The following is a 115,343-nucleotide window of genomic DNA, read 5'->3' as shown; positions in this document are numbered from 1 at the left end:
TATATGGATTTGCTTTAGTTTCATCACCAAAGAAGTATTTCCCAAGATATTTTGGATCTGTACCACCAATGCCTTGATTGAATGCATCAGGCTCATATTCTTCACTCGATAAGTGAGTGTTCCAAGGTGATAAGCTCGCACCACAAGTGATCCATAAGCCATGAACAGGAGCAGTATCAACATTGAAGTATTTTTTAAGCTCTAAGTGACCTGTTTTCGGGTCTTGATCTAAAGTCAAAATTGCGATTGGAGAAGGTAGTTGACCGTAAGTGTCGCCGCCTGCTTGGTCTTTAGAGTTATATTCAAATTGAACAACGTGAAACACTGGGTTTGCTACACCATCAACTTTGGCACCTTCTAAATGAATTAAAGATGAACCATCAGGACAGTCCGAAAAGAATTGGCGTTCTTTACCAGCAACTGACTTATCCATAATTGGATTACCATTAACATCAAAATAACCACCCGCGATAATAGTTCCACCACCAAGTTTTGGTACGCTGTCACCTGTTTTAAAGAATGATTTATAAGCAAGTTTGTATTCAGTACTGGTTGAGTTTTCCCAATCAATTTTTAATTTAGAATTCACTAAAGTTGTTGCGCGATCTGCTGCGGTTGTTGGCGCCGTCATTGCTGTGAATTTTGCGTTTTTTAATTTGCTTGGCTGTGGTGTTGGAGTGACTACAGAACTATCATCACTATCATTACAACCTGCTAACGTTGCTGCCGTAGCCATCGCACCTAATGGTAGAAAAGGGATCCCCGAAAACCATTTTAAAACTTCGCGACGTGTTGGGTGGTTAGAAGCAGTTGTCATAATAAATCCGTAAATTTTGTGGGTATATTTGTTGAGTTGATTTTATGGACTGTAAATGACACTTTTCTTACATTTTTAAGTCACTTTGAAGACAGTTTATTACTTTGTAGATTAAAAAGTGTTCTATATAAAAAAGCCTGAACTCCGAGGTTCAGGCTTTTTCTTCAAAACTATTTTATTCGGCAGAATGAGTTTTTCGTTTCTCAAGAATTTTACCGAATAGCAGGCCAAGCTCAAAAAGCAACCACATTGGGATTGCTAACATGACCATTGAAATAGCGTCTGGTGGTGTAATAAACATTGCAACGAAAAAGCATCCAACAATAATAAAACGTCTTTTTTCAGCAAGACTTTTTGTATTTACCACACCAATTAAAATAAGCAAAAGAGTCGCGATAGGAATTTCAAAAGTCAGTCCAAACACTAAAAATAGCTTTAAGCAAAAGCTTAGGTAGCTATTAATATCTGTCATAGGTGCAACAGTTTCAGGCGATACACTAATAAAGAAATGCAAAATTGCCGGAAGGGTAATGTAATATGCAAAAGCAACGCCTGCATAAAACAAAACAATACTACCGATGAGTAACGGGAGCGCTAAATGACGTTCTTTTTGATATAGCGCTGGACGAACAAAAGACCATATTTCATAAAGAATAAATGGCATTGCCAGTACAAGTGCAACAAATAAATTGAGTTTAAAAGGCGCCATAAATGTTGCAGTGACATCTGTTGCAATCATTGACGAGGAGGTTGGGAGTTGTAACCTTAAGGGTTCGGATAATAATTGGTAAGTATTATTTCTAAAGGGCAATAAGCAAAAAAATAAAAATAAGGTTACGCCAACAATCCTAAATAAATGACGTCTTAAAACGACCAAATGGCTCATGATCGGCATTTGGTCTAAATTTTCCTGATTATTTACAGTGGTTGAAGGCAGTTGGTTCATACGGCAATCTTCAATTTAACAGGTGATGTCTCTGAAATATCAGTTGATGATGTGAAAGGCACAAATTTTTCCACATATGGAACTTTATAATGGCCTGTTATAGGAAGACATATCCGAATAGGTTGAGGCATCTTTTTAACTGCCTCAGTCTTATCTATATTTTCAGAAATATTTTGTTTTTGGATTTCTTCAAGTTGTTGTTGAACTTTTCGTTCTAGTGCTTCAATGCGGTTGAGCTCTTCTTGCATTTCTTTTCGAAACTCAGAAAGACGCAACTCTTGATCAATCTCATTTTGCAAATTGGTAATATAACGTTTTAGGCGAACATACCATCGGCCAGCAAAACGTGCAGCTTCCGGTAGTTTATCTGGGCCTAAAACTAAAATTGCAATAATTGCAAAGCAGAGTAGCTCTGTCATTCCTACATCAAGCATGGTCGAAAACCTTTAGCTTTTTACTGATGTGCTGTCAGGAGTTTTGACTTGGGCATCAATTGTACGGGGAGTATTAAGCGTTGCAGTTTCGTCTTCTTCACGAACTGATTTTTTAAAGTCTTTTACTGCACCACCAACATCTTTACCGATATTTTTTAATTTAGATGTACCGAATAATAAAATAACGACAATTGCAAAAATAACGACATGCCAAATAGATAAACCAGCCATGATCTTATACCTCTTTTCAGTTTGCTTTATATCAACAGGTTGCCATGACAGGAATGTGACACTTATATGTCATTTTTAAGACAGTGAATGAGGGGTAAAGCCTAAAAAGATAATTTTCATAGAGAAATTATTTAATTATTTAATTTATAGGCAGGCCAATATCGGGTGCTTAAATTACTTGAAATGGAAAGTACATTTCACTTTGAAAAGGTGTAGCATAACAAGCTGTTTTTAATGAGCAAGAGGAGAGAGCGTGGCGCTACTACTGCCTGTATTGGCATTTATCACAGGACTTTTACTTGCTCAGACTTCCCTTGCCGAAACGATAAAACCTGTTCTCTCAGCTTGGCTTGCCCGTTTACTGATTCCAGTTGTGATTATTTATAACATGGTATTTTATCAGCCAGGTAGTTTGAGTTTAATGCTCTTTAGCTTCGGTTCAGCATTTCTTATTTTCTTCGCTTATTTAGCTTTATTTAAAGACAGATTATTAGCGCTATGCGTGAGTTATACCAACATGGGCTGGCTCGGCTTTCCTTTTGCCATGGCTTTATTTGGTCCTGATGCTACGGCTCCTATTGTTGCGCTATATATTGGAATGTCGCTTTTTGGCAATGCATGGGCCGTTACGGCAGTCACCACTGAACCACAAAGTAAACTCAACATATTAAAAAAGGTTTTAACTTCTCCACCGTGTATTTCAATTTTTTGTGCGCTTCTGCTCAGGTTGCTAGGTGCTCAGCATATAGAACATCCTGCCATACATTGGATATATGAAATTGCCAAGTTCGCGATGACCTTTGCAGGCATGTGTGTTTTGGGAATGTGGCTACGCCGTACGCGAGTGCATTTAAAAGACTTAATCTACAGTACCAAAGCTCAAGCTTTTAAGGTGGTGTGTGGGTTTATTCTTTGTGGCTTAACTTATAGATTTTTACCGATTCCAAATATAAGTCAGCAAATTGGAGTGATGTTTTTAATGTTCTGTTTGCCGCCAGCAGCCAATATTGTAGCACTAGAAACACATTATCAAGGAACGGGAAGATCTGCGGCTTATATCGCCTCTGGGACAATTGTGAGTTGTGTGTGTATTGCGATTTATGCAGTGTTTTTGCATCTTTATTTCTAAGTAAGATAATTAGATTAGGCTGCCTTTGAATAGTGGTTATATGCTTATTTTGTGTATGTAAGCAATACTTTACTTTTGTTTCGTCAAAAGTAACAAAACCATTTGTCGAACTGACGACACATCCGTGATGTCGCAGTTCGACGGGCGACATCCATGTCGCCTAGCACGATAGCAAATGGCTTTAAAGTTTAAAGTTTTACTTCTGCAAACTTTCTCTAAATAACTGCATCGCTTGTCCACGATGACTAATCTTATTCTTATCTTCTTTAGACAGTTCAGCACTAGAAACTTGTAGCTCAGGCAACCAGAACAGTGGGTCATAGCCAAAGCCATTTTCTCCACGTGCAACTTCTAAAATTTCGCCGTGCCAAATGCCTTGGAAAATCTGTGGTAATGGGTCTTCAGCATGAGTGACTAAAGCAAGTACACATACAAACATACCTTCAATCACTTCACCATTTTTACGGTAGGGTAAAAGATCATTTAATAATTTTGCATTATTCGCTGCATCGTCACCATGCTCTCCAGCATAACGTGCAGAGTAAATACCAGGTGCGCCGCCTAAAACTGGTACACAAATGCCTGAGTCATCAGCCATAGCAGGTTTACCTGAAATTTTAGAAGCATGACGAGCTTTAATAATGGCATTTTCAATAAAGCTTAAGCCGTCTTCGATTGCATCAGAAATATTAAGGCGACCTTGAGGAATAATTTCTACTGGTAATTTCAACTGTTCAAAAAGTTTTTCAAACTCAGCGACTTTACCTTTGTTATTGCTGGCAAGAACTAAACTGCCCTGATCAAACCAATGTGGGGTAGACATAATAAAACCAAACTTTATAGCTAATATCGAACATCAGTTATGTTACGTGTTTTTTGGAAGGGGATATAGAGGAAAACAAATAGAATATAAATGAGAATATCCTAATAAACTAAAACCACCTTGTAGAGCATACAAGGTGGTTTTAGTCGAGTAAGGTTTTTTTTCGGATGAACCGTTATTATTGTGCTTGAATCCATTTGTCCGCACGGTCACGTGCTGTACGAATTTGTTCTTGAGTCAAGTTCGCTGCAAGAGCGGTTTTCTTACCTTCAGATAGGCTAATCACTTTATTATCGAGCATGCCATCGCGAGTTGAAAGCTCATACCATTGGTAAGCACCAACGTAGTTTTTCTTTTGCTCTTCCATCATCGCAAGGTTATAGCTTGCACGGTTATCACCATTGCTTGCTGCTTTTTCAAAGTATTTACGAGCCATAGACTCATCTTTTTTAACACCAATACCGTCGGCATACATACGGCCTACGTTGAGTTGTGCTGGTGATAAACCTTGGTCAGCTGCTGCTTTAAACCATGCGAAAGCTTGCTTTTCGTCTTTTGCTACATCTTTACCATATTGGTAGTGTGTACCAAGGTAAAATTGCGCGCCTGCTTGACCAGCTTTTGCCGCTTTCTGAAGATCGTTAATCCCCATTGTTGAAAAACGTGCAGCCTGACTCGCAACCGATTGTGGCTGGGCGATATAATCTGCATGAGCCTGCATACTTAGCAGTCCTGCAAATAGTGTGCTAAATAATGTCTTTTTCATAGTGCACTCACTCGATAAATAGCGACTTCACCAAACAAATTCGGAACATGTTTGCTTAACAGGCTTCCCTGCTGATTTCCATTGACGGCGAGTCGATTAATAATTTGTATTTGATTTTCCGCACATAGTGCTTCGAAATCTTTAAATGTACATAAATGAATGTTGGGGGTGTTATACCACATATATGGTAGAGCATCCGATACAGGCATCATTCCTTTTAATGCAAGAAAAGAGCGAGTCTTCCAATGCGCAAAGTTTGGAAAAGTAATAATGGCCTGTTTACCCACACGCACCATGTCTCTTAATAAAACATCGGGTGCATCTACGGCTTGCAAAGCTTGTGCCATAACCACATAGTCAAATGACTGGTCAGCAAAGCGGCTTAAGCCGAGATTCAAATCTTGTTGAATAATATTTAACCCGCGACTGACGGCAATTGCAATCTTTTCTTGATCAATTTCTAAACCATAAGCACGAATTTGATGCTTTTGGCTCATATGAGCGAGTAATTCACCGTCACCACACCCTAAATCGAGTACGCTTGAGCCGGGTTTAATCCACTTTTCTGCTAGTTGTTGATCAATACGCATTAGCTTGCCTCCAGTGATGTCGATTTTAAGTGTTCTTCACCGCCTAAGAAAGCGCGCATAGTTTTGACATACAGTGGAATAGGGAATAAGAACGAGTCATGACCTTGCTCAGCATCAATATCTAAGTAACTTACAGGCTTATGATTAGTAATAAGTGCATCTACAATTTCTTGTGAACGGCTTGGTGCAAAACGCCAGTCAGTGGTAAACGAGACAATCAAGAACTGACATTTGGTTTTGCCCATCGCTTCAGTTAAAGAATGACCGTACTCACGTGATGGGTCAAAATAATCTAAAGCTTTGGTCATGATGAGATAGGTATTGGCATCAAAGTTACGGCTGAACTGTTCACCTTGATAACGCAGATAGCTCTCGACCTGAAACTCGACGTCAAAACCGTACATAAATTTGCCAGATTTTAAATCACGGCCAAATTTTTGTTTCATGGCTTCTTCTGAAAGATAGGTGATATGACCTACCATGCGAGCCAAAATCAGTCCGCGTTTCGGGTAGCTATCATTTTCCAAATAACGGCCATGGTGGAAATCTGGATCAGACAAGATTGACTGACGAGCAACCTCATTAAATGCAATATTCTGTGCTGAAAGCTTTGGTGCGCTGGCAATAATCACACATTTTTGTAGGCGGTCAGGGTAGTCTACGGACCATTGTAGTGCTTGCATGCCTCCTAATGACCCACCGACCACTGCATACCAGACATCTACACCCAAACGGTCAGAAAGCATAGCCTGAGTTTTAACCCAGTCGCGTACCGTTACTAATGGGAAATCAGGTCCATAAGGGCGATTGTCATTTTCAGGATTTGGTGAGGTCGGGCCAGTTGAGCCATTACAGCCACCAATATTATTTAGCGAAACTACAAAAAACTTATTCGTATCAATTGCCTTACCCGGGCCAATACAACTATCCCACCATCCAGCTTTTTTATCATCTTCGTGGTGATAACCCGCTGCATGATGATGTCCGGAAAGAGCATGACAGATTAAAATTGCATTTGATTTATCAGCATTTAAAGTGCCGTAAGTTTCAACCATTAATTCAAAACGAGGCAAAACACGATCACATTCAAGGTGTAATGGTTCTTCAAATTGGAACTTTTGCGGAGTGACTAACCCCACTGAATCAGCTGGAAAAGACACGGGAACATTTCGCCTTTTAAATCTTTCAGGAATAAAAAGAAAGGATACCAAGCTAGGTATCCTTTCCAAAGTCTTTTTTTTAATTAAACAGCGGCGGCAACAACCTGATCTGTACTTAAAACACCTTGATCAATCAAACGGTTGGTACATGCAATAATTGCTTCAATGGATGAAGTGACTGTGTTGTCATGAACACCGGCACCAAATGAACCTTTACCTGTACCTTTGACTTGAAGCTCAATTAAGGTTAATGCTTTCGCATTTGCACCTGAACTAATACTACGTTCTTCATAGTTCAATACGTCAATTGGTAATTGAAGTGCATTTAAGAATGCAGAGATTGGTCCGTTACCTTCACCACGAAGTTGTTGTGTTTCACCTTCGACATCAACATCAAGTTCGATAATTTGAGTACCGTTAATGTCAGACAACTTGTAGTGTTTGACTGTGTAGTGATGGTTTTTCACATCAACATATGTGTCTTTAAATAAAGTCCAGATTTCTTTGGCATTGATTTCTGTACCGTTCTCATCAGCATATTGTTGAACAACTTGGCTAAATTCGATTTGTAAGCGACGCGGCAACACAACGTTGTAATTCGATTCTAATAAGTATGCAATACCGCCTTTACCAGACTGGCTGTTTACACGAATTACAGCATCATAGTCGCGGCCCAAATCTTTCGGGTCGATTGGTAAGTAAGGCATATCCCAGACTTCTTCGTTTTTCTGGTACTCGAAGCCTTTTTTGATCGCATCCTGATGTGAACCAGAGAATGCAGTAAATACCAAGTCACCTGCATATGGATGACGAGGGTGTACAGGTAAACCAGTACATTCTTCAACCGTTGCAATCACTTCATTAATGTTAGAGAAATCTAACTCTGGTGCTACACCTTGGGTATACATGTTCAATGCAATTGCTGCAACGTCAACGTTACCTGTACGTTCACCATTACCGAACACACAGCCTTCAACACGGTCAGCACCCGCCATAATGGCAAGTTCTGATGCAGCAATACCACAGCCGCGGTCATTGTGGCAGTGAACAGAAATGATTACGCCATCACGACGTGCCAAATTACGATGCATCCATTCAATTTGGTCTGCATAAACATTTGGTGTAGAAACTTCGACAGTCGCGGGTAAGTTTAAAATAACTTTATGATCTGGACGTGCATCCCAGATTTCTGTGACGGCATCACAGACATCTTTAGCGACTTCTAATTCAGTTGCAGAGAAACATTCTGGACTGTACTGGAAAATCCAGTCAGTTTGAGGATACTGTGCAGCATACTCTTTAACTTTTTGAGCAGCATTAATTGCTAATTGTTTTGCACCATTAACATCTACGTTCAACACCTTTTGACGGAAGGTTGGAGAGTTCGAGTTATAAATATGCACAATTGCGCGTTTAGCACCTGCCAAAGATTCAAAAGTACGTTCAATTAAATGGTCACGTGCTTGAACCAAAACCTCAATGTATACGTCATCAGGAATATGATTTTCTTCGATCAACATGCGGGTAAAATCGAAGTCAATTTGTGATGCAGAAGGGAAACCGATTTCAATATGCTTAAAACCAATTTTCACAAGCATTTTGAACATTTTGAATTTTTGTTCCATGTTCATCGGTTCAAAAATTGCTTGGTTACCATCACGTAAATCGGTACTCATCCAGATTGGCGCTTTTGTAATTTCGTTATTTGGCCATTGGCGATCTGGTAAATCCACACGTTGGTACATACGGCGGTATTTTTTGCTAGGGTCAGCCAACATCATGAGAAAACTCCTTGTCTCGTAGCGCGGTTGCTCTGGATATATTTAAAAGGCAACGTCTCTACTTAATATATGGTATCTAATTCAGAAAAATTAAAGGTAATTTTGAAGTGCTGCTTTAAAAAGCAGACAAAATTTTTATACGCGCGCTTGGCGCAGCATCAGGAGTTGCAGATGATGTCTTGCTTGAGTAGGCTGGGCAAACAAGTAATTCGTTTTCATCTCTAGACCGTAGAATAATAAGTTTGATGGTTTGCGGGTAATCTTGATATTTAGATATATCACATCTAAACAATGATTACACCTTGTGCAAAATTCTTATCATAATTTTAGTTAAGTTGTTTAGAAAATAATTTTCTAATTTTGCGCTGTTTTATTTTTTATGGAAAATTATTTTCATATTTTTGCCTTTTTAAGGTAAAAAAGATTATTAAGTCTTAAAAAGGCAAAAATAAATAGTGTTACAGTTCTGACCACATACGAATTAAATTATGATAAATGTTGGTGAGCTTCATGACTTCTGGGTAGTTATCGCCGTGTGATTTGCGTAGTTCTCGAATGCTCTCATCAAGATTAAATAAAAGATGGCGTTTACTATCGTCTCGAACGAGACTTTGTACCCAGAAAAAAGAAGCAAAACGAGTACCAGAGGTAATACTGCTGACTTCATGTAGGCTGGTAGAAGGGTAGAGCACCACATCACCTGCCGGTAATTTGACTTCATGATAACCATAAGTATCTTCGATAACGAGGTCACCACCTTCATATTCATCTGGTTCACTTAAAAATAATGTACAAGATAAATCGGTACGGAGCTGTTCAGAAGTTCCACGGATAAGGCGAATTGAATTGTCTACATGGAAACCAAAGCTTTCATGTTCATCATAACGATTAAAAAGCGGTGGAATAATTTTGTGAGGTAGCGCAGCGGCCTGAAATATTGGATTTTGCCAAATTGCTTTGATGACAAGATCACTTAAATGATGAGTAAGCGGGTCTTGTTCTGAGAGTTGCTGATTTCTTTTCACAGAAGCAGATAAGGTGCCCGCAGTTACTTTTCCACCAACCCAACTCGCTTCTTCCATGAGTTTACGAAACTCGGCAACTTGCTCTTTGCTTAAAACATTAGGAATATGATGAATCACGGCAAACACCTTTTATATAGATACTTCATTTGTAAAAATAGCCTCGTGACGAGGCTATTTTATCTGAACTTTAACCAATTCCATAAATCAATTATGGAATTTAACCTTAGTACTTAAAGTTAATCGCTAATACAGCATTACGGCCATTGCCTTCAAATGCGTAATGAGCTGCATGTGCACTAGTGAAGTAACGCTTATCAGAAATATTATTAATATTAAGCTGTAAGTTTACGTTCTTGTTCACGTCGTATTTAGCCATCGCGTTGTAAATAGTGTAGGTTGGCAAATATTTAGGTGCGGTTGTGTTTACAAAGACTTGATCACGATATTCAACACCAGCGCCTAAAGTCAATTGAGGCATTACTCTGTAAGTAGACCATAGGGTAGCACTGTTTTTCGCTACAAATGGTAATGGCTTACCTTCTTGAGCAACCGCATTGTATGCGGCATCTGTGATTTCGCTATCTAAATAGCTGTAGCCTGTAGAAACATCCCATTTGTCGGTAATTTTTCCGTTCAAGCTAATTTCAAATCCGTCAACTTTACTTTTACCTGCATTTGCGGAAGTAGTAGGGTCGATTTGGATACGAGTATTTTGCTTTTCTGTACGAAAAACTGCGGCAGTTAAATTCGCGCGGTTATTAAACAGATCCCATTTCGTTCCTACTTCAAAAGTACGAGCTTCTTCTGGTTTAAGTTCATTAATAATATCTGTAGTACCAAGTGCATTGTCACTACTGTCGCCTTCAGCAAGTACACCGACAGGGTTGGCAGAAGTTGCAAAGCTTGCATAGATACTACCGTTCTCAGTTGGTTTAAAAACTAAACCTGCTTGATACGTAAAGAAATCTGAATCACTTTCATATTTTGTTCCTTTCGGAATGCTAATGGTAGAGTTATAAGCTCCAGCAGTTGTGCCGTAGACATCTTTATTATATTTTTTCTCTGTTTCAAATTTATCCCAACGGACACCTAAATTTAAAATCCATTGAGGATTAAACTCAATACTATCTAAAGCATAAAGAGAAACAGTGTGGCTACGAGTTGTAGACTGTCCTTTAATTGTTCCAAGTGTGTCAGTGAAGGAACCGTTTCCTGGATTATTTAAGCTGGTACACCAACCATTTGAAGCTGCCGCAGCTGAATTACAGTTCTTAATATTATCTTGTAAAATTGTAGACGTCGTTTTTCCTTCCGAGTTAGTAAAAGTATACATACCTTGGTCAGTTTCTTGGAAGCTCCATTCAGTACCGACATTAAAGGAATGCTTTAATGAACTAGTATTAAATTTACCTTTTAAAGAAAGTTGATCACTGTATGCATCTGTGTCCAATATACGACTTAAAGCACGACGAGCGATTGTGCCTCTGTAAATATTACCCTTAGAGTCATCAGCATTCGTATAAACATAATCAGATTTAGATTTGTTGTAGGTTGCTACATTCGACAAGGTAAGATTTTCATTAAAATCATGTTCCAACTTAAATGTACCAATATGGTTTTCACGTTTGTCAAAATCACGTGCTTTCCAGCCATAGTAGGTTCCAGCTTTGACATCAACAGGTTTACCATCACCAGGTGTTACTGTCACTCCTGGAGGAGGAGTTGTTGGATTTGCATTGTTAAATGGAATACCTGCATCTGGTTCATCATTACTACGTAAATAGTAGTAGCTAAGAGTTCCACGAGTTGCTGTACCTAGGCCAAATGCAAGACTTGATGCAATACCAGCACGCGCATATTCAGCACCTTTACTCTGACCAGCTTTTTCATTTTCATGACCCATAATGACCACACGGCCAGCAATACCGTTACCAAAGTCTTTATTGGCATCAAGTTGGATATGACGATAGTTGTCAGTACCACCTTGAATACTGCCTTGGTAAACGTCACCTTCATGAGCAACTTTAGGAATTAAGTTAATACTTCCACCAACGCTACCACCGCCACCAAGAGCAGAAGAAGAGCCTTTAATCACTTCAACTTGTTCAATGGCAAACATATCGCGGTTTTGAGACGTTGTATTACGTACACCATCGACATAAATAGAAGACTGGCCGCTATAGCCACGAATGTAAGGCATGTCGGTAAATGGTGTACCGCCTTCACCTGCCCCTAATGTAATACCTGGTTCATAGCGTAAAGCTTCGAGGAGGGTATTAGAGTTTGTATCTTTAATTAATTTTTGAGAAAGAATAGAGACAGACTTTGGCGTATCTTTAAGTGGAGCCACAAATTTAGCGTTTGCTGACTGATCTACTTTTAAAGACTCTTCTTGAGTCGCTTTAGTATGAATTGTTGGTAATTGTGAAACTGCTTCTTGTGCCATGGCTGTTGTTGCAATCATAGAGAGAGAAGAAGCAATTGCAGATGATACAATTTTCTTGCGAGTTTTAATTAGAGACATAATTTCAGGGCTTTAAATAGTAAAGGTTATGCGAATAATAATAATTCTTATTTATATGTACAGTTTGTGTTAATTGGATTTGCCAATAGAATTATGAAGGAAAAATGAATAATTAAATGGTTAATTGTGCTTTTTTGTCGTTAATCTACTGATTATTAGTAATTGTTTGTTAAAACGATTAAGTTGAATTTTTTATTGTAATTTTAGATTTATAAAGAATAACTAAAAAATTAGTTCTTCTTAATGAACTGTGAAAAATTTTTAAGAAATCATAAAATTACTGTGAAATTTCTTGGAAAATTAGCATTCACTTACAGGAAGTGATCGGTTAATTTTGTATATCTTGAAAGTTGTCATATAATACAGCACTTTTTTAAAAACTGTTCCTACTAACTAATTTTTATCGAGGAAGCCATGCAAGTAACGACTGAAGCGGTTTCGGGCGTTGCCCGTCGTTTAAATGTGTCTGTACCGACGAGCCGTATTAACGAGCAATTTGAAGCTCGTTTGAAGCGCACTGCCAAAACTGTGAAGATCAACGGCTTCCGTCCAGGTAAAGTACCTGAAAACGTTGTTCGTCGCGAATACGGTGCAAGCATTTATCAAGAAGTTGTAAATGACATCATTCGTGATAGCGTTTTTGAAGCAATTCAACAAGAAAAAATCAATGCGGTAGGTATGCCGAATATTGAGAAAGTTGAACATAAAGAAGATGCTTTAGTTTTTGAAGCAACTGTAGAAGTTTATCCAGAAGTTGAAGTAAAAGCATTTGACGGCTTAGAAGTTGAACGTAAATCAGCTGAAATTAAAGACGCTGACGTTGACGCTATGATCGAAAACTTGCAAAAACAACGTCAAACTTGGGCTGTAACCAAGGGCATGGCGAAGAAAGACATGCAAGTGACTTTTGACTTCGAAGGCACTATCGATGGTGAGAAGTTCGAAGGCGGTTCTGCTGAAGACTTTAAACTTGTGTTAGGTTCAGGTCGTATGATCCCTGGCTTCGAAGACGGCATCATCGGTATGAAAGCTGGTGAAGAGAAAGTAATTGACGTTACTTTCCCAGAAGATTACCAAGCTGAAAACTTGGCTGGTAAAGCAGCTCAGTTCAAAATCACTGTGAAGCAAGTTGAGAAATCAAAACTTCCAGAAATTGATGCTGAATTCTTAAAAATCTTTGGTGTAACTGAAGAAGAAGGCGTTGAGAAGTTAAAAGCTGACGTTCGTAAAAACATGGAACGTGAAGTTCGCAATGGTTTACGTAACCAAGTTAAACAAGCTGCTTTTGATGCACTTGTTGCTGCGAACGAAGTTGAAGTTCCAACTGCAATGGTTGCTCAAGAAATTGACCGTCAACGTCAACAAATGGTTCAACAGTTCACTCAACAATTTGGTGGTGCAGGCGCGCAATCTTTTGATAAGAGCATGCTTCCTGACGAATTGTTCAAAGAACAAGCAGAACGTTCTGTTAAGCTTGGCGTATTGGTAAGCAAAGTTTTAGCTGATGCTAAACTTGAAGTTGACCAAACTCGCGTTGATGCTTACATTGACGACATGGCTTCTTCTTACGAAGATCCAACTGAAGTAATTGAATACTTCAAAAATGATGCTCAACAACGTGCTCAAATCGAAGCAGTTGTATTAGAAGATCAAGTTGTTGATCACATCTTAGCTGGTGCTAAAGTGACTGACAAAGCTGTATCTTATGATGACTTATTGAAAGAACAACAAGCTCGCCGTATGGGCTAATCTTTTAAGAAGTCAGAAAAAGGCGCCTGAGGCGCCTTTTTTGTTTTTCTTTATGTGGTCAATTTGAGTGCGACATTAAGTACTTAGGTATAAATAATATAATATTTCAGTGCGAACCTTTTGCAATTTGAGAAATTATCCCGCATATTGTTGCCATAGGTTAAGTCACAAAAAATTTAGGAATAAATAACGTATGTATGTTCCAACAATTGAAAATGCTTTAGTTCCTGTTGTGGTTGAACAATCTTCTCGCGGCGAACGTTCTTTTGATATTTATTCACGACTTTTACGTGAGCGCGTCATTTTTTTGACAGGTGAAGTTGAAGACAACATGGCCAATCTAATTGTTGCCCAAATGTTGTTTTTAGAAGCTGAAAACCCTGATAAAGATATCCACCTTTATATCAACTCTCCAGGTGGATCTGTGACAGCGGGTATGGCTATTTATGACACAATGCAGTTTATTAAACCTGATGTCGTGACATATTGTATGGGCCAAGCTGCTTCAATGGGTGCATTCTTATTAAATGCGGGTGCTAAAGGTAAACGCTATTGTTTAGAAAATGCCCGTGTCATGATTCATCAACCATTGGGTGGTTTCCGTGGTCAAGCATCGGATATTGAAATCCATGCTCGTGAAATTCTCTTTATTAAAGAGCGCTTGAACCGCTTAATGGCAGAGCACAGTGGTCAAGACTATGAAACCGTTGCTCGTGATACTGACCGTGATAACTTTATGACAGCTCAAGCTGCTAAAGAATATGGTCTGGTTGATCAGGTGTTAAGTAAGCGTCCATAAGGACCTTCTTATATAAATAACTTGAGATGTTGAAAAAGATCTCCATTTAGTTATTTATGCAGTGCATCTTGCCCTAATATTTAAGATTCTATTTGTGGAGTGAATATGTCCGAACATCCTCAAGGACAAAAACATTGTTCATTTTGCGGTAAAACGCAGTCTGAAGTCGGGAAACTGATTGCGGGTGAGGACGCATATATTTGTAATGAATGTGTGGATGTCTGCTTAGACCTTGTACAAACCAGCCAACAGGTTGAAGCAGGGGACTGGGCAAGTAAGGCATTGCCAAAGCCACATGAAATACGTGCTGCGCTTGATCAATATGTAATTGGTCAAGATCTTGCCAAAAAGACATTATCTGTTGCGGTTTATAACCATTATAAACGCCTAAAAGTTGGTCATAATGGACATGTGTCTAAAGAAGTAGAAATTGCTAAAAGTAATATTCTACTGATTGGACCTACAGGTTCGGGTAAAACTTTACTTGCGCAAACATTAGCTCGCCTTTTAGATGTTCCATTTGCGATGGCAGATGCTACAACATTAACCGAAGCAGGTTATGTGGGTGAAGATGTTGAAAATATTGTACAAAAGCTTTTGCAAAAAGCAGATTACGATGTAGAGAAAGCTCAGAAGGGTATTATTTATATCGATGAGATTGATAAGATTACTCGTAAATCTGAAAATCCATCAATTACGCGTGATGTGTCTGGTGAAGGTGTACAACAAGCATTATTAAAAATGATTGAAGGTACAGTGGCTTCGATTCCGCCTCAAGGTGGTCGTAAGCATCCACAGCAAGAGTTTATCCAAATTGATACCTCAAATATCTTATTTATTTGTGGTGGTGCATTTTCTGGTTTGGAAAAAATTGTACAACAGCGTCAAGAGAAAGGCGGTATTGGTTTTACAGCTGATGTTAAAAACAAAGATGAAACCAAAAAGCTTGCTGAATTGTTCCGTCAGGTTGAGCCAACTGACTTGGTGAAATTTGGTCTAATTCCAGAATTCATTGGTCGTTTACCAGTAATTGCGACACTTGAAGAGCTAGACGAAGAAGCTTTAATGCAAATTTTGACTGAGCCAAAAAATGCATTAACACGTCAGTATCAATATCTTTTCACTATGGAAAATGTTGATCTGATCTTTGAAGATTCTGCATTACGTGCTGTTGCTAAAAAAGCGCTTGAACGTAATACGGGTGCGCGTGGTCTACGCTCTATTATGGAGAACGTGCTGCTTGAAACTATGTACGATTTACCAAGTCGTACAGATGTTGGAACAGTCATTATTAATGAAGCAGTCATTAATGGTGAAGCAGAACCTGTTTATCAGACTGAACGCCAACCTAAAGAAGCTACAACGCATGAAAGTGTTGCTAAGGCAGATTTAAAGGTTATTGACTCGAAGTCTGCATAGATTTCATTCATCTAAAAAGCATGAATCGCGCTCGTGATTCATGCTTTTTTTGTTTTCAATTTATATGGGTAGTGTTAATCTTAAAAATACAAAATACGCATAGTTTTGCGGTGTAAAAAATAAATCAAAAACAAAACGCTTTGAGGGGTGCCATGCGTTATTTAATCGTATCTTTGTGCTGTGCCGGACTGTTTGTAGGCTGTCAAAGTTCATCTCATTTAGAAAAAAATCCGAGTGAATTGACCGCGACTCTACCTAAAGTTGATGTTGAAAAAGAACCTGGTTTATTAGATCAATATCATTTAGGCGGTTTTACTGTAGGAGGCTGGGTCAACCAAAAATTAGGCCAGACATTTGCTCCAATCAAACCACAAAATGAACAAGCTGCTGTAGTTTATTTATATCGACCAGACACAAAATGGAATCGTCAGGAAATCGCAGCAATTAATCTCTTTGTGAATGGTAAGCGCATTCCGAGTCTATTACATAATCATTATTATTGGATTGAATTACCAGCAGGAACCTATCGTCTTTCTGCGAGTCGCCCTTTATTGGGTATTCATTTTCAAGAACCAAAATATATTGATATTACTGTTGAGGCAGGCACGTCTTATTATTTGAAATATGATGAAGAAAATAAAATGGACCGAAGTGAACACACTGGCCCATTTATGTTAATGCAAGACAATATTGGTCGTAGAGAGATAGCATTTACCGAGCTTAAATCCTCTAGCTACAATTTTGTGGCTGAAGATGCTTCAGGAAAAATACGCAATAAACCACAAGAATTAAAGCCAGCCAAATATGACGAAAAATCAGATGTACACCTGATTAAACCATTTAAATTATGGAATCCATTAACTTGGTAATGAGCTGAAAAAGATAAAGAAAAGTTAAGACTTTTCTTTATCTTTCATCAACGGTGCGAGAATTTTAAGCATCTCTTCTTGCATGTGATCTCGTGCTTTAGGATCATTAAATGTTTGCTGTCCCAACTCCATCATATATTCTGAAATTTGCCCCATAATCTGTACATTTTTGCGCGTAATTGATTGGCCTTCTGGGGTTTTTAAAAATTTCAGATTAGCCTGAATTTCCTCTTCAGTATAAGTCTTTAGGTAAATATCCTGTAAGGCTTGAGCGGTTTTTGGATTGCTAATGAGCTGATTACTCGAATCCTTTAGGAGTAAACCTAACTTCTTCGCGGCCTCTTTTTCTTTTGGTCCTAAAGTTTTGATACCCGTGATATTACTAACGATCTGTTCTGCCTGTTGATCATAGTAAGGCGTTAATTCATTAATTGATTCTTTAAGTAGGTAATCAATTTGGCTCATTTGCATGAGTTCTTTAACTGAACTTAACTTGGCAGGAGAGGCAAACAAGCTTGTGGTAATACAGCTTAGACAAAGGCTGATTGAGAGATTTTTAAGAATAGGGCGAATAGTCATGAAATGACCTATATTCAATATATGGCGAGTGGGTGCTTTCATTAATAGCACAGATTGACAAAGTAATTGTTACAATTCTTTTCAGATTTTAAAATAAAAAAGAATGCATAAAAAAAGCACCGAATTCGGTGCTTTTCTTGATTAGCCAGCTGCTGCATCGACTACTGGAATTTTTCCAATTTTCGCTTGCCAGATTTTTGGAGCTACTGCGTGAATTGAAGTACCGTTTACATCAACTGCAACAGAAACAGGCATATCTTCAACTACGAATTTGTAGATGGCTTCCATACCTAAGTCTGCAAATGCAACAACTTCAGCTTCACGAACAGCTTTAGATACGAGGTAAGCCGCACCACCAACTGCCATTAAGTAAGTTGCTTTGTTGTCTTTGATTGCTTCAATTGCTGTAGGGCCACGGTCAGCTTTACCGATCATACCGAATAGGCCAGTATGTTCTAATACTTTACGTGTGAATTTATCCATACGTGTTGCAGTTGTAGGGCCAGCAGGACCAACGACTTCATCACCTACTGGATCAACTGGGCCAACGTAGTAAATAAATTTACCTTTAAGATCAACTGGTAATTCTTCACCATTGTCGATCATTTCAACCATGCGTTTGTGAGCAGCATCACGACCTGTGTACATTGTTCCGCTAAGAAGTAATGTATCACCCGGTTTCCAAGAATCCATTTCTTCTTGAGTAATGGTATCAAGGTTTACGCGTTTAGACTGTGAAGAGTCCCAAGTTACAGATGGGTAGTCTTCAAGTTTTGGTGCTTGAATATGAGCTACACCTGTACCATCAAGCTGGAAGTGAGCATGACGAGTAGCAGCACAGTTAGGGATCATACCTACTGGTTTACCAGCAGCATGACATGGGTAATCTTTAATCTTAATATCAAGAACAGTCGTTAAACCGCCTAGGCCTTGAGCACCAATACCAAGAGCGTTTACTTTTTCAAAGATTTCGATACGAAGTTCTTCGATTTTGTTCTCTGGTCCACGGCGAAGTAATTCGTCCATGTTGATTTCTTCCATGAGCGCTTCTTTAGCAAGCATCATGGCTTTTTCAGCAGTACCACCAATACCAATACCGAGCATACCTGGAGGACACCAGCCTGCACCCATTGTTGGAACAGTTTTAAGAACCCAGTCAACAATCGAGTCAGATGGGTTAAGCATCGCAAGTTTAGATTTGTTTTCTGAACCGCCACCTTTAGCAGCAACAGTAATATCTACTTTATTACCCGGAACGAGTTTGTAGTGGATTACAGCAGGGGTATTATCTTTTGTGTTTTTACGACCAAATGCAGGGTCAGCAAGTACAGATGCACGAAGAACGTTGCTGTTTTCAAGGTAACCTTGGCGAACACCTTCATTTACCGCATCGTCTAAGCTCATTGTTAAATCAAATTTAACATCTAAGCCCACTTCAAGGAAAACGTTAACAATACCAGTATCTTGGCAAATTGGACGATGACCTTCCGCACACATGCGAGAGTTAATTAGAATCTGTGCAATTGCATCCTTTGCGGCTTTGTTTTCTTCGCGATCATAAGCACGGCTCATCGCTTGGATAAAGTCTTGCGGGTGATAGTACGAAATAAACTGTAGGGCGTCCTTGATTGATGTAATCAAGTCATCTTGTTTGATAATCGTTGTCATACCAGAAAATCTCTTGAGCGGGCTGTTAGCTAGCGGGCTAAATTATATGACAAAAAGACAGCGTTGTGGGAGATTGGTTGATCTTTTGACCGAAAGTCGCATAAGAAGATTTGAAGCGATTTAAACGTAAGAAATCAGAAAAACTATTTATTTTTGAGTGATTAAAATAAAAAAAGCCATTTGAGCGGACATCAAATGGCGAGAGGTAGTAAAGGTTAATTATATTAATTATTTGGCAGCGGCTTGCTGTTCTGCCTGAATTGCTGTTAATGCAATGGTAAAGACGATGTCATCTACCAATGCTCCACGAGACAAGTCATTGACTGGTTTGTTGAGGCCTTGCAGCATTGGTCCAACGCTCACAACATTTGCAGCACGCTGTACCGCTTTGTAAGTGGTATTACCCGTATTTAAATCTGGGAAAATAAATACATTGGCACGGCCAGCAACACGTGAGTCTGGTGCTTTTTGACGTCCCACACTTTCAACTGAAGCTGCATCGTATTGAAGTGGACCATCAATCAGTAAATCAGGACGACGTTGCTGAGCAATTTGAGTTGCTTGCTGTACTTTTTCAACATCAGCACCTGTTCCTGAAGTACCGGTTGAGTAGCTGATCATGGCAATACGCGGGTCAATTCCAAACGCTTTCGCTGAGTCAGCCGACTGAATGGCAATTTCAGCAAGTTGTTCTGCTGTAGGGTCTGGATTAATTGCACAGTCGCCATATACATAAACTTCATCTGGCAAAAGCATAAAGAAGATTGATGAAACCAGTGAATATTCAGGTGCTGTCTTGATGAGCTGAAATGCTGGGCGGACCGTATTTGCTGTGGTGTGTACCGCACCTGAAACTAAGCCATCTACTTCGTCTAAAGCTAACATCATTGTACCGAGCACAACCGTATCTTGAAGCTGTTCTTTCGCTTGAAGCTCGTTGAGTTTGCCTTTACGTAGCTCAACCATTGGCGCAACGTATTGGTCACGAATACTATCAGGATCAACAATTGCTAATCCAGCTGGTAATTCAATACCGCGGGCTTTTGCAACATCCTGAACAGCTTCTGGTTTTGCCAGCAAAATACAGTCAGCAATTCCACGTGCCTGACAAATTGCTGCAGCTTGAATGGTGCGTGGTTCATCACCTTCAGGTAGCACAATCCGTTTTTTCGCTGCAATCGATTTTTGTACCAGTTCATGACGGAAAGCCGATGGCGACAGGCGAGGGGTAGCAGCATTGTTGCTGTGCTGCTTAAGCCATTCAACATCAATATGACTTGAAACAAATCGGGTCACTTGCTCAGCACGTTTAGTATCGTCAGTTGGAATTTCATTACCAAAATTAGACAGGCGCTGTGCGGTTTCAAGTGTATTTAAACGGGTATGTAAAATTGGTAAACCTTGTTTAATTGCACTTTGACAAAACTCTAAAAGCTCAGGTGCTGGCGCTTCTCTTTCGGTAAGAACTAAACCAGCCAGAGGAATACCATTGCTGGTTGCCAAACTACTTGCCAGTAATACGTCTGTACGCTCAGATGCGCTAATAATCAATTCGCCTGCAATAAACTTATTCAGTTCATATTCAATGCTTGAAGCAATTAAACTCGAATGCAAAATACGACGTGTTTTAGCTTCACCTTGATGTACCCATTGCCCATCAATAACGCTGGCTATATCAAGTGTTCTTGGTACGCTCAGCGTATTGCTAAAAGGAACAAGTCCAATAATCGGTAAGTCGCTTGAGCCAAAATAACGATTATATTTTTGCAGCTCACTTGTAAATTTTGCGATTTCTTCAGTTGGACGTAACGATGGATCAAACGCAACAGGAATTTGTGCTGTTTCTTCGGTTAATCCACGGGTACGCATAAAGAGTACGCCAGCAGTACGATTTGACGCTGCACCGCCAAACTGGCGTAAATGAGCATCTACTTTTTCTGCGGCTTTTTTTGGGTTTTGAATATCTGCTGTGCTGACCAAAACGACTTCTGCATCAAGTGCTTGTGCAAGACTTGCGTTGAGCTCACTGGCAAAGTGATCTTGTCCGTTTGGTAATAAGCCTTCCACAATAATGACATCATGGTCTGCTGCAACGCTACGGTGGAGGCTAACAGCTTCTTCAAGTAATTCATCTACTTCCCCAGCGGCAATAAGCTGAGTTAATTTTTCATGCGAAATAGATTGAACAGTTTTACTTTGAAATAAATGACCAAATAATGAAGTGGTTCGGTCAAGATGCTCTTGGTCTTCTTGAGAAAATGGTTTTAAAAAGCCTGCTTTAATCCCGTTACAATCAAGTGCGTAAATCATGCCTAAGCAGGCAGAGGTTAAGCCAACCCCTTCGCCTGTAGGAATCAATAAAATTGTATTCATATAAACCTATAAATAAATATCGAGTTTTCGCTAAGCTCTAATTAAGCAAGGCTTGCTACAGATGCTGTATTTTCTGCCGCTTCTACAACTTGACGAGTTTCTTTGGCAATACGACCTTCTTCATCTGTTGGAATGACCCAAATTTGAGGTCCTGTACCGTTGTCGATTCGGCCTTCAGTGCCACGTTTTAGGTTGTTGTTTTGATCTTTATCAAGCTGCAAACCAAAATGAGGTAAATAAGCTAAGGTTTTTTCACGAATATAAGCTGAGTTCTCACCAATACCACCTGTGAAAATTAACCCGTCTAAAGTTGGTAAACCACAGCTTAATGCAGCAAGTGATTTTGCAAGGCGATAACTGAATACTTCGATTGCAAGAGTGGCATCTTCATTACCATTTTCGGCAGCTTCAATCACTGTGCGCATGTCATTAGACAGTTGTGATAAGCCGAGTAAGCCACTTTCGTTATTTAAAACTTTATCAATTTTTGCTAAGTCCCAACCGAGGTTTTTGGCAAGGAAGCTATGTAAGCTTGGATCAACGTCACCACTACGTGTTCCCATAACCACGCCTTCAAGTGGAGTAAGGCCCATAGAGGTATCAACACTTTGTCCATTCCATACTGCGCAAGTTGAACTACCGTTTCCTAGATGTGCTGTTAACCATCCACCTTTTTTCAGGTTGCCTGCAAGCTCACTTGCTTTATCAGACACATAAGCATGGCTTGTACCATGGAAGCCATAACGGCGGACGTTGTGGTCAGTATATAAAAACTTAGGAATTGCATAACGGTATGCATGCGGTGGCATGGTTTGATGGAATGCAGTGTCGAATACTGCAACTTGCGGTAATTCAGGGAATAGACGTACGGTTGCGTCAATACCAATTAAATGTGCTGGGTTATGAAGTGGGGCTAAAGGTGTCGCAGCACGAATACGTTCAATAATTTCAGGAGTGAGTAATTCTGCTTTGGTTAAACTACCACCGTGTACGACACGGTGACCGATTGCCTGCGGTTTGTAGTTGGCAAGACGTGCAAGTAAAGTTTCTAAAGCTTTGGCATGGTCAGCATAAGGGATTGAAAGTTCAAGTGGTTCACCACCGACTGTAATTCCCTTAATACGAGCGTCAGCTGCCCCCAAGTTTTCTGCTAAACCGTAAATACGGTCTTCACGGCGCTCTGAAACCAGTGCGTATTTAATAGATGAAGAACCGCAATTGATAACTAATACTGATGTAGCCACGTTGAAATACCCAAGTCCTGATTTAAAATAGTTTTCCTAACTTCCTGCTCAACACGTATTATTTTTTGATACAGATTGAACGGGTTGTCATGTTTTAACATGTGCTGTTTTTCTGTCCAAGATAGACTTTAGCCCATTAGACTTAAGCACTATCGACCATCAAATTATTTCTAACTAATATTCGTCCAGTATAAAGCTTAAGCACTGTATTCATGGTTTTTTTGTAGAAGAATTAAACAGTTTTTTGTATATATTTATAAAAAGTAAATTTCTATTTAATGTAATTTTCAAATATTCTCTCTAAATTTTTTTAGGGAAAATATGTGCAGTTATTTTAATCAGTCTTGAGAGGTATATTACAAATAATATACGTAATTTAAATTAAGATTTAATAGGTATTATGTAGGTTAAAAAGAATAAATTATAAACATTTCAAATATAAGAATGAGTACAATTAAATAGGTATTTATACATTTGCAAAAGCGTTATTATTACTTTGATATTAAGAGAATTTTCTCATACTTTTTAATGCTTAATTACATTGTAAATATAGTCCAAAATAAAATTAGTATTTTGCTTATAACTTAAACATTATTTGTCTTTAATACCAATGCCTAGGCAATTACCACAGCGCGGACAAGGGCTTGCATGTCGCTTTTCGCCTTAATAATATTGTTAATCTCTTTTCTAAATGATCGTCAAATATATCATTTGGTCTATTTTTATTTTCCGGCTTATCCGGTTGTACAGGAGCGTCCAGCATGGACTTGCCGAATCCTATACTGGCAAAAGTGACCGAGCGTGTAATCGCGCGCAGTCAAAAAACTCGTTCTGCATATTTACAACGTATCGAACATGCACAAGGCAAATTTCCTGCTCGTGGGGCACTTTCATGCGCTAATCTGGCTCATGGTTTTGCCAGTATGGACGATAATGAAAAATTAATTATTAAAGTCGGCCGTGAACCCAATATTGGCATTGTATCGTCATATAACGAAATGCTGTCGGCCCATGCACCTTATAAAACATTTCCAGATTTAATTAAAACAGCCGCTCGTGAGAATGGTGGCGTGGCACAGTTTGCAGGTGGTGTTCCTGCGATGTGTGACGGTATTACCCAAGGTAATGCCGGTATGGAGCTCTCACTGTTCTCTCGTGAAACTATTGCGATGAGCACAGCGATCGCGTTGTCTCATAACATGTTTGACGCAGCTTTATGTCTGGGGGTGTGTGACAAGATTGTACCGGGCTTACTGATCGGTGCTTTGCAGTTTGGTTATTTACCTACTATTTTTGTGCCAGCTGGCCCCATGACCAGTGGGTTATCTAACGACGAGAAAGCCAAAATTCGTCAGCAATTTGCAACAGGTCAGGTTGGCCGAGATGCTTTGCTAGAAGCTGAGTCAGCTGCTTATCACGGACAAGGAACTTGTACTTTTTACGGTACGGCTAACAGTAACCAAATGCTGATGGAAGTAATGGGCTTGCATTTGCCAAGCGCTGCATTTGTTCATCCTCACACGCCATTACGTGATGCACTTACCGCAGAAGCGGCGATTCGTGTACTTGATTTAACAGTTGAGCGCGGAAACTACACGCCGATTGGTCATGTTATTGATGAAAAAGCCATTATCAATGGCATTGTGGCATTACTCGCTACAGGTGGTTCAACCAACCATACTTTGCATTTGATTGCGATTGCACGTGCAGCTGGCATCTTAATTGACTGGGATGACTTTGATGAGTTGTCTGCTGTTGTTCCTTTGCTCGCAAAAATCTATCCAAATGGTAAGGCCGATGTAAACCATTTCCAAGCTGCGGGTGGGGTTGCTTTCCTCATTCGTAACTTACTTGAAGCTGGCTTGTTGCATAACGATGTAACGACAGTGGCTGGTAAGGGTTTACAGCATTACACCAAAGAACCGAAATTGATTGACGGTAAGCTCACTTGGGTTGATGGTGTGGTTCAAAGCCTTGATGACAAAGTACTCCGTAGCATTGACGCGCCGTTTCAACCAGATGGTGGCTTGCGTTTAATGCAAGGTCGCCTTGGTCGTGGTGTTATCAAGATTTCTGCTGTTGCGCCTGAGCATCGCAAAGTTAAAGCACCAGCTATTGTGTTTGATTCTCAAGAAGCAGTGCAAGCAGCATTTGATCGTGGTGAATTACACCGCGACTTTATTGCAGTTGTTCGTTTCCAAGGTGCGCGTGCGAATGGTATGCCTGAGTTGCATCGTTTGACGCCTGTGTTGGGTGTTTTACAAGATCAAGGTTTCCATGTTGCTTTAGTCACTGATGGTCGTATGTCTGGTGCTTCAGGCAAAGTTCCTGCAGTGATTCATTTATCTCCAGAAGCCTTATTAAATGGGCCGATTGCTAAAGTTCAAACAGGAGATATGTTGATCATTGATGCAGAGGCTGGCGTACTCGATGTCGAAATAGATGAACAGACTTGGCAGTCACGACCTGTTGCACAGCCAGAACATCAGGCAGAAAACGAAGTTGGCTTTGGCCGTGAATTATTTGGTGTATTCCGTGCTGCTGCTGCGCCAGCTGAACATGGAGCATCTGTATTTGGTGCATTAGTTGGTGAAACTTCACCAGAGCAGATTTGAATCAAAGGAACTGAAAAATAATGATTAAAATTGAAGATATCGTCAAATTAGGTCCAGTTATTCCCGTATTGGCATTTGATTCTGCCGGGCAAGGTGAAGATGTATCACGTGCGTTGCATGCAGGTGGTGTAAAAGTCCTTGAAATTACATTGCGTACCGCTGCTGGTCTTGCCGCTATTGAGCGTGCAAGCCAGTTGGCAGATGACATTGTGGTAGGTGTAGGTACGATTACCAAGCCAGAACATTGTGCGCAAGCCAAAAAAGCAGGTGCTCAATTTGGCGTGTCTCCCGGTCTGACTAAAGATCTGCATTTGGCTGCACAAGATGCTGGTTTACCTTTATTGCCGGGTGTGATGACACCAAGTGATCTGATTCAAGCGATTGAGTTGGGTTATGACATTGTGAAGTTCTTTCCAGCTCAACAGGCTGGTGGCGTTGAGATGCTAAAAGCATTTTATGGTCCATTTCCAAACTTGCGTTTTTGCCCTACAGGGGGAATTACGGCAGAGTCAGCACCGGATTTCTTAAAGCAACCAAACGTAGTTTGTGTGGGTGGTTCATGGTTAACACCTAAAGCTACTGTAGCTGCACAAGATTGGGCTGAAATTACTCGCTTAGCGCAAATTGCGAGTCAGTTGAGAGCGTTGTAAATGTAGTCGATATTTATAAAAAATGAAGTGCATTCTATGTGCTTTAAAGGCTGTATTGATGTGACCAGTTTGTGCTGGTCACACCTAAATATAAAAATTTAGTGTCTTAACAGTAGGAATTACTGTGGTTGAAGACCTTTGTTTAGGCAATGTGCCTAAATAATTATTCCAAGGAGAAGTGTCCCATGGAGACGGTTCAGGGTGGCATGTTACTGATCTACACTGTAATCGCGATTATTGCTTTAGTGGTCATGATCGCGAAGTTTAGAATTTATCCATTTCTAGTTCTTATTATTGTTTCACTCGGTTTAGCTTTAGCTGTTGGCATGCCAATGGGCGATATTGTTAAGTCATATGAAGCTGGTACTGGTAAAACCCTAGGCCACCTTGCCATTGTAATCGCGCTAGGAACGATGCTCGGCAAAATGATGGCTGAGTCGGGTGGTGCTGAACGAATAGCAATTACCTTAATTAAATGGTTTGGTGAGAAAAACATTCACTGGGCCATGATGTTTATTGCCCTTATTGTTGGGCTTCCCGTATTTTTTGAAGTCGGTTTCGTCCTACTCATTCCAATTGCATTTAACATTGCTAAACGAACAGGAAAATCCCTGCTGGTTGTTGGCTTGCCAATGGTTGCCGGTTTGTCGGTTGTACATGGCTTAATTCCACCGCATCCAGCGGCATTGTTAGCTGTGCAGGCTTATCATGCTGATATTGGTAAAACAATTGCCTACAGTTTGTTGGTTGGTGTACCAACGGCAATTGTTGCAGGGCCATTGTATGCGCTCTGGATCAATAAATATGTCAAATTGCCTGAAAATAACCCGTTAGCAAAGCAATTTATTGAAGCAGATACGACTAGCACCCGTGAGTTACCAAGCTTTGGTATCACCTTATTTACGATCATGCTACCGGTAGTGTTGATGTTGATCGGAAGTTGGGCAGATCTTTTCTTTGCACCACAGACTTTTGCAAACGATTTGCTACGTTTCATTGGTACCTCTGATATTGCATTGTTGATTGCTGTATTAGTCAGCTTTATCACTTTCGGTACGATGCAGGGCTTTAACCGTGAACAAATTGAGAAGTTTTGTGGCGGGTGTTTAGCTTCAATTGCCGGAATCATGTTGATTGTAGGTGCAGGTGGTGGTTTTGGAGGTATTTTGCGTGATAGCGGTATTTCTAATGAGATCGTCTCTACAGCATTGAAGGCAAACTTATCACCGTTATTGTTAGGTTGGTTGGTAGCCGCATTGATTCGTTTAGCAACAGGTTCGGCAACGGTTGCGATGGCTACAGCTTGTAGTATTGTTGCGCCAATTGCAGCTACGGCTGGTGTTGTCGTTAGACCAGAACTTTTAGTACTTGCTACAGGTTCGGGTTCATTGATTTTCTCCCATGTAAATGACGCAGGATTTTGGTTAATCAAAGAATATTTTGGTATGACAGTAGGGCAGACACTCAAAACTTGGTCGGTATTGGAAACGATTATTTCGGTGTTGGGTTTAACTTTCACGCTACTTCTTAGCACTATTTTATAATTAGAGGTAAGTAATCCATGATCGTGATTGCAATGGGTGTCTGTGGAACAGGCAAAACACTAATCGGCGAGTTGCTATCAGAGCAGCTAGCTTGTGAATTTCTCGATGGCGATACACTGCATTCGGCTGCAAATAAAAGCAAGATGAGTCAAGGTATTCCTTTAACTGATGAGGATCGCATGCCTTGGTTGCAAGCTATTCGTAAGGTCATTGAAGAGAAACAACAAGCAGGTGAAACTGCGGTATTTACTTGCTCTTCCCTAAAGCGAGTCTATCGCGATATTTTACGTGGCTCTGACCAAAATGTGCAGTTTATCTATTTGAAAGGTTCATATGAGCTGTTACAGCAACGTCTTGCTGAGCGGGCAGGCCATTTTTTCGACCCTTCATTATTACAGACTCAACTTGATACTTTAGAAGAACCTGATGCCCATGAGGCAATAACGATTGATATTGCATTAACACCTGAACAAATAGTTGTGCAGGTTATGCAGAAACTGGGGATAACTGACAGTGTGTGTCGTGGTTAACCTTATTTAAAAATATTACAAATATCTTGAAGGCTTGTGGCCTGCGGTTTAAGCAAAGTGAATACTGGTAATAGTACTGGTATTCACAGGAAACAGGACTGATCATAGTGGTCTAGTCTCGAATATATAAATGCATAAATATATAAATAATTGGAGATAAGAAGAATGAGTCATTCAAATAATTTGCAGCAGAAATTTCCTATAGTGGACAGTATTCCTGAGAACGTGCGTCTACCATCCCAGATTCATCAGCGTGTCTCACTAGTGGACGGTGAGTTGAAGTTATGGGCTGGTCCAACCAAGAAAACATTGTCTCCAATCTGGATTCAGCAGTCTGATGGTAGCTTGCAGCAAGTTGAGCTTGGCAGTTATCCAGTCATGGGTGAGAAAGAAAGCGACGAAGCACTAGACGCGGCGGTACGTGCTTACAATAATGGTCGTGGTGAATGGCCAATGATGAAAGTTGCTGAGCGTATTGGCTGTATGCAAAATTTCATTCAGCGTATGGTGGAGCAGCGAGACCTGATTGTTAAACTGATCATGTGGGAAATTGGCAAGAGTTTGACTGACTCTGAGAAAGAGTTTGATCGCACTGTCACCTATATGCGTCAAACTATTGATGCTCTAAAAGATCTAGATAATGCCAACTCCCGCTTTGTGATTGCTGAAGGTACTATTGGTCAAATCCGTCGTACCCCGTTGGGCGTAGTATTGTGTATGGGACCATACAACTACCCGCTGAACGAAACCTTTGCGACTCTGATTCCAGCTATGTTGATGGGGAACACGATCATCTTCAAACCACCTCAATTTGGTACCTTATTGTTTGAACCATTGCTTGAAGCATTCCGTGAATCATTTCCAAAAGGTGTGATCAATACTATTTATGCGCCAGGCTCTCTGGTAGTACCTCACCTACTGGCCTCTGGGCAAATTAATGTATTGGCACTGATTGGTTCTAGTAAAGTGGCTGATCACTTGAAAAAACAGCATCCTAAATCTCATCGTTTACGTGCGATTTTGGGGCTGGATGCGAAGAATGCAGCCATTATTTTACCGGATGCTGACTTGGATCTGACAGTGAAAGAGTGTCTGCTAGGTGCGTTGTCGTTTAATGGTCAGCGTTGTACTGCGCTCAAAATGCTGATGGTGCATCGCTCGATAGCCGATGAATTTGTTAAGCGCTTAACGGCTGAACTGGCCAAACTGAAAGTGGGTATGCCTTGGGAAAAAGGAGTGTTTATTACTCCGTTGCCAGGTATGCACCGTACAGCCTACATGACTGAAGTCATTGAAGATGCTGTGGCTAAAGGCGCAAAAGTGGTTAATCCTGAAGGTGGTGAATTCTGTAAAACGATGTTTTATCCAGCTGTAGTTTATCCAGTGACGGAGGGGATGAGGCTGTATCGCGAAGAACAGTTTGGTCCAGTGATACCAGTCTGTGTTTATGATGACATCGAAACTGTGCTGGACTATGTCACTACTTCTGATCATGGTCAGCAGGTGAGTATTTTTGGTAGCGACCCTGAGCAAATTGGTCATTTAGTCGATCCGCTAGTCCATCAGGTTTGTCGTGTGAACATCAATTGTCAGTGTCAGCGTGGCCCTGATGTATTCCCGTTCGGTGGTCGTAAAGATTCTGCGGAAGGTACACTGTCTGTGCATGATGCTTTGCGAGCGTTCTCAATCCGTTCTATGATTGCTGCTAAACAGACAGATGACAGTAAAGGCATGTTGGCTTCTATGGTGTCTGAGCACTATTCTAAATTTGTGAATACCGACTTTATTTTCTAATAAATATATGAATAAAAAAGCCAGCCTTCGGGCTGGTTTTTTATAGTGACTCATAATTTGAGTAATAAAAAACGCCTGAAATTAATCAGGCGTTTTTTTTATATTAAATTGATTACTGGCGAATTTGTCCGTCACCTAACACAATCCATTTTTGAGAAGTTAAGCCTTCTAAGCCAACAGGACCACGGGCATGGATTTTATCGGTGGAGATACCAATTTCTGCACCTAAGCCATATTCAAAACCGTCAGCAAAACGAGTTGATGCATTAATCACGACAGAGCTTGAATCTACGCGAGCTAAGAACTGACGAGCCAAAGTATAGTTTTCAGTCACAATGGCATCAGTATGATGTGAACCATATTTGTTGATATGGTCAATTGCTTCATCAATCCCGCTCACCACTTTAACTGCAAGAATTGGCCCTAAATATTCAGTGTACCAATCTTCTTCTGTCGCAGGTTTTACAGAGGCACCCAAAATGCGGCGTGTTTCTGGACAGCCACGTAACTCAACTTGTTTTTCAGCATACAGTTCAGCAATGTGTGGTAAGAAAACGTCTGCAATTTTTTCATCAACAAGCAGTGTTTCCATCGCATTACAAACACCGTAACGATGTGTTTTGGCATTTAAAGTAATTGGTAATGCTTTTTGTAAGTCTGCTTGAGCTTCTACAAACACATGACAGTTACCATCAAGATGTTTAATGACAGGAATACGAGCTTCGTTGGTTACACGCTCAATTAAGCTTTTGCCACCACGTGGAACAATGACATCTACATATTCCGCCATGGTAATAAGGTGACCAACAGCTGCACGGTCAGTGGTTTCAATAACTTGTACTGAATGTTCAGGTAAACCAGCAACTTTTAAGCCATGTTTAATCGCTTCTGCGATTGCTTTGTTCGACTCGAGTGCTTCTGAACCACCACGTAAAATAATGGCATTGCCTGATTTAATCGCTAAAGATGCAGCTTCAAGTGTTACGTTTGGACGTGATTCGTAAATCATCCCAACAACACCTAAAGGTACACGCATTTTTCCAATTTGAATGCCTGTGGGGCGATATGCAAGATCAGTAATTTCCCCAATAGGATCGACAAGTGCAATCACGTCTTTTAAGCCTTGCAACATGCCTTTAATGCGTGCAGGTGTAAGTTCAAGACGATCAAGCAAGGCGCTGTCGAGCTGGTTGCTACGACCTTTATCCATGTCGATTTGATTCGCTGCCAAAATAGCTGCCTGATTATTTTCTAAAGCAGTATAAATAGCAGAGAGAGCATGATTTTTTAGTGAGGTAGAAGCACTTGTGAGGACACGAGAAGCCTCGCGTGCTTGTTGCCCAACTTTTTGCATATATTGTTCAATTGAATCTTGCATAGCATTTTTTAATCATTTACCAATGACTACGATAGTAGCAGTCAAATGCGGAACAATGAATGGCTTTTTTTCAAAAATGTGACCACCATAAAAAAACATTTAAATATTTTGCAAACTATTAGCGACTTAAACAAGATGAGCGGTCATTTCAGCGATTGCGTATATTTCAGACAATTGTTTAGAATGTTATTGTGCAATACAAACTAATACAAATTTTAAAGATTTGTGCATAAAAGATTACGTGTTCAAGAAGGAACTCTTGCAGCATAAAAAAATTACAGCAAGGAGGAAGCAAGGATATGAATTCCATTATTCAAATGGATTCGGAGATTAACCAAGCTTATGCCGGTTTTGGCTTTTTCGATATCTATCATAGAGATAGTTTTAAACAACCAGCGCGTACAACATGGATCGACGGCTGGAAAATCGAATATATGGCAATTGCCGACCCAAAAACAATTCACAATACGCCAATTGTGATTGTAGGCGGCGCTTTCCAAAATTTTAATTCTTATAAATATTGTGTTGAACAATTGTTTGAAAGTGGTCCGGTCATTTTAATTGATCTACCTTCAATGGGAGCAAACCAGCAAATTACCAATCGAGACACAGGAATATCTGCAGGTAGTTTAGAACTACCTGATTTATCTGAAATGTTAGGACGTTGGTTAGATATCGTTGGAATACAAAAAGTTTCTGTAATGGGAATGTCGTTGGGCTCAGTCATTGCCTCTTGTTTTGCTTATCATCGCCCAGATTTGATGGATCGTATGATCTTAATGGGGGTTATGCAAAAGACTCGAAAAAGTTGGCGAATGATTTTGGAAGAGTCACTTAAACTCATGCAAGAAAACCGCATGGAAGAGTTTGGGCAAGCTGTAATTTTGTATTTAGTTAATCATGCAAAATTGGATAAAACCCGCATGTCACCTACGGCCAAAAAATTATTTTTTAGGCAAATGGCTGAGTTTACGGGTACTGAGCGAGAACGTTATGAAATTAACTGTAATCGTCTTTTGCGTTTAACGGATGTACCTATTCCAGAATGCAAAACGTTGGTTGCAGCCGGGCAGTACGATAGTTTTACTCTGCCTCATGAAAATGCCAATTTCGCTTTGCAATGTCCTGATATGGAATTTGCACTTATTGCAAATGCAGATCATGTACCACAGCTCCAGCGCCGTAAAGAAACCATGAGTTTGTTCACTTCATTTTTGAAAGGTGAATCTATCCAAAATCTGGATGGCATTATTCCAATGACACGTGAACAAATGCAAAACATGGAACGCCGTGGTGAAGAGCGAGTTCGGGTTTTGCAGCCAAAAACTCAACTGACTCACCGAGAGTGTGATGTGCAGGTACCTGTAACAATTGTTGATGTTACTTTCTTCGGTATGTATTTAAAAATCGATGATGTTTCTCAGCTTAATTTTGTAAATGATCATCCACGTGATTTGGCACTACATTTAGAAGATGAAGAGGGCGGTTTTGCAATTGAGTGCTTGATTTTTGAAAGTACCGAGCAGGGTATTCGAGCTTTATTTAAACATGGTAGTTTTGAACTTGCTGATCGTTTAAGTCGTTTTATTGCTCGTCAAAAACAAGCAGTTTAATCATGATAGTTATAGATGGAAGCTCGTTTATTTCGAGCTTCCATTTTTTATATTTATTATTTTTTTTGGGCGTGAATGGTCCAAACTAAGTCGCCTAAATGTTCTTCACCTCTCTCTTTAGAAACTTGTCCAAAGAATATTTGTGGTTGTTCAACACTCACCTGATTAAATCCTGCATCTTCAAAAAAGTCTTTCACCTCAAGTGGCGTTTTAAAGTGAAAACTAAACGAGCTTCGAGACATGAGTTTAAGTAATTTACTGCTGTTCCAGATAATACTGGCAAGTTTGTTTTTAACTGGCTCAGGGTAGAGGTCAGTTAAATAGTGAAACTTTTTAAAAGACGAACCATAGTGCGCAATTGATTGAATCAGTTGTTTTAATAAATCTTTGTCAAAATAGTTAATCAAACCTTCACTGATTACAACCAATGGGCGGTTAGGGTCAAATACTTTAAATGCTTGTTCAAAAGCTTCTGTAAATAAATCAACTGATAAGATTTCAGGTGCATTTTTTTCAATTTGCTGTAACGCATTTTGTTTGGTTTGTGCCATATCGGGCAAATCAAGCTCCCGATAGGTAATAGAAGGGTAATGTTGTCTAAACCACCAGCCACGTGGAGACAGGCCACATGCTATTTCAAGCACCTGTAAATCAGGACTTTCTTGAATGAGTTGTTCTAAATGATGGTCAAGCATGGTGTGGCGTTGTTTAAGTGTCGTACGCATACTACCGCCTACATATTTCTCTGCCCATGATTCTATTGGATGAACCAAATAAGCCAGTGATTTGCCTTTGGTTGTGGCAAGTGCTTCATGAGAGATCCCCATTTGATACCAGATATAACCCGTATAGTGAGCTGTAAAAGAGATATGGCGGTGTTTTGAAAGTTGTTGTGTCATTCGTCCTGAACTCGGTTTATTGTTTTTCTGTGGTTTGACTGACAATTTTTAATTATCAGTCAAATATAGTCTTACATTAGAATTTAGAGTGAATTCTTAAACTCTTCAATGGCTGTTTTGACAGCTTGCCACTCATTTCCTAGCGATAAGGTTTCACTAATCTGAATTTGTGGAATTTGACCGCGCATGCGTTCTAAACGCTCTTGATTTGGTAGCTCTAAGTTTGCAATACCTTCAAGTGCTGTACAGGCTGCACTACGGTCATTACACACCAGCCCCATATCACACCCAGCTGCCAGAGCAGCTTGAATACGTGCATCTGCACCGCCTGCTACACATGCAGCCTGCATGCTTAAGTCATCAGAGAAAAGTACGCCATTAAAATTCAAACGATTGCGTAGAACCTCTTGAATCCAGAAAGGTGAGAAGCCTGCTGGATTTGGATCAACCTGATCGTAAATCACATGTGCTGGCATGAGCGCATCAAGCTGAGGCATAAGCTTAATAAAGCTTTGCATATCGTGGTTGTAAATTTCGTCATAGCTACGGCTATCGATTGCAGCTGCAACATGAGAGTCGGCTTTCACTGAACCGTGGCCAGGGAAATGTTTGCCTGTGTTTGCCATTCCAGCTTTTTTCATGCCTTGCATAAATGCGCCGGCAAGTGGAGCAATATCATCAATATTCTTAGAGAAGCCACGATCGCCAATCACGTCACTAATTGCATTAAGGTCTAAAACCGGCGCAAAACTAAAATCGATACCGACAGCAAGCACTTCAGTTGCCATGAGCCAGCCGCACTGCTCAGCTAATTCAAGAGCCTTTTGTGGTTGAGTTAAATATAACTCTCCGAAACGGCCCATAGCTGGTAATAAGGTAAAACCCGATCTTAGGCGCTGAACTCGACCACCTTCTTGGTCGACAGCAATTAAAATATCTGGACGAATTTGACGCATATGGTCCGTTAATGCACGGACTTGTTGTGGAGATTCAATATTTCGTGCAAATAAAATCATGCCACCGACTTGCGGAGCGCGTAATAGTTCAATATCTTCTTGAGTAAGTTCTGTGCCGGCGATATCCAGCATCAATGCGCCAATCATATTGGTTCCATTTGAATTTTGATTGAAAAACAATAAGCGAATTTTGCAATGTTTTGCTACATTTTGTCAGTACAGAATATGATAAAACTACACGGTATAAACAATTTAGTTGGTTAAGATTTTGAATCTGCTTAGTTCATATCGAAAACAGAGCGTGTAAGATAGGAACACCCAAGGAAGTATTAAAAATTTATGAAACTTCAAACTATAGCTTGTGCAGTAGCGATCGCGACTGGCGGTTTATTCTTCTCTCATACGATGAATGAAGCGAGAGCAGCAACGAATACTGCTGCTGTTTCTCAATCGATCCAGCCAACGCAAGAACAAGCTTTGGTGGCTCGTCAGCTGGCAACTTTAGTTGATCGCCAACATTATTTAAATATGCGTCTGGATGCGACCACATCAAATCGTATTCTCGATATGTATTTAGATAATCTTGATCCAGATCACTCACTATTTTTAGATGCTGAAGTTCAAAATTATAAAAAACTCTATGGTTCAAATTTTGGGGCTTCATTAAAAGCAGGCAACTTAACGGGGCCTTTTACTATTCATCAGCAATATCGTGAACGCCTAAAACAATTTTATGAGTTCATGTTGGCTGAATTAAAAAAACCACAAAATTTAAAACAGCCAAATAGCTATATTGAAGTTGATCGTGAAAAAGCACCGTATTTTAAAACGACGGCTGAGCAACAAAATCATTGGCGCAAAATGTTGGTTTCACAGTTAATCAACTTAACCATTAGCCGTGAAGAAGAGCAGGCGAAACAAAAAGCGCTTAAAGAAAATCCTTCACTTGCAAATGGTCAAGATTTAACTGGCCCAGAAGATTTAACGCCAGCTCAAACGTTAACTAAACGTTATACACGTCAGCTTGAAAGAATTAGTCGTGTGAAAAGCGATGACGTCTTGGACAAAACATTAAATGCAATGTTGGCGACCTATGATCCACATAGTAACTATTATCCGCCAATTGATGCGATCGAACTAAATCGCCAAACCACCTTACAACTCGAAGGTATTGGTGTGTCGATTCGTCCAGAGCGTGGCAACGAAGATTACACCAAGATTGAAACCATTGTAGAAGGTGGTCCTGCAAGTAAGTCTGGCCAAGTGAAATCAGGAGATCGAATCATTGGTGTCGCTCAAGAGGGCGAGAAAATGGTTGATGTGATTGGTTGGACAAGTTCTGAAATTGTTGGACTCATTCGTGGTAAACGCGGAACAAAAGTCACGTTAAAGCTTCTTGGTGCTGGCGCATCAATGAGTCAAGCACGTAATGTGACTTTAGTGCGTGATGTCATTCAAGAAGAAGATGCTGGTGTTCGTTCACGCACAGTTGAAGTAACACGTGATGGTAAAAAGCATGTGTTAGGCGTAATTGAAATTCCATCATTCTATTTTGACTATCGTTCACGTCGTGCAGGTCAACAATACCGTTCAGTTTCTGAAGATACTGCAAATGCTTTTGAAGCGCTAAAAGCGAAGAAAGTAGAAGGGATTATTATTGACTTACGTAATGACCCAGGTGGTTCATTAGAAGAAGTTGCACGTATGTTGGGTCAGGTGATTAAGTCTGGTCCGGTTGTTCAAATTCGTGATGGTAATGGCAATGTAAGCGTTTTTGAAGATAACGATGGCGGCCAGCAAATTTACACAGGTCCACTCGCTGTATTGGTGAACTTGGCTTCGGCATCAGCAAGTGAAATTTACTCTGCTGCAATTCAAGACTATGAGCGCGGTATTATTATTGGTAGTACAACGACTGGTAAGGGTACAGCTCAGGTACAACTTGATACTCTGGCATATGGTCAAGCGACCTTAACTCAGCGTAAGTTCTATCGTATTACGGGTGGTAGTACACAAAATAAAGGTGTAGTGCCAGACATTAAACTCGTCGATATTTATAACGAAGAATTCGGTGAGCGTAAATCGAAGAATGCCTTGAAGTGGGATACGATTCCTACTGCACCATTTAAGCGTGAAGGTTCAGTTCAGCCTTATGTGACAAAGTTGTCTCAATTCTCTGAACAACGTGTTGGTAATGATGCTCAGTTTAAATATCTAAATAAACGTACTGCAATCGCCAAGGTAACAAGTGATCAGAAACAAGTGGTGCTTGATATTGATAAACGCCGTGCTGAATTACTTGGTTTAGAGAAACAAACTTTAGATGCAGAAAATGAACGCCGTGCTGCAACAGGTCAAAAGCCTTTTGCAAACTGGGAAAGCTATCAAGCTTCATTAGATGCTCTAGCTGAATCTCGCGCTAAAATGAAAGCATCTCAACGCCCTGCATTACCAGAGGAAGAAACTTTTGTGACTGAAGCTGCAAATGTACTCATGGACTATGCAAAATTGCAAAATCGCTAAGTATTACTAGGTCTTAAGAGAAAAGCATGCTGTTATCAGTGTGCTTTTTTTATTTTTCATGTCAGTAAACTGTCACGCATTTATCATCAAAATGTCAAAAAAACTGCTTAATCTTTAAGCATGAAAATAAATACATTGATGGATGGCGCTATGCAAAGCTCATACGCGACAGCACTATTAAAACAACAGCAACTTCCTGAAAGCTTCCAATTCTTTTTTAAACAAAAGCAGCAGCTATCTAATACGCATTCACTGCATGATTTAGTGCGCCCACGTTTAAAAATTGCGATTGTGACGGAAACTTGGCCACCTGAAATTAATGGTGTGGCACTTTCATTATTACAACTATGCCAAGGTTTACAAAAACAGGGGCATAAGATTTTACTGATTCGTCCAGAGCAAAAAGCAAAATGCCATGACTTTACGCCAGAGCAAGAATGTCTGGTGATGTCACAAGCTATTCCAAAATATCCGACTTTGCAATTTGGTTGGCCACAATATTTAAAAGTATCGAAAGCTTTTGAAAAGTTTGTGCCCGATGTGGTTCATATTGTGACCGAAGGACCGTTAGGTTTAACTGCCATGCAAGCTGCTAAGGCAAAAGCTATTCCGGTTTCTAGTGGCTTTCATTCGCCATTTCAAGATTTTAGTCGATTCTTCGATTTGGCTTTTTTAGTCAAACCGATTCAAAAATACCTGTGCTGGTTTCACAATAACACTCAAGTGACTTGTGTGCCGAGTAAAGATACACAAGAAGCATTACGAGGTTTCGGTATTACGTGCCCGCTGGTAGTAGTTGGACGCGGAGTCGATACCACAAGATTTTCACCAAAGCATCGCTCTGAAAATCTACGAAAACAATGGGATGCCGATGAGGATACCCGCGTTATGCTTTATGTAGGGCGTTTGTCTCCCGAAAAAGAAGTGCAAGTGCTCATTGAAAGTTATGCCAACATACACACCATTCAGCCTCATAAAACTAAATTAGTTATTGTTGGAGATGGCCCAGATTTTGCTCGTTTAAAGTTACTACCTGAAGCGAAGGGTGTTATCTTTACCGGAAGTCTGAGAGGTCAAGATTTGGCGGCTGCCTATGCGAGTGCTGACGTATTCGTATTTGCGAGTCAAGTTGAAACGTTTGGTAACGTAGTTTTAGAGGCAATGGCGAGCGGTTTGCCAGTTATCGCGTATGATTATGCATGTGCACATCAATACTTAACCCATGGTGTGAATGGCTGGTTAAGCCCACTTGGACAAAAAAGTCACTTTATACAACAAATTTATCAGCTTCCTTCAGTACAACAACTTAGAGAAATGGGCGTACAAGCCTGTCATAAAGTACAGCAAAGCGGTTGGCAACTTCCGGTTCAGCAATTGGAGCAGGCATTTTATCAGGTAGTGAAGGAGCCTTCGTTGGACTTCACTTAAGTATCCTAAGATAGGAGAATGACCATGAAACTTAAGAATGCAAAAATAAAAATACTCGATTTAGATTTGAGAGGCTGTTTATATCTTAACAATTTCTCTCACTCACAGCGTGTTGCCCTTTTTTTCAAAATCATTAGTCGTGTGGGTGATGGTCCATTTTGGTATCTAATGCTGGCAATCGTGTGGGGGATGCAAGGCATCACCTATAGTTTGCAAATCATCTACTTATTATTAGGTGGTTCTGTCGGCACAGCAATCTATAAATTCTTAAAACATAAAACAACGCGACCGCGTCCTTATCAGGTGCATCAGGTGATTGTGCTCGGTGAAAGACCGCTTGATCACTTTAGTTTTCCATCGGGTCATACGCTTCATGCGGTCATGGTGACAATTGTGTTGGGTTATATCCAACCTGTTTTACTTGCAGCCATGTTCCCATTTATGGTGCTTGTCGCTTTGTCTCGAATGGTACTGGGCCTGCATTACCCAAGTGATGTGATTGTAGGTGCCCTAATTGGTGCAGCAGTCGCGGCAATGATTATTTTTGTGGCGCCATTATTGAACATCGCTTTATAGGCATCGGTAATTTTTATCAGCTTAAGCTATCGATTAGGTTTGTGGATTTGCTAAAGTACACAGTTCGTGATTTAGCAGATTAAACAGATAGGAGCCGCTATGGGCTTACGTTGGACAGATACGATTGATATTGCCATTGAATTGTCAGAAGCACATCCAGAAGTTGATCCGCAATGGATCCGTTTTACCGATTTACATGCATGGGTGTGCGCATTACCAGACTTCAGTGATGACCCAAATAAATCGACAGAAGGATTGCTAGAAGGGATTCAAATGGCCTGGATAGACGAAGTTCGCTAAAAACAGTAGAAAAAATCGCAACTTTTACACATTCAAAGCTGATTATTGCCTATGACATCGGTATAATGCGGCAAATTTTTTAAAGTTTAAATCTTAAAATAAAGGAGCCACTCATGGCTATTGAACGTACTTTGTCTATCGTAAAACCTGATGCTGTGTCTAAAAACCATATCGGTGATATTTTTGCTCGTTTTGAAAAAGCGGGTTTAAAAATTGTTGCGACTAAAATGAAACATCTTTCTCAAGCTGATGCTGAAGGCTTCTATGCTGAGCATAAAGAACGTGGTTTCTTTGGTGACTTAGTTGCATTCATGACTTCTGGTCCAGTTGTAGTATCTGTTCTTGAAGGTGAAAATGCAGTTCTTGCGCACCGTGAAATCTTAGGTGCTACAAACCCTAAAGAAGCTGCTCCTGGTACTATTCGTGCTGACTTCGCTGTAAGCATCGACGAAAATGCTGCTCACGGTTCTGACTCAGTTGCTTCTGCAGAGCGTGAAATTGCTTACTTCTTTGCTGACAACGAGATCTGCCCACGCACTCGTTAATCGAAAGCATTCAAACCAGATAAGTGGTATACTACTTATCTGGTTTTTTTATTCTCTCAAGAGAATATTGTTTGATTCTTGAACAATATCTTCAGTTTTTTGACATGGTTTAGGTAAATACACATGAGTTCTGCAGTGGTCGTTTCATCTGAAAATCTTGATGGACAGCAGCAATCTTCGTCCACGCCGGTAATCCCTGCTGCCGAAAATAAAGTGAATTTACTCGGCATGTCTCGTCCTGAGTTGGAAAAATTCTTTGAAGATATTGGTGAGAAGAAGTTTCGTGCCGGACAGGTCATGAAATGGATACATCAATACTTTGTCACTGATTTTGCTGAAATGACCAATATTTCTGGCAAATTACGTGCAAAGCTTGAACAGATTTGTGAAATTAAAGCACCTGAAGTGGTTCACCGTCATTATTCAAAAGATGGTACACGTAAGTGGGTGTTTCGCGTAGGTGAGGGTGCAGGTTCTTTAGTTGAAACTGTATTAATTCCTGCCGAGGATAAAACTGGATTACGTAAAACACTTTGTATTTCCTCTCAAGTGGGCTGCGCATTAGACTGCTCATTTTGTTCAACAGGTAAACAAGGATTCCAACGTGATTTAACGCCAGATGAAATTATTGGGCAACTCTGGATGGCAAACTATTCTTATATGGAAGAAGTGCCAGTTGCCGAGCGTGAGCGTTCAGTGACCAATGTCGTGATGATGGGCATGGGTGAGCCACTGCTCAACTATGATGCCGTATTAAGCTCAATGCAGATCATGCTTGATGACTTTGCTTATGGCATGTCTAAACGTCGTGTGACTTTATCAACGTCAGGTGTTGTACCAAAAATTGACCAGCTTGCAAAAGATATTGATGTGGCTTTAGCAATTTCCTTGCATGCGCCAAATGATGAGTTACGTAATGAGCTTGTGCCAATTAATAAAAAATACCCATTGGCTCAGTTAATTGCAGCATGCCAGCGTTATATTGCCAAAGATGGTAATGAAAGTACGCGTAAACATGTGACCATCGAATATGTGATGTTAGAGGGCGTAAATGATCAGCCTGAACATGCACAGCAAATGATTAAATTATTAAAAAATTTACCAAGTAAAATTAACTTGATCCCATTTAACCCGTTCCCGCATGCGCCATATGGTCGCTCAAGCCGAAATCGTATTATCTCGTTCCAAAAAACTTTGTCTGATGCTGGATTTGTGTGTACGATTCGTCAAACACGTGGTGATGATATTGATGCTGCATGTGGACAGTTAGTGGGGCAAGTGGCTGATAGAACCCGCCGTGCTGAACAGTGGCAGAAAAAAGTGACACAGCGTCAAGAGATTTTGCGTACACAAGGATAAATTGAGGGCAGGCTTTGAGTATTCCAAAGTTAAAAACGGTCTTATGTATGGGGATTGCGGTTGCATTTATGGCAAGTGGTTGCCAGACAACGCATACGCAAAAAAAAGACCCGGAAAAAGCAGTAAAAGTGCGTACACAACTTGCTGCTGAACATATCCGTTCTGGTGACTTGGACTCAGCAAAGCGAGCTCTTGATCAAGCTTTAAGTGTAGATAGCCGCGATGCAACAGCAAACATGATGATGGGGATTTTGCTACAGCAAGAAGGTAGCAAAACCAACTTAGAAAAAGCAGAACATTATTTTAAACGAGCAATTTCATCTGAACCGGATAATGCTCAAGCACATAATAATTATGGTACTTATTTATACCAAATGGGGCGTTATAATGATGCGATCGAGCAATTTCGTATTGCTGGTGCAACATTAGGTTATGACCAACGCTATCAGGCATTAGAAAATCTGGGGCGTATTTATTTAAAATTGGGTGATGTTGTGAATGCTGAAAAAACATTCAAACAAGCACTCCTTGCTAACCGTGACTCTTATATTTCAATGTTAGAGTTAGCGGAAATTTTTTATTTGCAGCAGCAGATTCCGGCTGCTACACAAATGTATGAACAATATGTTCATACAGTGGGGCAGAAAAATCAGGGTGCAAGAGCACTTTGGATTGGTGTAAGAGTGGCTCGAGCCAATGCGGATAAAATGGGAACGCAAGCATTAGTAAACCAATTACGTGCCTTGTTCCCGGAAAGTCCAGAATATCAACGTTATTTGCAATTACAGTATAGTACTGAGGCCGTATGGAAATAAATCCTAATTCACAGCAGCCAACTGGCTCAAGCTTACCGACTTCTGCTTTAGGAAATATTCAACGTCCTGGTGAGTATTTACGTCAAATTCGAGTTGCTCAGAATAAAGAGTTAGGGCAAGTTTCTTCAGATTTAAATATGCCGGTTAAGACCTTGACCGCTTTAGAGCAAGATGATTATAAATCATTGCCGGAAGCGACTTTTATTAAGGGCTATTACCGTTCATATGCGAAATATTTAAATACAGATGCGACGGCAATTATTCAGCGCTTCGATGAGATTTATGCAAATGATACGGGCCTTTTACCAAATCATGCTTTAAATAACTCGCCAATTAAAATCATGGGCAAACTCCCGGGTTCTAATAGCGATCGTAATAAGAAATGGTTAAAGCGCGCACTTCTTGCGGTTGTAGTTGTTGCTGTTGTGTCATTGCTTGTTATGGGTATCCAAAAATGGACTTCAAAGAAAGAAGATGCTGATTTACCTAAAGTAAATCAATCGAATGTTGAAGTCCTACCTATGCAAGGAAGTGCCACCTCAACAACAGTGGGTGACCAATTGGTGTTAAACTTTAACCGACCAACTTCTGTTCATATTGTTGATGCAACAGGTAAAGTTTTGGCGACAGGTCGTCAGTCATCAACTTTAAGCTTAAATGGTGAGTCTCCATTCCAGATTCGTCTTGATGATGCAACGGCTGTGTCATTAAGTCTAAACCAAGAACAGATTTCATTGTCTCCATATACGGTAAACGGTAAAGCAGAATTCCGTTTATCCCGCTAATACCATGAGTTGAGCGATACAATGATAGAGAACCCAATTAAACGTCGACCAACACGTAAAATCCGTGTTGGTTCGGTGTATGTCGGTGGCGATGCACCTATTAGTGTGCAAAGTATGACAAATACCGAAACTTGCGATGTCGATGCAACCGTGGCTCAAATTGAGCGTTGCGTTGAGGCAGGTGCTGATATTATGCGTGTTTCGGTCCCATCTATGGAGGCTGCTGAAGCATTTGGTGCAATTCGCAAGCGCGTTTCAGTACCTTTGGTTGCAGATATTCATTTTGATCATAGAATTGCCTTAGCTGTTGCAGATTATGGTGCAGACTGCTTACGTATTAACCCAGGTAATATTGGATCAGATCAGAAAGTTCGTGAAGTCGTTGCAGCGGCACGTCATCATGGCATTTCTATGCGTATTGGGGTCAATGCGGGTTCTCTAGAAAAAGATTTACAAAAGAAATATGGCGAACCTACAGGTGAAGCGCTGCTTGAATCAGCACTACGTCATATTGATATTCTAGATCGTCTTGATTTCCATGAGTTTAAAGTTAGCGTAAAAGCATCAAATGTGTTTTTAACTATGGATGCTTATCGTTTACTTTCAAAACAAATTGATAACCCATTGCATCTTGGTGTGACTGAAGCTGGTATCTACCGCACAGGTACCGTGAAGTCAGCAATTGCCCTTGGTGGATTGTTGATGGAAGGTATTGGCGATACGATGCGTATTTCGCTTGCTGCTGAACCGGAAGATGAAATCAAGATTGGTTTTGATATCTTAAAATCACTTGGACTTCGTTCTAACGGGATTAACTTTATTGCTTGCCCGAGTTGTTCTCGCCAAGAGTTTAATGTTATTCAGGTGATGCAAGCATTGGAAGAGCGTTTAGAAGATATTCGTACTCCAATGGATGTGTCGGTGATTGGCTGTAAGGTAAACGGTCCGGGTGAAGCAAAAGAAGCTGATATCGGGGTTGTTGGGGCTGCGCCTCGTTCATTGGTTTATCGCAATGGTGAAAAAAGCCATCTAATCGATACCGATCAATTGGTTGATGAAATCGAAACAATGGTTCGTCAACGTGTCCAAGAGCTTGAAGAAGCTAAATCTAAAGAAATTATTCGTAGTTCATCATGAGTTCAATCGTCGCAATCAAAGGTTTTAATGACATCTTGCCAACGCAAACAGTAGCGTGGAGACGTCTCGAGCAACATTTAGCATCTTTAATGGATGCTTATGGATATCAACAAATTCGTTTGCCGATTGTTGAACAAACGGGCTTGTTTAAACGTGCTATTGGTGATGCTACCGATATTGTTGAAAAAGAAATGTATACCTTTTTCGATAAAGGTAATCCACCAGAGTCATTAACCTTACGTCCGGAAGGTACGGCGGGTTGTGTTCGTGCTTTAGTTGAACATAACTTGTTGCGCGGTGCGACACCACGTGTGTGGTATATGGGACCTATGTTCCGTTATGAAAAACCACAAAAAGGACGTTACCGTCAGTTCCACCAGTTTGGTGTGGAAACCTTCGGTGTTGCGACTCCTGATATTGATGCTGAATTGATTATGTTGACTGCACGCTTATGGAAGCGTATGGGTGTTGCAGATAAGGTTCAGCTTGAATTAAATACTTTGGGCGAAACTGATGAGCGTACAGAGTACCGTAATGCTTTAGTTGCGTTTTTAAACGAACATAAAGATGCGTTGGATGAAGACTCACAGCGTCGTTTAACAACAAATCCATTACGTATTTTGGATTCTAAAATTGAATCAACTCAGAAAATTTTAGAAAATGCGCCAAAATTACATGACTTCTTAAAAGAAGAAAGTTTAGATCATTTTAAGCAGTTACAAGATTATCTTACTGCTGCGGGCATCCAATTTGTCATTAATCAGAAATTGGTACGTGGTCTAGATTACTACAATAAAACTGTTTTTGAATGGACAACTACCGCTTTAGGTTCGCAAGGTACTGTATGTGCTGGCGGTCGCTACGACGGTTTAGTTGGTCAGCTAAAAGGTAAGGCTGATCAATCTGTACCAGCTGTTGGTTTTGCAATGGGTATGGAGCGTTTATTGCTTCTACTTGAGCAAGTTGAACAGGCTCAGGTTATTCGTGATTGTGAAGTTTTCTTGGTTGCAGAACCTGCTTATCAAACTAAAGCTTTGATTTTAGCGGAACAATTACGTGACCAGTTAGAAGCTGCAAATAGCAGTATTCGAATCAAAACAGGTTCACAAGGCAGCATGAAGAGTCAGATGAAAAAAGCTGATCAGGCTGGGGCTGTTTACGCCATGATTTTGGGTGAGCGTGAATGGGAAGCGCAGCAACTTGCTATCAAAGAGTTGGCAACAGCTGAGCAGTCACAAGTTGCACTGGCTGACCTTGTACCATTCTTAATTGAAAAATTTACAAAATAAACTGAAACATCTGGAAAAGGACAATCACATGAGCTTAAGTGATGATGAACAATTCGACAGCTTAAAGTCGTTCGCAAAAAAATATGGTTCTGCCATCATTAGCGGGATTCTCATTGCATTGATTGCCTTTTTTGGGTGGGAATATTGGCAAAAAAGAAATCTTGCAAGCAGCCAAGTAGAAACTGCAAAAGTACAGCAGTTAATGGATGAGGCAAATGCGAGTGCCGATAATCCTAATGCTTTAACTTCAATCACTGCATCGGCAGATAAAATCGTAAAAGATGATATCGATTCTGTTCAGGCCATACAGACTCAGTTCGTATTAGCAAAATTGGCCTATGAAAAACAAGACTATGCAGCTGCTGAAAAAGCATTGAAAAAAGTTGAAAATTCAAAAGTCAAAGATGAAGGCTTGATTCAGGTTGTAAAATTGCGTTTAGCAGATGCACAATTGGCGCAAAACAAATATGATGAAGCACTAAAAACCTTGTCTGGTAATGTCGATCCTGCATTTAAAGCAACAGTAGAAGAGTTACGTGGTGATATCTTTGTTGCCAAGAAAGATATTGATTCTGCTAAAAAAGCGTATCAAGCTGCATGGGATTCGTTACTAGAACGTAAACAAGAGCGACAAATTTTACAAATTAAACTCGAAAGTGTTGGCGTTTTAGTTGAAGATCCACAGATTGAGCGCCCAATTTTGGAAACACAGGTGGAAGAGTCTTAATGAATCAGAAATTCAAACTGCCTTTGGCAATTGCAATCGCATCGGCTGTACTGGTGGGATGTTCTAGTAACAAAGTAAAAGAAGCAAAACCAAATCCACTACCGAAATTGACTGAGTCAAAAAAGACTCTAGTACCGGTGTTTTCGCGCAGTGTTTCTTCTACTGATAAGGCAGATCCGTTACGTTTACAGCTTGATGCAAGTGAAGGTGTAGTTTTTACGCTTGATCCAAAAGGTGAAGTTGCTGCATATCGTGGAAAGCAACGCCTTTGGGAGAAAAAAGTTACAAAACTAGGCCTAAGCTCTGGTGTTGAAGCTGCCGAAGGAATTGTTGTTGTTGGTAATAGTAAAGGTCAACTGTTTGCATTAGATCAGGCAACAGGTGAGCAGAAGTGGACTGCACAGTTATCAGGTGCATTGTTAAGTCCGTCACTTGTTCAATCTGGACGTGTGATTACCATTGCTAATGATGGTACTGTATTTGCTCATGATGCTGCTTCAGGCCAACAAGTTTGGGCGTATAAATTACCAAATGTCCAATTTAGTTTACGTGGACAAGCATCACCAGTAAGTCTTGACCCGCGTACCGTATTAATCGCATCTGCGAATGCATATATTTATGCAATTGATACGATTAGCGGTATTCCACGTTTCCAACGTCGTGTTGCGGTAAGTGAAGGTCGTTCTGATATTCAACGTCTGATTGATATCGATGGCGATCCTACGGTTGCCGGACAGTTTATGGTAACGACTAGTTTCCAAGGTCAAGTAACTGTAACTGACTTAGCTTCTCAACGTGTTGTTTGGAGTGAAGACTTGAGCAGCACAAAGCGTCCAGAAGTTTATGATAACAAAGTATTTGTTTCTTCTACGGATGGTAAGTTGACGGCTTATGACTTAACGACAGGCGAACAGGTTTGGCAAAATGATAGTTTATTGAACCGCCATTTAAGTAACCCGGTTGTGTTGGGATCAGACCTTATTGTTGGTGATTTAGATGGCGTATTACATCTTGTTGATCCGGCAACAGGTAAGCTAATTGGTCGTTCAAAAACAAGTGGTGAGGTCAATACATTACGTGTTATTGAGAACCAACTTTACGTTTCGACCAGAAAAGGCGATTTAAGTATTTGGCAGAATCGTTAATTTCGTTTGCTTGTGCTAAAATAGCCGCTTAACAAATTACGCTGTTAAAAAATATCGGGGTGTTTGAATTAAATCAGTTCAAAGCCCCGTCTTTTATTATGGTCATATCTGACCTTAAAATATATCTCCTGTATTGTTTCTAATGCTCATGCCATGAGATATGGCTGGTCTTGAATTAAGGTTATTGTATGAAACCCGTTATTGCGCTCATTGGTCGTCCGAATGTCGGAAAATCAACGTTATTTAACCAGATTACCAAGAGTCGTGATGCACTTGTAGCCGACTTCGCGGGCCTGACTCGTGACCGTAAATATGGTGATGCGACTTATCAAAATAAGTCTTTCATTGTTGTTGATACTGGTGGTATCGGTGAGAGCGAAGGCGGTATTGATAACTACATGGCCGAGCAGTCAAAAACAGCGATCAACGAAGCAGACATTATTATTTTTGTAGTTGACGCTCGTGCTGGATTGTTAGCTTCTGATGAGCAAATTGCTCGTGAACTACGTACTTTAGGTAAGAAAATTTATCTTGTTGCGAACAAGGTAGATGGTGTTCATGCGGAAGCAGCTTTGGTTGAGTTCTACAAACTTGGTATGGGTGAACCATTACAAGTTGCCGCTAGCCATGGTCGTGGCGTACAGCAAATGCTGGAAGACGTACTTGCAGAAGTTCCAGAAGATGAAAATCCTGAAGAACATGACAAAGATACTGGCTTACGTTTAGCAATTATTGGTCGTCCTAACGTTGGTAAATCAACGTTGGTCAACCGTTTGCTTGGTGAAGACCGTGTGGTGGCATTTGACCAACCAGGTACAACTCGTGACTCTATTTACATTCCTTTTGAGCGTGAAGGCCGTAAATATACTTTAATTGATACAGCAGGTGTGCGTCGTAAAGGTAAAGTTGATGAAATGATTGAGAAATTCTCAATTGTTAAAACTTTGCAAGCAATGAAAGATGCGCATGTTGTCGTGGTTGTCGTCGATGCACGTGAAGGTATTGTTGAGCAAGACTTGCATTTAATTGGCTATGCGCTTGAAGCTGGTCGTGCCATGGTTATTGCCATCAACAAATGGGATAACATGTCTGAATATGACCGCAAGCAATGTAAGCTTGATGTTGAACGTCGTTTTGACTTTATTCCATGGGCAAAAATCCATTTAATTTCTGCTTTACATGGAACTGGGGTAGGTGATTTATATCCTTCTATCCACCGTGCTTATGAGTCTGCGAACTTAAAAGTATCACCAGCTAAATTGACTCAAATTTTGAGTGATGCGACAGAAGCTCATCAACCACCAATGATTAGCGGTCGTCGTATTAAAATGCGTTATGCGCATATGGGTGGACAGAACCCACCGACTATCGTGATTCATGGTAATAAGGTTGATAAGACACCTGCGGATTATCGTCGTTACTTAGAAAACGTGTTCCGTAAAGTATATAAACTTGAAGGTACGCCAGTTCGTATTGACTTTAAAACTTCTGAAAACCCGTTTGAAGGTCGTAAGAGTCAGGTTGATGAACGTACTGCTGCACGTCGCCGTCGCTATATTCAAAAATTTAAAAAAGCAGAGAAAAAATTTAACCGTTAAGTTTTTTTCTGTTCAAAAACCCAAAGTTTTCTTTGGGTTTTTTTTGCAAATAAATGAGCTAGTCCGAAGAGTTATGAAAAAGTGTGAGTAATAAACGTAATTTTTTGTAAATTTTATAACGAATGCTATAATCAGCATTTTTATAAAATAATTTATATTTCGACAGAATAACGCGGCCTAGGGTTCATTTTTTAGCATGGTAACATTACATCTTGCTCAGCTTATATTTACACATGCTCAACCTTCCTACGCGGCGCTCGACTGCATCCCAGCTATGCAGCGTAGACGTTTATCACCATTGGCCAAACTTGCTTTAAATAGTGCGATCGGTGCATTAGAAGGTAGTAAGGCCGATTATATTGTTTGGGTATCAAAATATGGTGATGAGACCAAAACGTTAAATATCTTGCAAGATGTTTTAAATGATCAAACTCCATCACCTACACAATTTTCAACGTCTGTTCATAATGCAATTTCTGGCCTCTATTCAATTTTATGTCAGGATGATACTCCCTCTACAAGCTTAAGCTGTTCATGGACTGAAGGTTTGATTGAGGCTTATGCACTTTTAAAGTCAATGCCTGAGATTAAGCGGGTATTAGTTGTTGCTTATGATGAGCCATTACCTAGTATTTATGCTGAGGCAATTAATTTTCCTGCCTATGCGATGGCTGCTGTCGTTACTTTAGAGCAACCTAATTTACAAATTACTGCGTGGATGCATACAGATGAAGCAGATGCTCCTGCTTTTGCTCATTTTTGGCAGGATGCCGACCAGTTAACATCTGCATTTGGGTGGAACAAATGCTAAATCTTAAAAATCTCAAGCAAAAAAGTAATTATTGCTGGCGTGTGGCTGCCACTGGTTTTAGCTTTGCCAGTTTTGGGCTGGGTGGTATGGCAATTGCCTCAGTAATTGCACCAGTATTAAATGCAACCACTTCTGATCCACAAAAGCGGCAGCAACGTGCGCAAAATGTGATTAAACATAGTTTTAAAGGCTTTACCGACATGATGGTCAAACTTGGCATCATGACTTATTCGGTAGAGGGTTTAGAGAAGCTACAAAATAGTCGCCAAGAGCTGGTGATTGCCAATCATCCGACTTTGATTGATGTTGTAGTACTAATTGGTATGATGCAGCAGGCTAATTGTGTCGTGAAGCAATCTCTTTGGTCGAACCCATTTACTAAAGGACCGGTACAAAGCGCAGGTTATATTTTAAATGCAGGTTCTCAGCAATTTGTTGAAGACTGTGTAAAGCGTTTAAAAGAAGACAATGCGGCTTCTCTTTTAATTTTTCCGGAAGGCACGCGTACTGAAAAAGGGATGACCCTAAACGAGTTTCAGCGAGGCGCAGCCAATATTGCCATTCGTGCAAATGTACCAATTCGCCCAGTAATTATTACTTGTACACCATCTACTTTAACCAAGAATGAAAAATGGTATCACGTACCATCTCAACCATTTCATATCGAGGTCAAAGTATTAGATGCTGTACAGGTATCAGATCTGTTAGATGATTTAACAGTAGGACCTAAACAAGTTCGTCAGTTAAGTCGTAGTTTTTATAAAATTTTTGATGAAGAGTTATCTTGAAATGAGCAATCTTGCTGATGAACTAAAGCAAATGATTATTGATGTTCTAGCACTAGAAGATATTACTATTGCCGATATTGATACAGAAGCTCCATTATTTGGAGAAGGTTTAGGATTAGACTCGATTGATGCACTTGAGTTGGGACTGGCTTTGAAAAAGCGTTACAACATTCATTTAAATGCAGAGTCGGATGAAACCAAACAGCATTTTAAGTCAATCCAGAGCTTGGTTGCTTTAGTTGAAGCACAACAGAAGTCATAAGGAGCATGATGATGTTATCTCAAGAGCAAGTATTAACTAAACTCCGCGAATGGATGGAAGATTTGTTTGAGATTGAGCCAGAGACTGTTCAACTCGATTCGAACCTTTATTCAGACCTTGATGTAGACAGTATTGATGCGGTCGATTTAGTCGTAAAAATTAAGGAGTTAACAGGTAAGCAAGTAAAACCTGAAGACTTTAAAAATGTGAGAACCGTGCTTGATGTCGTGACGGTTATTCAGAACATGACTGCTGAATGAAGTTTGTTCTTAAAGGGATAATGACGGCACTTTTTGTGCTGTATCCCTTTATTGTGGGCTGGAGTTTGACTCACGGCCAATTTGTCTGGGTGAGTGCTTTACTCATCGGGTTGGGTGTGTTCAGACTTTTTAGCAAAGGCAACTCGTTATTATGGCCATTAACGGGTTTTGCTATCGTTTGCGGTAGCCTGAGTTTATTGTCACATGATCATGCTTGGCTAAAGCTATATCCAGTGGGTATGAGTTTAGGTGCATTAATTATTTTTGCGCTGACGCTCATTAAGCCACCGTCTATGATTGAGCGCTTTGCCCGACTCGTTGAACCTGATTTACCTGCTTCTGGCGTACAGTGGACCAGACAGGTCACCAAAGTTTGGTGTGTTTTCTTTTTTTGTAATGCACTGATTGCTTTAGGCACTGTGCTTTTTACTTCAACTCAGGTTTGGGTCATTTATAATGGCTTTATTTCTTATGTGCTGATGGGCATTTTGTTCCTTGGTGAATTTATTTTGCGTAAGCGACATCAGCGTTTACATTCTTCAAATCATTAATTAAAAATTATGTATTGCCATTTTCAGAAATTCATCGATTCAGCTCAGCCACTTTGTATAGACGGTACTCTAAACTCGACCAGTTTTAATCAATTTTGGCAAGATGTGGCTATACAAGCAGCTGCAATTGCTCAAATGGAAAATTTAACTTGGGCTTTATGGGAAGCAGATAGTTATGAATTTCTGGTTTTATTCTTTGCTGGTTTGCTAGCGAAAAAACAAATACTTTTGCCACCCAATCGAGTGCGTGAATTAGAACAAGATTTTACAGCGCAGCAGATTTATTTTTTAAAGCGTCAAGAGATTGGAGAAGTTGTTCCTTTATCTTTAACTTTAGACGATGCTTTTTTAGAGCAGGCTCAACTCTATTTTTATACGTCAGGTTCAACAGGGGAACCTAAAAAAATTCCAAGAACACTTAGACAATTACTTAACGAAGTTCAAGGGTTGAGTCAGAGCTTTAGTTTCGATGAGCATGCAATTGCGATTGCAACAGTTAGTCATCAACATATTTATGGATTACTGTTTAAATTACTGCTACCACTTGCTACTGGTCGAAGTTTTTATGTGCCTCAAATGGCATTCCCTGAAGATGTAGTACAAGCCCAAAAACAATTAGAAATGTTGGGATTAAGCAATTATTTGATCTCAAGTCCTGCTTTATTAAAACGTTGGACAACCGATGTTGTTTTACAAAAGTGCCAGATGGTCTTTAGTTCAGGTGGCAAGCTAGAAAGAGGTATTCGCCCTTTACTAAATCGTCCGATTATTGAAGTTTTGGGAAGTTCAGAAACTGGTGGTATTGCCCATCGTGCTAAAGATGAAGATGCTTGGACTGCATTTAGTAATGTGGCTATTCGTATTGAAGACCAACAGCTCATAGTAAAAAGTAACCATGCCTTTGAGAATGACTGGATTACTACAGGTGATGGCGCCGCATGGACAGATGCAACATGTCAGACTTTTAGGCTGATGGGGCGTACAGATCGAATTATAAAACTTGAAGAAAAACGTTTAAGTCTAGATGCGATCGAACAAACTATTCAGGCTCTAGATGTTGTAAAACACTGTCATGTACTAGTACTTGAACATGAGCAACGCCAAATGTTAGGTTGTATTGTCGTTCTAATAGAACAAGCTTGTGAACAATTACAGCAACAGTGTAAGTCGGCTTTTGTCAGTCATTTAAAACAGCAGTTGAAAGACAGTTTGGAAACCATAGCAATTCCACGTCAGTGGCGTTTCCTCAGCCAGTTACCACAAAATACTCAGTCCAAACTCAATAAAAACTATTTGAAAACTCTATTTAAGCCTATGTTACAACCTGTGGTGCTGTCACAGTCTCAAAATTCAGATGACTATATTTGGGAGTTAGAATTTCCCCCTGAATTAGCTTGTTTTAAAGGACATTTCCCAACACAACCGATTTATCCTGGAGTTGGGCAGATCGGTTTTTTACAACATTTTGCTAAATCAATTTGGTCTGATTTGAGCTGGTGTCAGGGATATGAGCAGTTAAAATTCCAAAACCTGATTCGTCCTTATGCTGTGGTACAACTCAAGCTTTCTCGAAAAGATCATAAAGTGAGTTTTGAATTACGCGATTCAGAACAAATTCTGGCTTCAGGGCGATTATTATTTGCTTTGCAAACAGAAGCAGAGGGTTAAAAATGCAGACCAATTACGGCTTTGTTGTTCCGGTTTATAACCATCCACACTATTTAGCAGATTTGATTGCTTATCTGGATAGTTTTCATCTACCGATTGTGTTGGTCAATGATGGCAGTGATGCCGCATGTAGCCAAATTTTAAAAGCATTGGCAGAGCAATATTCCCAAATTCATCTTATTGAACATGATGTGAATAAGGGTAAGGGGCAAGCCGTAATGACTGGTTTACGTGCAGCCTATGAGCTTGGGTTAAGTCATGCATTACAACTCGATTCGGATGGTCAACACTGCTGGGATGACATTCCAAAATTTATTGAGCAGTCTCGGCAACATCCCGATGCAATGGTGATTGGTCAGCCATACTTTGATGCCTCTATTCCTAAAAAGCGCTTATATGGCCGTTACATTACCCATTTTTGGGTCTGGTTAAACAGTTTGTCTTTTGAAATTAAAGACAGCATGTGCGGGTTTCGCGTGTATCCGCTTGAGAGCACAATCAAGGTATTGAATAGTGCTAAGTTCCAGCCACGTATGGGTTTTGATAGTGAAATTTTAGTACGTTTAAAATGGGAAAATACTCCTTTTATTAATGTACCAACACCTGTGGTTTATCCAGAGCAGGGTATTTCTCATTTTCATGCTTGGCGAGATAATTTAGGGCTAAGTAAAGCGCATGCAACCTTGTTTATGGGGATGCTGATTCGCTTACCGAAGCTATTAAAACAAAAGCTGCAAGGTTAATTATGACAGATTCAGCTTCACCAAAATGGAACGACATTAAAGAGCGAGGCGGCATGTTGCCCCTCATGCTGATGTTGTGGTTTTACCGTTTTGGTGGACGTTGGTTATGCAAGTTGGTGATGTACTTCGTCATCATGTGGTATTGGTTATTTGCTGTCACAGCAAGGCAGGCTTCCTTACTTTATTTACAAAAACTTCATCATTTTGCTGGATCGAAGTCGCCGTTTAACCACCAACCAAATTGGACAAATAGCTACGCGCATTTCATGCAATTTGGTGAATGTATTTTAGATAAGATTGAGGGTTGGCTAGGCAATATTCCCGAGCAGAAACTACAAGTTTTTGGACATGAAAACTTCTCTCAGCATTATCAAAAAGGTGCTCTGATTATTGTCTCTCACTTTGGCAATATTGAATTGCTTCGAGCCATTAAGTCAGAGCATCCGCAGAAAATTAATGTACTGGTTTACCAAAAGCACGCGACAAAATTTAATGAGTTTTTGAAAAAAATAAATGATAAGGCAGATGTGTGTCTTTTATCAGTTGATGAGCTGGGTATTGAAACTGCAATGCTATTGCAAGACAAGATGCAACAAGGTGAATGGGTCATTGTGGCGGCGGATCGTGTACCTGTGCAGTCAGATCGTGTACAGCAAATTGATTTTTTAGGGGAGCCAGCATCCTTCCCTCAAGGAGCATGGATTTTAGCAAATTTACTCAAAGTACCTGTTATTGCAGTGTTTTGTTATCGAGTACAACAGCAGTTTCAAGTGCATATCCATTCAATTGCCGAGCAGGTAAATTTACCACGTGCTAACCGTATAGAAAGTATGCAAACCATCACTAAAACATACGTTGCTGTTCTAGAACAGCATTGTCTGCGTGCCCCTTATCAATGGTTTAATTTTTATAATTTTTGGACGAAATAACATGCGTGTGTTAACCGTAGGTGAACAGCCACTGAGTATTGAAGATGTCGTTTCTGTAGCAAGAGGCGAATGTCAGGTTGCTTTACCTGAAACGTCTGAGTGGCGTGAACTGATTCAAAAAGGCGCTGATTTTCTCGATCAGCTCCTTGAAGAAGAAGGGGTTATCTACGGTGTGACCACGGGTTATGGCGACTCATGTTTGGTTGAAGTACCATTACATCAGGTTAATGAACTACCGCTACATCTTTCACGCTTTCATGGTTGTGGTTTAGGTGAAAATTTAGATGTCATCACTGCACGTGCAGTAGTTGTGACACGTTTATGCTCGTTAGCTCGTGGTTATTCAGGCGTATCTTTAGCTTTGCTTGAACGTCTGGCGTGGCTACTAAATGAAAATGTAATTCCAGTCATTCCATCTGAAGGTTCAGTCGGAGCAAGTGGTGACTTAACGCCGTTGTCTTACATTGCGGGAACATTAGTCGGTGAGCGTGATGTCTATGTTGATGGACAAATTGTTCCTGTTGCTCAAGTCTATGCTGAAAAGAATATACAGCCTTTAACGCTCAGACCTAAAGAAGGTTTGGCACTTATGAATGGCACAGCGGTGATGACGGCAATTGCTTGTTTGAACTATAAAAAAGCAGAGCAAATTGCACTTGCAAGTACTTTAATTACCGCCTTGAATGTGTTGGCGTTGGAAGGTAATCCTAGTCATTTTGATGAAGTGCTGTTTGCACAGAAACCTCATCCGGGACAGCAACAGATTGCCAAGCAATTACGTGACTGGCTGAACAGTGAAGTACAAACAGCACACCAAAGTCCACGTTTGCAAGATCGTTACTCGTTGCGCTGTGCGCCGCATATTATTGGTGTGTTTGAAGACTCAAAAGTATGGTTGCGTCAGTTTATTGAAAATGAGCTGAACTCAAGTAACGACAATCCATTGATTGATCCAGTCGGTATGCGTGTATTGCATGGCGGGCACTTCTACGGTGGGCACATTGCGCAGGCAATGGATAGCTTAAAAATTATGATTGCCAATATTGCTGATTTGATGGATAGACAAATTGCACAGCTAGTCGATCATAAAATGAATCATGGCTTACCACGTAATTTAACGGGTGCAACAGCAGAGCGTTTGCCATTAAATCATGGCTTTAAAGCGGTACAAATTGGGGTGTCGGCGTGGACGGCTGAAGCTTTGAAAAATACTTTAGCAGCTTCAATTTTTTCACGTTCAACCGAATGTCATAACCAAGACAAAGTCAGTATGGGAACCATTGCTGCGCGTGATGCTAGCCGCGTAATTACCTTAACGCAGCAAGTTATTGCAGCACTTTGCTGCGCGAGTGTGCAGGCGATTCATCTGAAAGGCCTTACTAAAGAGCTAAGTCCGACATTGCAGGCATTTATGCAATGGACCTTACAAAGCTTTGCATTTGTCGAAGAAGACCGACCATTACAAACCGAATTACAACAGATTGTTGATCGTTTAGACCAACTTGAATTGTTTAATCAACCAGAATTTATGGGATAAGGTGAGCCAATGCATGCAGATGTAATCATTGAAATTCCATTTCATGATGTCGATACCATGAATGTGGTTTGGCATGGACACTATTTAAAATATTTTGAGATTGCGCGCTGTAAATTGCTCGATCAATTTCATTATAACTATATGCAGATGAAAGAATCAGGTTATGCATGGCCTGTGATTGAAAGCCATGTTCGCTATGCATACGGTATTGAGTTTGAACAAAAGATTCGGGTTCGGGCCATTTTAAAAGAATGGGAAAATCGTTTGAAAATTGATTATTTGATTTTTGATGCTGAGTCAGGAAAACGTTTAACCAAGGGTTATACCACACAGGTAGCGGTGAATATTGAAGCTCGTGAAATGTGTTTTCAATCGCCACAGGTTTTGTTTGATCGCTTGAATGCATGGTCTGAGTTTCAACCGAAGAGGAATGCGTGATGTCTCAATTCATCAAAACTTTAGGTTTAGGTGCTGCTGTTTGGATGAGCAGTTTAAGTGTGGTCTATGCAGCACCAGCACAAATTACTCAAATTTTTCAGCAATTGTCACAGTCTCCTACGGTTCGTGCTGATTTTGAACAGCAAAAAAAATTGCCATCGTTGAATAAAACTTTTGTATCGAACGGCTCATTGTTGTTCTCAAAATCTTATGGTGTGGCATGGCAAATCAAACGTCCTGTGCAAGCAGATTTGATCGTTACCCCAACCAAATTGATACAGAAAACTCAGCGTACATTTAGCCAAATACAAGTTGATCAATCGCCATATAGTTCGGTCGCGACTTTATTCTTACAGCTCATGTCTGGTAATGAACAGGCCTTAGCAAAGAATTTTAATGTAGTAAGTGCGAATTATAGTCCAGCGGGTTGGAGCATGAGCTTAACTCCGAAAAGTAGCTTGTTTAAAAAGTTATTTGTGCGTGTTGATGCTCAAGGTCAACAGTACGTCAACCAAATCGTGATTACTGAGAAAGCGAATAATTTAACGACTATTCGTTTTAGTCACCAGACTTCTCAACCGACGACTCTAACGGCTGCTGAGCATGCGATTTTCCAACTGGCAAAATAAGTTTACCGCGCTTTGGTTAATTGTTCTGCTGCTGATTGCTGTGGGGCTGGGCGTGACGTGGCTGAATAAAGATATTCATATTCAAACTAATATTTTTGCGTTATTGCCTAAAGTTCAGCAAGATCCAGAACTTGCACGTACTCAGCAGTACATGAATGAGCAACTCAACAATAAAGTATTTGTGGTGGTAGATGCCAAAGATGAGGCTGCGATACAACAAGCGACTCATTTCTTAACAGCGCAAGCGAAGCAAAGTGCGTTATGGCAACCACTCAAACCACAGCTTGATTTTGACCAGTTTGCAAAGCAGTTGTATCAACATCGAGCAGGTTTGTTGAGTGCTCAAGATCAAGCCTTATTGGAAAAGCAGGATTATGCTGCGCTGACTGAACAAAGCTTGATGCAGATGATGAGTCCAGGCATGCCTGTCACTGCTGAGTCACTTAAGCAAGACCCGCTATTATTGTTCCCTCGTTATGCCATGCAGTTGGCAACCCCGTCGCAACAAGATATTGAAATGGAGCAAGGCTTTGCCACAATTCATCATGAGCAAGGTATCTCTCGGCTTTTCGTATTACAGTTGACGCAAAGCCCATACAATATTGATTATCAAGAACAGACCTCTACTTGGATTGAGCAGACTAAGCAAAAGCTAACGGCAATGGGATTAAAATCTCATTGGACTGGAACTATTTTATTTTCAAATTTTGGGACGCAATCGGCTAAGCAGGAAATCTCAACCATTGGTGTTGGCTCGACACTGGGCTTAATTTTTCTGGTTTGGTTCGGCTTTCGCTCACTGCGACCTTTGGTAACCGAGTTTATTGCAGTTTCAACTGGAAGCTTTGTGGCATTTGCAGTCACACATTGGGTGTTTGGTGAAATTCACCTGATGACATTAGTGTTTGGTGCCAGTCTAATTGGTGTCTGTGTCGATTTTTCATTTTATTTTATGGCGATGCAATCGCAACATAGAAAGCTTGGTGGTTTTCAAATTTTAAAACCGCTATTACCAAGTTTGTTTATGGGCTTAATGACCACATTGGTTGCTTACATCTTTTTGAGTTTTACTCCGTTTCCTGGGTTTAAGCAGATTGCAGTCTTTTCAATTGTGGGATTAACTGCGGCGTGGATCAGTAGTGTTCTACTATTACCAAGATTACCTGCACTCAATGCCCAGCCAGCAATAAAAGCACTGTCGTGGATTGGACAAGCACGGTTATGGTTTCAGCAACGAACCAAAGTTCGTTACAGCTTGATTGCAATCATTTTAGCAGTAGGTACGGCGAGTCTTTTCTATCTTAAAAGTAACGATGATATTCGTAACTTACAAGGTATGGACGCGAGCTTAAAACAGCAAGACCAAGCGGTTCGTGAGCAATTTGGCCAGCAACAAAGTAGTGATTATTTTGTGGTGCGTGCAGCATCGGCAAATGAAATGCAGCAACAAGAGCAGCAACTGATTGGTCATTTGCAAAAGTTACAGTCACAAGGGAAAATCAGTGCGTTTCAAGCTCTGGGTCAATGGATTCCACCATTGGCAGAGCAGCAAAATAATCTACAACTATTAAGAAATATTCCAAAAGCGACTTTGCTGCAATATGCACAAAGTATGGGGCTAAATGTTAATGATGTTTTACAGTGGCAACAGCAACTGGCAGCACAACCGTTATTAGATTTTTCTGTATTTAAAGATCACCCTTTAGCTTTTCTACAACCTCAAGCCAATGAACGATTAGTGATAGTGACAGGGGCAAAACAGCCTGACGCTTTAAAGCAGCTTCAGAATGATCACATACATTTCCAGCAACCGATTACTGCAATGTCGCAAATGTTTGCTGAACATCGAGTGCAGGCTCAACATCTTCTGATTTATGCCTTAATTGGTTTGGCAGTTGGTTTGGCGCTTATTTATGGACTAAGTTCGATTGTGCCTTTGGTTCTGCCAGTCAGCTTGGCATTACTGAGCACTTTTGCTGTTCAGGCATGGTTAGGTGTCGAGATTAACCTGTTTAGTATTATGGCGACCTTTCTGATTATCGGGATTGGAGTCGACTATGCAATTTTCTACCGACATGGACATGATCATCCGCAAGTAGTTGGAATGGCATTGTTTTTATGTATGATGTCGACCTTACTTGGTTTTGGATTACTTTCATTTAGCCATACTTACGCAATTCATTGTTTTGGTTTAACGGTTTTATTCGGGGTTATTTTCTCATTTATCTATGCGACTTTGTTAACCCCCGCAGATGAAAAACATATCGTGAATTTACAAGACCATTCATAATTTGAATAAATTAAAAAGGAAGTTGTGCTATGAGCACTATAGAAAAAATTGATGTCGTGATTATTGGGGCTGGGCCATCAGGTAGTTCTGCTGCTGCACTTCTTCGAAAAAAGGGCTATACCGTTACGCTCATTGAAAAACAGTATTTCCCTCGTTTTTCGATTGGTGAGTCATTGTTACCGCAGTCTATGGCGTTTTTAGAAGAGGCTGGTTTATTAGAAACAGTCCGTGAGCATGTTGAGCAATATGCTTTTCAATTTAAAAACGGGGCAGCTTTTCTACGCGGCAAACAGCGTAGCTTTTACGACTTTACTGAAAAATTTACCGATGGGCCGGGGACGACTTGGCAAGTTCGCCGTGCAGATTTTGACAATTTACTAGCAAAACAGGCTCAAGTTTATGGCGCAGATATACGCTTTGGACATGAAGTCTTAGATGTTGATGTTGCATCTGAACAGCCTGTACTTACAGTAATTGATGAAGAACAACAGCGTTATCAGATTCAAACTAAATTCTTGTTAGATGCGAGTGGCTTTGGGCGGATTTTGCCAAAGTTATTAGATTTAGAGAGCCCATCAAATTTTCCGGTACGACGTGCACTGTTTACCCATATTGAAGATGGAATTACTGATGATCCTGAATTTGACCGTAATAAAATTTTAATTACCGTTCATGAAAAAGATCATCGTGCATGGTATTGGCTGATTTCATTTGCAGATGGACGAGCTTCTTTCGGTGTGGTGGCAGAACAAGACTTTTTTGACAAATACACGGTCGAAAATGCTGAAGATAATGAGCCTGAGGCAATGTTTAAGCGTATTTTGGCTGATGAGCCAAGCTTGTCACATGTCTTGCGCCGTGCAAACTTTGATACACCAGTGCGCACCTTGGTTGGTTATTCAGCGAATGTAAAACACTTGGCAGACCGCAACTATGCGCTATTAGGTAATGCGGGTGAGTTTCTTGATCCAGTTTTTTCATCAGGTGTGACGATCGCTTTAAAATCTTCCAGCTTGGCTGTACCTTTGGTTGAGCGTGTTTTGCAAGGTGAGCAGGTAGACTGGTTGCAAGAATATGAAAAACCATTACGTCGTGGTATTCAGGTATTTCGTGCCTATGTTGAGTCATGGTATGAAGGCGAGTTTCAAGATGTAGTGTTCTCACAAAATCAGAATGAAGGCATTCGCCGTATGATTTCTTCCTTACTAGCGGGTTATGCGTGGGATGAAAAAAATCCGATTCATAAAAATGCTAAACGTAGGCTCAGCACCTTGGCAGAATATTGTCGTGAAGGTTTGGCGCAAGAACAGGTACTTGAGGGATAACCATGCAACGCAAATGGGCAACGATATTACTCAGTAGCTTGATATTTTTAAATGGTTGTCAGGTCATGCCACATGCCAAAGGACTGCAAAGTCCTCTATGGCAGGCTCAGACTTATCAAAGGCAAGATCAGGTTGAAGTTCAGTGGAAGCAGCAAAGTTTTAGCTTCTTGCTATATCAACAGCAAAAGGGCACTGTACTGGATATGGTCGCTTTAAGCCTGACAGGCCAGCAATTATTTAAGTTACAGTTTGATGGGCATCGGGTTCATGTTGAACAACGTATTGATCAAATGCGTTTATTGCCTTTTGAGTTTGTGGTGCGTGACCTTTTGTTTGCGACATACCCTCAGTTTTCGCATTTAGGGCAGCAAGCTGTAGAGATGAAACAACAAGCAGACAAGCAGGTTGTTTATATTGAAAAGCAGCCTGTGTTACAGCTTAAACAAGGGCAAGGAAGCATTGAATTGATTAATGAACAAGTCCCTTATACCATGACGCTGAGTTCGATTGAGAACACCTTGCAGACAGAAGAAAGTCCTACGCCATGAAACATTTACCTTTAGAAAATGCAGCCACAATGGCCGTAGGCATACAATTTAGTGTTGGTTTATCTGCATTAGGCTGCGAACTTAATCAAATTAAACAAGCATTACAACAGCCGCAGCAAACCTTGAGTTTACGAGATGATTTAATTACTGATCGTAATGTGTGGGTGGGACAATATACGCATCCATTATGTTCGAGCGTACCTGATGCTTTGCAGTCTGTAGATTCACGTAATTTACGTTTTGCATTAACCGCATTAGCCGAAATTGAAACAGAGTTAAAAGCTTATACGGCTTCCTTTGAAAATAAACGTTTGGCCATTGTGGTGGGCACATCTACTTCTGGTATTGCAGATAATGAGTTATTACTTAAGCAATATTTTCAAGGGAAAACAGATCTATCGATATCTCATTATCCTCAAGAAATGAGTTGTTTAGCGAAAGCATTACAGCAGTACTTAGGATGGGAAGGGCCAGCTTATACGATTTCGACAGCTTGTTCTTCAAGTGCTAAAGCATTGGCAGCGGGGCAGAGATTACTTCATGCAGATTTAGCAGATGTGGTGCTGGTGGGTGGCGTCGATACCTTGTGTAAGTTAACTCTAAATGGTTTTAATAGCTTAGAAAGTTTATCTGAACATATTTGCCAACCCTCCGGTGTAAATCGTGATGGTATTAACATTGGTGAAGCCGCTGCGTTTTTTGTACTGAGTAAAGAACAAGCACCTGTCATGTTAATAGGAGCGGGTGAATCTATGGATGCATGGCACATTTCAGCCCCGCACCCTGAAGGTAACGGTGCAGCTTTAGCAATGCAACGTGCATTAGATATGGCACATATTTCAGCTCAACAGATTGATTATATCAATTTGCACGGCACTGCAACTCCACAAAATGACGCAATGGAAATTAAGGCTGTACAACAAGTTTTTGGTGATTACCCAGTGGCTTTAAGTAGTACCAAGCATAAAACTGGACATTGTCTCGGTGCAGCGGGTGCTATAGAAGCTTTCATTTGTGAACAAGTTCTAAAAGATCAAAGTTGGTTGCCTTTACATCAGAATGTTGAAATTGATCCGGATTTGGCCGACCAAAACTATGTGCAAGATGCCGAACTAAAACAACCTATCCGCTATGTCATGAGTAATTCTTTTGCTTTTGGGGGGAGTAATATTAGTCTTGTTTTTGGAGTGAAGTCCTGATGAAACTCGATGCAATTCAATATATTCCTCATGAGCAACCGATGGTATTTATTGACCATTTAACAGAGGTTGCAGAAGGGCGGGCGCAAGCAGAACTTACAATTACCCCAGAGCTCATGTTTTGTGAAGTGGAAGGTTTGCCGACATGGGCAAGCATTGAAATTATGGCACAAACCATTAGTGCTTATTCAGGCTGGCAAGGTGAGCAGTCAAAACAAGCGCCAAAAGTTGGTTTTTTATTGGGAACGCGTAAATTGCATTTACCCATTCCTTATTTCGCTTTGGGTTCAAGATTGATCATTCAAATAGAGCAACAATATTTTCATGAAGGACTTGGGCAATTTTCCTGTGAAATTCAATATGCTGAGCACCGCATTCAAGCAACGTTAAGTGTATTTGAACCTACAGAAACACCATTTGAATAACCACAAAGAATTAGGAATACATTGTGACAAGACGAATTTTAGTAACGGGTTCAAGTCGAGGAATTGGGAAAGCGATTGCATTACAACTCGCAAAGGCTGGTTTTGATGTGACTGTACACGCACGTTCACGTCAAGCAGAGGCTGAGCAAGTCGTACAAGAGATTCAAGCCTTAGGGCAAAATAGCCATTATTTAATGTTTGATGTAAATGAGCGCCAGACGGTTCAACAAATTCTAGAGCAAGACGTAAAGCAGCATGGCGCTTTTTATGGGGTCGTATTAAATGCAGGTCTTACCCATGATGGCGCTTTCCCAGCGTTAACAGATCAAGATTGGGATGAAGTGATTTCGACGTCATTAGATGGTTTTTATAACGTATTGAAGCCATTAATTATGCCAATGATTCACTTACGTAAAGGTGGCCGTATTGTCACTTTATCTTCTGTGTCTGGGATTATGGGTAACCGTGGTCAGGTTAACTACAGTGCTGCAAAAGCGGGATTGATTGGTGCGACTAAAGCCTTGGCACTCGAATTGGCGAAGCGAAAAATTACGGTGAATTGTGTAGCACCAGGACTCATTGAGACCGAAATGGTGACAGATGAAGTCAAAGAACATGCGCTAAAAATGATTCCGTTGCAACGCATGGGGCAGGTCGATGAAGTGGCGAGTGTAGTGAAATTCTTATGTTCAGATGAAGCCTCTTATGTAACTCGACAGGTGATCTCTGTGAATGGAGGACTCATCTGATGAAACGTGTGGTTGTGACAGGAATGGCGGGAATTACCTCTTTAGGTGAAACTGCCGATGACATCTTTGCGCGATTTGAAGCTGCTAAAAGCGGTATACGTTACATGCCCGAGTGGGAGCAATATGTTGACCTTCGGACCAAGCTTGCTGGACCTGTTGAAACATTCCATGTTCCAAAACATTTTAACCGTAAGGTTACCCGCGGGATGGGGCGTGTAGCGCTTATGTCTGTGGTTTGTGCCGAAACTGCTTTACAAAATGCTGGTTTGCTTGGACATGAAATTTTATCTAGTGGCGAAGCGGGTGTTGCCTTTGGTTCTTCCGCGGGTAGTGTAGATGCCGTGGGTGAGTTTGCTAGCATGTTGCTTCATCAGAGCATGAGTAAGATCAATGCAACCACTTATATTCGTATGATGGCTCATACAAGTGCGGTGAACATGACCGTATATTTTGGTCTAAAAGGATTAACTTTACCGACCTCAAGTGCATGTACCTCTGGTTCCATGGCAATTGGGCAAGCGTATGAAGCAATCAAATATGGCAAACAACAAGTCATGATTGCGGGTGGTGCAGAGGAACTCAGTGCGGCAGGTGCGGCAGTTTTTGATGTATTGTTCGCAACCAGTAGCATGAATGATCAACCTGAAAAAACACCACGTCCTTTTGATGCTAAACGAGATGGATTGGTGATTGGTGAAGGGGCAGGGTGTTTAATTCTCGAAGAATATGAACATGCCAAAGCACGAGGTGCTCATATTTATGCAGAAGTGATTGGTTATGGTAGCAATACCGATGGTCAACATGTCACTCGTCCTGAGTCAGAAATGATGGGGCGCTGTATGGAGTTAGCGCTGAAAGATGCATTTGTAGAAGCTAAAGATATTGCCTACGTAAATGCACATGGTACTTCAACAGATCAGGGGGATGTGGCGGAGAGCCAAGCCACTGCAAAAGTTTTAGGCTATAAACCAATTAGCTCTTTAAAGAGTTATTTTGGACATACGCTGGGAGCGTGTGGGGCTATTGAAGCTTGGTTAAGCATCGAAATGATGAATCGTGGCCGTTTTATTCCAACTTTAAATCTAGATGAAATCGACCCGCTATGTGGTGAACTAGATTATATCGTTCAGCAGCCGAGAAATTTGGATGCTGACATTATTATGAGCAATAACTTTGCTTTTGGCGGAATTAATACTTCGCTTATTTTTAAACGTGTTAAACAATAAGGAACACAACAATGTTAAATAAAAAACTTTTATTTGTAGCAATGCTAAGTGCGGGTTTTACTGCTACTGTTCAGGCTGGAGATGAAGTACATTAGTTAAATTTTAAAGAAGCTGTAGACCGTGCAGTTGCCGATGGGACTCTGGATGGTTCTGTAAAGTTTTATTTAAAGGGTACAAAGTCTGGTGGTAAAGTTATTCAAAAAGATGCTGTGACAAATAAAAAGACCAATGGTTTTGGTAAGTCGGCAGCAACGTCTTGTGACTGGGTTTTACGTTCAGCACTGATCCAAATGCAAAACAATGCTAAAGCACAAGGGGCAAACGCCGTTACCAATATTGTGAGCTATTTTAAAGCCAATGAAACAACGAGTACGACAACTTACGATTGCTATAAAGGCACCATGATGGCGGGTGTTGCTTTAAAAGGCGATGTCGTTAAATTCTAATCATTTAAAGTAAGGTCGAGATAATGTCTAAGCGTAAAATTGAGGTCTACACACAGGCATTATCTCAGCTTCTTTTAAAGTCTAAACAAGATTTTCCAGACTTCCGTTCATTTAATCATTATAAAAAACAACAAATACAGAGTGTCAGAAATCGACTGATTGCAGAGAAACTACAACTCAATTCAATGGAATTGGAGTTTGCCAAGCATGAACATGGTAAACCTTATTTATTGAATCACACTTTGCATTTTAATCACTCACATAGCCAACAATACTACGCTTTAGCCATGAGCGAACAGGTTAAAGATATTGGCATAGATGTTGAGGAACAGGATCGAAATGTACGCTTAGACGCTTTAGCAAAACATGCATTTCATCCCGATGAATATGAAACATGGCTAAGCTTAGAACAAGATAGAGAATATTGGTTCAAAGTCTGGACCACGAAAGAAGCTGTTTTAAAAGCTTCAGGACTAGGCATACGTTTAGATTTAAACACGTTAAATACTCAGGCACATCCTACCGATCATGGTGGAGTCTGTTCTCACCCACTTAATGGGACATTTGCTTATCAGAATTTTATTGTGGGCAATATGATATTAACCGCGGCATGGCGTTCAGAGTTATCTTGCCGTGGTTTTGAGTTTCCGTCTATTCAGCTTCACTCACTTGATCGTTAATAATCTAAATAGCACACATAAAAAAACCGCGTATTACGCGGTTTTTTTATTAAAAGGAGAAGCTAAAAATTAAGCTTGACCTTCAACAGCAGCAGCTTGAGCTCGTTGCATGTTAGCTTCAAACTCTGCATCAAAGTTGATTGGAGTAAGAAGTAACTGTGGGAAGCTACCTTTAGTTACTAAATCATTTACAGCTTCACGTAAGAACGGGAACAAAATATTTGGGCAATATGCGCCTAAAATATAAGGTAAACGCTCTTCTTCAATATTATCGATCAAGAAAATACCTGATTGAGTTACATCTACAATGAACGCTGTTTCGTTGTCGTTATCGGCTTGTACCACAACTTTTAAAGAAACTTCAAAGTGAGTTGGGTCAATCTTTTCTGCAGCAGAAGAAAGATTGATATTAAGTTCAGGTTGCCATTGTTTAGTAAAAACCTGCGCCCCAGGAACCTCAAAAGAAATATCTTTTGTATAAATACGCTCTAAAGCTAATTGTGGTTGAACTTGTTGTTCTTCGCTCATTGTTTTTTCCTTAATATGGATGCGATGTTAAGCCAATAATTCGTCGAGTTTACCTTCACGCTCTAAAGCATAAAGTTGGTCAAAACCACCGATAAACTGATCGTTAATGAAAATTTGTGGGACAGTACGATGATTTGTGCGTTGCATTAATTCAACACGTACTTCTGGTGCTTCAACAGAAAGATTTACTTCTTTATAAGCAACACCTTTACGCTCAAGTAACTGTTTAGCACGAACACAATACGGGCATACAGAAGTTGAGTAAACAATGACATTTGCAGCCATGATAATTCTCCTTAAGCTTTTGGTTTGCTTTTAACAAGAGGTAAGCCTTGTGCTTTCCAGTTACTAATACCACCATCAAGACGATAGCTATCGTGGTGAGCAACTTTTTGCAAAGCACTTCCAGCAACTTGCCCCAAGTTGCAAATAAATACCAGTGGACGGTCACTTGCTTTTAATTCGTCAGCATGACTTGCGATTTGGCTATACGGAATATTGCGACTGCCACTAATGTGACCTTCGCGGAAATCTTTGCTATCGCGTAAGTCAATCAAAAGAGCATTTTTCGCTTTCACTAAAATACCAAGCGACTGTGGAGAAATTTTACGACCATTACGTTGACCTTCAAAAATGAAGAACAACACGATCAAGACTCCGAGCGTACCAAACAAAATGGGGTGATTCCCCATAAACTCTAACCAGCGTTCCACAAGTCACCTAAAAAAATTAAAAAACAAAATTGACCTAGAGTATAGCGTATATAGATGGTGATCAAAATCACCACTTCAAGGGCAAATAGGGCAGAAAATCAGTTTTTTTGCTGTGCTTCTTGAATCTCATCGATTAAACGCAAAAAGCTATCTAGACGTCGTGGCAAAATTTCACCCGCTTCAACGGCCTGTTTAAGCCCACAATTCTTTTCATGAGTATGTGTGCAATTACGGAATTGGCAAGATCCTAGATGTGCGGCAATGTCAGGAAAGCCCATACGAATTTTTTCTAAATCGAGATGCCAAAGCCCAAACTCACGAATTCCCGGAGAATCAATTAAGGCACCGTTTTTACCGAAGTTGATTAAGCGCGTAGAGGTTGTCGTGTGTTGTCCAAGTGCAGAGTTTTCAGAAATAACATTAGTTTTTTGCTCTGCATCTGGAATGAGCACATTAATTAAAGAGCTTTTTCCTACGCCTGATTGCCCTACAAATGCTACGGTTTCACCATCTAAACGCTCAGATAAAGCAGAGATATCTCCCTTCTTGGACTGACAAATCATCACTTCATAACCCAAGGTTTTATATTCTTCTAATAAGGTAAGAATTGGGTCATTTTCAGTGAGTAAATCAGACTTATTGAGGACCAAAAGAGCAGGAATGTTAGCGTCTGCACAAGCAACTAAATACCGATCAATTAACGTTGGAGCTGGTTCAGGAAGTGGTGAAAATACAATCACAATCAAACTGATGTTTGCGGCCACTGGTTTAACTTTGTGATAGCGGTCAGGGCGGGTAAGTAAAGAGGTGCGTGGGTGAATGGCTGTAATAATGCCTAAACCCGTATTTGGGTCTGCCTGCCATTTAACACGATCACCAGTTACAAGTAACTCAAGATTAGTTCGAGTATGGCAACGCCAAACACTATTGAGCTCGATCGGCTTCCAGAATGGTTCTGGTTCTCCTTCGGCTACTTGTGGTTTTTCTGGGTGATGCTCAGGTACAGAGAGGGCTTGTACTTCAAGTTGACGGCCATAGTGTTGTACAACGAGTCCATCTAGATCCTGTGAAGTATCGATCTCTTCTTGGCGAGTTTTATGCTGTTTTTCAATACGACGTTGCTGTTGTTCAGTTAAACGACGCTTACGAATTAAAGCCATTCATATCCCAAAAAAACCATTGTTTGAAGACCGCAAAAATAGCATGAAGCAGCTATAGAATTACAGCGCGGAAGCAAGAAATTTGCTACTATTGATGTTTTTACGGCATTTTAGAACGTACATTCATGAGCAGTACTTTAAATACACGATTAATTTGGATTGATCTGGAAATGACCGGATTAGATACCGATAATGACCAAATTATTGAAATCGCAACAATTATTACAGATGATCATTTAAATGTACTTGCCGAAGGTCCAGTTTTGGCTATTCATCAACCTGATCGTATTTTAAATGCAATGGATGAATGGAACACTCGTCAACATGGCCAATCTGGTCTGATTGAACGAGTTCGCCGCAGTAAGCTAACAGCACGTGATGCTGAGTTACAAACTTTAGAATTCCTAAAAAAATGGGTGAATCCAAAAGTTTCACCAATGTGCGGTAACTCGATTTGTCAGGATCGCCGCTTCTTACATCGTCTTATGCCTGAGCTTGAGCAATATTTCCACTATCGTAATCTTGATGTATCTACGGTAAAAGAACTTTCAAAACGCTGGCGCCCTGAAATTATGAGCGGTTTGAAAAAGAATGCATCGCATTTGGCAATGGATGATATTCGTGACTCAATTTCGGAGCTGAAATATTACCGCGAATACTTCTTTATTATGAATACTGACGGTAAAGATTAATTACGTTGTAGACGTGAGATGAAAGGGAGGTTATTGCCTCCTTTTTTATTGCTTAAAGAAGCTTGTTACAATAATGCCGATTGCTTAATTTGGCTTTCATATTCATTTTGCTTAAAATGATGTTTTAAATTTTTATTATAAAAAGAGAACATTTATGCAAAGTAATAACCCGATACTGACCCGAGTTGAAACGGTCAGTGATTATAGTCAACCGATGACTGTGCAAGGTGCGATTCAAAAATCTGTTATGTTGACCGTGATTGCAGCAGCGGTGGGTGTCGCTTTATTTTTCTATGCAGCCTTTACTGCAAATGTTGGGATTGCTTACGCGGCTTCAATTGTGGGTGCAATTGGTGGTTTGGTTTTAGCTTTAATTACAACGTTTAAACCAACGACTGCACCAACATTGGCAATTCCGTATGCTTTATTTGAAGGGGCTTTTTTAGGTGGTATTTCTTTTACTTTCCAATTGAAATACCCTGGTGTTCCTCTTCAGGCTTTATTAGCAACCTTCGTTACAACTTTGGTGATGTTTGGTCTATATAAATTCCAAATTATCCGCGCAACTGAAAAGTTCAAGTCAGTCGTTATCTCTGCATCTTTGGCGATCTTTATTGTATTTATCGTACAGATGGTCATGCGTTTAGCATTTGGTTCAAGCGTTCCTTATATTTTTGAAAGTAACTGGTTAGGCATTGGTTTTGCTGCATTTGTTGCGGTGATTGCCTCACTTAACCTGATTTTAGATTTTGATTTAATTGAAACTAGTGCCGCATATCGTGCACCAAAATTCATGGAATGGTTGTGTGGTATTGCGTTACTGGCAACTTTAGTCTGGATGTATATTTCTTTCTTACGTTTACTAGGCTTATTGTCTGACGACTAATACTGTATGTATCTAAAAATCGCTCCTTAATAAGGAGCGATTTTTTTTCGTGCGATTTTTGAAAAAAGATGCATTATGCAATTTCGAAAACCGCCGAATATTGGCATTATGCTTGAAATTGTTTTGAGTGAGATCGGCATGACACAAGGACTTTTAGCAGGTAAGCGCTTTTTGATTGCAGGCGTTGCTAGTAAATTATCAATTGCTTTTGGTATTGCCCAAGCATTACACCGTGAAGGTGCAGAGCTTGCGTTTACTTATCCAAACGAAAAATTAAAAAAACGTGTGGATGAATTTGCTGAGCAATTCGGTTCTAAGCTTGTGTTTCCATGTGATGTTGCTGTTGATGCTGAAATTGATAATGCATTTGCAGAACTTGCAAAACATTGGGATGGTGTAGACGGTGTTGTGCACTCAATCGGCTTTGCACCTGCACACACGCTTGATGGTGACTTCACTGACGTGACTGACCGTGACGGTTTTAAAGTTGCTCATGACATCAGTGCGTACAGCTTTATTGCAATGGCTCGTGCTGCAAAACCTTTATTACAAGCTCGCCAAGGTTGTTTATTGACTTTGACTTACCAAGGTTCTGAGCGTGTTATGCCTAACTACAACGTTATGGGTATGGCAAAAGCTTCTTTAGAAGCTGGTGTTCGCTACTTAGCTTCAAGCTTGGGTGTTGATGGTATCCGTGTAAATGCGATTTCTGCGGGTCCAATCCGTACTCTAGCTGCTTCAGGTATTAAATCTTTCCGTAAAATGTTAGATGCCAATGAAAAAGTTGCGCCGTTAAAGCGTAATGTAACCATTGAAGAAGTAGGTAACGCAGCGTTATTCCTATGCTCACCTTGGGCTTCAGGTATTACTGGTGAAATTCTATATGTAGATGCTGGTTTCAATACTGTAGGTATGAGCCAATCTATGATGGATGATGAATAAGTTTTAAAATTTATTCAGGCATAAAAAAAGCCGTAGTTGAAGGACTACGGCTTTTTTAATTGGTACAAGTTATTGCGGCAGTTCTTTTACAGGTGAACCCCCTAGAGCTTGCATGAGGGTGACATAAGCATTGTATTGGCTTTGCTTTGTTTCAACGAGGCTTAGACGTGCAGTACGTGTGGTTTGCTGTGCATCAAGAAGTGTTTTTAATGCGACAGCACCATAACGGTAACGGACTTCAGTTAAACGTTCAGTTTTTTCTGCAAGTTCAACATTACGCTCTTGTAGCGCTACTTGCTTGTCGAGTTCTGTACGACTCGATAAAGCATTTTCTACATCAGCAAAAGCCTGATAAAGCGTTTGGCGATATTGAATAATCGCTTTTTCATAATCCAGATTACTAATCGCGATATCTTTCTTCATATCGTTATATTGTAAAAACGGTAAGCTTAAACTTGCACCAAGCGTCAGGGCAGGGTTGCGTAACAACTCCGTTAAAGATGTGCTGCTTGAGCCTAAACTACTGGTTAAGCTAATCGAAGGGTAGTAGCTTGCTTTGGTTGCATCTTTAGTTGCTAATGCTTTTCTTAAGCGTAGCTCACTTGCTTGCAAATCAGGACGGCGCGATAAAATGTCGGCAGGTAAGCCAGCGCCAATTGCAGGTAGAGCGGTGCGTGGTAAACGCTTTGGCTCTTGAATGTTTAATTGTTGCAATGGTTCATGCAATAACACTGCGATGGCTGTGCGTGTTTCAACCAGTTGTTGCTCAATTTGGCTTAAGCTTGCTTTTTGGCTTTGCACTGATTGTTCTGCTTGAGTCAGATCTACACCTGAAACGGCACCAGCTTTATATTGAATCTGAACCAAGTCATAAAGCTTTTGAGAAGTTGCTAGGCTTTGCTGAGCAGTCGCATAACGTTCATTTAAATAACCCAGTTGCCAATAGAGTTTGGCAGTGGTTGCAATTAAGCTTTGTCCAGTAGCTTGTAAATCTTGTTCGGTTGCTAAAGCTTCCCATTTACTTGCTTCGGTTTGGCGTGCAAGCTTGCCAAATAAATCAAGCTCATAGCTTACTCCAGCGCTCATTGAAAGACCTTTAGAGCTATCATCTCCCGAATTTAAATCGAAAGAATGTCCTGTAGAAACACTAGAGCTGGTTCGTAAGCCTTGTTTGTTTGCAGTTAGATCTGCTTGTAAACGGGCTTGCTTTAAGGCAATACCTGCAACTGCTAAATCACTGTTACGTTCTAATACATTGCTTACAAGTTGATTGAGCTGCGCATCATTAAAAAGCGTCCACCAACGGTCAGAATATTGATCGGCAGACATGGTTTTTGATTTTGCTGTGTCATATTGAAAACTACCCGGAACTTGTACCGCAGGTGTTTCATAAGGTGTTTTTACTACAGCCGCACATCCTACAAGAGAGCCTGTGAGAAGAAGTGCTGTGCTGAGTTTAGTCATTGAGAAAGACATGCAATTTTCCTTATTCTCGAGATAGTGCGGCAACAGGGTCAAGTTTCGCGGCATTCTTGGCAGGTAAGAAACCGAATACGACACCAATCAGTGTTGAACAGACAAAGGCTGCAATAATTGAGGTACTTGAATAAGCCACGCTAAAGTTACCGCCAGCAAATTTATTAATAAGTTGTCCAAGGCCAAGCGACAGTAAGACGCCAAGCACACCACCAATTAAACACACTAAAATTGCTTCAATCAGGAATTGCTGCAAAATATCACTTTGACGAGCACCTACGGCCATACGTACACCAATTTCCTGAGTACGTTCGGTCACCGAAACCAACATAATATTCATCACCCCAATACCACCGACAACCAATGAAATTACGGCAATTGCTGAAACCAGAAGCGTCATTGTGCTGGTTGTTTTCTCAATGGTTTGACGGATACTGTCACTGTTCATGGTGAAAATATCTTGTGCACCATGGCGCTGGGTTAATAGATTTACAATCGCATTTTCTGCGGCAGCAGTTGAATATTTGTCATTAATACGAACCACGATATTACGTACATTCGACTGACCCAACATACGGCTCATTACGGTTGTATAAGGCATATAGACATTTAAAGTGTCATCAGAGCCCATGCCGCTTGTTTGTGGTTCTACAACACCAATAATACGGGCAGGTACACTACCGAGTAACACGACTTGACCGATGGGGTTGGTACCATCACTAAAGAACTGTTTTTGAGTATTGGTATCAATGACTACATCCTGTGAGCGATCACGAACACTTCGTTGGTCAAAAGTTTGTCCATCTTTAAAGACCAAACCTTTTACATCGAAATAATCGTTACTCACACCATTAATGGTCGCGTTTGCTTCATTTTGTTGGTAACGCATGGTTTTGGATGTACTGACAATTGGACTGACTGCACTGACATAAGGTTGAGTCATTAACGCATCAGCATCGGCAGGTACTAAAGTCTTAAAACTTGCAGTTTTAGAGTTGTCACCAAAACCACGGCCTTGGAACACGGTAATCGTATTTGTTCCGAGACTACTAATATTGCTTAAAATTTGTTGTTGAGAGCCTTTGCCTAGAGCGACCACTGTAACAACAGAAGCAATACCAATAATGATCCCAAGCATGGTTAAAAAAGTACGCATGCGATGGGCATTCATAGACAGTAAAGCCATTTGAAAGGCTTCTGATAAACGGTCTAAAGTAGAACGCCACGCAGAAATACTTTTGCCTTTCTTCTGTTTACCTTGCAAAGCAGGAGCTGCATCAGGATCAGATTTGATCGGTTCAGCTGTTTGATCTGGAATATTAGGACGGTCATTAATAATTTCTCCGTCACTAATCTCGATAATACGAGTCGCATTTTTGGCAACTTGCATATCATGGGTCACTAAAATAATCGTGTGACCTGCGGCGTTGAGTTCGCGCAAAATACGCATCACCTCAACACCACTATGAGAATCGAGCGCTCCTGTGGGTTCATCTGCCAGAATAACGTCACCGCCATTCATGAGTGCACGGGCAATAGAAACACGTTGTTGTTGACCACCGGAAAGTTGGCTTGGTCTATTGAGTGTTTTCGTGCCTAAACCCAATTCGGTCAGTAAAGCCGTTGCGCGTTGTTTACGTTCAGAAGGGGTAACACCTGCATAAACAGCTGGAACTTCTACGTTACCTTCAGCAGATAAATCACCCAGTAAATGGTAGCGCTGGAAAATAAAACCAAAATATTCACGGCGTAGTCGAGCGAGTTGATCTGGCTCGAGTTTACCTGTTTCTTGTCCGTTAACCTTGTAACTACCACTCGTAGGTCGGTCCAGACAACCCAGGATATTCATGAGAGTCGATTTACCAGAACCAGACTGGCCGACAATGGCAACCAGTTCACCTTCATAAATGGTCAGGTCAATACCTTTTAAAATTTGTATCGTGCTTTCGCCAGCAGGGAATTCCCGGACCAGATTGCTGACTTCAAGCAAAGCTTGTTTTGTCATGCTTACATTCCCATTGGGCCACTACGGCGACGGTTATTACTACTATTTGCTGATGCAGCAGAAGTATCGGCACTATCTGCAATGACAACTTGGTCACCTTGTTTTAAGCCCGCAAGAACTTGTGCATTTACACGATTATTAATGCCGACCAAAATTTGAGTCGGTTTGGCTGTACCATCGGCTTGTAAAATACGTACTACGCTTAGCGTTGCTTTCCCTTGTTCAACCAGTTGTTTTTGTTCAGTAGTTAAATTTAAGCGTTCTAAACGAGCACCATTACCTTGATTTTTGCGTTCTGTACTTGGCGTAGAACTTGCTTTCTCAGATGACTGACCTGATTTTCTTTGACCAGAAAATTGTTTACTACTTAAAGCAGAAGATGGAACTAATAAAGCATTTTTAGCTGAATTTAATACGATATAAACTTGTGCGGTCATATCAATACGCAATTTACCATCAGTATTTGGCACATCGAATAACGCATTATAGTAAACAGCCGAACTGGTGGTTGAGCTTGTTGTACTGGTCGATTCGCTCGAAATTGAGTCAGGAGCAGGCTCAATCTGACGTAATGTTGCATAACGCTTGGTTTCATCACCTAGAGTTGTAAAGTAGACCTGTTGCCCTTTTTCAACTTTCATAATGTCAGCTTCACTGACTTGTGCCTTAATCGTCATATTTTGTAATTTTGCAATTTTGACAATTGTTGGCGCGCTTTGGTTTGCGTTTACGGTTTGACCTTCTTCAGTCACAATCGCGACAACCGTACCATCAGTTGGAGCAACAATACGTGTATAACCAATATTGGTTTGAGCCGTAGATTTTGTCACTTTGGCAGATTCGATTTGTGCATCTAATGCTTTAATTTGCGCCTGAGCTGTTTTATAGCTTGCCTCAGCCGATTCTAAATCTGCACGCGGCGTTGCATCTTGGGCATACATTTGTTGCTGACGGCGGTATTCAAGTTGTTTCTCATTTAAAGATGCAACTTGTTGAAGACGCTGCGCTTCTAAATTTTTAATGTTTGCATCAGAGGTTTTTAGACTGTTTTCTTGTGTTGTTGAGTCAATTTGCGCGATGAGTTGACCTTGCTTAACTTGATCGCCCAACTGTACATACATCTTTTTAACCTGACCAGATACCTGCGCACCAACACTAATGAGCTTGGTTGCATCAAGTGTACCTGTGGCAAGTACATTATTTTCAATATCCCCACGCGTCACCTCAGCAGTAATATATTGAGGCTGCTGCTGTTTAGGTTTCAAAAACTTCCAAGCTAATACAGCAATAATTGCTATACAGACAATGATAATAACGAGTTTGATTGGCTTTATTTTTGGCATGATGAGAGGTCGAAAAGTTTAAAATTTAATTTAGTATAAAAGCGAAATGAGGATAAAACGTGAATTTTTATGATAATTCAAGAATGAAGAAAAATGATTCCGCCGAATTATTGTATAAATAGCGTTTTCCCACATAATTCAGCAATAGCCTGCTGCATTAAATGTTGGGCATTTTCATTCGACATACCTTTAATTGCTGCATCAACTTGCAATAGAAGGGTAGACCAGCCTAAAAATTGTTGAGGATTTAATCTTCTTAACGCTTGTTGATATAAGCTGACTTTTGTTTTCCAGATACCGAGCTGTAAGGCATTATGAGGCTGTTCAAATAATTGCATTAGTAAGCGCATTTCTTTACTTAACGTCCATAAAATCAGACTTTCTGGTTCGCCAGCCGCAATTAAATATTGAAAAATTTTAATGGATTGAGCGAGATTACCTTCTAATAAGGCATCGCTTAAATCGTAAGTGGTATAACGGGACTGATCTTGTAAACAAGCATATAACTGTTCAATTTGAATCAGTTGTTGGTCTGGAAAAGTGTCTCTTACACGCATCAAGCTATTTTTAGCTGCGAGCAAATTATGCTCATGATGCTGCATGAGCCACTGCCATGCGTCATTATCGAGTTGAATCTCAAGTTTTTCTGCTTCAGCAGATAAAATTCTTTGGCGGTCTTGCGGATAGTTTGCGGTTAAGGCAACGACAACGCCATTTGCTTCAACAACTTGGAAAAAAGCAGACTTTAAACTACTACTATCTTGCTTAGGTAAAACAATTAAAAGTAGGTTAGTTTCATTATGCTGAATATAACTTTTAAGCTGTTTTAATCCATTTGCATCAGGTTTTATATTGCCATGAACTTCAATGGCGAGCTGCTGAGAAAATAAAGATAAGCTGTTAAGCGCATTAAAAACATTTTTCCAGTCGCTCACGCTACTAATATCGTAGCGCTGTCTTTCAACTTCTTGTTGTTGCCAACTTTTACGAAAAGCATCTAATAAATTTTGTTCCAGCAAAGGTTCTTGGCCGTGTAAAATCCACGCACCCCTTGCTTCCGGAATGCGTTTTAAGGCTTGTAAATAGTCAATTTTCATTGCTGGTAAAAATAAAGATTAAGGCTGAGCTTTTGGTAAACGGTTTGCTGAAATCTGACGAGTAATTTGCTGTGCAATGTCATCAATCACAATACGCTGCAAATAAGATTCTTGCTGATTTTCGGTGTTAACCGTTGCAAGATCATATTGATAACTACGAGATGCAGTTAATGAACGTGGTTCAGTAATTTTGTTACCCTGACGGTCTTCAATTTGGAAGGTTACAGTTAAACGTAATAATACTTCCGTTAGTTTTCCATTTAACAGCTGACGACGTGGGGTGTACTCCAAAACACGAAGTACATAGGCATCATTATCATTGCTGAATTGAACACCATTTGCAGCCAAATATACTTTTAACTGCGTTTCCAAATCATCAGTTTTAGCCGGTAACTCAAGGCTTAACTTTTTATAAACAAGTGGAGTTGCAGTCGGGTTAGATCCTTTTAAATGAAATCCACACCCGACTAAGCCTGCACTAAGGCCTAAGGTCAAAACAACAGCGGCTAAACGTTTGGCAAAGTGCATGCTTGATCCTCTCATTAATAACTTTAATTAAACCACGAGGTTAACTAATTTATTTGGAACCACAATTTCTTTCTTTGTTGGTCCTGTTAAGAATTGTTGAACTTCTGGAAGGGCTTTAGCTTGAGCTAATAGATCTTCTTTAGAAATATCAACAGAAACTTCAAGTTTACCGCGAAGTTTACCGTTAACCTGTACAACAATCGTTTGCGTGTTACGAGTTAATGCAGAAGCATCGACTTCAGGGAATGTTGCTTCTGTTACATCCGTACCAAACTGAGCCAATAATGTTTGACTTAAATGTGGTGCAAATGGAGCAAGTAACGTTAACAATGTGGTGATCGCTTCACGTTCTACAGCAACGTCGTTGTCATCTTTTGCTTCGAACTTATTGCTTGCATTTAACAATTCCATCAAAGCAGCAATCGCAGTATTGAATGCATGACGACGTTCGATATCATCACTTACTTTTTGAATAGTTTCGTGTGTTTTACGACGTAAATCTTGAGCGTCTTTAGACAGGTTAGCTGTATCGATTGTAGAAGCTGAGTTGCCTTTTTCAAGGAAGCTAGCTACAAGGCGCCATACACGTTTCAAGAAACGGTTTGCACCTTCAACACCTGCATCAGACCATTCTAAAGATTGATCTGGTGGAGCAGCAAACATCATGAATACACGTGCTGTATCTGCGCCGTATTGATCAATAATCGCTTGTGGGTCAATACCGTTATTTTTCGACTTAGACATTTTTTCTTGTCCGCCGATAATCACTTCTTGACCGTCACCTGAATATTTCGCAGAAATGATGCGACCTTTTTCGTCACGCTCTAATTCGATGTCCGCAGGGTTGAACCAAGTTTTCTTACCATTTTCTGCTTCACGATAGAATGTATCTGCAAGCACCATGCCTTGAGTTAACAAGTTGGTAAATGGTTCATTACCTTGTACCACACCTTCATCACGCATTAATTTGTGGAAGAAACGTGCATAAAGTAAGTGAAGAATCGCGTGCTCAACACCACCAATGTATTGGTTTACAGGAAGCCAGTTTTGAGCTGCTTCAGGTTTAACCATACCACCAGTAAAGTCTGGAGATGCATAGCGTGCGTAGTACCAAGATGACTCTACAAATGTATCTAAAGTATCTGTTTCACGGCGTGCATCACCACCACAGCAAGGACATTTAGTTTCATAGAATTCAGGCATTTTATTTAATGGGTTACCTGAACCATCTGGAACAACGTCAGTTGGTAATACAACCGGAAGCTGGTCTTCTGGAACTGTGACTTGACCACAAGTATCACAGTTAATCATTGGAATTGGACAACCCCAGTAACGTTGACGAGAAACACCCCAGTCACGTAAACGGAATTGAACTTTAGAGTTTGCTAAACCTTGTGGTTCTAATTTTGCAAGGAATGCATCGAAAGCAGCTTGGAATTCTAAACCGTCAAACTCACCAGAGTTAACAAGTTTACCTTCTTTTGAGCCATACCATTCTTGCCATTCAGTTGCAGAGTAATCTGCATCATCAGTACCTTTTGCATCAATTACTTGCTTAATTGGCAAGTTGAACTTGTTAGCAAATTCAAAATCACGTTCGTCATGTGCCGGTACAGCCATGACTGCGCCAGAACCATAAGACATTAATACGTAGTTTGCGATCCAAACAGGAAGCTCTTCACCAGTTACAGGGTGTTTTACAAACAAACCTGTCGCCATACCTTTTTTCTCAGCTGTTGCCAAGTCTGCTTCTGCAACTGAACCCATGCGACATTCTTCAATAAATGCAGCCAATTCAGGGTTATTTTCAGCAGCTTTAAGCGCAAGAGGGTGTTCTGCTGCAACAGCAACATAAGTCACGCCCATAAGCGTATCAGCACGTGTTGTATAAACAGTTAAGCCATCAGCATAAATTTCGGTATTGGCAGATGGGAAAGTAATTTCCATGCCTGTAGAGCGACCAATCCAGTTACGTTGCATGGTCAACACTTGTTGAGGCCAGCCGTCTTGTAGGGTGTCAAGGTCGTCTAGTAATTCTTGTGCATAGTCCGTAATACGGAAGTAGTACATTGGAATATCGCGTTTTTCGACCAATGCACCTGAGCGCCAGCCACGACCATTTTCAACTTGCTCGTTTGCTAAAACTGTTTGATCAACCGGATCCCAGTTTACTGTTGAAAGCTTGCGGTAGATGAGGCCTTTTTTATAAAGCTGAACAAATAACCATTGTTCCCAGTGATAATACTCTGGTGTACAAGTTGCAAATTCGCGATCCCAGTCTACAGATAGACCTAATTTTTTTAATTGATCACGCATGTAGGCAATGTTTTCAAATGTCCATTTTGCCGGAGCAACTTTATGGGCAATTGCAGCGTTTTCCGCAGGTAAACCGAATGCATCCCAACCCATCGGTTGTAATACGGTTTCACCTTTTAAACGGTAAAAACGGCTAATCACATCACCAATTGTATAGTTACGCACATGCCCCATATGCAGCTTGCCACTTGGGTAAGGAAACATTGACAGGATGTAGCGATGTTTACCTTCGACAGTGTCGGCAACTTTAAAGACTTTACGATTTTCCCAATCTTGTTGAACTGATGGTTCAATCGTGTTTGCTTGATATTCGGGGTCAATGTGAGAAATAGTCATAGACGTAAGCTATACAACAAAAATTGATATTAAAGATTGTTGCACAGCATAGCGCAAAATCGACAAAAATGCAGTTTTGGGATGGATTTATTTTCCGTTAAAAATTAAACAGGAATAAACCTCAAAAAAGTGGGGCAGACATAAAAAAAGAAAAGTGGAAAAATCAAATAAGATGAAAAAATAGTCAGTTAAAAAATAATCATAGAAAAGTGTTTCTTTAATCTTGACTTTAGTGAATTAAACAACAAAAATGCTTCCTTTAGTTTTATATGCGATTATTTGATCACCCTTCGAATAACCGTCATGTTTTGTAATAGACATTCTCTCTAGCCGAGAGATTGATTTTACTTAAAGTATGTATATCCAGACATGCTTTATTAATGTTAAAAAAGCTTATACGGCTGAAAAACAGAAATTTTTCTATTGCAACGAAAACTAGACAATATGTGTGCTATAACAGTGCAGACAATTCAATGAATGAAACACTATTTGTGCCTTCCATAAATAGTGATAAAGATTTTAGGGTGAATCACGTTGGAACTTTTATCTGGTGGTGAAATGCTCGTTCGTGCTCTTGCGGACGAAGGCGTTGAACATGTTTTCGGTTATCCAGGCGGCGCTGTATTACATATTTATGATGCGCTATTTCAACAAGACAAAATTAATCATTACCTCGTACGTCATGAACAAGCTGCTGGCCATATGGCAGATGCTTACTCGCGTGCTACAGGTAAGACTGGCGTAGTACTGGTCACTTCTGGACCTGGCGCAACTAATACAGTAACTCCAATTGCAACAGCTTATATGGACTCAATCCCAATGGTGATTTTGTCTGGCCAGGTTGCATCACATCTTATTGGTGAAGACGCTTTCCAAGAAACTGACATGGTAGGTATTTCACGTCCGATCGTGAAACACAGTTTCCAAGTTCGTCACGCAAGTGAAATTCCTGCAATTATCAAAAAAGCATTTTATATCGCATCAAGTGGTCGTCCTGGCCCTGTTGTTGTCGATATTCCTAAAGATGCGACAAATCCTGCAGAAAAATTTGCGTACGAATATCCTGAAAAAGTGAAGATGCGTTCTTATCAGCCACCTTCACGTGGTCATTCTGGTCAAATTCGTAAAGCGATTGATGAGCTTTTAAGTGCCAAACGTCCTGTAATTTATACGGGTGGTGGTGTTGTTCAAGGTAATGCATCAGCATTATTGACTGAACTTGCTCATTTACTCGGTTACCCAGTGACTAACACACTGATGGGCCTTGGTGGCTTCCCTGGCGATGATCCACAGTTCATTGGCATGTTAGGTATGCATGGGACTTATGAAGCAAATATGACTATGCATAATGCTGATGTCATTCTTGCGGTAGGTGCTCGTTTTGATGACCGAGTAACCAATAACCCTGCAAAATTCTGTTTGAATGCCAAAGTTATTCATATTGATATTGATCCGGCGAGCATTTCAAAAACAATTATGGCGCACATTCCAATTGTAGGGGCAGTTGAGCCTGTACTTCAGGAAATGTTGACGCAATTGAAACAATTGAATGTGTCTAAGCCAAACCCAGAAGCAATCGCTGCATGGTGGGATCAAATTAATGAATGGCGTAAAGTTCATGGTTTGAAATTCGAAACACCGACTGATGGCACAATGAAGCCACAGCAAGTTGTTGAAGCTTTATATAAAGCAACAAATGGTGATGCCATCATTACTTCGGACGTTGGTCAACACCAAATGTTTGGTGCGTTGTACTACAAGTACAAACGTCCTCGTCAATGGATTAACTCAGGCGGATTGGGCACCATGGGCGTAGGTTTGCCTTACGCAATGGCTGCGAAGCTTGCTTTCCCTGATCAACAAGTGGTTTGTATTACTGGTGAAGCTTCAATACAAATGTGTATTCAAGAGCTTTCAACCTGTAAGCAATACGGTATGAACGTGAAGATCTTATGCTTGAATAACCGTGCTTTAGGTATGGTTAAACAGTGGCAAGATATGAACTACGAAGGCCGTCACTCAAGCTCATATGTTGAATCATTGCCTGATTTTGGCAAATTGATGGAAGCTTATGGTCATGTAGGTATTCAGATTGATCATGCTGATGAACTAGAGTCAAAGCTTGCTGAAGCAATGGCTATTAATGATAAGTGTGTATTCATTAACGTCATGGTTGATCGCACGGAACATGTTTATCCAATGCTGATCGCAGGTCAGTCTATGAAGGATATGTGGTTAGGTAAAGGGGAGCGTACGTAATGAGACATATTATTTCTGTACTCGTTGAAAACGAAGCTGGTGCGCTTTCTCGTTTGGTGGGTTTATTCAGTCAACGTAACTACAACATTGAGACGTTGAATGTAGCTCCAACCGAAGACCCTACGTTATCACGTTTGACGTTAACCACTTATGGTGATGACCATAAGATTGAACAGATTACAAAGCAGCTCAACAAACTTGTTGAAGTTGTAAAAGTAGTAGATTTATCAGAAGGTTCGCATATTGAGCGTGAACTGATGTTGATTAAAGTAAAAGCGTTAGGTGCTTCACGTGCTGAAATTAAGCGTACAGCGGATATTTTCCGTGCGCAAATTGTAGATGTGACACCAACTACCTATACCATTCAAATAGCAGGGACAACTGAAAAATTAGATGGTTTTATCGATGCACTTGCAGAAAACACTATTCTAGAAGTCGTTCGTTCAGGTGTATCTGGTATCGCCCGTGGCGAAAAAGTATTAGCCATTTAATTTTTTAAAAAGTATTTTAGCGGAGAACACAAATGCAAATTTTTTACGATAAAGACTGTGACTTATCAATCATCCAAGGCAAGAAAGTAGCGATTATTGGTTACGGTTCTCAAGGTCATGCTCATGCACTTAACCTTAAAGACTCAGGCGTAGACGTAACTGTAGGTTTACGCGCAGATTCAGCTTCTTGGAAGAAAGCTGAAAATGCTGGTCTTAAAGTTGCAGAAGTTCCTGCTGCAGTTAAGCAAGCTGACCTCGTAATGATTTTGACTCCAGATGAATTCCAATCACAACTTTACCGTGACGTGATTGAGCCAAACATCAAAGAAGGTGCAACTCTTGCATTTGCTCATGGTTTCTCAATTCTTTATAACCAAGTTGTTCCACGTAAAGATTTAGACGTAATCATGGTTGCTCCTAAAGCACCAGGTCACACAGTTCGTTCTGAATACCAACGTGGTTCAGGTGTTCCTGATCTTATCGCAATTCACCAAGATGCTTCTGGTAATGCACGTAACGTTGCTCTTTCTTATGCTTCTGGCGTAGGTGGCGGCCGTACAGGTATTATCGAAACTTCATTCCGTGAAGAAACTGAAACTGACTTATTTGGTGAGCAGGCAGTTCTTTGTGGTGGTGCAGTTGAATTAGTGAAAATGGGCTTCGAAACTCTAGTTGAAGCTGGTTATGCACCTGAAATGGCTTACTTCGAATGTTTACACGAACTTAAATTGATCGTTGACTTAATGTTCGAAGGCGGTATCGCTGACATGAACTACTCAGTATCTAACAATGCTGAGTACGGTGAATATGTAACTGGTACTGAAGTAATTAACGAACAGTCTCGCGAAGCGATGCGTAATGCATTGAAACGTATTCAATCTGGTGAATACGCTAAGATGTTCATTCAAGAAGGTGCGTTAAACTACCCATCTATGACTGCTCGTCGTCGTCAAAATGCTGCACATGGTATTGAAGTAACTGGTAATAAGTTACGCGCGATGATGCCATGGATTCAAGCAAAAAAAATCGTAGATAAAGAGAAAAACTAAGTTTTTTCTTGAGCTTGAAACGCGCGTTAGCGAAGTAAAACTTCGCTCTTGCGCTCGGGTAGAGCAATGCTCTACTAGTCCTCGTTCATACCATGGATTCAAGCAAACAAAATTGTAGACAAAGAAAAGAACTAATTTTCTTTATCTAACGCTTTAAAAGAACCCTGCTCTAAGCAGGGTTCTTTATTTATACTATTTTATTTGAATGTGAAAATTGCGATTAGGTCAACTTGATTAGATTAAATAAATTCTATATTTTTCATATAATTGGCTGCTTAATTTTTATTTACTTTATTGATTTATAAAGTAAAAAATACTTGACCAAAAGATAGATAATGTTATTGTTTATAACTGACTGAATAAGTCAAATTTACTAAAATTTCTTTAACATATTTAATTGTAGTATTTTGGGCAATGAGTTGAACAAAATAAAAAAAAGTATTGAATAATCATGGAAGTCCAATATGGGTCATGTTGATTACGATAGCACATTGATCGTCGGCTCTTTTATTGCAGCTGGCTTCATTTGTTATATTGTAATTTCCATGGAGCAGCTAATATTCAAGCAAGCCTATAAGAAATTTGAGTCCTTAATTTTATTGATTAATGGATTGCTACTCGCATTAGCAATTAGCATTGTCCATATTATTGGTATACAAGCTTATCATCTGTTTGATACAGCTAACTCTAATCTTCCTTTAATCGCTGTTTCTTGTGCCGTTAGTGCATTGTTATCTTGCATCGCAATGTGGTTGACTTCGCGTTTTACGCTTCCTTTATTTAGACTCATTTTGAGTTCGATTATGATGGGAATCGGAATTTCAGCTTCATATTACATTAGCATGTTGGGCTGGAATATTAATGTTTATAAAAAAGATTACACGTCGTTCCTACTCTTATTTTCTGTATTAATTGCGATGAGCGGTTCAGGGCTGGCATTTTTATTAGCCTATAAATTAAAAGATACTGAACGATATCGCTTAACTTTAAAAATCGCATTTTCGGTGATGATGACTTTAAGTATTATGGGGATGCACTATACCGCTCTTATTGCGACGAATATTACTGATAAATTTATTAGCCAATATCAGGCTGAACATGACTTATTACTATTTACGATTATCCTAGTCACCTGTTTGGTACTCGTAGCAAGTTTTATTGTTGCAATGTTAGAGCAGCGTCTCACGCAACAAAATTTAGAATTGCGCAAGGCAAATAAAGAATTAGCTAACCTATCTATACAAGACAATTTAACTAAGCTACCCAATCGCCTTTATTTGGTTGATTATGCAGAGGTATTGCTGTCAGATCATCGATATAAAGATCAGAAAATTGCTTTTTTATATATTGATTTAGACCGTTTTAAATCGGTAAATGATGCATTTGGGCATCATGTGGGTGATCAACTACTGATTCAAATGGCAAACCGTTTACATTGGCAACTCAATGAGAAATGTAAACTACTTAGAATTGGTGGCGATGAGTTTTTGCTTATTGCGGAAAATACCAATGCGGATGAAGCAGTTGTTTTGGCGGAGAAAGTTTTACAGCTGATTCAGGAGAGTTATCAAATTTCAGGTAAAGAAATTAACATCTCTGCGAGTTTAGGGGTGGCACTATTTCCTGAGCATGGACAAAATGTTCAGGACTTACTCATGAACGCTGATGCCGCGATGCTCATGTCTAAAGAGCAAGGCCGAAATACTTACACCATCTTTAGTTACTCAACCCATCAGCAAGAAACAAGAAGTCAGTCAAAACTGATCAATGACCTTTATAAAGCCGTAGAAGAAAAACAGTTCATCTTATATTACCAACCAAAATTTAATACGAATCTTGAAGTGTGTGGTGTGGAAGCATTAATCCGTTGGAATCATCCAGCTCTAGGCATACTCACACCGCATATGTTCATAGAAGGTGCCGAAAAAACGGGTTTAATCATTCCAATGGGGTATTGGGCTCTTGAGCAAGCCTGCTTGCAAATTCAGGAGTGGGAGCGCAGTAATACGCCATTTTATCCCGTCGCAGTAAACTTATCTGCACTACAATTTGAAAATAAAAAATTATTTAGTACGCTTGAAGCATTGTTGAAAAAATATCAAATTCAACCCCATCATTTAATTGTCGAGATTACTGAATCAACAGCAATGCGACACATTGATTTAAGTATTCGAGCTTGTGAGCGACTACGTGATATGGGCATTCGTGTAGCAATCGACGATTTTGGAACAGGTCATTCGAGTTTCTTGTATTTAAAAGATTTACCTGTAGATGAATTGAAAATCGACCGCGGCTTTATTGTTGATTTAAAGCCAGGCTCTAAAGAAGAAGTCATTTTAGAAAGTATTATACATTTAGCTAAAAAGTTAGGTTTAACCGTAACAGCGGAAGGGGTAGAAACTCAACAACAGGTTGAGATTTTAACGCGTTTAGGTTGTCAGCAGTTTCAGGGTTATCTATTAGGTATGCCTGTTCAAGTCGATCAACTCATTGAGTCTCAAGGCGCTCATTTCGCTTAATCATTCCCATATTGATCTTAAAAATTATATCTACTATTTAAATTTTCTTTAAATAACAATTAATTAAAATCATATTAATTCTCAAAAGATACTCTTATCTTCGTCATAATTAATATGTAATATTTTGACGTTTGGCTGAAAATTTTATATATAATAATTTATAAATATATACTACAAGTATAAAGTAATACTAATAAATTAATAGTTATAGTCTAGAAAATACAAGATTTTAAATCGATTATTATAAGGTATTGTGAAGTTTATATAATAACTATAATTAATAAAAATGAGATTAATTAAAAATTTTACTTTTATAAAATATAAATGTCTTAATTTTTGATGTGAATGGTTTGTTTTTTTGTTGGTGGAGTTGGAGATTAGCCTCCACCGAATTGAAAGTAATTTCTATATTAATAAAAATATAAAAGTTTAATTGATAGATAGATTAAATGGTTGCACATTCTTGTCTTGTTTCAAACTCAATAATTTTGTTTATATAAGACCATGTTTCTTCTGGATTAATATTTTCTTTATTTATAGTTCCATCAATAATGATTCCATCGACAATGTTAAGAAAGAGTCCTGTTAGAATTTTTTTATTTTCAACTTCTAGCTCTGCGAATGCTGAAAAAACTAAAGTATAAAGCCACTCACGATACTCATTAATTTGATGCTTAATAGAGGGATACAATTGCATGACTTCGATTGTGGCTTTTTTAAATAAGCAGCCATTAAAGTCATTTGTGTTGATCCATTCGATATACCAATTAAAGATTTTTTTCAGTCTAAGTGTTGGATTTTTAATATTATTAATTTTTTCCAACATTGAATGTTGGATTTCTAAATTTCTTCTATAGAGACATTCTTCAATGAGCACTTCTTTAGAAGAAAAGTATTTATAAAAAGTCATTTTTGCAACGCCAGAATCAGCAATAATTCGATCAACTCCAATGGAGGTATAGCTTTTTTGGTTAAAGAGGGCTGTTGCTGTTCTTATAATAGTTTCTCTTTTTGACATTGGTTTTCCCGTCGTGAATATTTTTTGATTAACTTTGCTATTGTAAAGTGTAGATGCTTAAATAAAACTTATTTTATAGTATTTAAAAAATTATATTTATTCAATAGTTTGGTTGATTTAAAAAAACAACATATTATGTATTTAGTTGGCAATAATTTACTTTTTTAAATATTATTAATTAATCCGTTGATTTGTTGAGATAATAAACATAGTATCAACTTGTTAAGCATAGGTGAGCGGAATTTATTTTGGCAATTGAATGCATAATTGAAATAAAGGGAAAACCTATAACTTAACTATAAGAACAACTTTCTACTGAGAATCATTATGTTAAAAAAATTTGAAGACTTTAATAATCCAAGAGAAAAAGCATTGCAGGGGATGAAAAATAGTATCCCTGCAAAACAATGGGATGAGAATTTACAATTTCTTCAACAGTTAAGAAAAAAAATTGCAGCATTACCGGTTTGTAAACATCCTGCAATTGAGTTATTAAATAATGGATATCTGGATAAGACGACTTTGAAGCATATTCATTTAGAGTATCGCCATGCGATTGTACAGATTTTTACTGATGCTCTATTAAAGGCCCAGTTTCTAACAAAACAATTGGAACCTAAACTTCATTCTGGAGCTAAGATGTATCCAAGGGTATTATTAAGTTTAAATATACTTGATGAGTTTGGTTTTCGTCCTGGACTCGATAAAGATAATTATTATTTGGGGAATCCTGAATACGCTCACTATCCTTTATATGAAGATTTACTTAATGATTATGGTTTAACTGAGCTTGACCGCCGTAATTATAAACCATCAAAATTTGCAGATCAGGTGAGATCATTCTTAGAATCTTCTTATGATAGCTATATTAACGTCGTAGCATTATTGGCTGTTGCAGAGGAAGAAGTCATTCTTTTTAGCCCACCATTACGTCAAGCGACTAAATTCGTAAATATTGATGTTGAGGGTGGGGGTTATTACCATGTACATGGTGTATCCACGGATGAAACATCTGAGGCTGCTGATGATGACCATCAAGATGACCTTTGGTTCGCGTTAGCGCAAGCGATTACAAAAGATGATTATGAAAGCTTAACCAAGCTATGTATTGATTACTGTGCTTTATGGAATGAGTTCTGGGATGCACAAATTGCAGATGTTCAATTTATTGAAGAAAAGAAACTGGCATAACCATTCTGATAAGTTTGAACAAAGCCCATCTATAAACAGGTGGGCTTTTTAAATTACAAAGTTTCTTGGAAGCTAAACTATATTCTCAAATAAGATCTAAAAAGCTTATGAGTAACTTTTGGTTTATCAACAATCATTAAACAGTTCTATAAATCTGCTACAATTACGCCAATTTTTATTTTGATCGACTTTAGATCTTTTGCACTGCAATCTCCGCAGTAGGTGTATTTCATGAGTTTTAAAGATGAGTTAGCGGCACAGGTTGCTCAACGCCGCACATTTGCCATCATTTCCCACCCCGATGCCGGTAAAACCACCATGACAGAAAAATTACTGTTATGGGGTAAAGCAATTCAGGTTGCAGGGATGGTAAAAAGCCGTAAATCTGATCGCGCAGCTACATCTGACTGGATGGAAATGGAAAAAGAGCGTGGAATTTCCATTACCACTTCTGTTATGCAGTTTCCTTATAAGGGTCACACCATTAACTTACTGGATACACCGGGACATGAAGACTTCTCTGAAGATACTTATCGTACCCTAACTGCAGTTGACTCTGCGTTAATGGTGATTGATGGTGCAAAAGGTGTCGAAGAACGTACCATCAAATTGATGGAAGTTTGTCGTATGCGTGACACTCCTATCATTTCATTTGTAAACAAGATGGACCGCGAGATTCGTGAACCACTTGAGTTACTGGATGAAATTGAGAATGTCCTTAATATTCGCTGTGTACCTATTACATGGCCATTAGGGATGGGACGTGATTTTGCTGGTGTATACAATATTCTTGAAAATAAATTGTATGTTTACAAAGCAGGTTTTGGTTCCACCATTACTGATATTGAAGTGCGTGATGGTTATGACCATGCAGATATCCGTGAAAAAGTAGGTGAGCTGGCTTGGGCGTCTTTTGAAGAGTCACTTGAGCTCGTACAAATGGCGAACGAACCTTTAGACCGTGAATTATTTTTACAAGGTAAACAAACTCCAGTTCTATTTGGTACAGCATTAGGTAACTTCGGTGTTGACCATGTATTAGATGCATTTATGAATTGGGCGCCAGAACCTAAAGCACATCCAACGCAAGAGCGTGTTGTCGATGCGAAAGAAGAAGGGTTTTCCGGTTTCGTCTTTAAGATTCAAGCAAACATGGACCCGAAACACCGTGACCGTATTGCCTTTATGCGTATCTGTTCAGGTAAATACGAGAAAGGTTTGAAAATGAATCACGTACGTATCGGTAAAGATGTACGTATTAGTGATGCATTGACATTCCTTGCGGGTGAACGTGAGCACTTAGAAGAAGCGTGGCCAGGTGATATTATTGGTTTACATAACCATGGCACAATTCAAATTGGTGATACTTTCACAAGTGGTGAAAATCTACATTTCACAGGTATTCCGCACTTCGCACCAGAGATGTTCCGTCGTGTGCGTTTGAAAGATCCATTAAAGTCAAAACAATTGCAAAAAGGTTTGAAAGAGTTGTCTGAAGAAGGTGCAACTCAGGTATTTATGCCACAAATTAGCAATGATTTGATTGTGGGCGCAGTTGGTGTACTTCAGTTTGACGTTGTTGCTTATCGTCTGAAAGAAGAATATAAAGTTGACTGCGTGTATGAGCCTGTAAGTGTTAATACGGTTCGTTGGATTCATTGTGATGATGACAAGATTCTCAATGAATTTAAGAAAAAAGCGCATGATCAGCTTTCTATCGATGGTGGCGGTCACTTAACCTATCTTGCACCAAGTCGTGTGAACTTGCAGATTATGCAAGAGCGTTGGCCTGATATCCAGTTCCGTAACACACGTGAACACTAATCTTTAAGATTTGACAGACAGCTTCGAAAAGAAGCTGTTTTGTTTTGAAAAATAAGAAAGGATGATGAGATGAATTTGAATAGAAAGACATTTATTGTGTTTTTAGTTGCGGTAATCATATTAATTTTGTCGATTTGTCTTTTTGTCTGGAAAAGCACTCAGCCTTCATCATCTTCTCAAATCAAATCAACTTCTACCCAGAATCAAAATATAGAGAAAGCCGAAGTACTACCATTTCTTAACATACAACAAGTAAAAGCTGATTATGCTTTGCCATTTTGTGAGAAGAAGAATTGTATTGATGTCGATATTCAAACGATAAAGACTCAAGATGCATGGCTAAATGATTGGATTGCGAAAAGTCAGGCTAAGGTAATTCAAGATCAAATTAATTTGAAAAAAGACTTAAGTTTGCAGCAAGCCATTAATGCTTATGTTAAAAAGTCGGATGAATGGCAAGATAAATATTCAAAGAATCGGGCTTATGAATTGCATCTTCATACTCGTATTGCATCGCAGCGTAACCAATATGTTTTATTGCAATTAGGGCTTGATACCAAACAAGAAGAGCTCACGATTAAAGATCGTTATTACTTTTTTGTTGCCGACCGACAACTGCATAAAAGCTTAACTTTGTTAGATGTTTTGAAAAAGGATCAGCAAACAGCTGTGCATCAAATGGTGCAGGTGGCATATCAAGACTGGTTAAAAAAGCAGACCGTTGACATAAAGAAAGAAGCACCAAAAACTTTATATTGGGGGCAGGCAGATTGGTTTTTTGATGGTGAAGGTGTTGGCTTACATTATCAGGCAAACCAGATTACTAAAGAAGCGCCACAGCTGGATATTTATTTATCTAAAGAACAAACCAAAAAAATATTACAACCCGAGGTTTATGAACAAATGTTTTAAGATGGTAGCAGAATTTGCAACCTCTATTTATATGCGCTAATTTCTTAGAAAGGCATAGCGTAATCTCCTTAGAATAAAAGGCAAAATATGATGTTATCTTCTAAAGCTTCACTGCGATTAACTTTGCTTGCTTCTGCTATATTTTTGGCAGCATGCCAACCTAAAGCTGATCCTAAGGATTCTCAAGAGCAGCAGAAACCAGCAGTTGAGGAACAAAAGCCAGTAGAGCTGACTTTGAAGGGTGAAACAATTCCTAGTAAGGTGGTTTTACCTGATTGTGATGGTAAAACTTGTCCAGAATTTACGGTAGAGCGCTTACAGAGTAATTTTCCTTTTATTGACAAAATTATAGATCAACAAATCTTAAATACATTAAATCAAATTTTAGAAATTGCTGAACCTGATGCTAAGGGCGCGCAAACGGAACAAAAAACAGAAGCTTCGGCGGCTGCGGGTGCAGAGCAAAAAAATAGCTTTGATGCGCAGGTACAACGTTATGCAAATTCATTTATTGATCTAGATAATGAGTTAAAAGCTTTAAGTAGTAATCATCAGATCAATCTTTTAGTTAAACCTAAAATTTTGCAGGCTCAAGGCAAAGTTGTCACTGTCGTGCTTAATAGTAGTAGCTATTTGGGTGGTGCTCATGGCTCTGCTGCACAGCATTACTATAATTTCGATTTAAAAGAGCAAAAACAGATTGAGCTTGAAGACTTGTTGCGCCCACAGAAAAAAGCTGTATTAGAAAAGTTAGCGCATGAAGCCTTTAAGACTTGGGTAACTGATTCCAAGCTTGCTGATAATGTTGCTGACTATGAGCAGGCGTGGCCGTTTAAATTATCTAATAACTTCTTGTTGGGTGAGCAAGGTTTAATCCTTCAATACGGTGAGTATGAAATTGGACCATATGTGGTTGGTCTCCCTCGATTAGTGATTCCTTATGATCAATTACACGATGTGTTGAAAGAAGAATATTTGCCCCAGCCTAAAGCTAAACCAGCTTCGGCACCAGTTGCAAAAAGTGCTGGCTAATGCGTCTGTTTGATACTCATACGCATTTCGATGTTGCCGATTTTGATGAAGATCGGCAGCAGCTAGCGCTTAATGCTAAAGAAGCTGGAGTTGATGCATTAGTCTTAATTGGGTTTGTGCAGTCACGTTTTGATGAATTATTACAAACACATCATCAGTTAAATAACTGGGAAAATGTCCCCACTTCATATTTAGCACCAGGCTTACATCCGTTTTATATTGAGCAGCATCAACCAGAGCATCTTTCTCATCTTGAACAAATCTTGCAGCAACAGGACTGTGTGGCTGTGGGTGAAATTGGTTTAGATACTTTCTTAAAAGAACATAAGCAGCCAGATATCTATGCAAAGCAAAAACAATATTTTGCAGATCAGTTAGAGCTGGCAACCCAATATCAGAAACCAGTACTGCTTCATATTAGAAAAGCACATGGTGATGTGTTGGCAATAGTAAAAGCTCAAAAATTTAAATTTGGCGGAATTGCTCATGCATTTAGTGGTGGGGTAGAAGAGGCAAAAGGTCTTATTAAGCTTGGTTTTAAAATTGGTGTGACAGGACAAATCACCAACCCGAATGCAAAAAAACTTCATACGGTTGTGCAGGCTATAGGTGCAGAGCATTTGGTGATTGAAACAGATTGTCCAGATATGACACCGCTTTGCTGTCAAACCTCAACAGAACAGCGTACTCGTAATACCCCTGTTAATTTGCCTTATGTTTTACAAAGTTTGGCTGAAAATTTAAATATGCCAGAGTCGGATTTGGCTGAGTTGCTGTGGAAAAACTCTCTCACTGCATTGAAATTATCGTAATAAAAATCAAAGATTAAAAATAGTAACTAAAACAAAACACAGCGATTAAAAAAGAAGCTTAAAGTAAGAAAACAACATGTAAAAACGTGAAAAATAACATTGCCAGACATGGGAGGATAACCCAATGGCTAAGTATAGCAATATCAATAGTTTTAATGCTTTACAGACGCTAACAGTAGGTTCCAGCAATTATCAGATTTTTAGCTTAGCCCAAGCAGAGAAAACGCTAGGGGATATTGCCAAACTGCCGAAATCTTTAAAAGTACTATTGGAAAACTTATTACGGTTTGAAGATCAACATAGCGTTAAAATTGAACACATCCATGCTTTAGCAGAATGGCTAAAAACTCGTACCTCAGATCAAGAAATTCAATATCGACCTGCAAGGGTTTTAATGCAAGATTTTACAGGTGTTCCAGCGGTAGTCGATTTAGCTGCAATGCGAGCAGCGATGGCACAGGCGGGAGGCGATCCAGAAAAGATTAACCCGTTATCTCCTGTAGACTTAGTCATTGACCACTCTGTAATGGTTGATTATTTTGCCGATGATCAGGCTTTCGAAGAAAACGTTCAAATTGAAATGCAGCGTAATGGTGAGCGATATCAATTTTTACGTTGGGGACAGTCTGCATTTAATAACTTTAGTGTAGTGCCACCGGGCACGGGTATTTGCCATCAGGTCAATTTAGAATATTTGGCTCAAGCGGTGTGGTTAGGTGAAGATAATGGTCAGACTTTTGCATTTCCAGATACTTTAGTGGGTACAGACTCACACACCACCATGATTAATGGTTTAGGTGTTTTAGGTTGGGGGGTAGGAGGAATTGAGGCCGAAGCAGCTATGCTGGGCCAGCCTATCTCGATGCTTATTCCTGAAGTCATTGGTTTTAAACTGACTGGCAAATTACAAGAAGGAATTACTGCAACTGACTTGGTGCTGACTATTACTCAAATGCTTCGTCAAAAAGGTGTCGTGGGTAAATTTGTTGAGTTTTATGGAGATGGCTTAGCTGATTTACCTCTTGCTGATCGTGCAACCATTGCCAACATGGCACCAGAGTATGGTGCGACTTGTGGTTTCTTCCCGATTGATGAAGTGACACTAGGATATTTGAGATTAACTGGTCGTCAAAGTGATCGTATTGCACTGGTTGAAGCATATAGCAAAGCACAAGGCTTATGGCGAAATGCTGGTGATGAACCTGTTTTTACAGACACTTTAAGTCTTGATATGAGTACGGTTCAGGCAAGTTTGGCAGGTCCAAAACGTCCACAAGACCGAGTGCTTTTATCAGAAGTACCAAAAACGTTTAATGCGCTGATGGAGTTAACTTTAAAACCAGCCAAAGAAGCCAAAGAGCGTTTAGAAAATGAAGGTGGTGGTGGTACTGCTGTCGAAGCAAAAAAAGCAAATATCCAACATGAAAGTCCTTCTTGCGTGATTGAAGGAAAAGAATATCCATTAAATCATGGGGATGTTGTTATTTCAGCCATCACTTCTTGTACCAATACCTCTAACCCGAGTGTAATGCTGGCGGCGGGGTTACTTGCTAAAAAAGCAATTGAAAAAGGTTTGCAGCGTAAACCATGGGTGAAAAGCTCTCTTGCACCAGGTTCTAAAGTCGTGACTGATTATTTGCTGGCTGCTGGGCTTACGCCGTATTTAGATGAATTGGGCTATAACTTGGTGGGATATGGTTGTACAACCTGTATTGGTAACTCAGGACCATTACCTGAACCAGTCGAAGATGCAATTCAATGCCATGATTTAAATGTCGCATCTGTACTTTCTGGTAACCGTAATTTTGAAGGACGTGTGCATCCATTAGTTAAAACTAATTGGTTAGCTTCTCCACCTCTTGTTGTGGCTTATGGCTTGGTGGGTAATATTCGTACCGATTTGACTACGCAACCTATTGGGCAAGGTAAAGATGGGCAACCTGTCTATTTAAAAGATATTTGGCCAAGTCAGGCAGAAATTGATGAAGTCTTGCAAAAAGTAAATACAGACATGTTCCACAAAGAATATGCGGCTGTGTTTGATGGTGATGCGACATGGCAAGCGATTCAAATTCCACAAAGTAAAACTTATGAGTGGGCTGATGATTCAACTTATATTCGTCATCCGCCGTTCTTTGAAGGCATTGGTGAGCCACCCAAAGCTATTAAGAATATTGAACAGGCCCATATTTTAGCTGTTTTAGGTGACTCGGTAACGACAGACCATATTTCCCCAGCCGGTAATATCAAAAAAGACAGTCCAGCAGGTCGATATTTACAAGAGCAAGGTGTTGAGCCAAAAGACTTTAACTCTTATGGTTCTCGACGCGGTAATCATGAAGTCATGATGCGCGGGACCTTTGCCAACATCCGTATTAAAAATGAAATGCTTGGTGGTGAAGAGGGTGGTAATACCATTCATGTGCCAAGTGGTGAAAAGCTTGCTATTTATGATGCAGCAATGCTTTACCAACAAGAGCATACACCGCTCATTATTATCGCTGGTAAAGAATACGGAACAGGTTCTTCACGTGACTGGGCTGCCAAAGGAACAAATTTATTAGGCGTAAAGGCTGTCATTGCCGAAAGTTTTGAGCGTATTCACCGTTCAAACTTGGTAGGTATGGGAGTGTTGCCCTTACAGTTTGTTGATGGACAAACTCGACAATCTCTCAACTTAACTGGTCATGAGGTGATATCAATTCGAGGTTTGTCCGATGGGATTGAACCTCATCAAATTCTTGAAGTTGATGTCAAAGGACCAAATGGAGTAGCGAGCCATTTTAATGTGTTATGTCGAATTGATACGTTAAATGAGGTTGAGTACTTTAAGGCGGGTGGTATTTTGCATTATGTACTTCGGAATTTGATTGCTGGCTAATGTCTTGAGATTAATACCAATTAATATTTATATTGATTGGTATTTGAAAAATAATCACGACGGTGTCTTACGGTAAAAAATTCTAATGGTAGTAGCTCATAACCCTACTTTTATTTCGGCAAAAGTAGGCAAAACCATTGCCATTCACAGAACCTGTTCAATACTGATTAATATTTTATGTTTTGCAAAAACAGTACCTTGTTGATGCTCGACAGGCTGTGAATGGCTTTGGCACTAATCAGAGAATGAACTAGTGCCAAGTAGCAATTTGGTTTTGAAAAGCAGTAAAATACTCGCCGTGTTTTATATCCCCTCAAAGAGTAGCAATGACCGATCTTCAACAAGATGAATATGACCGCCGTTTTGCAGGTGTAGCCAAAGTTTATGGTGATTCATCGTTCCAGCACTATGAAAAAAGTCATGTGATGGTGATTGGTATTGGTGGTGTCGGCAGTTGGGCGGTAGAGGCTTTGGCACGCACGGGTATTGGTGAGATTACATTAGTCGATATGGATGTGGTTGCGGCATCAAATGTGAACCGTCAGTTGCCTGCGCTGACATCAACTCTAGGCTGTGAAAAAGTTGAGATTATGGCGGAGCGTTGTCGCCAAATTAACCCACGTATTAAAGTAAATATTATTGATGACTTCTTAACGCCTGAAAATGTCACAGAGCTTTTAAACCCTGTACCCGATATTATCTTGGACTGTATTGATGACGTTAAAGCGAAATTGGCTTTAATGCTTCATTGTCGTTTTAATAAAATTCCTTTGATTGTTTCGGGTGGAGCAGGGGGTAAGCTTGATCCACTTAAAATCCGTGTGGCGGATTTATCAAAAACAGAACAAGATCCGATGTTAGCGAAGCTACGGAGTCAACTTCGTGCTCGCGGCATCTGTAAAAAGCCAAAAGAGAAATTTGGTATTACCTGTATTTACTCAATCGATAATCCATTTTCTAGTGCTGATGTCTGCCCATCGGCGGGCTTACGTTGCGGTGGATATGGTTCAGCGGTAGTGGTGACGTCAAGCTTTGCGATGATTGCTGTGGCTGAAGTATTGAAGAAACTCGATTTAAAGAAAGCGTAATTTAAATCTTAAAAGGCAGGCACTTATGTGAGTGCTTGCCTTTTGTTTTTTGAGTAAAGTTAAAATTGATTTAATCATATAACTCTATGCTGTCGTGTTTGGGCTGTGTTGGGAGCTGTTGATCATAAAATTTAAAGCACCATAAAATTAGAACAACAATGGTGAAGATGGCGAACCCTTTTAAATACTTCATGAATAATTCAATCAAGTGAATGGTCTTGATAAAATTCTAGCGAAGGCCATCTATCTAATCTAATATAGAAAATAGACCTTATAATCTTATTTTGAGATAGAAATGCTCACATTAAAGCAATTTCAATATTTTATAAAAATCGTTGAAGAAGGAAGCTTTACCGCGGCTTCCGAAAAGCTATTCATAGCTCAGTCTGCTTTAAGTCGGCAAATTAAATTATTAGAAGAAGAAATTGATTTTCAATTATTTGATCGTACTGATAAAAAAGTGAAACTTACGACAGCGGGAGAGGTCTTCTACAAAAAAATAAAAGATAATATGCATTATTTAAATGAGATCATTGGAGTTTCTAAGAATATTGCAGAAGGAAAAAATCGTCAGATTAAAATTGCTCACTCGAGCAGTATTATTATGGATGATAAAAAGGTCCAAATATTAAAAGAAATTAGCTTAACGCAAGAAATTAACTTTGAGATAAATACGTTGTCATCTGAGAATCAGATTTTGGCTTTACTGAATGGGGAGATTGATATTGGCTTAATTAGACCACCAGTTCGGCATACATTAGATGACGTCAATGTTATTAAATTATATGAAGAACCTTTAATGGTGGCCGTGCACATTGATCATGCTAAGTTTGCAAATAAAGAGAAGGTCGAAGTCAAAGATTTAAAAGATGAATACTTTGTTTCTACACCACATTCTAAAAGAGGTGGGTTAAGCTATTTAGTCTCAAATCTATGTTTAGCCGCAGGATTTACCTCACAAAAAGCTCCAATCCAGTCGCGTAAGACTTCACAGTTACAACTTGTGGCTGCAAATTTAGGTGTAAGTATTGTGCCTAAAGAATTTCAGCAGATCTTACCTGCTCAGGTGAAACTATTACCTTTAACCGATCAGCTATCACTTTCGGAAGTAGTTTTGGTCTATAGAAAAGATCATGATGAAATAATTCAACATTGTGCCGAACACATTCACCAAATTTTTCAATCTTAAAAAATTGATTAGGCCGCTAATCTATAATAAGTATAAGTTACGCTGTCATCTTTATAGACATCATAGCTATTTTGTTTGAAGTCGGAGACCCATTCACTTCCCGTATAGCCAGCGATATGTCCATAAACATGGTTGCGGGTACGGTGAATGATGTAAATGTCACCTTCCTGAGGTTCGTCGAAGGCTGGATCAATTTGTTTGTAGCCAATTTTTTTAAGGGTATCGCCCCAATCTGAAGCTGCGATTGGATGGTTTTCAACATTAGCACCGGCTGACTCAAGAGCAAGGCGGATACTACGTGCACATCGAGCTTTACTACGTCTAGAGGTGATGCTTTCTAATTTAGCTACGAATTTATCAACATCTATTGCTGGAGTATTGGAAGTTTCAGTTTGATGATTATTGGGTTTCATGGTGAAAGGATAAGGGAGGCTTGGTGCGCTGTGCGATACAACAATGGCTGCCTGATTTGAATCCTGATACATGTAATTATCAGCTACTTGTCCGTCATAAATAATCATCGTGAAATCTCTACCGTGCTACTCATATCCATATTAAAAAAATCACCACCTACCTGTGGCGTTCAGAGATACTAATAGGCGTACCTTAAAAGTTTTGTTTATGTTATGTAATAACGTATCTTTTTACCAGAAGTGTCTGCTCTGGAGAGAAAAGATACTTATAAAAGAGATGGTTAAAAATAGTAAAATTTAAATTATTGATATCATTATAAATAAATAACTAATCAGAGCTTAAAGTTAAATATTTTGCTTCAACATTTGCGAATATACTCAAAATCTAAGTCTCTGATTTAAAATGCCACATTTTCTTACAATTTAAGAAGTCATCACTAACTTAAACTTGCTGCTCTTTTAAATACTCTTCAGTACGAATCATGGCCGCTCGCATGTTCTGAATTGCATTTTCAACGTCAGCTAAAGTTTTTGCATTTCCGCCACTTAGCGCCTGACGCCATTTACGAGCACCTGGTAAGTTTTGGAATAAACCTAAAATATGACGTGTAATGATGGAGAGTGGCGCACCTTCAGCCATGCGCTGTTCAATATAAGGCAGCATTTGTTCCATAATATCGAAACGATCTGGTGCTTCTAAATTCCAAAGCTGTCCCAGTTCAGCGAGTAGGTAAGGGTTGTGATAGGCTTCACGACCAATCATGACACCATCAACATGTTGTAAATGGGTTTGAGTTTCAGCAAACGTTTTAATTCCACCGTTAATTTCGATGGTGAGATGTGGACGTTCTTGCTTTAAACGATATACATCTTCGTAGCGTAAAGGAGGAACTTCTCGATTTTCTTTTGGAGACAAACCTTTCAAAATAGCAATACGGGCATGTACAACGAAATACGTACAACCCGTTGCCGCGACAGTATCTACGAAATGTAGCATTTCTTCGTAAGACTGCATGTCATCAATACCGATACGATGCTTCACCGTTACCGGAATATCCACTGCCTTTTGCATATTGTGAATGCACTCAGCAACCAAGTCTGGCTCTGCCATTAAACACGCACCGATTTTATTGTTCTGTACGCGGTCACTTGGACAGCCTACATTGAGGTTGACTTCATCGTAACCCCAGTCTTCGGCCATTTTTGTGCAAGTGGCAAGCTCTTGTGGGTTTGAACCGCCAAGTTGCAACACGATCGGGTGTTCTTGTGCGCTGTAGTCCAAATGGCGTTTAGCATCGCCAAATAGAATCGCGCCTGTAGTCACCATTTCGGTATAAAGGATAACGTTTGGGTTAAACAACCGTGCAAAGAATCGGTAATCCTTCGTTGTCCAGTCCATCATAGGTGCGACAGAAATACGAGGTTGTAACGATTGAAGTGATTGCATAGCCAATAGACCCAAAAGTCGCTAAATTAATGAAAGGGCAGCATTATACGGGGTTTAGCCCTGAATCGACAGTGGCATTTAGCCGAGTAATTTATAACCACCCTTGTGTTAAATATAGGGAGATGATTTATAACAATTTACTTTGTTAATGAGCGAGTTGCTTTTTTTGTAAGAAAGCATCAATCACACTAAACAAAATGCAAAACATAACGAGTACAACACCAGCAAGACATGTCATGCTCCATCCACCACGATTCCATGCAAAAATCCCTAAAGCAGAGCCACCAGCTCCTCCAATAAAATAAGTCGTCATATAAATGGCATTAATACGAGATTTGGCATCTGGGCGTAAACGGAAAATAATGCTCTGGTTACTGGTGTGTACCAGCGCAAGTGCCAATTGGATTAAAGCAAAACCAATAACATAAGCTGAAAGTAGAGTTTGTCCGAAATAGAAACAAATCCAACTTACCAAAAACAGCCCACAACCCATCCAAGTAAGTAATCGTGTATAGCCTTGGTCGGCGTATTTACCAATATAACGTGTTGATAAAGCGCCAAAGATACCGACTAAAGGTACCAGTCCAATAAATAGGTCAGGTAAATGATGTGCCGAGGTCAAAAGTAAGGCGATGGTGGAATACAGAATACTTACTGCTGCAAATGCGAACGCACCCGTAAGTGCTCTTAGTAATAGGCGCTTTTCCTCTTTTAAGAGTTGAGCCATGGAAACAAAAATTTGCCCGTAGTTCATTTTCATACGTAAGACATAAGGCAGACGATTTTTTAAGGTAAATGCCAACAGAAGCATTAATACGCCACTAACCACATATACGACTTTCCAGTGAAAAAGATTGGAAAATAAGCCAGCCAGACTGGTAGATAGTAAAATCCCGACCAATAAGCCACTCATTAAAAAACCAATGATCTCGCCAGTTTTTTCAGGTTTTACAGTCATTGTAGCAAGTGGAATCAAGACTTGAGCTGCAACCGAAAACAAGCCCGCTAAAATTGTACCGATCCATAGCATGGGTAAGTTGACGGCAAAAGCAGACGTAAATAGACCAACTGCACAAAGCACCATTAAAAACGGAATAGCCTTGGCTTTATTGACAATATCACCCATCGGTACAATAAAAAGTAAACCGAGGGCATAAGACACCTGAGCAAATGTCACTGTTAAAGCGGCTTGTGCTTGAGTTACAGCAAATTCTTGCTGAATCGAGTGAATCAGAGGCTGACAATAATAATTCACACCTGCACACAAGCCACATGCTGCTGCCATCAACCAAAGCAAAGGTTTATTTTGACTGATATCTTCAGGGGTAGACATGATGTTCTCTCAGTTTTATTAGGTGTATGCCGTTGCTTCAACTTCAATGAGCATGTGTTCTAGCGCAAGGCGTGGCACAGGAATGAGTGTACAGGCAGGAAAAGGATGATTTTTCCATAAATTTTGCATAATTTTAATCAAAATTTGATGTTTTTCGACCGAGTGGTCAACAACTAAAACTCTTAACACAGCAATATTGCTAAGCTCTGCATTGGCCGCGTTTAAAGCATGTTGAATATTATCAAAAACTTGGTTCGCTTGTTCTTCAAAACTTGGGCTTAATTCCCCTTTGGAATTTTCGCCGCCTTGACCTGCCACATGAATAATATTCTTAAAGCTTTCTACCACAGCAACATGGCTATAACCATTTGGGGTAGGATCGTATAAGGTTGATGGATTTATGATTTTAAAAGTTTCTTGACTCATTGGAACTCAACCGTTCATTAAAATTTAGATGAGTATCCAACCTCAACTTAAGTTGAGGTCAAGAGAATTTAATGTTTTAGTCTTTTCTTTCTTAATGTAATCATCATCACACCAATAATATTGAGTAGGCAGCCGACCCATTGCCACATATTGAGATGCTCATTTAAAAAAGCAACAGCAAGTAAAATTGTTAAAACTGGACCAATCGAAGCAATCATTGCAGATTGAGAGGCACCTAGCCGTTCGATGCTTTGCATGAGCATAACGGTGGGTAGCACGGTAACTAAAAAGCCTAAGCCAATGCCATACCAAATCACGCTAGAGGGAAGCTCTAATAGAAGTTGAATTGGGTGAGGTGTGCTTAATACGTAATGAGTTAATGTGCCGATACAAGCCACAGTTAAGGCTAACCCTGTGAAATTCCAAGAACCAAATTTTTTAATGAGAGGGGGTGTTAGCAATAAATAGCCTGCAAAAGCCACGGCACTTGCAAATACGAAACTTGTACCTAGCCAGAAGTTGCCCTGAATTGGTGCGTTGTTGTGTTCCTGAAGCATAACCAGCACGGTTCCACCATAACTAAGAAAAATGGCAAATAAACTTTTTGCATCTAATTTTTGTTTGTAGAGTAAGCTTGATACGATGACTGTAAGCGTGGGATATAAAAATAGAATAATTCGTTCTAGAGAGGCGCTAATAAACATGAGACCCATGAAATCGAGCCAACTTGCAAAGTAGTAGCCTAATAGACCGGCAAAAATTAAAATTAGCCAATCCTTCTTTTTTATGCCCTGATTATGATGCCTGTTAAACCAGCAAATTAATAGAAAAAACGGTAAAGCGCTTAACATGCGTAAAGCCATCAGGACCGTACCGTCTACTAATGGAGAAAGGGCATAAGTCTGTTTAATAAAGATTGCTTTTGTGCTGAATAGAAAAGCAGAGCAAAGAGCAAAAAAAGACCCGATTTGAAACGAAGATAAAGAAATTTTCATATACAGGACTGTATAAGAGAGACTATTGTCTGCAAAAAAAAGAAAAAGCTTCCTATGTTACACCTCTAAATAAATATCGTGAATCATCAGTTCAAAATATGGGTATTTATTAAATAAATAGTGGGTGGTATTTTAAAAAAGTTCAATTAGAATCCAAATTCTGTACAAAGAATACACATGGGGGAAACATTGCAGCTTGCAATGTTTTTGACAATGAGAAATTAGCTTGAGGAACGCTCATGCAGATCGGAATCCCAACCGAAACTGTCGTCGGTGAAAATCGTGTAGCTGCTACGCCAGAGACAGTAAAGAAGTTGATTAGCGCTGGTCATAGCGTTGTGATTGAACGTGGTGCTGGTGTAAAGGCTGCGTACATTGACAGTGCTTATGAACAGGTCGGTGCAACCATTACGGATGATGCCTATACGGGTAGTCAAATTATTTTGAAAGTTCGCGCTCCACAGGGCGGGGAAATTCAGAAACTTGCAGCAAATACCGCTGTTGTAGCAATGTTTGATCCTTATCGTAACACCGAGCTAGATCAGTTTGCGAATCAACAAGTGTCTGCTTTTGCTCTAGAACTGCTTCCTCGTACGCTTTCTCGTGCACAAAACATGGATGTGTTGTCTTCTCAAGCAAACTTGGCTGGTTATAAATCAGTTTTACTTGCTGCTGCTGAATATCAGCGCATGTTCCCAATGCTTATGACTGCTGCTGGTACTGTAAAACCTGCTCGTGTTGTGATTATGGGTGTAGGCGTTGCAGGTCTTCAGGCAATTGCAACCGCAAAGCGTTTAGGCGCAATTGTTGAGGCGACCGATTTACGTCCTACAGCAAAAGATCAGGTTGAATCTTTAGGTGGTAAGTGGTTAGACGTACCAATGTCTGAAGAAGAGCAACAACGTGCAGCGGACGCCGCTAAAAATGGTTATGGATGGATGCCGGGTGAGCAGTACATCAAAGACCAAGCAGCGATTGTTGATAAAGCTGTTTCTAATGCAGACATCGTGATTACGACTGCATTGCTACCAGGTCGTGATGCGCCACGTCTGATTAAGGCTGAAACTGTTGCCAAGATGAAACCGGGTTCTGTCATTTTAGATATGGCGGTTGAAACCGGCGGTAACGTTGAAGGCTCTAAAGTTGGTGAGACTGTGTTTACAGAGAATGGCGTGAAAATTTTGGGTGTTCCAAATATTCCGGCAACTGTAGCAACGGAAGCTTCTGCATTGTATGCGCGTAACGTTTTTAATTTCGTAGAGACTTTATTTGACAAAGAGAAAAACTTTGCGATTAATCAAGAAGACGAAATCCAAAAAGCCCTATTGGTCACTCATGGCGGTCAAGTGCTGCTTAAGCGTGGTTAAGGAGATTTCTCATGGTTGAAACTATTACAATTTTCGTCCTTGCCATCTTCGTAGGTTATTACGTGGTTTGGGGCGTTACGCCAGCTTTGCATACGCCACTTATGGCAGTAACCAATGCGTTGTCATCTATTATTGTGGTGGGTGCGATGTTGCAAACTGTGGGTCTGCCAGTTTTAGGTGTAGATGCTAACGTTGCATTTCAAAGTGTGAATGTGGTGAGCGTACTCGGTGCGATTGCAGTATTTTTGGCAAGCATTAATATTTTCGGTGGCTTTGCAGTAACTGCACGCATGCTGGAAATGTTCAAGCCTAAGCAAAAGAAATAAGAGGGCTTTGACATGGAATTTATTCAAGCAAATGCAAACTGGTTGTACCTTGTTGGCGCAATTCTCTTTATCTTGACGCTTCGTGGCTTGTCTGGCCCTAAAACAGCAATTCAAGGTAACCGTTACGGTATGATCGCAATGGCGATTGCTGTGGTAACGACTTTCTTTGTTGCCAATAATCCAGTGATCTGGATGATCGTTGGTGCAATGGTGTTGGGTGCAATCGTAGGTATTGCACGTGCTCGTACCGTACCAATGACGCAAATGCCAGAAACTGTTGCACTTATGCACTCATTGGTTGGTTTGGCTGCTGTTCTTATTGCGATTGCTGCAATTTTGCATAACAACCAACTTACTGAACTATTCGCTCAAAATGAGGCGGCTTTAACAGCAGCTGGCGTGCAACATGCACACATGAGTAAGGTTCACTTGTTTGAATTGTTTGTTGGTTGTTTCGTTGGTGCGATTACCTTTACTGCATCTGTGTTTGCATACGGTAAATTAGCTGCGAAAAAATGGGCGAAAACAATTTCTGGTGCGTGGGTTAAACCTGTTCAAGCGCTTATCTTTATTGCGATGTTGGCTTGTGGTTTCTACTTCTTCACGACTGGCAATATGACTGCATTTTGGGCAATGACAGCACTTGCGCTTGCGTTTGGTTGGGTTTGGATTGCGCCAGTGGGCGGTGGTGATATGCCTGTAGTGGTATCGCTTCTTAACTCATTTTCTGGTTGGGCAGCAGCAGGTATTGGTTTCACACTTGAAAACAACATGTTGATCGTTGCAGGTTCGCTTGTAGGTTCATCTGGTGCGATTCTGTCGTACATCATGTGTAAAGCAATGAACCGTTCGATCATCAACGTATTGTTTGGTGGGGCAATGGGTGGTGCAGCAGTTGCATCTGCAGATAAAGGTGAACAAGTTCAACGTAACCACCGTTCTGGTTCTGCTGATGATGCTGGCTTCTTGATGTCAAATGCTGACAGCGTTGTGATTGTACCGGGTTATGGTATGGCGCAAGGTCGTGCACAAAATGCTGTAAAAGAATTATGTGAAATTCTAAAAGAGCAAGGTGTTCGCGTTCGTTTCGCAATCCATCCTGTTGCTGGTCGTATGCCTGGTCACATGAACGTATTGCTTGCTGAAGCAGACGTAGCATATGAAGACATCTTGGAAATGGACGAGATTAATTCAGACTTCCCTGCAACTGACGTAGTACTTGTTATTGGTGCAAACGACGTTGTTAACCCTGCTGCAAAAGATGATCCAAGCTCGCCGATTTATGGTATGCCGATTCTAGAGGCTCATAAAGCGCGTACAATCATGGTGATTAAGCGCTCAATGGCAACAGGTTATGCTGGACTAGATAACGATTTGTTCTATAACGAAAAAACAATGATGATCTTTGGTGATGCCAAGAAAGTTGTTGAAGATATGACAAAAGCAATTAACGGTACAGGCCACTAAGTTGCTTTGAAATAAAAAAACCACCTTCGGGTGGTTTTTTTTATTTACCTCTATTTTTAAAGAAATTTTTCTACAAGATCTATCGATTGTTGATAAAGGTCGCGTGCCAGTTGCTGATTTTTAGCATGTGAGGATTTCCAGTCTGGCATATGTGCACTGACATATTCGCCGTTGCGGTTTTGCCATGCATCTCCGGTTGCCATTTCTGTAATGAGCTTTGCTGGAACTGAGGTTGGAACTAAGCCTAATTTCATCGCCGCATAGACAGGTTTTGGTAATTCACGATAAATATCAGAAGCAACACCGCCGGGGTGTAATGCATTATTGGTAATTGAACTTTCTGCGAGTTGCTCTGCTAATGCATTGCTAAACAGTAAATTTGCAAGTTTTGATTGCCCATAATAGAACAGGGGGTTGTAAAAACCTTCTGCACGAAATTTATTGGGTTTAATTGAGCCAACCCAATGAGCAATCGAAGCTAGATGAATAATTCGTGCTTTAGGAGATTGTTGTAAAACTGGAAGTAATTTTTGAGTAAGTAAAAAATGGCCTAAATAATTAACCCCAAATTGTTGTTCAAAACCCTCTATGGTTAGTTGTTTTGTTTTAGAAAATAAGCCTGCATTATTAATGAGTACGTCAAGACTGCCATAGCGATCAGCAATTTCATCTGCTGCTTTTCTGGTTAACTCAAGGCTGTTTAAATCGAGGGAAACTAAATCGACTTGGCCTTGGTTAAGCGCGCGTAGTTTATTCTGTGCATCTTGGGCTTTTTGTGGATTTCGACATGCCAAAATCACATATTGTCCTTGTTTAACAAGTTGTTCTGCTGTGGCAAAACCAATGCCTGTGTTGGCGCCCGTAATTAATATCTTCACTTTCTGTACTCCGGTTATGCTATTTATTAGTGAGAACTTTAAGAATTTGTATAGTGCGATAAATCTGACAATTTGTCATGTCAAATTTGAATATAGGTGATGATTGGTTTTTCTGGGGTGGGATATGGATATTTGAAAAGGTTTAAAACCACTGTTAGAGAAATAAAAAAGCGGCTCAAAAGAGCCGCTTTTTTTAAAAGCAAAATTTTAAGCAACCGACTCTGGAGCGGTACGCCATAAGCTTTCTAAATCATAGAATTTACGAGCTGTTGGTAGCATTACATGGACTACAACAAAGCCGAGATCAATTAAGATCCATTCTGCATCTCGTTCACCTTCAACGCCAATCGGGCGGAAACCGGCTTTTCGAGCTTCTTCTGCAACATTGTCAGCAAGTGCTTTGACATGGCGAGTAGAAGTACCACTTGCAATTACAATAGCATCAGCGACATTGCTAATTGAGCTAACATCTAACTGGAGAATATCTTTTGCTTTTACATCAACTAAAGCGTCGTGGACGACTTTGAGACAAGCTTGTACGTCTTTATTTGAGGTGTTCATTGCGAAATCGTGAGAATTAGACACGCTGGGCGATGGTTCTAAATTCATATAGGGTATATTTTCCTGACAATTACTCACTATCTAATATAGTGGTTTTCGCGCTAAATTTCAAACAGAAGTCGTAACAGTTTATATATTTACATCATCAGAAAAGTATTTTTTCTTCCATGTAAACGACTGATTTGAACCATTTTCAGGTTTATATTCTGCTGCAATATAGTTTTGATATGAGCTTTGCTTTAACCAAGAAAAAATTTGCTCATATGGGATTTGAGCTGTATCAGGTTCGTGGCGGCCTGGGCAGTCTGCAAATTGAATGTGTCCAATTAAGTGAATATTCTCTTGTAAACCTTCAAGTACATCTTCACCCATCATCGCCATGTGATAGCAGTCATATTGCATTTTGAGAGAGGGGTGGTCGACTGCTTCGAGCATCTCTTGTGCTTGTGCAATGTTCTGCACTAAAAAGCGTGGCATATCAGTGCCGTTAATCATTTCGAAAACAGGCTCTATACCGTGTTCACCGAGTAAATTGCAGGCAAGTTTTAGATTAGCTGCTAAAGTTTTTAAACAAGGAAGTAAGTCGGCATCTAGCGGTTGTTTACCCGCTAAAATATTAACACGAGGAACGTTTAAAGCGATGGCATAGCGAATAGCCAATTCTAATGCTTCATGAAAAGCTGCTTCTTGACCGGGTATGCCTGCTAAACCGTTCCCACCTTGCATAAGATCACCAGCAGGTACGTTAATTAGGCAAAGGCTAAGGTTGTAGCGTTCGAGTTGGGTTTGAATATCTTCAATCGTTAATTCATAGGGGAATTGAATTTCTACATATTCAAAGCCCTGTGCATGAGCCAGAGCGAAGCGTTCAATTAAAGGAACTTCGGTAAAAATCATGGATAAATTGACTGCAAGACGACCCATACTCAAACTCCGTTTATTTTTGCTCTATTAATTGAATCATAGTAGCTAAATCTTTCTCAGCAAAGCCATTTTTTTGGTGAGTTTGTAGCTGTAATAGAGCTTTTTGTGCAACGGGGATGTCTAAATTAACATTGTTAGCCAATGTTACTGCGTTGTTAAGATCTTTAGATAATGTTTGAACTTTCCACTGAATAGGCTCAAATGTATGAGTTGCCATGCGTGGGGTTAGAATTTGAAAGGGCTTAGAGTCTGCAAATCCGCCTGCTAAGGCTGGAGCGAGTAAAGTTGTATCTACACCCGCTCGGTCTGCAAGCGCGACAGCTTCTGCAATAAGTGCACTATTGGCTGCGACGATGAGTTGGTTACAAATTTTGGTGGCTTGACCAGTTCCTGTGTCTCCCATTCGTGTTACACGTTGAGATAGAACATTATAAATAGGCGTTAATTCTGTAATTGTTTGAGCATCACCGCCTGCAAAAATGACTAGCGTTCCTTGTTCTGCACCAGCTGTTCCACCCGAAACAGGAGAATCAATCCAAGTAACGTCATGCGCGGCAGTTGCTTGAGCAAGTGTTTTTGTTGCAGCAACAGATAAACTTGAGAAATCAACAATCACCTGTTTAGCTTTTAAGTGAGGTTGAATTTGCTCAAATACACTTTGTACGGCTTTGTCATCTGCGAGACAAGTTAAAATAACAGGATATTCGCCAATATTTATAAGATCTAAAGGCTGTGCGCCGATATCAATCAGTTCTTCACATGCAGAAGAGGTTCGGTTCCAAACAGCAACTTGAAAACCTGCCTGAATAAGACGGGTTGCCATGCGGCTTCCCATCAACCCTATACCTAAAAAAGCAATAGGGGTGTTGCGATCAAAATTCATAATCTAAGCTCTTTATTTATATTGGCGTGGTAAAAAATTAACTTCCGGATGTTTGTCTTTTTTACGAGCAAGTTTGCTATTTTTACCAAGTAATAATTTAAGTTGCCAGATTTTTTCTAAACGTAATGATTTTTCTGGTTGGTGCTCCATCGCATCAAGTACACGTTTTGCTGCAGTGAGCGCATCTGGTGAGCGCTGTAACATTTCAGCTGCAATTTCATTTGCTTTCTCTAGTGGAGAGTCACTTAAATGAGTGACAAGACCAATTTCTTTTGCATAATTTCCATCGAAAACACGAGCGGTTAAGGTAAGCTCTTTTGCAAGGTCAACGCCAATTAAACCTTTCAATGAACGAGTAAGTCCCATATCTGGAACTAATCCCCAACGACTTTCCATAATCGACATTTTAGTGTCTGGGTGAGAAATTCGAATGTCGGCTGCTAAGGCAAGTTGCATGCCTGCGCCAAAACAATAACCTTCTAGTGCTGCAATCACAGGTACAGGTAAATTTTGCCAAATCAGAAATGCTTTTTGGAATAAGCTTTGTCCGGGTTTCACAAGCTCCCAAATCGCAAAGGCAGAATTTTTGGGATTATTAAGATCAGATAAATCAATTCCGGCACTAAAAACTTGTGCTTCACCTGTCAAAATCACACAGCGGATCTCTCGATCTTTTTTAATAGCTTTTGCTGTTGAAACCAGTTCTTTTAATAAGGCAAAACTCATAGCATTGCGTTTGTCGGGACGGTTTAAATATACCGTTGCAATGCCATTATTTTTTTCAATACGTAAAAGTGCCATGAGATTCCCGCTTCTTTTTTTATAGATAAGCGGAGCATAACATGGCTGTAATTTGGAAACATGACAGCTCAGTCATGCCTATTTTGTAGATAGATTAGTCAGGAATCACCAAAATTTGATGAGCAGCACTTTCTACTTCTTTTACAACAAGTCCTAGCTCGTCGAAGCGTCTCATAACTTCTTCAATGAAGCCTTCATCTGCTATACGGCGTTCTTTGCGTAGTGTTGAAATAAATTGCTCAAAGTCACCTGTCACTTGTTGTAGCTTTGGAGTACCTACATAGCGAGTGGCGCCATAAAGACGATGTAAAACATGCTCAAGTTGAGGGAAGTCTTCAAGCTCAATGAGCTGCTGCATTTCATCTAGCTCGGTTGGGAAACTATCAACTAACATTTTAAGTAAGTCTTGAGCTAAATCTTCTTTATTTGCTGCAAGCTGCAAGCTTTGTTGCCAGTTGAGAATTTCTGGGTCTAATGCTTCTGCAACCACATGATGGTCTTTCTCTAGCGCTTTTGATGCAAAGTTGTTTTTGGTCCATTGCGTTAAAATTTGGATAATTTGTTCCATTTGAATTGGCTTGGTGACATAGTCATTCATGCCAACTTTAAGGAGTTTTTGCTTTTCATCGGCAAGGGCATGGGCTGTTAATGCAATAATTGGAAGTTGCATTTCACCATCTAAAGTTGACTCTAGCGAACGAATAGCGCGAGTTGTATCAATACCTGACATAACAGGCATTTGAATATCCATAAATACTAAATCAAATGGTTTGAGTTTTTGATCGATTCGCTCTTGGATGAGGTTTAGCGCTTCTTGACCGCTAATTGCTTTAGTCGTTTTAACATTCAGTTCTCCAAGCAGAGCTTCTAACACAATTAAGTTAGGTAAGTGGTCATCTACTGCCAAAATGTGTAAACCCTGCCCATTGAAATCTTGTTGTTCCTCTTCAAAAATAGGTTGATCATTTAATAATTGAATAAGTCCGCTTCGACTTAATGGTTGATATAGAGGTCGAGCACGATATTCATTGAGCATGTTTGGCTCAAGCGTCATTTGATAACCATAGACTGCCAAATTACCTTGATAACGACTACGGATTTCTTTTAATAACGCTTCAGTATCGCCACTATGGTCAACAATGAGCCACGTATTATCTTTTTGATCAAGATGTTTTAAACGACTAAATAAATCCAGAATCGATTGTGTCTCTATGTGAGGAACATGATAGTTTTCAAGATAATAACGTAAAACACTTGCTGTAGCAGGGTGTGCAAGATAAGACACCACTTGTAAATGCTCAAAGTGTGGATGTTCGATCTCGTAATCTTCATCTACTACAAATTGTGCGGTAAACCAGAACGTAGAACCTTTTTCTGTTGGTGCGCGCTCTTGGTTATCCTCAAAGCCAATTTGACCATGCATGAGGTGAACAAGCTGTTTAGAAATAGCTAGACCTAAACCTGTACCGCCGAATTGACGTGTAACGGATGCATCACCTTGTGAGAATGATTCAAATAATTTTTTACGGTCTGTACCACTTAAGCCAATACCACTATCCTGCACACTAAAATGAAGTAGGCATTGTCCAATATCATCATGTTCCATACGAACACGAACAATAATTTCGCCGTCTGGAGTGAACTTAATCGCATTTGAAATTAAATTAGTCAAAATTTGTTTGAAGCGTAAAGCATCTCCAATCACTTGTTGTGGAATGTTGTCGGCATAGTAAAAAGCCATAGCGATATGCTTTTGGGCAGCCAGTGGAGACAACATATCCATGACATCGAAGACAGCTTCTTCTAAATCAAATGGTGCTGTTTCTAGCTCTAATTTACCTGCATCAATTTTTGAGAAATCTAATACATCATTAATTAATGCCAATAAATGGGCAGATGACTTGCGAATAGTTTGTAGATAGAGGTTTTGTTCGTTATTTAGGTTTTGTTGACGAAGTAATAAATGAATAAAGCCATCAATACTATTTAGAGGGGTTCGAAGCTCATGACTAATATTGGCAAGGAAAACTGATTTGGCTTGGTTTGATGAAATCGCTTGGTCACGTGCTTGACGATAGGTAATATTTTGAACTTCTAAGGTATCTAAAGTTCTGCGCAAGTCTTCTTCGGTTTGTTCGGTGTGTTCTTTTAATTCTAAAAAACTAAAGTGTAATCGTTTAACAACGTTTGCAATATCTCGCTGTAACAAGCGTAATTCACCAGTACTATTAATTACCATGTGCTGGTCTAGTGTGTCAGCATTTAAACGTTGCAACTGCATGCGAATTTCATACATCGGCGCAATCCAGCGACGTGAATAAAAATTCAAGCAAAGTAAAAGTAACAGTAAGGTCATTAAGCCAGTAATGACGAGGGCAATCAAAATACGGTAACGTGCCAGTTCTAGTGGCTGATTGTCCATTTCAATCACGAGCCAGACAGGTGCTTTTCCAGGTGTATCGCTAATCCGCAGTCCATAAATATTGTTGTGGTTATAAGAAATTGGACCAAAAAAACCATTACTTTTCGTAAAGTTTGGCCAGTAGCGATTATCGCGATAACCGATACTTAAATAGGTCTGACCATTACTGTCGATTAGAGCAGCACGTTTTAGATTTTTTTCACTAAACATGCTCTGCATGATGTGCTGGGCATGATCATATTCATCGGGCTCTAGTTCAACCAGCTTATATAAATCGATCGCGATTTGATTGTAGCGAGCTAAAATTGCAGAGGCATGATGTAGCTGTTGTTGTTTTACTGAATGTGAGGTTTCAGTTAAAACCAGAAAAGCGCCCACGCATGTTAAAATCATAATGGGCACAAAAATCAGAGCAATTAATTGCCCGTATGCATGATTCAGACGTAAGCGTTTCGATAAGGTTTTATTGAAATTAGACATGGCTACATCAGATTTATCTCTCTGTACGGCATCTTATCACGCTTTATTTTAAAACAGACGCCATTTTATAAATGACCGAGCTTTAATCGCTTTCTTGAAAAAGCATATTGAAATGGGTGCAGTACCGAGCATTTTTTCATACAATAGGCCCACCTCGATATAGGTGTTGATCATGAGTAATACACAACCTGATTTTTTAGCCGACGAATTTTTGTTAGATCACTATGTAGGTAAAACACCTCTAGTCCGTTTGCAGCGCTTGGCTTGTCATACGCAGGCAACGGTTTTAGCAAAATTGGAAGGTAATAATCCGGCAGGTTCTGTAAAAGATCGTCCAGCATATAACATGATTATGCAGGCAGAAAAACGTGGTCAAATTAAACCAGGTGATACATTAATTGAAGCAACCAGCGGTAATACAGGTATTGCGTTGGCTATGGTTGCGGCAATGCGCGGCTATAAAATGAAACTTATTATGCCGAACAATATGAGCCAAGAGCGTAAAGATGCGATGCTGGCTTATGGCGCAGAGCTGATTGAAGTAACACCACAGCAAGGTATGGAAGGTGCACGTGATTTAGCCTTGCAAATGGAAAAAGAAGGTAAAGGTCACGTTTTAAACCAGTTTGGTAATCCTGATAATGTTGAGGCTCATTACCTAACGACTGGTCCTGAAATCTGGAAGCAAACAGGTGGGAAAATCACCCATTTTGTGAGTTCAATGGGCACAACCGGTACCATTATGGGTGTTTCTAAATATTTAAAAGAACAAAACCCGGATATTCAGATTGTTGGTTTGCAGCCATCCGATGGATCAAGTATTGCCGGGATTCGCCGTTGGCCGAAAGAATATTTGCCTACTATTTTTGATAGTAGCCGTGTAGATCGTATTATTGATATTCCACAAATTGAAGCTGAAAAAACCATGCGTAAATTAGCACGTATGGAAGGTATTAGTGCTGGTACTTCTTCAGGCGGTGCAGTATGGGCATCAATCAAAATTGCTGAAGAAAATCCGGATGCTGTTATTGTTTGCATTATCTGTGACCGTGGCGACCGCTACTTGTCTACAGGTCTGTTTTCAGTACAGGACGATAACTCATAATTGAGAGAAATGATGCGTTTCCCAACCTTAGTTTTTGATATTGAAACTTTAACTGATTTAAAAGCGGGAGCGCATTTATATCATCTTGATTTACCTGAGGCCGATGTAGAGCAAGCATTGACAAAAATCCGTCGTCAAGAATCTGGAATGGATTTTCAGCGTTTGCCTTTGCATGAAATCGTTTGTATTTCTGGCTTATGGATAGATGAGTCTGGTTTTAGATTATTTTCTTTTAGTCGAGAACAATATTCTGAAGCTGAGATTTTGCAGAAATTTCTATCTATTTTTGATAAGCGTCATCCGACTCTAGTGAGTTGGAATGGCTCACAATTTGATTTACCTGTCATTCTATTTCGCGCGATGTATCATGGGCTTTCTGCACCTGGCTTGTTTGATCAAGGTGAAATTGATAGCCAAAAGCGTTTTAATAATTACCAAAATCGTTATCACCATCGCCATATAGATTTAATGGATGTGATGGCAATGTTTAATGGTCGTAATTTCCAAAAGCTTGATGATATTGCCTGTATTTTAGGTTTACCGGGTAAGCGTGGTGAATCGGGTTATCATGTGCCTGAATATGTCCGTAATC

Annotated in this window: 105 protein-coding genes and 1 pseudogene (2 of these 106 only partly in view); 64 read left to right on the top strand and 42 right to left on the bottom strand. The window is 39.9% G+C overall.

Annotated elements, in window-relative coordinates:
• From HLV59_RS16155 to HLV59_RS16140, 4 genes are all read right to left on the bottom strand, one after another.
• Window positions 1-817, bottom strand: the 5' portion of a protein-coding gene (locus HLV59_RS16155; protein WP_171430376.1) for a PhoX family protein. The gene continues 1,136 nt to the left of window position 1, outside the view; 817 of the gene's 1,953 nt are visible here — the first part of the coding sequence; the start codon lies at window positions 815-817; its stop codon lies beyond the left edge, outside the window.
• Window positions 818-992: 175 nt separating this feature from the next.
• Window positions 993-1,763: a twin-arginine translocase subunit TatC gene (gene tatC / locus HLV59_RS16150; RefSeq protein WP_031947301.1), complete on the bottom strand. Its 771-nt coding sequence runs from the start codon at window positions 1,761-1,763 to the stop codon at window positions 993-995.
• Entirely contained in the window at window positions 1,760-2,197 is a 438-nt protein-coding gene (gene tatB, locus HLV59_RS16145) for a Sec-independent protein translocase protein TatB (protein ID WP_171430375.1), read from the bottom strand. Before tatB ends, tatC begins: the two co-directional genes overlap by 4 nt.
• A 12-nt stretch (window positions 2,198-2,209) precedes the next feature.
• On the bottom strand, window positions 2,210-2,428 hold the full coding sequence (locus HLV59_RS16140; RefSeq protein ID WP_057105678.1) for a Sec-independent protein translocase subunit TatA: 219 nt from the start codon (window positions 2,426-2,428) through the stop codon (window positions 2,210-2,212).
• Window positions 2,429-2,681: 253 nt separating this feature from the next.
• Between HLV59_RS16140 and HLV59_RS16135 the strand changes: the two genes are divergently transcribed.
• A complete protein-coding gene (locus HLV59_RS16135) occupies window positions 2,682-3,557 on the top strand; it encodes an AEC family transporter (RefSeq protein ID WP_171430374.1) in 876 nt (291 codons plus the stop codon).
• A 196-nt stretch (window positions 3,558-3,753) separates the two neighbouring features.
• Here the strand turns inward: HLV59_RS16135 and rdgB are convergent, their stop codons facing one another.
• The 7 genes from rdgB to HLV59_RS16100 form a co-directional block, all read right to left on the bottom strand.
• On the bottom strand, window positions 3,754-4,380 hold the full coding sequence (rdgB, locus tag HLV59_RS16130; protein ID WP_163118220.1) for an RdgB/HAM1 family non-canonical purine NTP pyrophosphatase: 627 nt from the start codon (window positions 4,378-4,380) through the stop codon (window positions 3,754-3,756).
• A 178-nt stretch (window positions 4,381-4,558) separates the two neighbouring features.
• On the bottom strand, window positions 4,559-5,146 hold the full coding sequence (locus HLV59_RS16125; RefSeq protein ID WP_017385717.1) for a tetratricopeptide repeat protein: 588 nt from the start codon (window positions 5,144-5,146) through the stop codon (window positions 4,559-4,561).
• Window positions 5,143-5,736: a methionine biosynthesis protein MetW gene (gene metW, locus HLV59_RS16120; RefSeq protein ID WP_001217230.1), complete on the bottom strand. Its 594-nt coding sequence runs from the start codon at window positions 5,734-5,736 to the stop codon at window positions 5,143-5,145. The genes HLV59_RS16125 and metW overlap by 4 nt, the downstream gene beginning before the upstream one ends.
• The gene (gene metX, locus HLV59_RS16115; protein WP_002114709.1) at window positions 5,736-6,896 is read right to left on the bottom strand and encodes a homoserine O-succinyltransferase MetX; all 1,161 of its coding nucleotides are present in this window, start codon (window positions 6,894-6,896) and stop codon (window positions 5,736-5,738) included. The genes metW and metX overlap by 1 nt, the downstream gene beginning before the upstream one ends.
• 83 nt (window positions 6,897-6,979) lie before the next feature.
• A complete protein-coding gene (leuA, locus tag HLV59_RS16110) occupies window positions 6,980-8,677 on the bottom strand; it encodes a 2-isopropylmalate synthase (protein ID WP_031947308.1) in 1,698 nt (565 codons plus the stop codon).
• A 458-nt stretch (window positions 8,678-9,135) separates the two neighbouring features.
• A complete protein-coding gene (locus HLV59_RS16105; protein WP_031947309.1) occupies window positions 9,136-9,819 on the bottom strand; it encodes a Fe2+-dependent dioxygenase in 684 nt (227 codons plus the stop codon).
• A 106-nt stretch (window positions 9,820-9,925) separates the two neighbouring features.
• Window positions 9,926-12,226, bottom strand: a complete 2,301-nt coding sequence (locus HLV59_RS16100) for a TonB-dependent receptor (protein WP_171430373.1) — start codon at window positions 12,224-12,226, stop codon at window positions 9,926-9,928.
• A gap of 414 nt (window positions 12,227-12,640) precedes the next feature.
• Here HLV59_RS16100 and tig point away from each other — a divergent pair, with 414 nt between their 5' ends.
• The 4 genes from tig (at window position 12,641) to HLV59_RS16080 (ending at window position 17,062) form a co-directional block, all read left to right on the top strand.
• On the top strand, window positions 12,641-13,975 hold the full coding sequence (gene tig, locus HLV59_RS16095; protein WP_171430372.1) for a trigger factor: 1,335 nt from the start codon (window positions 12,641-12,643) through the stop codon (window positions 13,973-13,975).
• Between the two features lie 193 nt (window positions 13,976-14,168).
• On the top strand, window positions 14,169-14,774 hold the full coding sequence (gene clpP, locus HLV59_RS16090; RefSeq protein ID WP_002114870.1) for an ATP-dependent Clp endopeptidase proteolytic subunit ClpP: 606 nt from the start codon (window positions 14,169-14,171) through the stop codon (window positions 14,772-14,774).
• Window positions 14,775-14,879: 105 nt separating this feature from the next.
• Complete coding sequence (gene clpX / locus HLV59_RS16085; protein WP_171430371.1) at window positions 14,880-16,193, top strand: ATP-dependent Clp protease ATP-binding subunit ClpX; 1,314 nt, start codon at window positions 14,880-14,882, stop codon at window positions 16,191-16,193.
• Between the two features lie 152 nt (window positions 16,194-16,345).
• Complete coding sequence (locus tag HLV59_RS16080) at window positions 16,346-17,062, top strand: DUF2846 domain-containing protein (RefSeq protein ID WP_016144284.1); 717 nt, start codon at window positions 16,346-16,348, stop codon at window positions 17,060-17,062.
• A 24-nt stretch (window positions 17,063-17,086) separates the two neighbouring features.
• Here the strand turns inward: HLV59_RS16080 and HLV59_RS16075 are convergent, their stop codons facing one another.
• The 5 genes from HLV59_RS16075 to HLV59_RS16055 all read right to left on the bottom strand — a co-directional run bounded on the left by HLV59_RS16075 (window position 17,087) and on the right by HLV59_RS16055 (window position 23,027).
• Window positions 17,087-17,641, bottom strand: a complete 555-nt coding sequence (locus tag HLV59_RS16075) for a DUF2059 domain-containing protein (protein WP_004794750.1) — start codon at window positions 17,639-17,641, stop codon at window positions 17,087-17,089.
• Window positions 17,642-17,782: 141 nt separating this feature from the next.
• The gene (locus HLV59_RS16070) at window positions 17,783-19,309 is read right to left on the bottom strand and encodes a fumarate hydratase (protein WP_002115045.1); all 1,527 of its coding nucleotides are present in this window, start codon (window positions 19,307-19,309) and stop codon (window positions 17,783-17,785) included.
• Window positions 19,310-19,537: 228 nt separating this feature from the next.
• Window positions 19,538-21,682, bottom strand: a complete 2,145-nt coding sequence (pta, locus tag HLV59_RS16065; protein WP_171430370.1) for a phosphate acetyltransferase — start codon at window positions 21,680-21,682, stop codon at window positions 19,538-19,540.
• A 41-nt stretch (window positions 21,683-21,723) separates the two neighbouring features.
• Window positions 21,724-22,926, bottom strand: a complete 1,203-nt coding sequence (locus HLV59_RS16060; RefSeq protein ID WP_057104935.1) for an acetate/propionate family kinase — start codon at window positions 22,924-22,926, stop codon at window positions 21,724-21,726.
• Window positions 22,908-23,027: a hypothetical protein gene (locus HLV59_RS16055; RefSeq protein WP_079748237.1), complete on the bottom strand. Its 120-nt coding sequence runs from the start codon at window positions 23,025-23,027 to the stop codon at window positions 22,908-22,910. The genes HLV59_RS16060 and HLV59_RS16055 overlap by 19 nt, the downstream gene beginning before the upstream one ends.
• Before the next feature lie 660 nt (window positions 23,028-23,687).
• Between HLV59_RS16055 and edd the strand changes: the two genes are divergently transcribed.
• The 5 genes from edd (at window position 23,688) to HLV59_RS16030 (ending at window position 30,059) form a co-directional block, all read left to right on the top strand.
• Window positions 23,688-25,541: a phosphogluconate dehydratase gene (gene edd / locus HLV59_RS16050; RefSeq protein WP_016144287.1), complete on the top strand. Its 1,854-nt coding sequence runs from the start codon at window positions 23,688-23,690 to the stop codon at window positions 25,539-25,541.
• A gap of 20 nt (window positions 25,542-25,561) precedes the next feature.
• Window positions 25,562-26,191 carry a bifunctional 4-hydroxy-2-oxoglutarate aldolase/2-dehydro-3-deoxy-phosphogluconate aldolase gene (gene eda, locus HLV59_RS16045; RefSeq protein WP_016144288.1) on the top strand — a complete coding sequence of 210 codons (630 nt, stop codon included), beginning with the start codon at window positions 25,562-25,564 and terminating at the stop codon, window positions 26,189-26,191.
• 185 nt (window positions 26,192-26,376) lie between these two features.
• Window positions 26,377-27,735, top strand: coding sequence for a GntT/GntP/DsdX family permease (locus HLV59_RS16040; RefSeq protein ID WP_016144289.1), 1,359 nt, complete (start codon window positions 26,377-26,379; stop codon window positions 27,733-27,735).
• 17 nt (window positions 27,736-27,752) lie between these two features.
• Entirely contained in the window at window positions 27,753-28,265 is a 513-nt protein-coding gene (locus HLV59_RS16035; RefSeq protein ID WP_016144290.1) for a gluconokinase, read from the top strand.
• Between the two features lie 165 nt (window positions 28,266-28,430).
• A complete protein-coding gene (locus HLV59_RS16030; protein ID WP_171430369.1) occupies window positions 28,431-30,059 on the top strand; it encodes an NADP-dependent glyceraldehyde-3-phosphate dehydrogenase in 1,629 nt (542 codons plus the stop codon).
• A gap of 112 nt (window positions 30,060-30,171) precedes the next feature.
• Here HLV59_RS16030 and HLV59_RS16025 read toward each other — a convergent pair whose 3' ends face one another.
• The gene (locus tag HLV59_RS16025) at window positions 30,172-31,437 is read right to left on the bottom strand and encodes a glutamate-5-semialdehyde dehydrogenase (protein WP_031947319.1); all 1,266 of its coding nucleotides are present in this window, start codon (window positions 31,435-31,437) and stop codon (window positions 30,172-30,174) included.
• A 299-nt stretch (window positions 31,438-31,736) separates the two neighbouring features.
• Between HLV59_RS16025 and HLV59_RS16020 the strand changes: the two genes are divergently transcribed.
• Entirely contained in the window at window positions 31,737-33,050 is a 1,314-nt protein-coding gene (locus tag HLV59_RS16020) for an alpha/beta fold hydrolase (RefSeq protein ID WP_171430368.1), read from the top strand.
• 56 nt (window positions 33,051-33,106) lie between these two features.
• Here the strand turns inward: HLV59_RS16020 and HLV59_RS16015 are convergent, their stop codons facing one another.
• Window positions 33,107-33,949, bottom strand: coding sequence for a class I SAM-dependent methyltransferase (locus HLV59_RS16015; protein WP_171430367.1), 843 nt, complete (start codon window positions 33,947-33,949; stop codon window positions 33,107-33,109).
• Window positions 33,950-34,032: 83 nt separating this feature from the next.
• On the bottom strand, window positions 34,033-35,052 hold the full coding sequence (nagZ, locus tag HLV59_RS16010; protein WP_171430366.1) for a beta-N-acetylhexosaminidase: 1,020 nt from the start codon (window positions 35,050-35,052) through the stop codon (window positions 34,033-34,035).
• A 192-nt stretch (window positions 35,053-35,244) separates the two neighbouring features.
• Between nagZ and HLV59_RS16005 the strand changes: the two genes are divergently transcribed.
• The 33 genes and pseudogenes from HLV59_RS16005 to HLV59_RS15845 all read left to right on the top strand — a co-directional run bounded on the left by HLV59_RS16005 (window position 35,245) and on the right by HLV59_RS15845 (window position 66,636).
• On the top strand, window positions 35,245-37,428 hold the full coding sequence (locus HLV59_RS16005) for a carboxy terminal-processing peptidase (RefSeq protein WP_171430365.1): 2,184 nt from the start codon (window positions 35,245-35,247) through the stop codon (window positions 37,426-37,428).
• A gap of 138 nt (window positions 37,429-37,566) precedes the next feature.
• Window positions 37,567-38,856, top strand: coding sequence for a glycosyltransferase family 4 protein (locus HLV59_RS16000; RefSeq protein WP_171430674.1), 1,290 nt, complete (start codon window positions 37,567-37,569; stop codon window positions 38,854-38,856).
• A 24-nt stretch (window positions 38,857-38,880) separates the two neighbouring features.
• Window positions 38,881-39,432 carry a phosphatase PAP2 family protein gene (locus HLV59_RS15995; protein ID WP_016144298.1) on the top strand — a complete coding sequence of 184 codons (552 nt, stop codon included), beginning with the start codon at window positions 38,881-38,883 and terminating at the stop codon, window positions 39,430-39,432.
• Window positions 39,433-39,531: 99 nt separating this feature from the next.
• Window positions 39,532-39,732 (top strand): Fe-S cluster assembly protein IscX, encoded by a 201-nt coding sequence (gene iscX, locus HLV59_RS15990; protein WP_004698764.1) that lies wholly within the window; start codon window positions 39,532-39,534, stop codon window positions 39,730-39,732.
• Between the two features lie 113 nt (window positions 39,733-39,845).
• A complete protein-coding gene (ndk, locus tag HLV59_RS15985; RefSeq protein ID WP_003654870.1) occupies window positions 39,846-40,277 on the top strand; it encodes a nucleoside-diphosphate kinase in 432 nt (143 codons plus the stop codon).
• Window positions 40,278-40,400: 123 nt separating this feature from the next.
• Complete coding sequence (rlmN, locus tag HLV59_RS15980; protein WP_002115097.1) at window positions 40,401-41,636, top strand: 23S rRNA (adenine(2503)-C(2))-methyltransferase RlmN; 1,236 nt, start codon at window positions 40,401-40,403, stop codon at window positions 41,634-41,636.
• Between the two features lie 14 nt (window positions 41,637-41,650).
• Window positions 41,651-42,451: a type IV pilus biogenesis/stability protein PilW gene (pilW, locus tag HLV59_RS15975; protein WP_214286585.1), complete on the top strand. Its 801-nt coding sequence runs from the start codon at window positions 41,651-41,653 to the stop codon at window positions 42,449-42,451.
• Window positions 42,442-43,236, top strand: coding sequence for a helix-turn-helix domain-containing protein (locus HLV59_RS15970; RefSeq protein ID WP_031947328.1), 795 nt, complete (start codon window positions 42,442-42,444; stop codon window positions 43,234-43,236). Before pilW ends, HLV59_RS15970 begins: the two co-directional genes overlap by 10 nt.
• Before the next feature lie 21 nt (window positions 43,237-43,257).
• On the top strand, window positions 43,258-44,373 hold the full coding sequence (gene ispG / locus HLV59_RS15965; protein WP_016144301.1) for a flavodoxin-dependent (E)-4-hydroxy-3-methylbut-2-enyl-diphosphate synthase: 1,116 nt from the start codon (window positions 43,258-43,260) through the stop codon (window positions 44,371-44,373).
• A complete protein-coding gene (gene hisS / locus HLV59_RS15960) occupies window positions 44,370-45,662 on the top strand; it encodes a histidine--tRNA ligase (RefSeq protein WP_062849551.1) in 1,293 nt (430 codons plus the stop codon). The genes ispG and hisS overlap by 4 nt, the downstream gene beginning before the upstream one ends.
• A gap of 28 nt (window positions 45,663-45,690) precedes the next feature.
• Entirely contained in the window at window positions 45,691-46,389 is a 699-nt protein-coding gene (locus HLV59_RS15955; RefSeq protein ID WP_016144303.1) for a YfgM family protein, read from the top strand.
• On the top strand, window positions 46,389-47,534 hold the full coding sequence (gene bamB / locus HLV59_RS15950) for an outer membrane protein assembly factor BamB (protein ID WP_171430364.1): 1,146 nt from the start codon (window positions 46,389-46,391) through the stop codon (window positions 47,532-47,534). Before HLV59_RS15955 ends, bamB begins: the two co-directional genes overlap by 1 nt.
• Before the next feature lie 188 nt (window positions 47,535-47,722).
• Complete coding sequence (gene der, locus HLV59_RS15945) at window positions 47,723-49,132, top strand: ribosome biogenesis GTPase Der (RefSeq protein ID WP_005066184.1); 1,410 nt, start codon at window positions 47,723-47,725, stop codon at window positions 49,130-49,132.
• Window positions 49,133-49,328: 196 nt separating this feature from the next.
• Window positions 49,329-49,943 (top strand): beta-ketoacyl synthase chain length factor, encoded by a 615-nt coding sequence (locus tag HLV59_RS15940; protein WP_171430363.1) that lies wholly within the window; start codon window positions 49,329-49,331, stop codon window positions 49,941-49,943.
• Window positions 49,928-50,731 (top strand): lysophospholipid acyltransferase family protein, encoded by an 804-nt coding sequence (locus tag HLV59_RS15935; protein WP_171430362.1) that lies wholly within the window; start codon window positions 49,928-49,930, stop codon window positions 50,729-50,731. Before HLV59_RS15940 ends, HLV59_RS15935 begins: the two co-directional genes overlap by 16 nt.
• Before the next feature lies 1 nt (window position 50,732).
• Window positions 50,733-50,993: a phosphopantetheine-binding protein gene (locus tag HLV59_RS15930; protein WP_000067033.1), complete on the top strand. Its 261-nt coding sequence runs from the start codon at window positions 50,733-50,735 to the stop codon at window positions 50,991-50,993.
• Between the two features lie 5 nt (window positions 50,994-50,998).
• Window positions 50,999-51,253 carry an acyl carrier protein gene (locus HLV59_RS15925; protein ID WP_001987856.1) on the top strand — a complete coding sequence of 85 codons (255 nt, stop codon included), beginning with the start codon at window positions 50,999-51,001 and terminating at the stop codon, window positions 51,251-51,253.
• Window positions 51,250-51,804 carry a COG4648 family protein gene (locus tag HLV59_RS15920; RefSeq protein WP_171430361.1) on the top strand — a complete coding sequence of 185 codons (555 nt, stop codon included), beginning with the start codon at window positions 51,250-51,252 and terminating at the stop codon, window positions 51,802-51,804. The genes HLV59_RS15925 and HLV59_RS15920 overlap by 4 nt, the downstream gene beginning before the upstream one ends.
• Before the next feature lie 9 nt (window positions 51,805-51,813).
• Window positions 51,814-53,472: an AMP-binding protein gene (locus HLV59_RS15915; RefSeq protein ID WP_171430360.1), complete on the top strand. Its 1,659-nt coding sequence runs from the start codon at window positions 51,814-51,816 to the stop codon at window positions 53,470-53,472.
• A gap of 2 nt (window positions 53,473-53,474) precedes the next feature.
• A complete protein-coding gene (locus HLV59_RS15910; RefSeq protein ID WP_171430359.1) occupies window positions 53,475-54,215 on the top strand; it encodes a glycosyltransferase family 2 protein in 741 nt (246 codons plus the stop codon).
• 2 nt (window positions 54,216-54,217) lie between these two features.
• Window positions 54,218-55,144: an LpxL/LpxP family acyltransferase gene (locus HLV59_RS15905; RefSeq protein WP_171430358.1), complete on the top strand. Its 927-nt coding sequence runs from the start codon at window positions 54,218-54,220 to the stop codon at window positions 55,142-55,144.
• Window position 55,145: 1 nt separating this feature from the next.
• Window positions 55,146-56,681 (top strand): HAL/PAL/TAL family ammonia-lyase, encoded by a 1,536-nt coding sequence (locus tag HLV59_RS15900; RefSeq protein WP_171430357.1) that lies wholly within the window; start codon window positions 55,146-55,148, stop codon window positions 56,679-56,681.
• Between the two features lie 9 nt (window positions 56,682-56,690).
• Window positions 56,691-57,119 carry an acyl-CoA thioesterase gene (locus HLV59_RS15895; RefSeq protein ID WP_000542808.1) on the top strand — a complete coding sequence of 143 codons (429 nt, stop codon included), beginning with the start codon at window positions 56,691-56,693 and terminating at the stop codon, window positions 57,117-57,119.
• Complete coding sequence (locus tag HLV59_RS15890; protein ID WP_171430356.1) at window positions 57,119-57,748, top strand: LolA family protein; 630 nt, start codon at window positions 57,119-57,121, stop codon at window positions 57,746-57,748. Before HLV59_RS15895 ends, HLV59_RS15890 begins: the two co-directional genes overlap by 1 nt.
• Window positions 57,723-60,038, top strand: a complete 2,316-nt coding sequence (locus HLV59_RS15885; RefSeq protein WP_267313491.1) for an MMPL family transporter — start codon at window positions 57,723-57,725, stop codon at window positions 60,036-60,038. Before HLV59_RS15890 ends, HLV59_RS15885 begins: the two co-directional genes overlap by 26 nt.
• A gap of 29 nt (window positions 60,039-60,067) precedes the next feature.
• Window positions 60,068-61,363, top strand: a complete 1,296-nt coding sequence (locus tag HLV59_RS15880; protein ID WP_171430355.1) for an NAD(P)/FAD-dependent oxidoreductase — start codon at window positions 60,068-60,070, stop codon at window positions 61,361-61,363.
• 2 nt (window positions 61,364-61,365) lie between these two features.
• Complete coding sequence (locus HLV59_RS15875) at window positions 61,366-61,911, top strand: DUF3261 domain-containing protein (protein WP_171430354.1); 546 nt, start codon at window positions 61,366-61,368, stop codon at window positions 61,909-61,911.
• Complete coding sequence (locus tag HLV59_RS15870) at window positions 61,908-63,110, top strand: beta-ketoacyl-[acyl-carrier-protein] synthase family protein (protein ID WP_171430353.1); 1,203 nt, start codon at window positions 61,908-61,910, stop codon at window positions 63,108-63,110. The genes HLV59_RS15875 and HLV59_RS15870 overlap by 4 nt, the downstream gene beginning before the upstream one ends.
• Window positions 63,110-63,535, top strand: coding sequence for an ApeP family dehydratase (locus tag HLV59_RS15865; protein WP_057105319.1), 426 nt, complete (start codon window positions 63,110-63,112; stop codon window positions 63,533-63,535). The genes HLV59_RS15870 and HLV59_RS15865 overlap by 1 nt, the downstream gene beginning before the upstream one ends.
• 23 nt (window positions 63,536-63,558) lie before the next feature.
• A complete protein-coding gene (locus HLV59_RS15860; protein WP_082183044.1) occupies window positions 63,559-64,284 on the top strand; it encodes a 3-ketoacyl-ACP reductase FabG2 in 726 nt (241 codons plus the stop codon).
• Window positions 64,284-65,510 (top strand): beta-ketoacyl-ACP synthase, encoded by a 1,227-nt coding sequence (locus tag HLV59_RS15855; RefSeq protein WP_171430352.1) that lies wholly within the window; start codon window positions 64,284-64,286, stop codon window positions 65,508-65,510. The genes HLV59_RS15860 and HLV59_RS15855 overlap by 1 nt, the downstream gene beginning before the upstream one ends.
• 11 nt (window positions 65,511-65,521) lie before the next feature.
• Window positions 65,522-65,956 (top strand): annotated as a pseudogene (locus HLV59_RS15850) (excinuclease).
• Between the two features lie 23 nt (window positions 65,957-65,979).
• Window positions 65,980-66,636: a 4'-phosphopantetheinyl transferase family protein gene (locus HLV59_RS15845; RefSeq protein WP_171430351.1), complete on the top strand. Its 657-nt coding sequence runs from the start codon at window positions 65,980-65,982 to the stop codon at window positions 66,634-66,636.
• Window positions 66,637-66,705: 69 nt separating this feature from the next.
• Here HLV59_RS15845 and secB read toward each other — a convergent pair whose 3' ends face one another.
• From secB to rsgA, 4 genes are all read right to left on the bottom strand, one after another.
• Entirely contained in the window at window positions 66,706-67,164 is a 459-nt protein-coding gene (secB, locus tag HLV59_RS15840) for a protein-export chaperone SecB (protein WP_002115005.1), read from the bottom strand.
• Between the two features lie 27 nt (window positions 67,165-67,191).
• Window positions 67,192-67,449, bottom strand: coding sequence for a glutaredoxin 3 (grxC, locus tag HLV59_RS15835; protein WP_002114715.1), 258 nt, complete (start codon window positions 67,447-67,449; stop codon window positions 67,192-67,194).
• An 11-nt stretch (window positions 67,450-67,460) separates the two neighbouring features.
• Entirely contained in the window at window positions 67,461-67,877 is a 417-nt protein-coding gene (locus HLV59_RS15830; protein ID WP_000443006.1) for a rhodanese-like domain-containing protein, read from the bottom strand.
• Between the two features lie 98 nt (window positions 67,878-67,975).
• On the bottom strand, window positions 67,976-69,037 hold the full coding sequence (gene rsgA, locus HLV59_RS15825) for a ribosome small subunit-dependent GTPase A (RefSeq protein WP_005066188.1): 1,062 nt from the start codon (window positions 69,035-69,037) through the stop codon (window positions 67,976-67,978).
• Window positions 69,038-69,162: 125 nt separating this feature from the next.
• Between rsgA and orn the strand changes: the two genes are divergently transcribed.
• The 3 genes from orn to HLV59_RS15810 all read left to right on the top strand — a co-directional run bounded on the left by orn (window position 69,163) and on the right by HLV59_RS15810 (window position 71,557).
• Entirely contained in the window at window positions 69,163-69,729 is a 567-nt protein-coding gene (orn, locus tag HLV59_RS15820; RefSeq protein ID WP_000099436.1) for an oligoribonuclease, read from the top strand.
• Between the two features lie 154 nt (window positions 69,730-69,883).
• Window positions 69,884-70,615 (top strand): Bax inhibitor-1/YccA family protein, encoded by a 732-nt coding sequence (locus HLV59_RS15815; RefSeq protein WP_016144322.1) that lies wholly within the window; start codon window positions 69,884-69,886, stop codon window positions 70,613-70,615.
• Window positions 70,616-70,753: 138 nt separating this feature from the next.
• Window positions 70,754-71,557, top strand: coding sequence for an enoyl-ACP reductase FabI (locus HLV59_RS15810; protein WP_023274323.1), 804 nt, complete (start codon window positions 70,754-70,756; stop codon window positions 71,555-71,557).
• Window positions 71,558-71,626: 69 nt separating this feature from the next.
• Here the strand turns inward: HLV59_RS15810 and HLV59_RS15805 are convergent, their stop codons facing one another.
• The 6 genes from HLV59_RS15805 to leuS form a co-directional block, all read right to left on the bottom strand.
• A complete protein-coding gene (locus HLV59_RS15805) occupies window positions 71,627-73,021 on the bottom strand; it encodes an efflux transporter outer membrane subunit (RefSeq protein WP_087090018.1) in 1,395 nt (464 codons plus the stop codon).
• 22 nt (window positions 73,022-73,043) lie between these two features.
• Window positions 73,044-75,038 (bottom strand): MacB family efflux pump subunit, encoded by a 1,995-nt coding sequence (locus HLV59_RS15800; RefSeq protein ID WP_171430350.1) that lies wholly within the window; start codon window positions 75,036-75,038, stop codon window positions 73,044-73,046.
• Between the two features lie 2 nt (window positions 75,039-75,040).
• On the bottom strand, window positions 75,041-76,381 hold the full coding sequence (locus HLV59_RS15795; protein ID WP_016144326.1) for a MacA family efflux pump subunit: 1,341 nt from the start codon (window positions 76,379-76,381) through the stop codon (window positions 75,041-75,043).
• A gap of 107 nt (window positions 76,382-76,488) precedes the next feature.
• A complete protein-coding gene (gene holA, locus HLV59_RS15790) occupies window positions 76,489-77,478 on the bottom strand; it encodes a DNA polymerase III subunit delta (RefSeq protein WP_002114918.1) in 990 nt (329 codons plus the stop codon).
• Between the two features lie 18 nt (window positions 77,479-77,496).
• The gene (locus tag HLV59_RS15785) at window positions 77,497-78,006 is read right to left on the bottom strand and encodes an LPS-assembly lipoprotein LptE (protein ID WP_016144327.1); all 510 of its coding nucleotides are present in this window, start codon (window positions 78,004-78,006) and stop codon (window positions 77,497-77,499) included.
• A gap of 27 nt (window positions 78,007-78,033) precedes the next feature.
• A complete protein-coding gene (gene leuS / locus HLV59_RS15780) occupies window positions 78,034-80,658 on the bottom strand; it encodes a leucine--tRNA ligase (RefSeq protein WP_171430349.1) in 2,625 nt (874 codons plus the stop codon).
• A 534-nt stretch (window positions 80,659-81,192) separates the two neighbouring features.
• On the opposite strand from leuS, the gene HLV59_RS15775 reads away from it, so the two are divergent.
• The 4 genes from HLV59_RS15775 to HLV59_RS15760 all read left to right on the top strand — a co-directional run bounded on the left by HLV59_RS15775 (window position 81,193) and on the right by HLV59_RS15760 (window position 86,976).
• Window positions 81,193-82,917, top strand: coding sequence for an acetolactate synthase 3 large subunit (locus HLV59_RS15775; protein WP_016142213.1), 1,725 nt, complete (start codon window positions 81,193-81,195; stop codon window positions 82,915-82,917).
• Complete coding sequence (ilvN, locus tag HLV59_RS15770) at window positions 82,917-83,408, top strand: acetolactate synthase small subunit (protein WP_001215920.1); 492 nt, start codon at window positions 82,917-82,919, stop codon at window positions 83,406-83,408. The genes HLV59_RS15775 and ilvN overlap by 1 nt, the downstream gene beginning before the upstream one ends.
• Window positions 83,409-83,440: 32 nt before the next feature.
• Entirely contained in the window at window positions 83,441-84,457 is a 1,017-nt protein-coding gene (gene ilvC, locus HLV59_RS15765; RefSeq protein ID WP_171430348.1) for a ketol-acid reductoisomerase, read from the top strand.
• A gap of 464 nt (window positions 84,458-84,921) precedes the next feature.
• Window positions 84,922-86,976, top strand: a complete 2,055-nt coding sequence (locus HLV59_RS15760; protein ID WP_171430347.1) for a putative bifunctional diguanylate cyclase/phosphodiesterase — start codon at window positions 84,922-84,924, stop codon at window positions 86,974-86,976.
• A gap of 445 nt (window positions 86,977-87,421) precedes the next feature.
• Here HLV59_RS15760 and HLV59_RS15755 read toward each other — a convergent pair whose 3' ends face one another.
• Entirely contained in the window at window positions 87,422-87,994 is a 573-nt protein-coding gene (locus HLV59_RS15755) for a TetR/AcrR family transcriptional regulator (protein WP_171430346.1), read from the bottom strand.
• Window positions 87,995-88,321: 327 nt separating this feature from the next.
• Here HLV59_RS15755 and HLV59_RS15750 point away from each other — a divergent pair, with 327 nt between their 5' ends.
• The 7 genes from HLV59_RS15750 to HLV59_RS15720 all read left to right on the top strand — a co-directional run bounded on the left by HLV59_RS15750 (window position 88,322) and on the right by HLV59_RS15720 (window position 97,734).
• The gene (locus tag HLV59_RS15750; protein ID WP_081175270.1) at window positions 88,322-89,185 is read left to right on the top strand and encodes a hypothetical protein; all 864 of its coding nucleotides are present in this window, start codon (window positions 88,322-88,324) and stop codon (window positions 89,183-89,185) included.
• 231 nt (window positions 89,186-89,416) lie between these two features.
• Window positions 89,417-91,009, top strand: coding sequence for a peptide chain release factor 3 (locus tag HLV59_RS15745; RefSeq protein WP_005066204.1), 1,593 nt, complete (start codon window positions 89,417-89,419; stop codon window positions 91,007-91,009).
• 69 nt (window positions 91,010-91,078) lie between these two features.
• On the top strand, window positions 91,079-91,921 hold the full coding sequence (locus HLV59_RS15740; RefSeq protein WP_171430345.1) for a hypothetical protein: 843 nt from the start codon (window positions 91,079-91,081) through the stop codon (window positions 91,919-91,921).
• 90 nt (window positions 91,922-92,011) lie between these two features.
• The gene (locus HLV59_RS15735; RefSeq protein ID WP_171430671.1) at window positions 92,012-92,953 is read left to right on the top strand and encodes a DUF3298 and DUF4163 domain-containing protein; all 942 of its coding nucleotides are present in this window, start codon (window positions 92,012-92,014) and stop codon (window positions 92,951-92,953) included.
• On the top strand, window positions 92,953-93,765 hold the full coding sequence (locus tag HLV59_RS15730; RefSeq protein ID WP_171430344.1) for a TatD family hydrolase: 813 nt from the start codon (window positions 92,953-92,955) through the stop codon (window positions 93,763-93,765). Before HLV59_RS15735 ends, HLV59_RS15730 begins: the two co-directional genes overlap by 1 nt.
• Before the next feature lie 124 nt (window positions 93,766-93,889).
• Window positions 93,890-96,646, top strand: a complete 2,757-nt coding sequence (gene acnA / locus HLV59_RS15725; protein ID WP_171430343.1) for an aconitate hydratase AcnA — start codon at window positions 93,890-93,892, stop codon at window positions 96,644-96,646.
• Window positions 96,647-96,972: 326 nt separating this feature from the next.
• Window positions 96,973-97,734, top strand: a complete 762-nt coding sequence (locus HLV59_RS15720; RefSeq protein ID WP_171430342.1) for a tRNA threonylcarbamoyladenosine dehydratase — start codon at window positions 96,973-96,975, stop codon at window positions 97,732-97,734.
• A 70-nt stretch (window positions 97,735-97,804) separates the two neighbouring features.
• Here HLV59_RS15720 and HLV59_RS15715 read toward each other — a convergent pair whose 3' ends face one another.
• A complete protein-coding gene (locus HLV59_RS15715) occupies window positions 97,805-97,927 on the bottom strand; it encodes a hypothetical protein (RefSeq protein ID WP_081033649.1) in 123 nt (40 codons plus the stop codon).
• A gap of 96 nt (window positions 97,928-98,023) precedes the next feature.
• Here HLV59_RS15715 and HLV59_RS15710 point away from each other — a divergent pair, with 96 nt between their 5' ends.
• Entirely contained in the window at window positions 98,024-98,923 is a 900-nt protein-coding gene (locus tag HLV59_RS15710; RefSeq protein WP_171430669.1) for a LysR family transcriptional regulator, read from the top strand.
• Window positions 98,924-98,931: 8 nt separating this feature from the next.
• Here the strand turns inward: HLV59_RS15710 and HLV59_RS15705 are convergent, their stop codons facing one another.
• The 5 genes from HLV59_RS15705 to HLV59_RS15685 form a co-directional block, all read right to left on the bottom strand.
• Window positions 98,932-99,444, bottom strand: a complete 513-nt coding sequence (locus HLV59_RS15705; RefSeq protein WP_061874674.1) for a hypothetical protein — start codon at window positions 99,442-99,444, stop codon at window positions 98,932-98,934.
• 334 nt (window positions 99,445-99,778) lie between these two features.
• Window positions 99,779-100,783: a tRNA dihydrouridine(20/20a) synthase DusA gene (gene dusA / locus HLV59_RS15700; protein WP_125739353.1), complete on the bottom strand. Its 1,005-nt coding sequence runs from the start codon at window positions 100,781-100,783 to the stop codon at window positions 99,779-99,781.
• 145 nt (window positions 100,784-100,928) lie between these two features.
• Entirely contained in the window at window positions 100,929-102,116 is a 1,188-nt protein-coding gene (locus HLV59_RS15695; RefSeq protein WP_171430341.1) for an MFS transporter, read from the bottom strand.
• Window positions 102,117-102,134: 18 nt separating this feature from the next.
• A complete protein-coding gene (locus HLV59_RS15690; RefSeq protein WP_062849726.1) occupies window positions 102,135-102,542 on the bottom strand; it encodes a RidA family protein in 408 nt (135 codons plus the stop codon).
• 68 nt (window positions 102,543-102,610) lie between these two features.
• Window positions 102,611-103,537 carry a DMT family transporter gene (locus HLV59_RS15685; protein WP_171430340.1) on the bottom strand — a complete coding sequence of 309 codons (927 nt, stop codon included), beginning with the start codon at window positions 103,535-103,537 and terminating at the stop codon, window positions 102,611-102,613.
• A 239-nt stretch (window positions 103,538-103,776) separates the two neighbouring features.
• Between HLV59_RS15685 and HLV59_RS15680 the strand changes: the two genes are divergently transcribed.
• The 3 genes from HLV59_RS15680 to HLV59_RS15670 are packed head-to-tail and all read left to right on the top strand — an operon-like array spanning window position 103,777 to window position 106,697.
• Window positions 103,777-104,904: a Re/Si-specific NAD(P)(+) transhydrogenase subunit alpha gene (locus HLV59_RS15680; protein ID WP_002117245.1), complete on the top strand. Its 1,128-nt coding sequence runs from the start codon at window positions 103,777-103,779 to the stop codon at window positions 104,902-104,904.
• A gap of 11 nt (window positions 104,905-104,915) precedes the next feature.
• Window positions 104,916-105,230, top strand: a complete 315-nt coding sequence (locus tag HLV59_RS15675) for a proton-translocating transhydrogenase family protein (protein ID WP_000230434.1) — start codon at window positions 104,916-104,918, stop codon at window positions 105,228-105,230.
• Window positions 105,231-105,242: 12 nt separating this feature from the next.
• Window positions 105,243-106,697 (top strand): NAD(P)(+) transhydrogenase (Re/Si-specific) subunit beta, encoded by a 1,455-nt coding sequence (locus HLV59_RS15670; protein WP_016144344.1) that lies wholly within the window; start codon window positions 105,243-105,245, stop codon window positions 106,695-106,697.
• 56 nt (window positions 106,698-106,753) lie between these two features.
• On the opposite strand, the gene HLV59_RS15665 is transcribed toward HLV59_RS15670, so the two are convergent.
• The 6 genes from HLV59_RS15665 to HLV59_RS15640 all read right to left on the bottom strand — a co-directional run bounded on the left by HLV59_RS15665 (window position 106,754) and on the right by HLV59_RS15640 (window position 113,646).
• Entirely contained in the window at window positions 106,754-107,575 is an 822-nt protein-coding gene (locus tag HLV59_RS15665) for an SDR family NAD(P)-dependent oxidoreductase (protein WP_125739358.1), read from the bottom strand.
• A 207-nt stretch (window positions 107,576-107,782) separates the two neighbouring features.
• A complete protein-coding gene (gene rsfS, locus HLV59_RS15660; RefSeq protein ID WP_001047580.1) occupies window positions 107,783-108,184 on the bottom strand; it encodes a ribosome silencing factor in 402 nt (133 codons plus the stop codon).
• A gap of 81 nt (window positions 108,185-108,265) precedes the next feature.
• Window positions 108,266-109,060 carry a hydroxypyruvate isomerase family protein gene (locus tag HLV59_RS15655; protein WP_125739359.1) on the bottom strand — a complete coding sequence of 265 codons (795 nt, stop codon included), beginning with the start codon at window positions 109,058-109,060 and terminating at the stop codon, window positions 108,266-108,268.
• A gap of 13 nt (window positions 109,061-109,073) precedes the next feature.
• Window positions 109,074-109,943, bottom strand: coding sequence for an NAD(P)-dependent oxidoreductase (locus HLV59_RS15650; RefSeq protein WP_057105186.1), 870 nt, complete (start codon window positions 109,941-109,943; stop codon window positions 109,074-109,076).
• 12 nt (window positions 109,944-109,955) lie between these two features.
• Window positions 109,956-110,744: a crotonase/enoyl-CoA hydratase family protein gene (locus HLV59_RS15645; protein ID WP_016144348.1), complete on the bottom strand. Its 789-nt coding sequence runs from the start codon at window positions 110,742-110,744 to the stop codon at window positions 109,956-109,958.
• Between the two features lie 94 nt (window positions 110,745-110,838).
• Window positions 110,839-113,646, bottom strand: coding sequence for a GacS-like sensor histidine kinase (locus HLV59_RS15640; RefSeq protein WP_016144349.1), 2,808 nt, complete (start codon window positions 113,644-113,646; stop codon window positions 110,839-110,841).
• 172 nt (window positions 113,647-113,818) lie between these two features.
• Here HLV59_RS15640 and cysM point away from each other — a divergent pair, with 172 nt between their 5' ends.
• Together cysM and HLV59_RS15630 are read left to right on the top strand one after the other, a co-directional pair.
• Window positions 113,819-114,751: a cysteine synthase CysM gene (gene cysM / locus HLV59_RS15635; protein WP_016144350.1), complete on the top strand. Its 933-nt coding sequence runs from the start codon at window positions 113,819-113,821 to the stop codon at window positions 114,749-114,751.
• Between the two features lie 12 nt (window positions 114,752-114,763).
• Window positions 114,764-115,343 carry the 5' portion of a 3'-5' exonuclease gene (locus HLV59_RS15630; RefSeq protein WP_016144351.1) on the top strand. Its footprint extends 239 nt past the window's final position, so only the first 580 of its 819 coding nucleotides appear in the window; its start codon is at window positions 114,764-114,766; its stop codon lies off the right edge, out of view.

Origin of the sequence: Acinetobacter lactucae (assembly GCF_013122135.1) — a bacterium.
GTDB classification, from domain to species: Bacteria; Pseudomonadota; Gammaproteobacteria; order Pseudomonadales; family Moraxellaceae; genus Acinetobacter; species Acinetobacter lactucae.
Note: the sequence above shows the minus strand (reverse complement) of the source record. Positions and strands in the feature narration are given on the sequence as shown.

What these genes read in the sequence shown, in the direction of transcription:
- HLV59_RS15815 (WP_016144322.1), top strand. Translation starts at nt 69,884, where the DNA reads ATGCAAAGTAATAACCCGATACTGACCCGAGTTGAAACGGTCAGTGAT.
- acnA (WP_171430343.1), top strand. Translation starts at nt 93,890, where the DNA reads ATGGCTAAGTATAGCAATATCAATAGTTTTAATGCTTTACAGACGCTA.
- clpP (WP_002114870.1), top strand. Translation starts at nt 14,169, where the DNA reads ATGTATGTTCCAACAATTGAAAATGCTTTAGTTCCTGTTGTGGTTGAA.
- HLV59_RS15795 (WP_016144326.1), bottom strand. Translation starts at nt 76,381, where the DNA reads ATGCCAAAAATAAAGCCAATCAAACTCGTTATTATCATTGTCTGTATA.
- rdgB (WP_163118220.1), bottom strand. Translation starts at nt 4,380, where the DNA reads ATGTCTACCCCACATTGGTTTGATCAGGGCAGTTTAGTTCTTGCCAGC.
- leuA (WP_031947308.1), bottom strand. Translation starts at nt 8,677, where the DNA reads ATGATGTTGGCTGACCCTAGCAAAAAATACCGCCGTATGTACCAACGT.
- HLV59_RS15735 (WP_171430671.1), top strand. Translation starts at nt 92,012, where the DNA reads ATGTTATCTTCTAAAGCTTCACTGCGATTAACTTTGCTTGCTTCTGCT.
- HLV59_RS15885 (WP_267313491.1), top strand. Translation starts at nt 57,723, where the DNA reads ATGCGATTTTCCAACTGGCAAAATAAGTTTACCGCGCTTTGGTTAATT.
- HLV59_RS15755 (WP_171430346.1), bottom strand. Translation starts at nt 87,994, where the DNA reads ATGTCAAAAAGAGAAACTATTATAAGAACAGCAACAGCCCTCTTTAAC.
- ndk (WP_003654870.1), top strand. Translation starts at nt 39,846, where the DNA reads ATGGCTATTGAACGTACTTTGTCTATCGTAAAACCTGATGCTGTGTCT.
- HLV59_RS15875 (WP_171430354.1), top strand. Translation starts at nt 61,366, where the DNA reads ATGCAACGCAAATGGGCAACGATATTACTCAGTAGCTTGATATTTTTA.
- HLV59_RS15895 (WP_000542808.1), top strand. Translation starts at nt 56,691, where the DNA reads ATGCATGCAGATGTAATCATTGAAATTCCATTTCATGATGTCGATACC.
- tig (WP_171430372.1), top strand. Translation starts at nt 12,641, where the DNA reads ATGCAAGTAACGACTGAAGCGGTTTCGGGCGTTGCCCGTCGTTTAAAT.
- HLV59_RS15785 (WP_016144327.1), bottom strand. Translation starts at nt 78,006, where the DNA reads ATGCACTTTGCCAAACGTTTAGCCGCTGTTGTTTTGACCTTAGGCCTT.
- HLV59_RS15920 (WP_171430361.1), top strand. Translation starts at nt 51,250, where the DNA reads ATGAAGTTTGTTCTTAAAGGGATAATGACGGCACTTTTTGTGCTGTAT.
- HLV59_RS16035 (WP_016144290.1), top strand. Translation starts at nt 27,753, where the DNA reads ATGATCGTGATTGCAATGGGTGTCTGTGGAACAGGCAAAACACTAATC.
- HLV59_RS16070 (WP_002115045.1), bottom strand. Translation starts at nt 19,309, where the DNA reads ATGACAACGATTATCAAACAAGATGACTTGATTACATCAATCAAGGAC.
- HLV59_RS15720 (WP_171430342.1), top strand. Translation starts at nt 96,973, where the DNA reads ATGACCGATCTTCAACAAGATGAATATGACCGCCGTTTTGCAGGTGTA.
- HLV59_RS15680 (WP_002117245.1), top strand. Translation starts at nt 103,777, where the DNA reads ATGCAGATCGGAATCCCAACCGAAACTGTCGTCGGTGAAAATCGTGTA.
- HLV59_RS15675 (WP_000230434.1), top strand. Translation starts at nt 104,916, where the DNA reads ATGGTTGAAACTATTACAATTTTCGTCCTTGCCATCTTCGTAGGTTAT.
- hisS (WP_062849551.1), top strand. Translation starts at nt 44,370, where the DNA reads ATGAGTTCAATCGTCGCAATCAAAGGTTTTAATGACATCTTGCCAACG.
- eda (WP_016144288.1), top strand. Translation starts at nt 25,562, where the DNA reads ATGATTAAAATTGAAGATATCGTCAAATTAGGTCCAGTTATTCCCGTA.
- bamB (WP_171430364.1), top strand. Translation starts at nt 46,389, where the DNA reads ATGAATCAGAAATTCAAACTGCCTTTGGCAATTGCAATCGCATCGGCT.
- HLV59_RS15940 (WP_171430363.1), top strand. Translation starts at nt 49,329, where the DNA reads ATGGTAACATTACATCTTGCTCAGCTTATATTTACACATGCTCAACCT.
- HLV59_RS15970 (WP_031947328.1), top strand. Translation starts at nt 42,442, where the DNA reads ATGGAAATAAATCCTAATTCACAGCAGCCAACTGGCTCAAGCTTACCG.
- HLV59_RS16080 (WP_016144284.1), top strand. Translation starts at nt 16,346, where the DNA reads ATGCGTTATTTAATCGTATCTTTGTGCTGTGCCGGACTGTTTGTAGGC.
- HLV59_RS16075 (WP_004794750.1), bottom strand. Translation starts at nt 17,641, where the DNA reads ATGACTATTCGCCCTATTCTTAAAAATCTCTCAATCAGCCTTTGTCTA.
- HLV59_RS16005 (WP_171430365.1), top strand. Translation starts at nt 35,245, where the DNA reads ATGAAACTTCAAACTATAGCTTGTGCAGTAGCGATCGCGACTGGCGGT.
- orn (WP_000099436.1), top strand. Translation starts at nt 69,163, where the DNA reads ATGAGCAGTACTTTAAATACACGATTAATTTGGATTGATCTGGAAATG.
- HLV59_RS15685 (WP_171430340.1), bottom strand. Translation starts at nt 103,537, where the DNA reads ATGAAAATTTCTTTATCTTCGTTTCAAATCGGGTCTTTTTTTGCTCTT.
- HLV59_RS15915 (WP_171430360.1), top strand. Translation starts at nt 51,814, where the DNA reads ATGTATTGCCATTTTCAGAAATTCATCGATTCAGCTCAGCCACTTTGT.
- ilvC (WP_171430348.1), top strand. Translation starts at nt 83,441, where the DNA reads ATGCAAATTTTTTACGATAAAGACTGTGACTTATCAATCATCCAAGGC.
- HLV59_RS15645 (WP_016144348.1), bottom strand. Translation starts at nt 110,744, where the DNA reads ATGGCACTTTTACGTATTGAAAAAAATAATGGCATTGCAACGGTATAT.
- HLV59_RS15800 (WP_171430350.1), bottom strand. Translation starts at nt 75,038, where the DNA reads ATGACAAAACAAGCTTTGCTTGAAGTCAGCAATCTGGTCCGGGAATTC.
- HLV59_RS15760 (WP_171430347.1), top strand. Translation starts at nt 84,922, where the DNA reads ATGGGTCATGTTGATTACGATAGCACATTGATCGTCGGCTCTTTTATT.
- HLV59_RS15845 (WP_171430351.1), top strand. Translation starts at nt 65,980, where the DNA reads ATGTCTAAGCGTAAAATTGAGGTCTACACACAGGCATTATCTCAGCTT.
- HLV59_RS16125 (WP_017385717.1), bottom strand. Translation starts at nt 5,146, where the DNA reads ATGAAAAAGACATTATTTAGCACACTATTTGCAGGACTGCTAAGTATG.
- HLV59_RS16025 (WP_031947319.1), bottom strand. Translation starts at nt 31,437, where the DNA reads ATGCAAGATTCAATTGAACAATATATGCAAAAAGTTGGGCAACAAGCA.
- HLV59_RS15880 (WP_171430355.1), top strand. Translation starts at nt 60,068, where the DNA reads ATGAGCACTATAGAAAAAATTGATGTCGTGATTATTGGGGCTGGGCCA.
- grxC (WP_002114715.1), bottom strand. Translation starts at nt 67,449, where the DNA reads ATGGCTGCAAATGTCATTGTTTACTCAACTTCTGTATGCCCGTATTGT.
- secB (WP_002115005.1), bottom strand. Translation starts at nt 67,164, where the DNA reads ATGAGCGAAGAACAACAAGTTCAACCACAATTAGCTTTAGAGCGTATT.
- HLV59_RS15900 (WP_171430357.1), top strand. Translation starts at nt 55,146, where the DNA reads ATGCGTGTGTTAACCGTAGGTGAACAGCCACTGAGTATTGAAGATGTC.
- HLV59_RS15750 (WP_081175270.1), top strand. Translation starts at nt 88,322, where the DNA reads ATGTTAAAAAAATTTGAAGACTTTAATAATCCAAGAGAAAAAGCATTG.
- HLV59_RS15745 (WP_005066204.1), top strand. Translation starts at nt 89,417, where the DNA reads ATGAGTTTTAAAGATGAGTTAGCGGCACAGGTTGCTCAACGCCGCACA.
- HLV59_RS15655 (WP_125739359.1), bottom strand. Translation starts at nt 109,060, where the DNA reads ATGGGTCGTCTTGCAGTCAATTTATCCATGATTTTTACCGAAGTTCCT.
- HLV59_RS15855 (WP_171430352.1), top strand. Translation starts at nt 64,284, where the DNA reads ATGAAACGTGTGGTTGTGACAGGAATGGCGGGAATTACCTCTTTAGGT.
- ilvN (WP_001215920.1), top strand. Translation starts at nt 82,917, where the DNA reads ATGAGACATATTATTTCTGTACTCGTTGAAAACGAAGCTGGTGCGCTT.
- HLV59_RS15740 (WP_171430345.1), top strand. Translation starts at nt 91,079, where the DNA reads ATGAATTTGAATAGAAAGACATTTATTGTGTTTTTAGTTGCGGTAATC.
- HLV59_RS15810 (WP_023274323.1), top strand. Translation starts at nt 70,754, where the DNA reads ATGACACAAGGACTTTTAGCAGGTAAGCGCTTTTTGATTGCAGGCGTT.
- HLV59_RS15910 (WP_171430359.1), top strand. Translation starts at nt 53,475, where the DNA reads ATGCAGACCAATTACGGCTTTGTTGTTCCGGTTTATAACCATCCACAC.
- pta (WP_171430370.1), bottom strand. Translation starts at nt 21,682, where the DNA reads ATGAATACAATTTTATTGATTCCTACAGGCGAAGGGGTTGGCTTAACC.
- ispG (WP_016144301.1), top strand. Translation starts at nt 43,258, where the DNA reads ATGATAGAGAACCCAATTAAACGTCGACCAACACGTAAAATCCGTGTT.
- holA (WP_002114918.1), bottom strand. Translation starts at nt 77,478, where the DNA reads ATGAAAATTGACTATTTACAAGCCTTAAAACGCATTCCGGAAGCAAGG.
- cysM (WP_016144350.1), top strand. Translation starts at nt 113,819, where the DNA reads ATGAGTAATACACAACCTGATTTTTTAGCCGACGAATTTTTGTTAGAT.
- HLV59_RS15640 (WP_016144349.1), bottom strand. Translation starts at nt 113,646, where the DNA reads ATGTCTAATTTCAATAAAACCTTATCGAAACGCTTACGTCTGAATCAT.
- HLV59_RS16020 (WP_171430368.1), top strand. Translation starts at nt 31,737, where the DNA reads ATGAATTCCATTATTCAAATGGATTCGGAGATTAACCAAGCTTATGCC.
- HLV59_RS16030 (WP_171430369.1), top strand. Translation starts at nt 28,431, where the DNA reads ATGAGTCATTCAAATAATTTGCAGCAGAAATTTCCTATAGTGGACAGT.
- HLV59_RS16055 (WP_079748237.1), bottom strand. Translation starts at nt 23,027, where the DNA reads ATGTTAAAACATGACAACCCGTTCAATCTGTATCAAAAAATAATACGT.
- HLV59_RS16000 (WP_171430674.1), top strand. Translation starts at nt 37,567, where the DNA reads ATGGATGGCGCTATGCAAAGCTCATACGCGACAGCACTATTAAAACAA.
- HLV59_RS15905 (WP_171430358.1), top strand. Translation starts at nt 54,218, where the DNA reads ATGACAGATTCAGCTTCACCAAAATGGAACGACATTAAAGAGCGAGGC.
- HLV59_RS15925 (WP_001987856.1), top strand. Translation starts at nt 50,999, where the DNA reads ATGATGATGTTATCTCAAGAGCAAGTATTAACTAAACTCCGCGAATGG.
- tatB (WP_171430375.1), bottom strand. Translation starts at nt 2,197, where the DNA reads ATGCTTGATGTAGGAATGACAGAGCTACTCTGCTTTGCAATTATTGCA.
- HLV59_RS16015 (WP_171430367.1), bottom strand. Translation starts at nt 33,949, where the DNA reads ATGACACAACAACTTTCAAAACACCGCCATATCTCTTTTACAGCTCAC.
- HLV59_RS15930 (WP_000067033.1), top strand. Translation starts at nt 50,733, where the DNA reads ATGAGCAATCTTGCTGATGAACTAAAGCAAATGATTATTGATGTTCTA.
- HLV59_RS15650 (WP_057105186.1), bottom strand. Translation starts at nt 109,943, where the DNA reads ATGAATTTTGATCGCAACACCCCTATTGCTTTTTTAGGTATAGGGTTG.
- der (WP_005066184.1), top strand. Translation starts at nt 47,723, where the DNA reads ATGAAACCCGTTATTGCGCTCATTGGTCGTCCGAATGTCGGAAAATCA.
- edd (WP_016144287.1), top strand. Translation starts at nt 23,688, where the DNA reads ATGGACTTGCCGAATCCTATACTGGCAAAAGTGACCGAGCGTGTAATC.
- HLV59_RS16140 (WP_057105678.1), bottom strand. Translation starts at nt 2,428, where the DNA reads ATGGCTGGTTTATCTATTTGGCATGTCGTTATTTTTGCAATTGTCGTT.
- nagZ (WP_171430366.1), bottom strand. Translation starts at nt 35,052, where the DNA reads ATGATTGGCGCATTGATGCTGGATATCGCCGGCACAGAACTTACTCAA.
- HLV59_RS15670 (WP_016144344.1), top strand. Translation starts at nt 105,243, where the DNA reads ATGGAATTTATTCAAGCAAATGCAAACTGGTTGTACCTTGTTGGCGCA.
- leuS (WP_171430349.1), bottom strand. Translation starts at nt 80,658, where the DNA reads ATGACTATTTCTCACATTGACCCCGAATATCAAGCAAACACGATTGAA.
- HLV59_RS16100 (WP_171430373.1), bottom strand. Translation starts at nt 12,226, where the DNA reads ATGTCTCTAATTAAAACTCGCAAGAAAATTGTATCATCTGCAATTGCT.
- tatC (WP_031947301.1), bottom strand. Translation starts at nt 1,763, where the DNA reads ATGAACCAACTGCCTTCAACCACTGTAAATAATCAGGAAAATTTAGAC.
- rlmN (WP_002115097.1), top strand. Translation starts at nt 40,401, where the DNA reads ATGAGTTCTGCAGTGGTCGTTTCATCTGAAAATCTTGATGGACAGCAG.
- HLV59_RS15690 (WP_062849726.1), bottom strand. Translation starts at nt 102,542, where the DNA reads ATGAGTCAAGAAACTTTTAAAATCATAAATCCATCAACCTTATACGAT.
- rsfS (WP_001047580.1), bottom strand. Translation starts at nt 108,184, where the DNA reads ATGAATTTAGAACCATCGCCCAGCGTGTCTAATTCTCACGATTTCGCA.
- HLV59_RS15995 (WP_016144298.1), top strand. Translation starts at nt 38,881, where the DNA reads ATGAAACTTAAGAATGCAAAAATAAAAATACTCGATTTAGATTTGAGA.
- HLV59_RS15705 (WP_061874674.1), bottom strand. Translation starts at nt 99,444, where the DNA reads ATGATTATTTATGACGGACAAGTAGCTGATAATTACATGTATCAGGAT.
- HLV59_RS15955 (WP_016144303.1), top strand. Translation starts at nt 45,691, where the DNA reads ATGAGCTTAAGTGATGATGAACAATTCGACAGCTTAAAGTCGTTCGCA.
- metW (WP_001217230.1), bottom strand. Translation starts at nt 5,736, where the DNA reads ATGCGTATTGATCAACAACTAGCAGAAAAGTGGATTAAACCCGGCTCA.
- iscX (WP_004698764.1), top strand. Translation starts at nt 39,532, where the DNA reads ATGGGCTTACGTTGGACAGATACGATTGATATTGCCATTGAATTGTCA.
- HLV59_RS15715 (WP_081033649.1), bottom strand. Translation starts at nt 97,927, where the DNA reads ATGAAGTATTTAAAAGGGTTCGCCATCTTCACCATTGTTGTTCTAATT.
- HLV59_RS15805 (WP_087090018.1), bottom strand. Translation starts at nt 73,021, where the DNA reads ATGACTAAACTCAGCACAGCACTTCTTCTCACAGGCTCTCTTGTAGGA.
- HLV59_RS15890 (WP_171430356.1), top strand. Translation starts at nt 57,119, where the DNA reads ATGTCTCAATTCATCAAAACTTTAGGTTTAGGTGCTGCTGTTTGGATG.
- HLV59_RS15730 (WP_171430344.1), top strand. Translation starts at nt 92,953, where the DNA reads ATGCGTCTGTTTGATACTCATACGCATTTCGATGTTGCCGATTTTGAT.
- HLV59_RS15865 (WP_057105319.1), top strand. Translation starts at nt 63,110, where the DNA reads ATGAAACTCGATGCAATTCAATATATTCCTCATGAGCAACCGATGGTA.
- HLV59_RS16040 (WP_016144289.1), top strand. Translation starts at nt 26,377, where the DNA reads ATGGAGACGGTTCAGGGTGGCATGTTACTGATCTACACTGTAATCGCG.
- dusA (WP_125739353.1), bottom strand. Translation starts at nt 100,783, where the DNA reads ATGCAATCACTTCAATCGTTACAACCTCGTATTTCTGTCGCACCTATG.
- HLV59_RS15870 (WP_171430353.1), top strand. Translation starts at nt 61,908, where the DNA reads ATGAAACATTTACCTTTAGAAAATGCAGCCACAATGGCCGTAGGCATA.
- clpX (WP_171430371.1), top strand. Translation starts at nt 14,880, where the DNA reads ATGTCCGAACATCCTCAAGGACAAAAACATTGTTCATTTTGCGGTAAA.
- rsgA (WP_005066188.1), bottom strand. Translation starts at nt 69,037, where the DNA reads ATGGCTTTAATTCGTAAGCGTCGTTTAACTGAACAACAGCAACGTCGT.
- HLV59_RS15695 (WP_171430341.1), bottom strand. Translation starts at nt 102,116, where the DNA reads ATGTCTACCCCTGAAGATATCAGTCAAAATAAACCTTTGCTTTGGTTG.